At 61.7% G+C, this 112765-nt stretch carries 107 protein-coding genes, 1 tRNA gene and 4 pseudogenes (2 of these 112 cut by a window edge); 73 read left to right on the top strand and 39 right to left on the bottom strand.

Annotation, left to right across the window (positions count from 1 at the left end; all coding sequences use genetic code 11):
* The 7 genes from ntrC to hflX form a co-directional block, all read left to right on the top strand.
* Window positions 1-313, top strand: partial view of a nitrogen regulation protein NR(I) gene (gene ntrC / locus FFM81_RS11275; RefSeq protein WP_003573318.1) — the 3' portion only. It extends 1139 nt beyond the left edge of the window; only the last 313 of its 1452 coding nucleotides appear in the window; its start codon lies beyond the left edge, outside the window; its stop codon occupies window positions 311-313.
* 534 nt (window positions 314-847) lie between these two features.
* A complete protein-coding gene (locus tag FFM81_RS11270) occupies window positions 848-1837 on the top strand; it encodes a potassium channel beta subunit family protein (protein ID WP_138384323.1) in 990 nt (329 codons plus the stop codon).
* 205 nt (window positions 1838-2042) lie between these two features.
* A complete protein-coding gene (locus FFM81_RS11265) occupies window positions 2043-4313 on the top strand; it encodes a sensor histidine kinase NtrY-like (protein WP_003573314.1) in 2271 nt (756 codons plus the stop codon).
* Complete coding sequence (gene ntrX / locus FFM81_RS11260; RefSeq protein ID WP_003573313.1) at window positions 4303-5667, top strand: nitrogen assimilation response regulator NtrX; 1365 nt, start codon at window positions 4303-4305, stop codon at window positions 5665-5667. The genes FFM81_RS11265 and ntrX overlap by 11 nt, the downstream gene beginning before the upstream one ends.
* 64 nt (window positions 5668-5731) lie before the next feature.
* Entirely contained in the window at window positions 5732-6595 is an 864-nt protein-coding gene (locus tag FFM81_RS11255) for a D-amino-acid transaminase (protein ID WP_003573312.1), read from the top strand.
* A 111-nt stretch (window positions 6596-6706) separates the two neighbouring features.
* Window positions 6707-6949 (top strand): RNA chaperone Hfq, encoded by a 243-nt coding sequence (gene hfq, locus FFM81_RS11250; RefSeq protein ID WP_003539403.1) that lies wholly within the window; start codon window positions 6707-6709, stop codon window positions 6947-6949.
* Window positions 6950-7026: 77 nt separating this feature from the next.
* Window positions 7027-8352: a GTPase HflX gene (hflX, locus tag FFM81_RS11245; protein ID WP_138384322.1), complete on the top strand. Its 1326-nt coding sequence runs from the start codon at window positions 7027-7029 to the stop codon at window positions 8350-8352.
* Between the two features lie 179 nt (window positions 8353-8531).
* Here the strand turns inward: hflX and mazG are convergent, their stop codons facing one another.
* Window positions 8532-9377 carry a nucleoside triphosphate pyrophosphohydrolase gene (gene mazG / locus FFM81_RS11240; protein WP_138384321.1) on the bottom strand — a complete coding sequence of 282 codons (846 nt, stop codon included), beginning with the start codon at window positions 9375-9377 and terminating at the stop codon, window positions 8532-8534.
* A 6-nt stretch (window positions 9378-9383) separates the two neighbouring features.
* A complete protein-coding gene (locus FFM81_RS11235; protein ID WP_003573309.1) occupies window positions 9384-9971 on the bottom strand; it encodes a deaminase in 588 nt (195 codons plus the stop codon).
* A gap of 267 nt (window positions 9972-10238) precedes the next feature.
* Here FFM81_RS11235 and cysG point away from each other — a divergent pair, with 267 nt between their 5' ends.
* Genes cysG through FFM81_RS11210 form a run of 5 tightly spaced genes read left to right on the top strand, consistent with a single transcriptional unit; the run spans window position 10239 to window position 15444 of the window.
* Window positions 10239-11675 carry a siroheme synthase CysG gene (cysG, locus tag FFM81_RS11230; protein ID WP_138384393.1) on the top strand — a complete coding sequence of 479 codons (1437 nt, stop codon included), beginning with the start codon at window positions 10239-10241 and terminating at the stop codon, window positions 11673-11675.
* Window positions 11676-11677: 2 nt separating this feature from the next.
* Window positions 11678-11992: a DUF2849 domain-containing protein gene (locus FFM81_RS11225; protein ID WP_003579112.1), complete on the top strand. Its 315-nt coding sequence runs from the start codon at window positions 11678-11680 to the stop codon at window positions 11990-11992.
* An 8-nt stretch (window positions 11993-12000) separates the two neighbouring features.
* Window positions 12001-13671 (top strand): nitrite/sulfite reductase, encoded by a 1671-nt coding sequence (locus tag FFM81_RS11220; RefSeq protein WP_003573306.1) that lies wholly within the window; start codon window positions 12001-12003, stop codon window positions 13669-13671.
* Window positions 13672-13681: 10 nt separating this feature from the next.
* Complete coding sequence (locus tag FFM81_RS11215; protein WP_003573305.1) at window positions 13682-14194, top strand: DUF934 domain-containing protein; 513 nt, start codon at window positions 13682-13684, stop codon at window positions 14192-14194.
* Window positions 14195-14232: 38 nt separating this feature from the next.
* A complete protein-coding gene (locus FFM81_RS11210) occupies window positions 14233-15444 on the top strand; it encodes a UbiH/UbiF family hydroxylase (protein WP_138384320.1) in 1212 nt (403 codons plus the stop codon).
* Here FFM81_RS11210 and FFM81_RS11205 read toward each other — a convergent pair.
* The 3 genes from FFM81_RS11205 to FFM81_RS11195 form a co-directional block, all read right to left on the bottom strand.
* The gene (locus FFM81_RS11205; protein WP_138384319.1) at window positions 15412-16374 is read right to left on the bottom strand and encodes an AEC family transporter; all 963 of its coding nucleotides are present in this window, start codon (window positions 16372-16374) and stop codon (window positions 15412-15414) included. The genes FFM81_RS11210 and FFM81_RS11205 overlap by 33 nt on opposite strands.
* Window positions 16375-16600: 226 nt before the next feature.
* Window positions 16601-17536 carry an MBL fold metallo-hydrolase gene (locus FFM81_RS11200; protein ID WP_138384318.1) on the bottom strand — a complete coding sequence of 312 codons (936 nt, stop codon included), beginning with the start codon at window positions 17534-17536 and terminating at the stop codon, window positions 16601-16603.
* 181 nt (window positions 17537-17717) lie between these two features.
* Window positions 17718-18467 (bottom strand): cytochrome c biogenesis CcdA family protein, encoded by a 750-nt coding sequence (locus FFM81_RS11195; RefSeq protein ID WP_003573297.1) that lies wholly within the window; start codon window positions 18465-18467, stop codon window positions 17718-17720.
* A 211-nt stretch (window positions 18468-18678) separates the two neighbouring features.
* Here FFM81_RS11195 and FFM81_RS11190 point away from each other — a divergent pair.
* The 3 genes from FFM81_RS11190 (at window position 18679) to FFM81_RS11180 (ending at window position 20170) form a co-directional block, all read left to right on the top strand.
* Window positions 18679-18754, top strand: a tRNA-Lys gene (locus FFM81_RS11190).
* A 298-nt stretch (window positions 18755-19052) separates the two neighbouring features.
* Window positions 19053-19679, top strand: coding sequence for an outer membrane protein (locus FFM81_RS11185; protein ID WP_003573295.1), 627 nt, complete (start codon window positions 19053-19055; stop codon window positions 19677-19679).
* A gap of 287 nt (window positions 19680-19966) precedes the next feature.
* Window positions 19967-20170: a CsbD family protein gene (locus FFM81_RS11180; protein WP_003573292.1), complete on the top strand. Its 204-nt coding sequence runs from the start codon at window positions 19967-19969 to the stop codon at window positions 20168-20170.
* Window positions 20171-20282: 112 nt separating this feature from the next.
* Here the strand turns inward: FFM81_RS11180 and FFM81_RS11175 are convergent, their stop codons facing one another.
* Window positions 20283-20510 carry a hypothetical protein gene (locus FFM81_RS11175; protein ID WP_128397455.1) on the bottom strand — a complete coding sequence of 76 codons (228 nt, stop codon included), beginning with the start codon at window positions 20508-20510 and terminating at the stop codon, window positions 20283-20285.
* A gap of 162 nt (window positions 20511-20672) precedes the next feature.
* Here FFM81_RS11175 and FFM81_RS11170 point away from each other — a divergent pair, with 162 nt between their 5' ends.
* Both FFM81_RS11170 and FFM81_RS11165 read left to right on the top strand, forming a co-directional pair.
* Window positions 20673-20843 carry a hypothetical protein gene (locus FFM81_RS11170; RefSeq protein ID WP_173883777.1) on the top strand — a complete coding sequence of 57 codons (171 nt, stop codon included), beginning with the start codon at window positions 20673-20675 and terminating at the stop codon, window positions 20841-20843.
* Window positions 20844-21168: 325 nt separating this feature from the next.
* Window positions 21169-22682 (top strand): annotated as a pseudogene (locus tag FFM81_RS11165) (FAD-dependent monooxygenase).
* Here the strand turns inward: FFM81_RS11165 and FFM81_RS11160 are convergent.
* Entirely contained in the window at window positions 22679-23413 is a 735-nt protein-coding gene (locus tag FFM81_RS11160; protein WP_138384317.1) for a hypothetical protein, read from the bottom strand. The pseudogene FFM81_RS11165 and the gene FFM81_RS11160 sit on opposite strands and share 4 nt — an antisense overlap.
* Window positions 23414-23935: 522 nt before the next feature.
* Window positions 23936-24118 carry a hypothetical protein gene (locus tag FFM81_RS11155; RefSeq protein ID WP_025416125.1) on the bottom strand — a complete coding sequence of 61 codons (183 nt, stop codon included), beginning with the start codon at window positions 24116-24118 and terminating at the stop codon, window positions 23936-23938.
* A gap of 306 nt (window positions 24119-24424) precedes the next feature.
* Between FFM81_RS11155 and FFM81_RS11150 the strand changes: the two genes are divergently transcribed.
* Entirely contained in the window at window positions 24425-24718 is a 294-nt protein-coding gene (locus FFM81_RS11150; protein ID WP_003573278.1) for a DUF982 domain-containing protein, read from the top strand.
* 137 nt (window positions 24719-24855) lie between these two features.
* On the opposite strand, the gene FFM81_RS11145 is transcribed toward FFM81_RS11150, so the two are convergent.
* Complete coding sequence (locus tag FFM81_RS11145) at window positions 24856-25683, bottom strand: nickel-binding protein (RefSeq protein ID WP_003573276.1); 828 nt, start codon at window positions 25681-25683, stop codon at window positions 24856-24858.
* Window positions 25684-26068: 385 nt separating this feature from the next.
* Between FFM81_RS11145 and FFM81_RS11140 the strand changes: the two genes are divergently transcribed.
* From FFM81_RS11140 to FFM81_RS11130, 3 genes are all read left to right on the top strand, one after another.
* On the top strand, window positions 26069-26326 hold the full coding sequence (locus FFM81_RS11140; protein ID WP_003573274.1) for a DUF982 domain-containing protein: 258 nt from the start codon (window positions 26069-26071) through the stop codon (window positions 26324-26326).
* Between the two features lie 98 nt (window positions 26327-26424).
* Window positions 26425-26586: a hypothetical protein gene (locus FFM81_RS11135; RefSeq protein ID WP_165779366.1), complete on the top strand. Its 162-nt coding sequence runs from the start codon at window positions 26425-26427 to the stop codon at window positions 26584-26586.
* Window positions 26586-26837, top strand: a complete 252-nt coding sequence (locus FFM81_RS11130) for a hypothetical protein (protein ID WP_138384316.1) — start codon at window positions 26586-26588, stop codon at window positions 26835-26837. The genes FFM81_RS11135 and FFM81_RS11130 overlap by 1 nt, the downstream gene beginning before the upstream one ends.
* A gap of 300 nt (window positions 26838-27137) precedes the next feature.
* On the opposite strand, the gene FFM81_RS11125 is transcribed toward FFM81_RS11130, so the two are convergent.
* Window positions 27138-28640: an FAD-dependent oxidoreductase gene (locus FFM81_RS11125; protein WP_138384315.1), complete on the bottom strand. Its 1503-nt coding sequence runs from the start codon at window positions 28638-28640 to the stop codon at window positions 27138-27140.
* Between the two features lie 44 nt (window positions 28641-28684).
* Here FFM81_RS11125 and FFM81_RS11120 point away from each other — a divergent pair, with 44 nt between their 5' ends.
* Together FFM81_RS11120 and FFM81_RS11115 are read left to right on the top strand one after the other, a co-directional pair.
* The gene (locus FFM81_RS11120) at window positions 28685-29200 is read left to right on the top strand and encodes a MarR family winged helix-turn-helix transcriptional regulator (protein WP_003573266.1); all 516 of its coding nucleotides are present in this window, start codon (window positions 28685-28687) and stop codon (window positions 29198-29200) included.
* An 86-nt stretch (window positions 29201-29286) separates the two neighbouring features.
* Window positions 29287-29766, top strand: coding sequence for a DUF2938 domain-containing protein (locus tag FFM81_RS11115; protein WP_097533538.1), 480 nt, complete (start codon window positions 29287-29289; stop codon window positions 29764-29766).
* A gap of 79 nt (window positions 29767-29845) precedes the next feature.
* Here FFM81_RS11115 and FFM81_RS11110 read toward each other — a convergent pair whose 3' ends face one another.
* The 3 genes from FFM81_RS11110 to FFM81_RS11100 are packed head-to-tail and all read right to left on the bottom strand — an operon-like array spanning window position 29846 to window position 32839.
* Entirely contained in the window at window positions 29846-30487 is a 642-nt protein-coding gene (locus tag FFM81_RS11110) for a ThuA domain-containing protein (protein WP_010065671.1), read from the bottom strand.
* Window positions 30488-30505: 18 nt separating this feature from the next.
* Window positions 30506-31606, bottom strand: coding sequence for a Gfo/Idh/MocA family protein (locus tag FFM81_RS11105; protein ID WP_097533535.1), 1101 nt, complete (start codon window positions 31604-31606; stop codon window positions 30506-30508).
* 33 nt (window positions 31607-31639) lie between these two features.
* Window positions 31640-32839: an ROK family transcriptional regulator gene (locus FFM81_RS11100; RefSeq protein ID WP_003573258.1), complete on the bottom strand. Its 1200-nt coding sequence runs from the start codon at window positions 32837-32839 to the stop codon at window positions 31640-31642.
* A gap of 196 nt (window positions 32840-33035) precedes the next feature.
* On the opposite strand from FFM81_RS11100, the gene FFM81_RS11095 reads away from it, so the two are divergent.
* From FFM81_RS11095 to FFM81_RS11080, 4 genes are all read left to right on the top strand, one after another.
* Window positions 33036-34340 (top strand): extracellular solute-binding protein, encoded by a 1305-nt coding sequence (locus tag FFM81_RS11095; protein ID WP_138384314.1) that lies wholly within the window; start codon window positions 33036-33038, stop codon window positions 34338-34340.
* A 79-nt stretch (window positions 34341-34419) separates the two neighbouring features.
* Entirely contained in the window at window positions 34420-35358 is a 939-nt protein-coding gene (locus FFM81_RS11090) for a carbohydrate ABC transporter permease (protein ID WP_025416130.1), read from the top strand.
* Window positions 35351-36199: a carbohydrate ABC transporter permease gene (locus FFM81_RS11085; protein ID WP_003573253.1), complete on the top strand. Its 849-nt coding sequence runs from the start codon at window positions 35351-35353 to the stop codon at window positions 36197-36199. The genes FFM81_RS11090 and FFM81_RS11085 overlap by 8 nt, the downstream gene beginning before the upstream one ends.
* A gap of 23 nt (window positions 36200-36222) precedes the next feature.
* Window positions 36223-37296, top strand: coding sequence for an ABC transporter ATP-binding protein (locus tag FFM81_RS11080; RefSeq protein ID WP_097533529.1), 1074 nt, complete (start codon window positions 36223-36225; stop codon window positions 37294-37296).
* A gap of 255 nt (window positions 37297-37551) precedes the next feature.
* Here FFM81_RS11080 and kdgD read toward each other — a convergent pair whose 3' ends face one another.
* The 3 genes from kdgD to FFM81_RS11065 form a co-directional block, all read right to left on the bottom strand.
* Entirely contained in the window at window positions 37552-38478 is a 927-nt protein-coding gene (gene kdgD / locus FFM81_RS11075; RefSeq protein WP_003573248.1) for a 5-dehydro-4-deoxyglucarate dehydratase, read from the bottom strand.
* 36 nt (window positions 38479-38514) lie between these two features.
* Window positions 38515-39489, bottom strand: coding sequence for a mannonate dehydratase (locus FFM81_RS11070; RefSeq protein ID WP_003573246.1), 975 nt, complete (start codon window positions 39487-39489; stop codon window positions 38515-38517).
* A 65-nt stretch (window positions 39490-39554) separates the two neighbouring features.
* Window positions 39555-40265 carry a FadR/GntR family transcriptional regulator gene (locus FFM81_RS11065; RefSeq protein WP_025416133.1) on the bottom strand — a complete coding sequence of 237 codons (711 nt, stop codon included), beginning with the start codon at window positions 40263-40265 and terminating at the stop codon, window positions 39555-39557.
* Window positions 40266-40397: 132 nt separating this feature from the next.
* Between FFM81_RS11065 and FFM81_RS11060 the strand changes: the two genes are divergently transcribed.
* The 5 genes and pseudogenes from FFM81_RS11060 (at window position 40398) to FFM81_RS11040 (ending at window position 45528) form a co-directional block, all read left to right on the top strand.
* The gene (locus FFM81_RS11060) at window positions 40398-41993 is read left to right on the top strand and encodes an ABC transporter substrate-binding protein (RefSeq protein WP_003573242.1); all 1596 of its coding nucleotides are present in this window, start codon (window positions 40398-40400) and stop codon (window positions 41991-41993) included.
* Window positions 41994-42014: 21 nt separating this feature from the next.
* A complete protein-coding gene (locus tag FFM81_RS11055; RefSeq protein WP_138384313.1) occupies window positions 42015-43043 on the top strand; it encodes an ABC transporter permease in 1029 nt (342 codons plus the stop codon).
* Window positions 43040-43941: pseudogene (locus tag FFM81_RS11050) on the top strand (ABC transporter permease). Before FFM81_RS11055 ends, FFM81_RS11050 begins: the two are co-directional and overlap by 4 nt.
* Window position 43942: 1 nt before the next feature.
* Entirely contained in the window at window positions 43943-44788 is an 846-nt protein-coding gene (locus FFM81_RS11045) for an ABC transporter ATP-binding protein (RefSeq protein ID WP_097533610.1), read from the top strand.
* Window positions 44785-45528, top strand: coding sequence for an ABC transporter ATP-binding protein (locus FFM81_RS11040; RefSeq protein ID WP_138384311.1), 744 nt, complete (start codon window positions 44785-44787; stop codon window positions 45526-45528). Before FFM81_RS11045 ends, FFM81_RS11040 begins: the two co-directional genes overlap by 4 nt.
* On the opposite strand, the gene FFM81_RS11035 is transcribed toward FFM81_RS11040, so the two are convergent.
* Window positions 45515-46573 (bottom strand): LacI family DNA-binding transcriptional regulator, encoded by a 1059-nt coding sequence (locus tag FFM81_RS11035; protein ID WP_138384310.1) that lies wholly within the window; start codon window positions 46571-46573, stop codon window positions 45515-45517. The two genes, FFM81_RS11040 and FFM81_RS11035, sit on opposite strands and share 14 nt — an antisense overlap.
* Before the next feature lie 186 nt (window positions 46574-46759).
* On the opposite strand from FFM81_RS11035, the gene FFM81_RS11030 reads away from it, so the two are divergent.
* The 5 genes from FFM81_RS11030 to FFM81_RS11010 all read left to right on the top strand — a co-directional run bounded on the left by FFM81_RS11030 (window position 46760) and on the right by FFM81_RS11010 (window position 53801).
* A complete protein-coding gene (locus FFM81_RS11030; RefSeq protein ID WP_138384309.1) occupies window positions 46760-49282 on the top strand; it encodes a hypothetical protein in 2523 nt (840 codons plus the stop codon).
* Window positions 49283-49348: 66 nt separating this feature from the next.
* Window positions 49349-50608 carry an ABC transporter substrate-binding protein gene (locus FFM81_RS11025; protein ID WP_138384308.1) on the top strand — a complete coding sequence of 420 codons (1260 nt, stop codon included), beginning with the start codon at window positions 49349-49351 and terminating at the stop codon, window positions 50606-50608.
* 11 nt (window positions 50609-50619) lie between these two features.
* Window positions 50620-51657, top strand: coding sequence for a carbohydrate ABC transporter permease (locus tag FFM81_RS11020; protein WP_097533519.1), 1038 nt, complete (start codon window positions 50620-50622; stop codon window positions 51655-51657).
* Window positions 51654-52703, top strand: coding sequence for a carbohydrate ABC transporter permease (locus FFM81_RS11015; RefSeq protein WP_003573222.1), 1050 nt, complete (start codon window positions 51654-51656; stop codon window positions 52701-52703). The genes FFM81_RS11020 and FFM81_RS11015 overlap by 4 nt, the downstream gene beginning before the upstream one ends.
* 18 nt (window positions 52704-52721) lie before the next feature.
* Window positions 52722-53801, top strand: a complete 1080-nt coding sequence (locus FFM81_RS11010) for an ABC transporter ATP-binding protein (RefSeq protein ID WP_138384307.1) — start codon at window positions 52722-52724, stop codon at window positions 53799-53801.
* 58 nt (window positions 53802-53859) lie between these two features.
* Here FFM81_RS11010 and FFM81_RS11005 read toward each other — a convergent pair whose 3' ends face one another.
* The gene (locus tag FFM81_RS11005; RefSeq protein ID WP_025416144.1) at window positions 53860-54045 is read right to left on the bottom strand and encodes a hypothetical protein; all 186 of its coding nucleotides are present in this window, start codon (window positions 54043-54045) and stop codon (window positions 53860-53862) included.
* Between the two features lie 375 nt (window positions 54046-54420).
* Here FFM81_RS11005 and FFM81_RS11000 point away from each other — a divergent pair, with 375 nt between their 5' ends.
* The 5 genes from FFM81_RS11000 to FFM81_RS10980 all read left to right on the top strand — a co-directional run bounded on the left by FFM81_RS11000 (window position 54421) and on the right by FFM81_RS10980 (window position 58386).
* On the top strand, window positions 54421-54630 hold the full coding sequence (locus FFM81_RS11000; RefSeq protein ID WP_003573215.1) for a hypothetical protein: 210 nt from the start codon (window positions 54421-54423) through the stop codon (window positions 54628-54630).
* 8 nt (window positions 54631-54638) lie between these two features.
* The gene (locus tag FFM81_RS10995) at window positions 54639-55013 is read left to right on the top strand and encodes a GFA family protein (protein WP_025416145.1); all 375 of its coding nucleotides are present in this window, start codon (window positions 54639-54641) and stop codon (window positions 55011-55013) included.
* Window positions 55014-55171: 158 nt separating this feature from the next.
* Window positions 55172-56464 carry an efflux RND transporter periplasmic adaptor subunit gene (locus FFM81_RS10990; RefSeq protein ID WP_138384306.1) on the top strand — a complete coding sequence of 431 codons (1293 nt, stop codon included), beginning with the start codon at window positions 55172-55174 and terminating at the stop codon, window positions 56462-56464.
* A gap of 13 nt (window positions 56465-56477) precedes the next feature.
* A complete protein-coding gene (locus FFM81_RS10985; RefSeq protein WP_173883775.1) occupies window positions 56478-57194 on the top strand; it encodes an ABC transporter ATP-binding protein in 717 nt (238 codons plus the stop codon).
* On the top strand, window positions 57184-58386 hold the full coding sequence (locus FFM81_RS10980; protein WP_025416148.1) for an ABC transporter permease: 1203 nt from the start codon (window positions 57184-57186) through the stop codon (window positions 58384-58386). The genes FFM81_RS10985 and FFM81_RS10980 overlap by 11 nt, the downstream gene beginning before the upstream one ends.
* Window positions 58387-58740: 354 nt before the next feature.
* Here FFM81_RS10980 and FFM81_RS32695 read toward each other — a convergent pair whose 3' ends face one another.
* Window positions 58741-58881 carry a hypothetical protein gene (locus FFM81_RS32695; protein WP_246401082.1) on the bottom strand — a complete coding sequence of 47 codons (141 nt, stop codon included), beginning with the start codon at window positions 58879-58881 and terminating at the stop codon, window positions 58741-58743.
* On the opposite strand from FFM81_RS32695, the gene FFM81_RS10975 reads away from it, so the two are divergent.
* Complete coding sequence (locus FFM81_RS10975; protein WP_246401201.1) at window positions 58822-59379, top strand: GntR family transcriptional regulator; 558 nt, start codon at window positions 58822-58824, stop codon at window positions 59377-59379. The genes FFM81_RS32695 and FFM81_RS10975 overlap by 60 nt on opposite strands.
* A gap of 51 nt (window positions 59380-59430) precedes the next feature.
* On the opposite strand, the gene FFM81_RS10970 is transcribed toward FFM81_RS10975, so the two are convergent.
* Complete coding sequence (locus FFM81_RS10970) at window positions 59431-60243, bottom strand: ferredoxin--NADP reductase (RefSeq protein WP_138384303.1); 813 nt, start codon at window positions 60241-60243, stop codon at window positions 59431-59433.
* A gap of 360 nt (window positions 60244-60603) precedes the next feature.
* Between FFM81_RS10970 and pcsA the strand changes: the two genes are divergently transcribed.
* The 14 genes from pcsA (at window position 60604) to FFM81_RS10900 (ending at window position 76949) form a co-directional block, all read left to right on the top strand.
* Window positions 60604-61341 carry a phosphatidylcholine synthase gene (gene pcsA, locus FFM81_RS10965; RefSeq protein ID WP_003573202.1) on the top strand — a complete coding sequence of 246 codons (738 nt, stop codon included), beginning with the start codon at window positions 60604-60606 and terminating at the stop codon, window positions 61339-61341.
* A 1-nt stretch (window position 61342) separates the two neighbouring features.
* Window positions 61343-62323, top strand: coding sequence for a quinone oxidoreductase family protein (locus tag FFM81_RS10960; RefSeq protein ID WP_003573200.1), 981 nt, complete (start codon window positions 61343-61345; stop codon window positions 62321-62323).
* A 39-nt stretch (window positions 62324-62362) separates the two neighbouring features.
* The gene (locus FFM81_RS10955) at window positions 62363-63931 is read left to right on the top strand and encodes an ABC transporter ATP-binding protein (protein ID WP_138384302.1); all 1569 of its coding nucleotides are present in this window, start codon (window positions 62363-62365) and stop codon (window positions 63929-63931) included.
* Entirely contained in the window at window positions 63921-65006 is a 1086-nt protein-coding gene (locus tag FFM81_RS10950; protein WP_003573197.1) for an ABC transporter permease, read from the top strand. The genes FFM81_RS10955 and FFM81_RS10950 overlap by 11 nt, the downstream gene beginning before the upstream one ends.
* Window positions 65003-65923, top strand: coding sequence for an ABC transporter permease (locus FFM81_RS10945; RefSeq protein WP_003573196.1), 921 nt, complete (start codon window positions 65003-65005; stop codon window positions 65921-65923). The genes FFM81_RS10950 and FFM81_RS10945 overlap by 4 nt, the downstream gene beginning before the upstream one ends.
* 49 nt (window positions 65924-65972) lie before the next feature.
* Complete coding sequence (locus FFM81_RS10940; RefSeq protein WP_138384301.1) at window positions 65973-67049, top strand: BMP family ABC transporter substrate-binding protein; 1077 nt, start codon at window positions 65973-65975, stop codon at window positions 67047-67049.
* 143 nt (window positions 67050-67192) lie between these two features.
* Window positions 67193-68155, top strand: a complete 963-nt coding sequence (gene ytfQ / locus FFM81_RS10935; RefSeq protein ID WP_003573194.1) for a galactofuranose ABC transporter, galactofuranose-binding protein YtfQ — start codon at window positions 67193-67195, stop codon at window positions 68153-68155.
* Between the two features lie 183 nt (window positions 68156-68338).
* Entirely contained in the window at window positions 68339-69862 is a 1524-nt protein-coding gene (gene ytfR, locus FFM81_RS10930; RefSeq protein ID WP_138384300.1) for a galactofuranose ABC transporter, ATP-binding protein YtfR, read from the top strand.
* Complete coding sequence (locus FFM81_RS10925; RefSeq protein ID WP_128397473.1) at window positions 69859-70863, top strand: ABC transporter permease; 1005 nt, start codon at window positions 69859-69861, stop codon at window positions 70861-70863. The genes ytfR and FFM81_RS10925 overlap by 4 nt, the downstream gene beginning before the upstream one ends.
* Window positions 70864-70868: 5 nt before the next feature.
* Window positions 70869-71837 (top strand): galactofuranose ABC transporter, permease protein YjfF, encoded by a 969-nt coding sequence (gene yjfF / locus FFM81_RS10920; protein ID WP_003579213.1) that lies wholly within the window; start codon window positions 70869-70871, stop codon window positions 71835-71837.
* Window positions 71838-71853: 16 nt separating this feature from the next.
* Window positions 71854-72624 (top strand): FadR/GntR family transcriptional regulator, encoded by a 771-nt coding sequence (locus FFM81_RS10915; protein ID WP_003573190.1) that lies wholly within the window; start codon window positions 71854-71856, stop codon window positions 72622-72624.
* Window positions 72625-72805: 181 nt separating this feature from the next.
* Window positions 72806-74167: a bifunctional UDP-N-acetylglucosamine diphosphorylase/glucosamine-1-phosphate N-acetyltransferase GlmU gene (gene glmU / locus FFM81_RS10910; RefSeq protein ID WP_025416156.1), complete on the top strand. Its 1362-nt coding sequence runs from the start codon at window positions 72806-72808 to the stop codon at window positions 74165-74167.
* 112 nt (window positions 74168-74279) lie between these two features.
* Entirely contained in the window at window positions 74280-76106 is a 1827-nt protein-coding gene (gene glmS / locus FFM81_RS10905) for a glutamine--fructose-6-phosphate transaminase (isomerizing) (protein ID WP_003573188.1), read from the top strand.
* Between the two features lie 135 nt (window positions 76107-76241).
* Complete coding sequence (locus FFM81_RS10900) at window positions 76242-76949, top strand: DUF502 domain-containing protein (RefSeq protein WP_003573187.1); 708 nt, start codon at window positions 76242-76244, stop codon at window positions 76947-76949.
* Here FFM81_RS10900 and recG read toward each other — a convergent pair.
* The gene (gene recG / locus FFM81_RS10895; protein WP_138384299.1) at window positions 76946-79051 is read right to left on the bottom strand and encodes an ATP-dependent DNA helicase RecG; all 2106 of its coding nucleotides are present in this window, start codon (window positions 79049-79051) and stop codon (window positions 76946-76948) included. The genes FFM81_RS10900 and recG overlap by 4 nt on opposite strands.
* 92 nt (window positions 79052-79143) lie before the next feature.
* Here recG and FFM81_RS10890 point away from each other — a divergent pair, with 92 nt between their 5' ends.
* The 4 genes from FFM81_RS10890 (at window position 79144) to FFM81_RS10875 (ending at window position 83901) form a co-directional block, all read left to right on the top strand.
* Complete coding sequence (locus FFM81_RS10890) at window positions 79144-79449, top strand: FAD assembly factor SdhE (protein WP_004680228.1); 306 nt, start codon at window positions 79144-79146, stop codon at window positions 79447-79449.
* Window positions 79446-82949 (top strand): transcription-repair coupling factor, encoded by a 3504-nt coding sequence (mfd, locus tag FFM81_RS10885; RefSeq protein ID WP_138384298.1) that lies wholly within the window; start codon window positions 79446-79448, stop codon window positions 82947-82949. The genes FFM81_RS10890 and mfd overlap by 4 nt, the downstream gene beginning before the upstream one ends.
* 66 nt (window positions 82950-83015) lie before the next feature.
* The gene (locus tag FFM81_RS10880; protein ID WP_097533503.1) at window positions 83016-83489 is read left to right on the top strand and encodes an OsmC family protein; all 474 of its coding nucleotides are present in this window, start codon (window positions 83016-83018) and stop codon (window positions 83487-83489) included.
* Window positions 83490-83550: 61 nt separating this feature from the next.
* The gene (locus FFM81_RS10875; protein ID WP_003573182.1) at window positions 83551-83901 is read left to right on the top strand and encodes a DUF6572 domain-containing protein; all 351 of its coding nucleotides are present in this window, start codon (window positions 83551-83553) and stop codon (window positions 83899-83901) included.
* A gap of 78 nt (window positions 83902-83979) precedes the next feature.
* Here the strand turns inward: FFM81_RS10875 and FFM81_RS10870 are convergent, their stop codons facing one another.
* Complete coding sequence (locus tag FFM81_RS10870; RefSeq protein ID WP_003573181.1) at window positions 83980-84651, bottom strand: DsbA family oxidoreductase; 672 nt, start codon at window positions 84649-84651, stop codon at window positions 83980-83982.
* A gap of 40 nt (window positions 84652-84691) precedes the next feature.
* Complete coding sequence (locus FFM81_RS10865; protein ID WP_138384297.1) at window positions 84692-86494, bottom strand: extracellular solute-binding protein; 1803 nt, start codon at window positions 86492-86494, stop codon at window positions 84692-84694.
* A 284-nt stretch (window positions 86495-86778) separates the two neighbouring features.
* Between FFM81_RS10865 and FFM81_RS10860 the strand changes: the two genes are divergently transcribed.
* A complete protein-coding gene (locus FFM81_RS10860) occupies window positions 86779-87444 on the top strand; it encodes an invasion associated locus B family protein (protein ID WP_025416160.1) in 666 nt (221 codons plus the stop codon).
* Between the two features lie 215 nt (window positions 87445-87659).
* On the opposite strand, the gene hspQ is transcribed toward FFM81_RS10860, so the two are convergent.
* The 3 genes from hspQ to FFM81_RS10845 form a co-directional block, all read right to left on the bottom strand.
* The gene (gene hspQ / locus FFM81_RS10855; protein ID WP_003573176.1) at window positions 87660-87989 is read right to left on the bottom strand and encodes a heat shock protein HspQ; all 330 of its coding nucleotides are present in this window, start codon (window positions 87987-87989) and stop codon (window positions 87660-87662) included.
* 159 nt (window positions 87990-88148) lie between these two features.
* Window positions 88149-89558: a type I glutamate--ammonia ligase gene (gene glnA, locus FFM81_RS10850; RefSeq protein WP_003573174.1), complete on the bottom strand. Its 1410-nt coding sequence runs from the start codon at window positions 89556-89558 to the stop codon at window positions 88149-88151.
* A 79-nt stretch (window positions 89559-89637) separates the two neighbouring features.
* On the bottom strand, window positions 89638-89976 hold the full coding sequence (locus tag FFM81_RS10845; RefSeq protein ID WP_003539626.1) for a P-II family nitrogen regulator: 339 nt from the start codon (window positions 89974-89976) through the stop codon (window positions 89638-89640).
* 343 nt (window positions 89977-90319) lie between these two features.
* Here FFM81_RS10845 and FFM81_RS10840 point away from each other — a divergent pair, with 343 nt between their 5' ends.
* Window positions 90320-91792 (top strand): bifunctional ADP-dependent NAD(P)H-hydrate dehydratase/NAD(P)H-hydrate epimerase, encoded by a 1473-nt coding sequence (locus FFM81_RS10840; RefSeq protein ID WP_025416161.1) that lies wholly within the window; start codon window positions 90320-90322, stop codon window positions 91790-91792.
* Window positions 91793-91829: 37 nt separating this feature from the next.
* On the opposite strand, the gene FFM81_RS10835 is transcribed toward FFM81_RS10840, so the two are convergent.
* The 3 genes and pseudogenes from FFM81_RS10835 to uvrA all read right to left on the bottom strand — a co-directional run bounded on the left by FFM81_RS10835 (window position 91830) and on the right by uvrA (window position 95790).
* On the bottom strand, window positions 91830-92636 hold the full coding sequence (locus FFM81_RS10835) for a DUF72 domain-containing protein (RefSeq protein WP_003573170.1): 807 nt from the start codon (window positions 92634-92636) through the stop codon (window positions 91830-91832).
* 27 nt (window positions 92637-92663) lie between these two features.
* A pseudogene (locus FFM81_RS10830) lies at window positions 92664-92872 on the bottom strand (hypothetical protein); the annotation flags it as partial.
* Window positions 92869-95790, bottom strand: coding sequence for an excinuclease ABC subunit UvrA (gene uvrA, locus FFM81_RS10825; protein ID WP_138384296.1), 2922 nt, complete (start codon window positions 95788-95790; stop codon window positions 92869-92871). The gene uvrA and the pseudogene FFM81_RS10830, both read right to left, overlap by 4 nt.
* 283 nt (window positions 95791-96073) lie before the next feature.
* On the opposite strand from uvrA, the gene FFM81_RS10820 reads away from it, so the two are divergent.
* A complete protein-coding gene (locus tag FFM81_RS10820; RefSeq protein ID WP_025416164.1) occupies window positions 96074-96583 on the top strand; it encodes a single-stranded DNA-binding protein in 510 nt (169 codons plus the stop codon).
* 87 nt (window positions 96584-96670) lie between these two features.
* Here FFM81_RS10820 and FFM81_RS10815 read toward each other — a convergent pair whose 3' ends face one another.
* On the bottom strand, window positions 96671-97318 hold the full coding sequence (locus tag FFM81_RS10815; RefSeq protein WP_138384295.1) for a MarC family protein: 648 nt from the start codon (window positions 97316-97318) through the stop codon (window positions 96671-96673).
* A gap of 236 nt (window positions 97319-97554) precedes the next feature.
* Between FFM81_RS10815 and gyrA the strand changes: the two genes are divergently transcribed.
* Window positions 97555-100377, top strand: a complete 2823-nt coding sequence (gene gyrA, locus FFM81_RS10810; protein ID WP_138384294.1) for a DNA gyrase subunit A — start codon at window positions 97555-97557, stop codon at window positions 100375-100377.
* 330 nt (window positions 100378-100707) lie between these two features.
* On the opposite strand, the gene FFM81_RS10805 is transcribed toward gyrA, so the two are convergent.
* On the bottom strand, window positions 100708-100863 hold the full coding sequence (locus FFM81_RS10805) for a hypothetical protein (protein WP_003573160.1): 156 nt from the start codon (window positions 100861-100863) through the stop codon (window positions 100708-100710).
* 142 nt (window positions 100864-101005) lie between these two features.
* A complete protein-coding gene (locus FFM81_RS10800; RefSeq protein ID WP_343073718.1) occupies window positions 101006-101263 on the bottom strand; it encodes a hypothetical protein in 258 nt (85 codons plus the stop codon).
* A 131-nt stretch (window positions 101264-101394) separates the two neighbouring features.
* Between FFM81_RS10800 and coaD the strand changes: the two genes are divergently transcribed.
* The 5 genes from coaD to tgt all read left to right on the top strand — a co-directional run bounded on the left by coaD (window position 101395) and on the right by tgt (window position 105355).
* Complete coding sequence (gene coaD / locus FFM81_RS10795) at window positions 101395-101889, top strand: pantetheine-phosphate adenylyltransferase (protein ID WP_128397483.1); 495 nt, start codon at window positions 101395-101397, stop codon at window positions 101887-101889.
* 73 nt (window positions 101890-101962) lie between these two features.
* Complete coding sequence (locus FFM81_RS10790) at window positions 101963-102535, top strand: peptidylprolyl isomerase (protein WP_003573156.1); 573 nt, start codon at window positions 101963-101965, stop codon at window positions 102533-102535.
* Between the two features lie 28 nt (window positions 102536-102563).
* On the top strand, window positions 102564-103073 hold the full coding sequence (locus FFM81_RS10785; protein ID WP_003573154.1) for a peptidylprolyl isomerase: 510 nt from the start codon (window positions 102564-102566) through the stop codon (window positions 103071-103073).
* Between the two features lie 69 nt (window positions 103074-103142).
* On the top strand, window positions 103143-104228 hold the full coding sequence (queA, locus tag FFM81_RS10780; protein ID WP_025416169.1) for a tRNA preQ1(34) S-adenosylmethionine ribosyltransferase-isomerase QueA: 1086 nt from the start codon (window positions 103143-103145) through the stop codon (window positions 104226-104228).
* On the top strand, window positions 104225-105355 hold the full coding sequence (tgt, locus tag FFM81_RS10775; protein WP_097533496.1) for a tRNA guanosine(34) transglycosylase Tgt: 1131 nt from the start codon (window positions 104225-104227) through the stop codon (window positions 105353-105355). The genes queA and tgt overlap by 4 nt, the downstream gene beginning before the upstream one ends.
* 48 nt (window positions 105356-105403) lie before the next feature.
* Here tgt and FFM81_RS10770 read toward each other — a convergent pair whose 3' ends face one another.
* The 6 genes from FFM81_RS10770 to FFM81_RS10745 form a co-directional block, all read right to left on the bottom strand.
* Window positions 105404-105751 carry a hypothetical protein gene (locus FFM81_RS10770; protein ID WP_246401080.1) on the bottom strand — a complete coding sequence of 116 codons (348 nt, stop codon included), beginning with the start codon at window positions 105749-105751 and terminating at the stop codon, window positions 105404-105406.
* A 121-nt stretch (window positions 105752-105872) separates the two neighbouring features.
* Window positions 105873-106301, bottom strand: coding sequence for a DUF4864 domain-containing protein (locus FFM81_RS10765; protein ID WP_003573145.1), 429 nt, complete (start codon window positions 106299-106301; stop codon window positions 105873-105875).
* A gap of 80 nt (window positions 106302-106381) precedes the next feature.
* The gene (gene fabF / locus FFM81_RS10760) at window positions 106382-107647 is read right to left on the bottom strand and encodes a beta-ketoacyl-ACP synthase II (RefSeq protein WP_138384293.1); all 1266 of its coding nucleotides are present in this window, start codon (window positions 107645-107647) and stop codon (window positions 106382-106384) included.
* Between the two features lie 13 nt (window positions 107648-107660).
* Entirely contained in the window at window positions 107661-108164 is a 504-nt protein-coding gene (locus tag FFM81_RS10755) for a winged helix-turn-helix transcriptional regulator (RefSeq protein WP_003573141.1), read from the bottom strand.
* 40 nt (window positions 108165-108204) lie between these two features.
* The gene (locus FFM81_RS10750) at window positions 108205-108507 is read right to left on the bottom strand and encodes a hypothetical protein (RefSeq protein ID WP_097533493.1); all 303 of its coding nucleotides are present in this window, start codon (window positions 108505-108507) and stop codon (window positions 108205-108207) included.
* A gap of 126 nt (window positions 108508-108633) precedes the next feature.
* Window positions 108634-110760, bottom strand: a complete 2127-nt coding sequence (locus tag FFM81_RS10745; RefSeq protein WP_128397484.1) for a calcium-binding protein — start codon at window positions 110758-110760, stop codon at window positions 108634-108636.
* Window positions 110761-111037: 277 nt separating this feature from the next.
* Here FFM81_RS10745 and FFM81_RS33235 point away from each other — a divergent pair.
* Window positions 111038-111273: pseudogene (locus FFM81_RS33235) on the top strand (alpha amylase C-terminal domain-containing protein); the annotation flags it as partial.
* A gap of 52 nt (window positions 111274-111325) precedes the next feature.
* Here the strand turns inward: FFM81_RS33235 and FFM81_RS10740 are convergent.
* Window positions 111326-111514, bottom strand: a complete 189-nt coding sequence (locus tag FFM81_RS10740; RefSeq protein ID WP_003573137.1) for a hypothetical protein — start codon at window positions 111512-111514, stop codon at window positions 111326-111328.
* Between the two features lie 209 nt (window positions 111515-111723).
* Here FFM81_RS10740 and FFM81_RS10735 point away from each other — a divergent pair, with 209 nt between their 5' ends.
* Together FFM81_RS10735 and FFM81_RS10730 are read left to right on the top strand one after the other, a co-directional pair.
* The gene (locus FFM81_RS10735) at window positions 111724-112119 is read left to right on the top strand and encodes a hypothetical protein (RefSeq protein ID WP_003573135.1); all 396 of its coding nucleotides are present in this window, start codon (window positions 111724-111726) and stop codon (window positions 112117-112119) included.
* Window positions 112120-112316: 197 nt separating this feature from the next.
* A protein-coding gene (locus tag FFM81_RS10730) for a metallophosphoesterase family protein (RefSeq protein WP_138384292.1) crosses the window boundary here: on the top strand, window positions 112317-112765 show its 5' portion. The gene runs 382 nt beyond the window's last position; only the first 449 of its 831 coding nucleotides appear in the window; the start codon lies at window positions 112317-112319; the stop codon falls past the right edge of the window.

Raw genomic sequence — 112765 nt, 5'->3', positions numbered from 1 at the left:
CGAACTGCGCTCCGACGTGCCCGACAGCCCGATCGACAAGGGGCCGATCCGCAGCGGCTCGATGACGATCGCGCAAGCCGTCGAAGAGAACATGCGCACCTACTTCTCGGGTTTCGGCGAAAACCTGCCGCCACCCGGCCTCTATGACCGCGTGCTGACGGAAATGGAATATCCGCTGATCCTCGCTGCGCTCACGGCAACGCGCGGCAACCAGATCAAGGCAGCCGATCTTCTCGGTCTCAACCGCAACACTCTGCGCAAGAAGATCAGGGAACTCGGTGTGTCGGTCTACAGAAGCTCGCGCACCGCCTGAAGGAAAAGAGGGCGGCGGGCCCTCATGTTGCCCACCGCCCACTTCCTCCCGGCGTCCGCCGCCACGGTCGGGAAGAGGATTGAATCTAGCTGAGCCGGGCCGCGGTTTATATCCGGGCGAACAAACAAAAGCGCAGTGTCATTCAACAGTCACAGAGCATTTGCGACGTGCGGTTTGCCGCCGGGCGAATGTCATTGAAGTTGCTGCGGTCGTAGCCGCGGCGCCTGTGGATAGGCTGTGGATAACAAGTGGATGACAGGGGTCGATCGGCTGGCGATAGCGTCCCAGTTCCATTTGCATGTTGCCAATCCGTTCCGAATCTCGTCATCTCCCTTTGCTGCTGTCGACCTCCGCCGCAAACGTCGTCGATTGCATGCAACGGGCGCTCCGGCTGATTGTCGTCGAGCGCCCTTTTTCTTTGCGGAACCTCCTCGCATATCGTCGTTCATGCCATAGATTACGCCAGTCGGTCGTCGATCGATCGCGCGGCGCCGGTATCGGCCGGCCCAGTTTCATAATTTCGGGAGCTGCATGATGGAATATCGTCGTTTGGGTAAGTCGGGTCTGCAGGTGAGCGAGTTCTCCTTCGGCTCATGGGTCACGTTCGGCAAGCAGGTCAACGGCGGTGACGCCGTCGACCTGATGAAGCTCGCCTATGACAATGGGGTGAACTTCTTCGACAATGCCGAAGGATATGAAAGCGGCAAGTCCGAGATCGTCATGGGCGAGGCGCTCAAGTCGCTTGGCTGGAGCCGCGACAGCTTCGTCGTCTCGAGCAAAGTCTTCTGGGGCGGCGAGAAGCCGACGCAGCGCGGCCTGTCGCGCAAGCATGTGACCGATGCCTGCCACGCGGCGCTCAAGAGGCTTCAGGTCGACTACCTCGACCTCTATTTCTGCCACCGCCCGGATATCGACACGCCGGTCGAGGAAACCGTCCGGGCGATGCACGATCTCGTCGCCCAGGGCAAGGTGCTCTACTGGGGGACGTCGGAATGGTCGGCGCAGCAACTGACGGAAGCCTACGCCGTTGCCCGCGATCTGCGCATCACGCCGCCGACCATGGAGCAGCCGCAATACAACATCTTCGAACGCCAGAAGGTCGAGGCTGATTACCTCCCGCTCTACGAGCTGATCGGCCTCGGCACCACGATCTGGTCGCCGCTCGCTTCGGGCGTCCTGACCGGCAAATACAGCGACGGCGTGCCGGCTGACAGCCGCATGAACTTGCCGGGCTATGAATGGCTGAAAGAGAAGTGGTCCAGTGATGCCGGCCGTGCCCAGCTCGAAAAGGTACGCCAGCTCGCAAAGCTCGCCGACGAGATCGGCCTGTCCATCACCCATCTCGCTTTGCTGTGGTGCCTCGCGAATCGCAACGTCTCCACCGTCATCCTCGGTGCGTCGCGCGCCAGCCAGCTGCAGGACAATCTCGCGGCCCTCCAGCACAGGCACAAAGTGACGCCCGAGGTGCTGGAGCGGATCGACGTGATTGCCGGAAACAAGCCGGAAGAACCGCGTCGGTTCTAAAAACTATGACGAACTGAGGTCATAGACAGCTTGACAATGTGACGGGGTGCGTTGCATTTTCGCCACAATGCGTTGCTTAAAGGTCACGCAGGGTTTTGGACATTCGCTCCCGATCGAGTCGTTGCAGCGCTGGCTTTCTTGAGCCGGCGTTCTTTGGTTTCGATCGGATGGCGAGGGCGGCGGGTGCCGTCTGAAGAGAGGCCGAATGACGCAGGATGGGGTATCGCCGCCGGCGGCGGGCGAGGCGGTGACCACGGTGACCGATCGGCGCGCCCTTTTCGCCGTGCCCGGCCTGGTGCTTGCCGGCGGCGCGCTCCTCTGCGCCACCGCGACCCTGTTTGTGCTGCTCGGCCTTACACCGATCGCGCCGACGTCGCATGTCGTCATCACCTCGGTAATCGTCAATTCCTTCTTCGTCCTGACGCTGCTGGCGCTGATCGCCCGCGAGGTGGCAAGGCTGCTTAAGGCGCGGACCCGCGGCCGGGCAGCCGCCCGCCTGCATATCCGCATCGTCGTGCTGTTCTCGATCGTCGCGATCACGCCGGCGATCCTCGTCGCTATCTTCGCCAGCATCACGCTCAACGCCGGCCTCGACCGCTGGTTTGCATTGCGCACCCAGTCGATCGTCAGCTCGTCGCGCAATATCGGCCAGGCCTATATGATGGAAAACGCCAGCTATCTGCAGGGGCAGACGGTTTCCATGGCCAACGACCTGGAGCGCAACCGCGCGCTTTACAGCCTCGACAGGACGGGCTTTGCCGACTTGATGACGCGCCAGGCGAGGGGCCGCGGCCTGCTCGGCTCCTTCCTCGTCGAGCGCGACGGTTCGGTCGTCGTCCAGGCCGACATCACCACCGAAAAGCCGTTGCCGGCAATCCCGCAGGACGCGCTCGAGAAGGCCGCGGCCGGCCAGCCGACGCTGATTCCGCCCGGCGTCACCAACCTCGTCGGCGCCATCATCAAGCTCGACGCCATCCCGGGCACCTTCCTCTATACGGTGCGCGCCGTCGATCCCAAGGTCATGGGCGCCATGCGCATGATGGAGGAGAACGCCACCGAATATCGATCGATGGAAGCCAACCGCTTCTCGTTGCAGATCGCTTTCGCCGTGCTCTACATCGGCTTCGCGCTGATCGTGCTGCTCGCAGCGATCTGGACGGCGATCGCGGTGGCCGACCGCATCGTCCGGCCGATCCGGCTCTTGATCACGGCGGCCGACAGCGTGGCATCGGGCAATATGGATATCGTCGTGCCGGTGCATTCCGTCGATGGCGACGTCGCCAATCTGTCGCGCACCTTCAACAAGATGATCTCGGAAATCCGCACGCAGCGCGACGAGATCCTCGAGGCAAAGGACGAGGTCGATGACCGCCGCCGCTTCATCGAAGCGGTGCTGTCGGGTGTTACCGCCGCCGTCATCGGCGTCGAGCAGGACCGCCGCATCGCCATCGTCAACAGTTCGGCCGAGACGCTGATGTCGCTGTCAGCCGACGAGATGCTCGGCAAGCAACTGGCCGACATCGCCCCTGAGGTCGATCAGGTGCTGACCGAGGCGGCGTCACGTCATCGCGGCGATTTCCGCAAGCAGATCGCGCTGGTGCGCGGCGGCACGGTCAGGACGCTAAGCGTGCAGGTCACCCGCGAGGAAGTGCGCGATATGAGCGAATCCTATGTGATTACGCTCGACGACATCACCGACCTCGTCATCGCCCAGCGCTCGACCGCCTGGGGCGACGTCGCAAGACGCATCGCTCATGAGATCAAGAACCCGCTGACGCCGATCCAGCTTTCCGCCGAGCGCATCCAGCGGCGTTACGGCAAGCAGATCGACCAGGCCGACCGCACCGTCTTCGACCAATGCACCGAGACGATCATCCGCCAGGTCGGCGATATCGGCCGCATGGTCGACGAATTCTCCGCCTTCGCCCGCATGCCGAAGCCGACCAAGGAACCGAGCGACCTGCGCGATATTCTGCGCGACGCAATCTTCCTGCGCGAGATGGGCAATCATCACGTCAGCTTTGCGCAGGATTTCGGCGAGCAGCCGCTGGAGGGCCTGTTCGATAGCCGCATGCTCGGCCAGGCTTTCGGAAATCTAATCAAGAATGCCGTGGAAGCGATCGAAGCCGTTCCGAGCGACGAACGGGACGAACGCAAGATTCTCGTTCGCGCCGCCTTCGATGCCGGCCGCGACCGCTTCACCGTCGATGTCATCGACAATGGCCGCGGCCTGCCGGTGGAGAACCGCCACAGCATTCTGGAGCCTTATATGACGATGCGCGAGAAGGGCACCGGTCTCGGTCTCGCCATCGTCAAGAAGATCATCGAGGAACATGGCGGGCAGCTCGAGCTGCACGATGCGCCCGCCGATTTTGATCGGGGAAGAGGGGCCATGATCCGCGTGCATCTGCCACGCCGGGATCCGACGCCCTCCGCTCCCGCAGCCAATGACAAGGAAAGCGTTTATGGCCTCTGATATTCTCGTCGTCGACGACGAGCACGATATTCGCGAGATCGTTTCCGGCATCCTCTCCGACGAGGGACACGAAACGCGCACGGCCCATGACAGCGACAGCGCACTGGCGGCGATCTCCGACCGCGTGCCGCGGCTGATCTTCCTCGATATTTGGATGCAGGGCAGCAAGCTCGATGGCCTGTCGCTGCTCGACGAGATCAAGACCCGTCATCCGGATCTGCCCGTGGTGATGATCTCAGGCCATGGCAATATCGAGACCGCCGTCTCGGCGATCAAGCGCGGCGCCTTCGATTTCATCGAGAAGCCCTTCAAGGCCGACCGGCTGATCCTGATTGCCGAAAGGGCGCTTGAAAATTCCAAGCTGAAGCGCGAAGTCTCCGAGCTGAAGCGCCGCACCGGCGACGCACTGGAACTGATCGGCACATCGGTCGCCGTGTCGCAGCTGCGCCAGACGATCGAGAAGGTCTCGCCGACCAACAGCCGCATCATGATCCTCGGCGCATCCGGCTCCGGCAAGGAACTCGTGGCGCGGATGATCCACAAGAAGTCGGCTCGCGCCAACGGCCCCTTCGTGGCGATCAACGCTGCCAACATCACGCCCGATCGCATGGAGGTGGCGCTGTTCGGCACCGAGGGCACGCCCGGCCAGGCGCGCAAGATCGGCGCGCTCGAGGAAGCCCATCGTGGCATCCTCTATCTCGACGAAGTCGGCGAGATGCCGCGCGAGACGCAGAACAAGATTCTCCGCGTCCTGGTCGATCAGCAGTTCGAGCGCGTCGGCGGTTCCAAGCGCGTCAAGGTCGATGTCCGGATCATCTCTTCGACCGCCTATAATCTCGAGAGCCGCATCACCGAGGGATGGTTCCGCGAGGATCTCTATCATCGCCTCGCCGTCGTGCCGGTGCGTGTGCCCGCACTTGCCGAGCGGCGCGAGGACATTCCCTTCCTCGTCGACCAGTTGATGCGCCAGATTTCCGAGCAGGCCGGCATCCGTCCGCGCCGCATCGGCGACGACGCCATGGCCGTACTGCAGGCACATGACTGGCCGGGCAACATCCGCCAGCTGCGCAACAATATCGAGCGGCTGATGATTCTGGCCCGCACCGATGGGCCGGATGCGCCGATCACCGCCGACATGCTGCCGACCGACCTCGGCGACATGCTGCCGAAGGTGTCGGCCAAGAACGATTATCACATCATGACGCTGCCGCTGCGCGAAGCCCGCGAGATGTTCGAGAAGGACTATCTGATCGCCCAGATCAACCGCTTCGGCGGCAATATCTCGCGCACCGCCGAATTCGTCGGCATGGAGCGTTCGGCACTGCACCGCAAGCTGAAGTCGCTCGGCGTCTGATCCTTTCCGGCGGGGCCATTGCCCCGCCGCATTCCCTTATCGCTTTCCGAAGACCAGGTTTCCCATGCCGAGAATTGCCTATGTGAACGGTCGCTACGTCAAGCATTCCGATGCCAGCGTGCATATCGAGGATCGCGGTTACCAGTTCGCCGACGGCGTTTATGAGGTCTGCGAGGTCCGCCACGGCTATATCGTCGATCTCACCCGCCATCTGAACCGTCTCGACCGTTCGCTCAGCGAGTTGCGCATTACCTGGCCGATGGGCCGGGCGGCGCTGACCCAAGTCATTCGCCAGACGCTGCGCCGCAACCACGTGCGCGACGGGCTGTTCTATCTGCAAGTGACGCGCGGTGTCGCGCGGCGCGATCATGTCTTCCCGGCCGAGGGCACGCCGCCTTCACTCGTGATCACCGCCAAGAGCACCGATCCCAAAATCATTGCCGCCAAGAATGCCAACGGCATCAGGGCGATTACCGTTGCCGACAATCGCTGGGACCGCGTCGACATCAAATCCATCGGCCTGCTGCCGAATGCCATGGCCCGCCAGCAGGCCAAGGAGGCGGGCGCCCAGGAGGCGATTTATGTCGACGCCGACGGCATGGTGAAGGAAGGGGCGGCGACCAATGTCTGGATCGTCGATCCCGATGGAACGCTGGTCACCCGCCCGGCCGAACACGGCATCCTGCGCGGCATTACCCGCACCACGCTGATGGATGTCGCAGCCAGGCTGGGCTTGAAGATCGCGGAGCGGAATTTCTCCGTTTCCGAGATGCTCACTGCTCGCGAGGTCTTCCTCACCGCAGCAACAAGTATTTGTTTTCCGGTGGTTTCCGTCGACGGCCAGGCCATCGCCAACGGCCATCCGGGCAGCGTTTCGCAGAAAGTCCGCGAGGCCTTTTTCGACGTTGCGGAAAAGATTGCGATTTGATACCAAGATTTGCTGGACAGGTGGAATGAGGGTGCCGCCGGTCTTGCATGGAGAGGTTGATTGGTATTCTACCGGCCAGATCGGGTCGGCAATAAAGAAAGAAGCGGCGCGATGGCGGAACGTTCTCAGAATCTGCAGGACTTATTTCTTAATACTGTTCGCAAGCAAAAGATTTCCCTGACAATCTTTTTGATCAACGGCGTGAAACTCACGGGCGTTGTTACGTCTTTTGACAATTTCTGTGTTCTTCTTCGCCGTGACGGCCATTCGCAGCTCGTGTATAAGCATGCGATCTCGACGATCATGCCGGGCCAGCCGATGCAGATGTTCGAGAGCGAAGAAGCAGCGTCCTAACAGGATCAGCCGTCATTTCGACACGCGATACCAAGAACGATTCGATCATCCCTGAGGCCGCCAAGCACAGGGACGACATGCGCGCGACTGTCGTCGTGCCGGTCCTGAAGTCGCGCAGCCGCGGCGGCCAGAGCGAGTCGGCCTCGACCCGCACGCCGGAAAGCCGGCTGGAAGAGGCGACTGGCCTTGCCCTGGCGATCGACCTCGATGTGGTCAATGGCTCGATCGTGCCGGTCAACGACCCGAGACCGGCGACACTGCTCGGCACGGGCAAGATCGAGGAGATCAAGGCGCTGCTCAACGAGCGCGATTCCGGTCTCGTCATCGTCGATCATCCGCTGACGCCGGTGCAGCAGCGCAATCTCGAAAAGGAATGGAACGCCAAGGTCATCGACCGGACGGGCCTGATCCTCGAAATCTTCGGCCGCCGCGCCTCCACCAAGGAAGGCACGCTGCAGGTCGATCTCGCCCACCTGAATTATCAGAAGGGCCGGCTGGTCAGAAGCTGGACCCACCTTGAACGCCAGCGCGGCGGCGGCGGCTTCATGGGCGGCCCCGGCGAAACCCAGATCGAGGCCGACCGGCGGATGCTGCAGGACCGCATCATCAAGCTCGAACGCGAGCTGGAGCAGGTCGTGCGCACCCGCCAGCTGCATCGCGCCAAGCGCCGCAAGGTGCCGCACCCGATCGTAGCACTCGTCGGCTATACCAATGCCGGCAAGTCGACGCTGTTCAACCGCATCACCGGCGCCGGCGTGTTGGCCGAAGACATGCTTTTTGCCACGCTCGACCCGACGCTTCGGCGCATGAAGCTGCCGCACGGCCGCACGGTCATCCTGTCCGACACCGTCGGCTTCATCTCCGACCTGCCGACCCATCTGGTGGCCGCCTTCCGCGCGACCTTGGAAGAGGTGCTGGAAGCCGATCTCATCCTGCATGTCCGCGACATGTCCGATGCCGACAACCAGGCGCAGAGCTCCGACGTGATGCGCATCCTGAACGACCTCGGCATCGACGAGGCCGAAGCCGACAAACGGCTGATCGAGGTCTGGAACAAGATCGACCGGCTGGAGCCGGAGGTCCACGACGCCATGGTGCAGAAATCATCAGGCGCCAGCAACGTGGTGGCGGTTTCCGCCGTCAGCGGCGAGGGTGTTGATACGCTGATGGACGAGATCAGCCGCCGCCTCTCCGGCGTGATGACCGAAACGACGATCCGCCTTCCCGTCGACAAGCTGGCGCTGCTGCCCTGGCTCTACGATCACGCGATCGTCGACGCCCGCGAGGATAATGAGGACGGCTCGATCACGCTGGAACTGCGGCTGTCGGAAACCGAAGCCGCCGAACTCGAACGCCGCATCGGCATCGGGCCGAAGCCTGCGAAAGAGGATTGGGAGCGGTAAGTTCGGCGCGGCCAGCCCCTCATCCGGCTGCCGCCATCTTCTCCCTGCTTGCGGGGGGAAGGGATATGCCAGCCCGGCCTCCTCAATCTCGACGTTGAATTTGGCACGTCCCCTCTACCCGTTTACGGGGAGAGGGTTAGGGTGAGGGGCAGCATCCGCACGAAGCCGCAGGTGTCAACTCATTCGGCCCCGGCCGTCACAGCTCGTTCGATCGCCTTCGCAGCCTGCCAGATTTCTTCCATGCGTTCGAGACTAGCCGCCTCCAGCGTCTCGCCTTCCGCATCAAGAACCTGCTCGATATGATTGAATCGACGCCGGAATTTCGTGTTCGTTCCGCGCACGGCCTGTTCCGGATCAGCCTTCACATGTCGGCCGATATTGACGACCGCGAAGATCAAATCGCCGAGTTCGTCGCTGACCTTCGCCCGGTCGCCGTCTCTCAGCGCCACCCGTAATTCGCCGATCTCTTCCTCGATCTTGTCGAGGATCGGCTCGGGCGCCGACCAGTCGAAGCCGACTTTGGCGGCGCGTTCCTGCAGCTTCAGCGCTTCTGTCAGGGCCGGGAAACTGCGCTGCACCGAGCCGAGAAAGCCGCCCTTGAAATCCTCGGTGATCCCGCGCCGCGCTCGCCGCTCGGTGCGCTCGCGTTTTTCCGCCTGCTTGATCTCGTCCCACTGGATCTTCACGGCGTCGGGCGTATCGGCGTCCGAGCGGGCAAAGACATGCGGGTGGCGCCTGATCATCTTGGTGGTGATGGCGTTGACCACGTCGCCGAAGGAGAATTCGCCGGCCTCCTCGGCCATGCGGGCATGGAAGACCACCTGCAGCAGCAGGTCGCCCAGCTCGTCGCAGAGATCGTCCATATCGCCGCGCTCGATCGCGTCGGAGACCTCATAGGCCTCCTCGATCGTATAGGGCTTGATCGTCTCGAAATTCTGCACGATGTCCCAAGGGCAGCCGGTCTCGGGATGGCGCAGCGCCGCCATGATCTCGATCAGCCGCGAAATGTCTTTTGAAGGTTCCATGGTGCCTCAATTAAGCGGAATATCGTTGGCGCTCTTCGACGACTGATAGCTGGAAGACAGTGCGTCGTAGCGCGCCTTGATGCGGGCGGTCTGCGCCTTCAACGCCGTCTTCAGCGGAGCCTCTTCGGTCTCGACCAGATCGGCGATGGCAAAACTGTTCCAGAAGGCGTTTTGCCTGCGATAGCCGCCCGGTTCGAGCCCGAAGACCTCCTTCAGGATCTTCAGGTCGTGCGGAATGGCGAAGGCATCGCGGGAATCCTCGTGACTGAAGAAGTAGTAGAAATTATCGAAGCCCGCCCAGGTGATCGCCGACATGCACATGGTGCAGGGTTCGTGCGTCGACAGGAAAATCAAATCCTTGGTCGCCGGCTTGTCGCCAAGCTCGTAGAAGCGCTTCAGCGTGTGCACCTCGCCATGCCAGAGCGGATTCTCCAACTCGTTGTTGGTCTCGGCGACGACGAGCGAAAGATCGGATTTGCGCAGGATCGCCGCGCCGAACACCTTATTGCCTAAGGAAACCCCGCGCTCGGTGAGCGGCAGGATATCCTCTTCCATGACCGAAAGCAGGCGGGAGGCGATGGTCTCGTCAGGCATTGGCATCTCCGGTTTTCCCCGCAGTCTATCGTCTTGGCGGCGCGAGCGAAATGCGCCAAACGCCGGTAGACGCCGTTTATCACAGGCTTTACAGTGCGCTGCAGCAAATGCGCTCACCTGTGCTGTTTCGGTCAGCATGGGTGACTTTTCTCAAATCATTGATGACGCGAGCAAAAGAATACGCGCGTATTGGGACTTTCGAATTTCTGTTCCTTCAATCCCTTGTCGATCAAGGGCATATTCTGGCAACTTCGAAGTGGATTGATGATGCCTTCCAAGACTGAACAGCTTTCGGTATTTCCCGCCTTCTTTCGCGTGGAAGGCCAGAAGACGGCTGTCTTCGGCAATGGCGATGAAGCTTTCGCCAAGGTGCGGCTGCTTCTCAACACACGAGCGCGGATCATCGCCTATGCCGTCCGGCCCGAAGCCGATTACCACGCCTTCCTGATTGCCAACCGCATCGAGACCGTGCGCGCTGCCTTCTCAGCCGAGCAGGTGGAAGCGGCAGCACTCGTCTTCGCTGCCACCGGCAATGAAGCCGACGACCGCGAGATTGTCGATGCCGCCCGCGCTGCCGGAATTCCGGCCAATGCCGTCGATCAGCCCGACTACTGCGATTTCTTCACGCCGGCGCTGGTCAATCGCGCCCCTGTCGCCGTTGCGATCGGCACCGAAGGGGCGGGGCCGGTTCTGGCCCAGATGATCCGTGCGCAGATCGATCAGCTTCTTTCGCCCTCGCTCGGCCGGCTTGCTGGCCTGGCGACGAGCTATCGCAAATCCGTCGAGCAGCTAGTGCCGCGCGGCGTCTCCCGCCGCGTCTTCTGGCGCCGCTTCTTCTCCGGTCCCGTTGCCGATGCGGTCGCCAACGGCAACCTGCCGCAGGCCCAGCATGCCGCCGACCGGCTGCTGCGCTCGATGGACAAGGTCGCCGGCCATGTCTGGCTGGTTGGCGCCGGTCCGGGTGCCGAGGATCTGCTGACGCTGCGCGCCCAGCGCGTGATGATGGAGGCCGATGTCATCGTCTATGATGCCCTCGTGCCGCAGGCGATCGTCGATATGGGGCGCCGCGATGCCGAACGGCTTTCTGTCGGCAAGCGCAAGGGCTGTCATTCCAAGTCGCAGGAAGAGATCAACGAGTTGCTGGTCGATCTCGGCCGTCAGGGCAGGCGCGTCGTGCGGCTGAAGTCCGGCGATCCGCTGGTCTATGGCCGGGCAGGCGAAGAGATGGCTGCGCTACGCGCCGCCGGCATTACCTATGAGGTCGTGCCCGGCATCACCTCGGCCTTCGCCGCCGCCGCCGATTTCGAGCTGCCGCTGACGCTGCGCGGCGTCGCCTCCTCGCTTGTTTTCACCACCGGCCATGATCTGACCGGCGACGTGCTGCCCGATTGGGCAAGCCTTGCCGTTTCCGGCGCGACGATCGCCGTCTATATGGGCCGCACGGTTGCCGCCTCCGTCGCCGAGCGGCTGATGCAGGCCGGCATTCCCGCCGAGACCACCGTCGCCGTCATCGAAAATGCCAGCCGCGCCGAGCGCCGCCTGCTGCATGGCACGCTTGCCGATCTGCCCGATCTGCAGCATCGCGACGAATTGACCGGGCCGGTCATGGTCATTATCGGCGATGCGGTCGCCGGCGCCAATTTCGAACTGTCCGAGCCGCTGGTGCGTGCCAACGCCCGGCTCGAGGAACTTGCAAGGAGCTGAATATGGGTGACAAGGTTCTGACGGCCAACCGGCTGACGGACGGCATTGCCGTCTGGCTGGATGCGAACGGAAAATGGTCCACCTCGCTGCAGGAGGCGCTTGTCGCGCGCCACAACGAAGCCGTTGAAGCGCTGGAGGCGATCGGCAAGAAATCCTATGCCGATAACGAGGTGGTTGACGTCGCCGTCGTCGACGTTCAGGAAACCGACGGTATTCTCTGGCCGCTCCGCCTGCGCGAGCGCATCCGCGCCCAGGGCCCGACCATGGAATACGCACCGGGCTACGCTCCTGCCGATCCCGAATTCATTGCAGTCTGAGGAAGACGATGTACCGTTACGACGAATTTGACCATGCCTTTGTCACCGAGCGCGTCGAGCAGTTCCGCGACCAGGTTCAGCGCCGCCTTGCCGGCGAGCTCGCCGAGGATGCGTTCAAGCCGCTGCGCCTGATGAACGGCGTCTACCTGCAGCTGCATGCCTATATGCTGCGCATCGCCATCCCCTATGGCACGCTGAGCGCGCGCCAGATGCGCATGCTCGCCCATATCGCCCGCACCTATGACCGCGGTTATGGTCACTTCACCACGCGCCAGAACCTGCAGTTCAACTGGCCGAAGCTCTCGGAAATCCCCGATGCGCTGGCCGACCTCGCAAGTGTCGAGATGCATGCGCTGCAGACCTCGGGCAACTGCATCAGAAATGTGACGGCCGATCACTTTGCCGGCGCTGCCGCCGATGAGGTCGCCGATCCCAGACCCTATGCCGAAATCCTGCGCCAGTGGTCGTCGGTCCACCCGGAATTCTCCTTCCTGCCGCGTAAGTTCAAGATCGCCGTCACCGGCGCCGAGCGCGACCGCGCTGCGATTCAGGTCCATGATATCGGCCTGCATTTGAAGACGAACGACAAGGGCGAGATCGGTTTTGCCGTCTATGTCGGCGGCGGCCAGGGCCGAACGCCAATGATCGCCAAGCTGATCCGCGACTTCCTGCCCGAGGAAGACCTGCTCTCCTACACCACCGCTATCGTGCGCGTGTACAATCTGCACGGCCGCCGCGACAACAAGTACAAGGCGCGCATCAAGATCCTCGTGCACGAAACCGGCGCCGAGGAACTGACGCGCCAGGTGGAAGCCGAATTCGCCGCGCTGAAAGATACCGAACTGAAACTGCCGGAAAAGGACGTGGAGGCGATCGCCAGCTATTTTGCCCTGCCTGATTTGCCTGAGCGCGCTGAGGGCTGGGAAAATCTCGCGCGCTGGAAGAAGGCCGACGCAGGCTTCGCCCGCTGGGTCCAGCAGAACGTGCAGCCGCACAAGAATCCCGATTACGGTATGGTGACGATCTCGCTGAAGCCGATCGGCGGTATTCCGGGCGACGCCACCGATGCGCAGATGGATGCGATCGCCGATCTCGCCGAAGAATATGCCTTCGACGAAATCCGCGTCAGCCATGAGCAGAACCTGATCCTGCCGCATGTGGCGCTGGCTGATCTCGAAGCGGTCTATCGCGGCCTCGTGGCTATCAATCTCGCCGAAGCCAATGCCGGCCTGATCACCGATATCATTGCCTGTCCGGGGCTCGACTATTGCGCGCTCGCCAATGCGCGCTCCATTCCGCTGGCGCAGGAAATCTCCCGCCGTTTCGGCAGTGCCGAGCGCCAGGCCGAGATCGGCGAACTGAAGATCAAGATCTCCGGCTGCATCAATGCCTGCGGCCACCACCATGTCGGCCATATCGGCCTGCTCGGTGTCGAGAAGAAGGGGGCCGAACTCTATCAGATCACGCTCGGCGGTTCCGGCGACGAACATACCTCGATCGGCGAGATCATCGGCCGCGGCTTCGAGCCGGACCGGGTGACCGATGCGATCGAGACGATCGTCGACACCTATCTCGGCCTGCGCCTCGATCCGTCAGAGATCTTCCTTGCCACCTATCGCCGCGTCGGTCCGCAGCCTTTCAAGACTGCGCTCTACGGCTCGGCGGCGGAAGCGGCATAAGGAGGAGATGATGACGAAGATCTGGAGAGAAACCGGTTTTGTCGAAAACGATCCCTGGGTGATCGAGACGGAAGAAGTGAAGGCCACCGGCGAGCAGAAGCCGCTGCTTAGCCTCGACGAGCTGATCGCCAGGGCCGATGAAAGCAACGATGTCGGCCTCGGCGTGCTGATCAAACCGGCCGACGACGTGCGCCGGCTGGAGCCTTACCTCGATCGCCTTGAAATTATTGCCGTCGCCTTTCCGGCCTTCAATGACGGCCGCGCCTTCAGCCATGCCTCGCTGCTGCGGCAGCGCCTTGGTTACACCAGCGAACTGCGTGCTGTCGGCGACGTGCTGATCGATCAGGTGCCGCTGATGCTGCGTGTCGGCATCGACAGTTTTTCCGTGACCAACGCCACGGCGCTGAAGCGGCTTGCTGAAAACCGTCTTCCGGCCATTCCCCATCATTATCAGCCGGCGGTGCGTGACGCCGAAGCCGGCAAGGGCTATAGTTGGCGCCGTCAGGCGAAGCCGGCCGCATAAGCGACCGGTCCGCCTTTTTACGATGGCGGAATGATAGCATGAAGACATTCGAAGTCGCGGTGATCGGTGGCGGTCTTGCCGGCATGATCGCTGCAATCGCGCTCGCCCGTGGCGGCCGCAGCGTGGCGCTGGTGGCACCCGTTGCCGCAATGGAGGACCGGCGCACCACGGCGCTGATGGATCAGTCGATCCGCTTCCTCGATCGCCTGACGCTTTGGGAAAAACTGCGCCCGGCCGCCGCTCCTCTCAGCAGCATGCGCATCATCGACGGCACCGACCGGCTGCTGCGCGCGCCGACCACGACCTTTCGCGCCGCCGAAGTAGGCCTCGATGCCTTCGGCTATAATTTTCCCAACAAGGCTCTGACCGAGATCCTCGAAACGGCGGCGGCCGGCGAGGGCAATATCACCCGCTTGACCGAGATGGCCGAATCGATCGCGATTTCGAATGAAGCCGTCTCGATCACGCTCGCCAACGGCGAGACGGTAACGGCCGATTTTGCCGTCGGTGCCGACGGCCGCGGCTCGAAGCTGCGCGAGACGGCAGCAATCGACACCCGCAAATGGTCCTATCCTCAATCGGCCATGGTGCTGAATTTCGCCCATTCGCTGCCGCATCAGAATATCTCGACCGAATTCCACACCAAACACGGTCCCTTCACCCAGGTGCCGCTGCCGCAAGGCCGCTCCAGCCTCGTGTGGGTGCAAGATCCCACTGAGGCAGCGGCCCGGATGGAGCTGCCGCTGGCCGAGCTGGGCTCTCTCGTCGAGGCTCAGATGCAGTCCATGCTCGGCAAAGTGAGCATCGAGGAAGGCGTCCAGGTCTGGCCGTTGTCAGGCATGATGGCACATCGTTTCGGCAAGGGACGAATCGCGTTGATCGGCGAAGCCGCCCATGTCTTCCCGCCGATTGGCGCGCAGGGGCTGAACCTCAGCCTGCGCGATATCATGGCGCTTGCCGATATCCTCTGCGACCGGGCCGAATTGCCGGTGCCGGCCGATGCCGGCGACAGCTTCGACCGCAAGCGCCGCGCCGACATCATGACGCGCACGGCAAGTGTCGATCTTCTCAACCGCTCGCTGCTCTCGGATTTCCTCCCCGTTCAGATGCTGCGTGCCGCCGGCCTGCACATCCTTGCGGCCCTTCCGCCGCTGCGCAGCATCGTCATGCGCGAGGGCATCGAGCCGGGTCGCGGCTTCCGCGATATTCCGGATGCCCTAAGGGAGAAGCTGAAACGGAAGAAGGCCTGAGCGGATCGCGATCAGCCAGAGCGAAACGCTTGCCACCGACAGCACCGTGGTGATCAGGATCGTCGCCGAGGCGCGCTCCTGCCAGACGCCATATTGCTGGCCGATGACGAAGACGTTGGTCGCCGTCGGGAGGCAGGCGAGCAGCACGGCGGCCTGGATCCAGACCGGCTCGAAACCACCGACGGCCGTCAGTGCGATGAACACCGCGATCGGATGCAGGATCAGCTTCGCCGGCACGATATAGGAAATCTCAGCCGGGATCCGCTTCAGCGGCCGCAAAGCGAGCGTCACGCCCATGGCGAAAAGCGCGCAGGGAGCCGCGGCCTGGGCGAGGTAATCGACCAGGCGCTGGAACGCCAGCGGTTGATCGATATCAAGGGCGGCGACCGCAAAGCCTGCCGCCGTCGATAGAATGAAGGGATGCAGCGCGACCTTGCGGGCGATATCGGCGGCAAGCCGGCCGGATGACCGCTTGTCGTCGCCGGCCGCCGCCATCAGCGCCGGCGCCACGATGAAATGCAGAGCATTTTCGAAGCAGATGATCAGCGCCACCGGCACGGCTGCCCCTTCGCCGAGCGCCAGCAACGCCAGGCCCGGTCCCATATAGCCGATATTGCCGTAGGCGCCGGCAAAGGCCTGGATCGTGCAGTCGGCGAGCGAATTGCCGCGCAGCATGCGGCCGGTGGCAAACAGAAGGATGAAGACCGCATAAGTCGCCGCGATATCGGTGACGATGAAGTCAACGCGCGTCAGCTCTTCGATCGGCGTGCGTGAGACCAGCTTGAAGAACAGAGCGGGCAGGGCGGCATAGATGATGAAGGTATTCAGCCAGCCCAGCGCTTCGGCCGGCTGCTTCGTCGCCTTGGCGGCAATGTAACCGATCAGGATCAGGCCGAAGAACGGCAATAGCAGGCTGACAATATCGGCCAAGAGGTCTTCCAGGGCGCTGGGATGATCGGCGGGACAGGATCTGACTTAAGCAATTCCAGCAAAAGTGTGTAGCGGTTTTTCGTCCGGAATTGCGCAGAAACAAGAGCAATTCCAGCAAAAGTGTGTAGCGGTTTTTCGTCCGAAAATTGCTCAAAAAACAAACCGGTAGAGCGTGGACTCATTCACTCGATGAGTACACGCTCTACGACCCCAAACCAATAAGCGATCAGTAATCCCAGAAGGCCGCCACCCAGCGAAAGGCGTCGCCGTCGACCGCCACCCGGCCGACAGACGGGAACGGCAGGTGAGTGGCCACCAGTTGCTCGCCGGTCTCCGCCAGTTCCCGCAGAAGACGGACCCGAACGCGGGCCGCCTCCTCGGGGTCGTGTTCGAAGCCATTGAACCAGTCGGGGTGTTCAAACCCGACAGCGAACACGGCATCGCCGGCAAACATCAGCCGGTCGCCGCCGGACGCCAGGCGGATCACGCTGTGCCCGGGGGTGTGGCCGCCGGTGCGATGGACGACCACACCAGGCGCCACCTCGTACTCCTCGTTGAATAGCCTGAGATGGCTGCTGTACTCTTTGGCGAACCGTTTTGCGGCCGCCCGAAGCGCGTCCGGAAACCCCGGCGGCATGGAGACCCGGGAGAAATCGGGCGCCTCCCAGAACTTGACCTCGGCCGCCGCCACGTGGATCCGCAGGTCCGGACGCAACTGGTCCTTCACCCCGTCGACGAGCAGCCCGCCAATGTGGTCCATGTGCATGTGGGTCAGCACCACGTCGGTCACCGAAGCAAGATCGATGCCGGCGGCCCCCAGTCGCTTGATCAACTGTCCGGCCCGCGGCAGGTGCAGGTCGGGGTCGATCCCCAGCCCGGCGTCGAGAAGTATGATCTGCTCGCCGCTGCGCACCACGACGACGTTCAGCGCCCAATCCAAAGCGTCCGGCGGCAGGAACATGTCTTTCAGCCAGGTCGCTCGGACGGCGGGATCGATGTTGTGTCCCAGCATCGCGGTTGGGAGCGGTAGCACTCCATCGCTGACCACCAGCACCTCGATATCGCCGATATTAAGCGCGTAGCGCGACGGAACCAACTCGTCGAGCCGATGTCTGCCGGGGTGTGCGGTGTTTTCCAGGCTCATCTTTGTCTCAAGGTTCATGTTCGTCTCCTTCTGACCGCCGCCTTAAGCACGGCACCGACGACGCTACAGGGAGGCCTGTTTTCGGTCGATTGGGTCGAGGGATAGGCCTGGTAGGGCCAAGGACAGGGCGAGCTATACCACCGCATAGGTCTGTCATTCAGGTTGCGGGAACCGGATCGATCGACCAGTCGCGCCTGAACTAGCCGATCTGCATCAGGACCGGGAAGGTCTGCTGAAACCAGATGGCCACATCGCTGACCCATCCAAACAGGAAGGCAAGGCCGGTCAGCACGAGGAAGACACCCATCACCTTTTCCACCGTGCCGAGATGGCGGCGGAAGCGCGACAGGAAGCGCATGAAGGCGCCGGAAAAGCCGGCGGCGATCCAGAAGGGGATGGCAAGGCCGAGCGAATAGACAGCAAGCAGCCCGGCGCCGGAGCCGACCGTCTCGCGCGAGGCGGCGACACCGAGGATCGCGCCGAGCACGGGGCCGATGCAGGGCGTCCAGCCGAAGGCGAAGGCAAGGCCCATAATATAGGCCCCCGTCAGCGTCGCCGGCTTGCCGCCGCCCTGGAAGCGCGCCTCGCGGGCAAGCAGGCCCAATCGGAAGACGCCGAGGAAATTCAGCCCCATGACGATAATGATCAGCCCGCCGATCTTGGAGAGAAGATCGAGATGCTGGCGAAGCGCCATGCCGATGCTGGAAGCCCCGGCGCCGAGCGCCACGAAGACGGTGGCAAAGCCGAGCGTGAAGAGCAGTGCCGAGAACAGCACGCCACGCCGGACATCGGGCGCGACCGCAACGGCACCACCGCCGCGGAACTGCTCGACTGAAATGCCGGCCATGTAGCAGAGATAGGGCGGGACGAGGGGAAGCACGCAAGGCGACAGAAAGGAAAGCGCCCCGGCTATCAATGCGCTCCACAGGGAAATATCGGCAATCGACACACATTCTCTCCGGCTGCTATCTGCGTGATGTTCCTAGCTTTGCAGGTCCGGCATTGCCAATCACCTTTTCGCGCGCGCAAGATATGTGTCTTGCGCCCCGCAAGAAATGTGCAGATCGCTGAAAAAAGCCGAATATTTCGGTTGACCGCAATGGGTCGCCTGCCTATGTTCCGCCCACTTCCAGCCGGGGTGCTTCACACCCACGGAGAGGGAGAGCGTAGCTCAGCCGGTAGAGCAACTGACTTTTAATCAGTAGGTCTCGGGTTCGAACCCCGACGCTCTCACCATCATTTCCAAGAACTGGTTTTTCGATTTAGTGTCGCCGTCCGGCCTCCACTAATTCATGTGGTGTGGCCACCGATCGTGAATCGAATCTGCGGCAGCTTTGTCACCATATGAAGCTGGCAAAGCCGAATGCCCCCTGTCGGCGCTGCCAGTGGCGTCCCGTTATCGCGTTCTGCCGCTTCGGGAAAACGCCCAAACAATTTTAAGACGTACAGTCACCGCGAGTGTGGCCTTGTTGCTACAGCTATTTGTTGGTGAATATTATATTATGCTTTTATTCTAATGCATGAGGTACAGAAAATGAAGTTGACTATCGCCACCACTTTCCTCGCACTCGTCGCATCGACCGCTTTTGCAGCGGATGCCGTTCAGGATATCCCGGCCGCTCCCGTTGCGGCTGCACCTGTCTTCACTTGGTCCGGTCCGTACTTCGGTATCGACGGCGGCGCCGGGTGGCTTAACGGTGATTTCGATTTCGGCGGCGGCGCCAGCGCTTCTGAGGATTTCAACGGCGGCGTTTTCGGCGCATTCGCCGGTTATAACTTCCAGTTCGACAGCATTGTCGTCGGTATCGAAGGCAACGTGGAACACAACTGGAATGAGGAAGATGTCCTCGGAGCGGAGATTGGCACGGATTGGTCCGGCGCCGTTCGCGGTCGGGTTGGCTACGCCTTCGACAAGGCGCTGATCTATGGCGCAGCTGGCTGGACCGCCACGCGCGGTTACGTTGACGTGCCGGGATTCGACAAGGAAACGGAGACCTTCAACGGCTACACCGTCGGGGCTGGCGTCGACTTTGCCATCACCAACAACATCTTCGCCCGTGGCGAATACCGGTACAATGACTTCGGCAAGCAAGACATTCTTGGTGTTGATGTCGACCTCGACCAGCACGAGGTCAAGTTCGGCGTCGGCGTAAAGTTCTAAGAACTGCCGCCCAGTCGGGAGCAGGAAAGCCTCGCCGGCTCGGCGGGGCTTTTGTATTTTGGCGACCCAAAGCATGTCGCGCAAAAGTGTGCAGCGGTTTTGCGGCAACGACATGCTCATGTCGCATGAATCAAGTTTGGCGCGACGTGCTTTCGCGTCGGAATTTATTTTCGATCCGCTGCGCGAGCGCGGGGTAACGCGACGCGAGATGAAATCTGCCAAAGAGACAGGAACCAACTTCCACAGCAGTCCGTTTTCTTCTCATCAACAAACAGGAGAAATCGATCATGGATTGGAATCGTGTCGAAGGAAACTGGAAGCAGGCGAAGGGCAAGATCAAAGAACAGTGGGGCAAACTCACGGATGATGATCTCGACCAGATCGCCGGCAAGCGCGACCAACTGGAAGGCAAGATCCAGGAGCGGTACGGCATCGAGAGGGATCGTATTCGGCGCGATATCGATGACTGGTACGGTCGGCAGACTTGGTAGTATCTGAGCAAGGACCCGGTGAAAGCCGGGTTTTTGCCGAAGGGGCTAAGGTGGCGACCGCCATTATTTCCTCATCTGCTTAACCTCCCCAGCGGGCAAATGCTGCCGGATGTCAGGAGTATCCACCAAAAGCCAATAGAAGGGCGCCGAGCGCGATAACGGCGAGGGCTGGCCAGTTCTGGGATAGCCCGAGGAACCTGAGGCCTTGGCGCCGTGGTTCCAGTGTGGTGCCACCCTGCGGCAGTTGATGCGGATTACTCGGCTTTCGGCCAAGTACCGACGAAAAGAGAAAGAGAAGTCCGCCGATGATGAGAGCGGCTCCGATCAGGATGACCCACATGGTGGCCTCCGCGAACGACAAGGATGTGAGGTAAACCAAATCCGGGCGTGATCGTTCCGTGGGCAGCCTCGGCGCAAATGCAAACCGGTCATTGCCTTTCACATCCTCGGAACCAAAGACGCCGCTATTAAATTTGGCCGCTGATCCATATTGGAGATCCTGATGGACAAGACACCGAAGACGGCTATCCGCGGGATGATCCTATACGTGCTGGCTCTTCTCGTCCTGGGTGTTGTGGCGGGCGCCATATACACAATCTATGGCCACCCCGGCGATCCGTCCGAGCGACCTGCCGCTGAGACGATTCCGCAAAAAGCCACGCCTCCGCAGTGAGATAATTTCGTCTTTCGAGAACAACGATGACCGCCAAGGCGTCTGCAATGTCCGGCGGCACCTGGTCAGGTCGTGTTTGAAAGTCTGCGTTGGACTGCAGAGGTCCAGCAGGCGGCAAGCAACATGGCTTTGGAAAGCAAGGCGGAAATCCTGTCGCAAGTCCTTCCAACCAGTAAAGAGCTCAATTTATAGGGGGAACAACCTACGACACCGAAATCAGTGCCGGGGTCTGGATCTATCGAACCGCTGTTCCAGATGCCATCCGGCAGGTCTGCCTGGAACACCGAGATACTGCGTGGCGCAATCGAAGCAGAGGAGTTTTCGGATGAAGGAACATGCGGTGGTGATTTCAGGAGGAGGTCCGACGGGGCTGATGCTGGCAGGCGAACTGGCATTGGCGGGCGTTGACGTTGCCATTGTCGAACGCCGGCAGAACCAGGAGATTGTCGGTTCGCGGGCCGGCGGGCTGAGCGCCCGCACGCTCGAGGTTCTCGATCAGCGTGGAGTGGTCGACCGGTTCCTTGCGGAAGGGCAGATCGCCCAGGTCACGGGTTTTGCAGTCACCCGGCTCGATATCAGCGATTTTCCGACCCGGCACAATTATGGGCTGGCGCTGCGGCAGAAACACATCGAGCGCATTCTGGCCGGCTGGGTCGGCGAGCTGCCGGTGGCTATCTATCGCGGCCGAGAGCTGACGCGCTTCGCTGAGGACGATACCGGCGTCACCATCGAACTCTCCGATGGTGCTTCGCTGAGGGCAGGCTATCTCGTCGGCTGCGATGGCGGCCGCAGTCTGGTTCGCAAGATGGCCGGCATCGAGTTTCCGGGGTGGGATGCGACGACCAGCAACATTCTCGCCGAGGCCGAGATGGAGGAGGAGCCGCCGCTCGCCGTCCATCGCACGGCGCTCGGCATGCATGCCTTCGGCCGGGAGGAATACGAAATTCGCGACGGCAAGGTGATCTTTGCCAGCGAAGGTCCGGTCAACGTCATGGTGACCGAAAAGAATGCCGGTGGCACGGGCGAGCCGACGCTCGGTGATCTCAGGCAAGCCCTGATCGAAACATGCGGCACGGATTACGGCATCCATAGTCTGAGGTGGATTTCCAGGTTCACAGATATGTCGCGTCAGGCCACGGCTTACCCAAGGGCCGGATTTTCCTGGCCGGCGACGCCGCGCATGTGCATTCTCCAGTGGGCGGGCAGGGCCTCAACACCGGTGTTCAGGACGCCGTCAACCTCGGCTGGAAGCTGGCCCAGGTGGTGAAGGGAATATCGCCGGCAAGCTTGCTCGACACCTATCATGCGGAACGCCATCCGGTGGCCGCCCGGGTGTTGCGCACGACGATGGCGCAGGTCGCGCTGCAGCGGACCGATGACCGCACCGAAGCCTTGCGAGATATCGTTTTGGAGCTCCTCGCCATGCAGGAACCCCGCAAGAAGATCGCCGCCGAAATGTCCGGATTGGCCATCCATTACGACCTCGGCGAGGGGCATCCGCTGCTTGGCCGCCGCATGCCGGACCTCGACCTCACCACATCAGATGGCCCTCTGCGGGTCTATGCGCTGCTGAAAAATGTGCAGCCAGTGCTCTTGAATCTCGGCGCGCCTGGCAGCCTCGACAACGGGCCGTGGTCTGGCCGCGTCCAACGGGTTGACGCCGGCTATGACGGCGTGTGGGAGCTGCCGGCGCTCGGTGCGGTGTCGGCCCCAACCGCCGCGTTGATCCGGCCCGATGGCTACGTGGCCTGGGTGGGCGAGGGGACGCCGGATGGTCTGCTCGAGGCGATGACGACCTGGTTCGGGCAACCCGACAAGGAGACGCCTAAACCTGGTTAAGCGGCGAGGCGGATCGAACCGCCATCCGATATCGCCTCGGCCTGCGGCATGGGTTTGCCGCGGCGCTCCCATGTCCGGCGGCTGATGCCGAAAGCCTCCCAGGGGCGCGCCTGGCTGAAGGAGTTGGCGAGATAGTCGGCTCGGGCAAGCGCGCCGGCGGCGCGGCGTTGCTCGTCTTTCCGATTTCGGTCGCGTTGCCGCCGCTTTTCCTTTTGCAGTTTTGCTCTTTTCGCCTTCGGGACATCGAAAGCGCCGATCGTGCGGATATCGAGAGTGCACCGTTGGGCGTAGCTCAAATGCAGAGCGTGGCCGAGCGCGTCGGCCGACAGCGAGGAAAAGCGCACCTTCGTCCGCTCGAAGATGATCTCCTCCACGGCGGCTTTCCCGGCCCAGGGAAGCCATCGCGCTGCCCAGCCGAGAACCACGTCCACGAACTCCTGCCCGAATTCGACAAGGGCGAGGCTGGCGATCACCTCGACATAGATCAAAGCATCATCCGCCTCGGGTACGGTGTCTCCATGGCGATGCCTGATCAATTTTTCGATCTCGCGCATCCGGCCACGGAAATGATTCCAGCGGCCGCCCCGCGCGCGGCGCTGCACCGCCTTGTATCCCAGCAGGCAGTCGCCGATTTTGATGGCTGAGACATCCCGGACAAGACCATCCGAATGATCGGCTTTTACAGCCCGCTTCCTGGATTGAGTCGCTTTTTCTGCACCAAGACGTTCCATCGATTTCCTCGCGACCGGCCCAGGGAAGGCAAACGCGTGACTATAAAACAAGTCGAGGGGGGTGATGTAGCCTAAGGATACGTCATTCGGTGGATTGTTTGACGAAACGGCAATAAAGCGCGGTTCCCTCGGCGGACAACACGCGCAATAGGCCAGCCAAAGCACAGAGCCGAGTCGCTCCGAAGCTTATCGATCTATCGGCGCCAGCGGTCTCATCTCCATCTGATTGCCATGGAGAGAAGGCCCTTCGCCACAATTTACATTAATCAGCGAAAGCCGAAGAAGCTCAAAACCGCGAGCACAATGACGACAGCGCCGACAATCCAGATTAAATTGTTCATGGGGACCGTTCTCCTGTTTGAATCGAGCCAACCGTGACCCGTTGACTTAACTGCGGGGCGGGCTTGGAGTTCCCTGACAATCCTATTGCTGCAGCCCGCCGCCTCTCACGAGGCAGTCATAGTGTGGCTGTTCCCTGTGGCATTCGCAGCGATGCCGCGCACCAATGTCGGCCGCGGCGCTTCAATAGCTGCATGAGCGCGCGTTGCCGGGTCTGAAACCACCCGCGCAAGCGGGGTTGATCGATGTGTCCCGTTGATACTGGAAGTCTTCACGATCGTGCTTGGCGGGCGAGGTGCAGGAAGACGTGATCGCCGACACGCCGAGCAGCGCGCCGATGGCTACGAATGTCAGAAATCGGTTCATCTGGGCTCTCCTTTGCGGAATTGATTTTGGTCATAGTCTACCGTGCCGTCACCAGCCTATACGAAACATCAGGCACGATTGATCACGCTTGGCTGAACACGTGTGCGATGGGTCAATCAGCCTTGAGCTTGTGCATTTGACCTTGATCGCTGACCAATTCACTCAGGATAATCTCATCGAGCTATTCTGCCGTTATGGAAGTAGTTGCGGAAGCTTTCGGCGAAATTCGGGCGATTTTATCTTGAATAAATCGAGGATTTTCAGTAATATTATCCCATAAAAAAGTAATATAAATGGGAGGTTACTATGTCGGAAACTCGGTTCGATCCGGTTTTGCTTCATCGTCAGCATTTCATCGCTGAGATCACATGTCTCGATGAAATCATCGATTTCCTGGATGAATGGCCGGAGGATAAACGAGGCCTGGCATATGACACGCTGTTGAAGGCGTGCCGGGACACGGCTAGCGGCCGTTTCCCGCTGAGCGCTGCGCGCGAGAATTTTCGGCGTTTTCTGAAGATGTCGGGTGTGCTTGCCAAGGTCGAGGGCGCGCCCAAATTCGAGCAGCTGATGGGCGATCGAAATATCGGCAATGCTTGATAAGTTTGAATGAGCAGAGACGCGCCGTCACATCATGTGCGGCGCGTTCTGGTGTCAAAATCGGCTGGCCGCCGGACGCGTATTTCTGCGCACAATGCGTAGCGATCGCGGGGGATCTCGACGGATCTCGACGGATCTTAGGCAGTCGCGCCATTCGCCCAGTCACATCGGAACACCATCACCGGCTTCGAAAAGCCCTTGAGCCGCCGGCGCGAGGCGTGACCGAAGAGATCGGTGGCGCCATACTCCCGAAAGATATTCTCCGAGACGAGGATCTGGTCGCTGGATGCGGCCGCACAGAGCCGTGCGGCGAGCTGTACGGTCGAGCCGAACAGGTCGTTGCTGTCTTCGACCGGCTCGCCGCAATCCAGCCCGATGCGGATATGGATAGGCTCGGTGTTTCCGCCGTTGTAACGCCGGAATTCCTGCTGGATCGCCATGGCGCATTCGACGGCCGCCGTTGTGGCGGAAAAGGCCGCCATGATGCCGTCGCCGGTGTGCTTGACTTCGCGGCCGGAATTCTGGCCGAGGCATCGGCGCACGATCGCATCATGGGCTCGCACCATCTCAGTCCCGATGCGGTCGCCGAGCCGCGCTGTCATCTCGGTCGATCCGACGATATCGGTAAAGAGGATTGCCCGGTGGCCGGGATCCACTTGCGCCGAGGATTGGCCAGGCGCCGGTTCGGGATCATGAATTCGGCCGAGAAAAGCCTCGACCGCGGACAAAGCGACCTCGACAATCTCGCCGGCGACCAAGCCGTGCGCCTCACGATGCACACATTGGGCGGTTTCCATATCGGGCGCATCCACGAGACAGAAGGCTGTCCCACGCCGCTGGTCGAACCAATAGGTGAGGAACTTGACGCCGTAGCGATCCTGAATGTCGAGATCCATGCGATGCGCCCGCGCAACGTCGGCCGCCGACGTTCCCTCGAGAAAATGCCGGTCCATGAAGATAGGCATAGAGCGTCCTCCCAGATCCGCCGCGTGCAGGGGATGGCATTGTACGATCTGGATGCTTTCGCGTCCACTTTTCGCACAATCAATGAATGATTATTGAAGTTGTTTCTTCCAGAAAAGTCGCGGAGTTGCTGTAAATTCTATAGAATACTCGGGAAAGGCTGCATTTTAATGAGTGGGCTTGGCGGGAGAAGCCTGATATTTACCATAATCAGTCGTTTGATAACCAAGTGCGGGGCTTTCGAAGCCGATCGGAGCGCTTCAAGTGTTGCATGTTTTCAAGCGCCTGGCTGGAGTGGGCAGGCGGCATGCCCGTTTCCGCCGCCATCGGCACGCAAATTGCATCTCTAACTCGTAAGCTCACCGAAATTAGAAAAGCTGTAGTGAAGTGAGACAGACGGCAAATTTTCGACCGGTCGGCTTGGCCTCAATGGGGCTCGGCCATTATGCCGTTATTAATTCTGTGTGGGACGCCGCGCGAACGCTGCTGCACGACTGGCCGGTCGATGACGGCGAAGATTATCTCGAAGCCGTGAAGTCATGCCTGGATGCGATTATCGGCGATCTCCCGCCGGATGAGGTGCGGGCGTCCTTCATCAGGGCTGCGCAGGAAGCCGGCATCGCCGTCATCGAAGCTGCGGACTGAACGTCCCCGATCCATCGTCCTCACCGCCAGATCCCCCTGACTTGACTTTTCCAGCCGAAGGTCTAACTTAGAACAAAACAGGAACATTGGAGATGGTCATGACACATACGGAACAAGTGATCGCCAACGCCCTAGCCCTTGTCGAAGCGTCGCGTGCGGCGCGCGAGCGCGATCAGCTGCGACGCGCCGCCTGGCAGAGAAAGGTCGAGCTCAGCCGGCCGCTGCCGCGTCCGGTTCAATTGCCATTGGCGCTGAACTGATGCAGCCGGCAAAGATCCTGGAACCCGATACAATTTGGCCGGATCCGGCTTGGCCCGATCCTGCCTGGCCCGATCCTGCCTGGGAAGTCGAAGCCGTGCTGGCCTGGCATGACGACAATGCCAAGGCGGCGATCCGCTCGCTGCTCGACGACTGCAAACATCTCCGCCGGCAACTGGCGCTGGCGCAGCGGGCAATGAGCCGCGGGATGACCCGCGGTTGGACGCCGCGCTACGAGCGCGACGCCCTCTAACATCAGCGCTTACCACCGTTCAGACGCGCCTCACGAAGGGCGCCGAACGCGTTGACGGATCTGCGCCTAGCCACTGTCGACGTACAATTCGGAGCCTGTAATCGATCCGGGGAAGTCGGCTGCGGACGATGAAAACCCGGTAGCATTCGCCGCCAGTCAAGGCGCTGCGGCTGAGCTATGGCAGTGTCGGCCGAACACAGTGCATCGCCCATCGAATTTCTTTCATCGAAGACCGGGTGGCGCGCGCGTCGACCTCAGCAATCCGCATAGTCGGGCGACGACTCGGCGTTGGCTTGGCACTCACGCGTCATGCGCGAAACCGACATTTGCCAGATAGGCTTCCAGCGCCCGGCCATCGGCCGCTGCGACGATGGCGCCGACGTAACCGTCCGGACGCACCAGCACCCAGTCGCCTGGGGCGAGAGCATAGGCATCGCGGAAATGCCCGCCTTTATCCATGACGTCGCTGTGTTGGCAAATCCTGTGGATGTGCAGCCCCGGGCGCGGCGGTATCGCGAGTTGCTCGACCTCATAACCGAGCAGCGTCCAGTGCGTGCCCTTGAACAGGTCGAACAAACGTCTCGGCTGGCCGGCCGCACCGGTCAGCGGTGCATCCGGCGCACGGTCGCCTGCCAGCAGACCGCCGCGCCGCGCCGGCTTTTCCAGCGCAAGGGACGACTCGGGATAGCCGATATCGAGCTGATGAACCTCGCGGCCGCGCCGCATCTCGCCGCGCTTCAGAGCATCGAGCAGCCTCGTGGCAAGACCAAGCATCGCCGCCGCGATCGGGCGGCGCTCTTCCTCATAGCTGTCGAGCAGCGCATCCGGGGCGCCGGCGGCGACCGCCGCCAGTTTCCATCCGAGATTATAGGCATCCTGCACGCTGGTATTGAGACCCTGTCCGCCGGTCGGCGGATGCGTATGGCCGGCATCGCCGGCCAGGAACACGCGGCCGAGCCGGTAGCGATCGGCAAGCCGGGCGCTCATGTTGAAGGCCGAGGCCCAGGAAACCGATCGGACGTGAATATCGTCGCGGCCGGTGCGCTCGTTCACCAGCGCGGTCAAACCAGCGGCCGACAGGTCGATCTCGCCGGTAAGCGGGATTGGCCCTTGGATCTGGAACAGATCGGTTCCCGCCAGCGGGCAAAGTGCCAGCTGTCGCTGCATGTCGCCTTCGCCGAAGCGATGCCAGGCGTCGCGATCCAGCCCCGTCAGCACGACATCGGCGACGATGGCGCGCACGCCGAGTGTCTTGCCGGGAAAGCGGATATCGAGCGCGTGGCGCACGAAGCTGCGCCCACCATCGGCGCCGACGAGCCAGCGAGCGCGGATGGTTTCCTCCGCGGATCGGCCCTTGAGCCGCGCCGTTACGCCCGCATCGTCCTGTTCGAAGCCGATGAGTTCACATCCGAATTCCGGCCGGTGCCCCAGCTCGAGCAGACGCTCGCGCATCACGCCCTCGGTCAGGAACTGCGGCACCATCAGCGGCAGACGGTAGGGTTCGGCAGGCGTCGGCGCTTCACCCAGCACGACGTCGGATTCGCTGAAGCTTCCATCGTCGCGATATTCCCGCTGCTTGGGATAGGTGCCGCCGAGCGCGACGATCCGGTCGAGGATGCCGAGATCTTCGAAGACTTCCTGTGTGCGCGGCTGAATGCCCTTGCCGCGGGAGCCGCGGAACGCGTCGTTCAATTTTTCGATCAGGCGGAAGTTGACGCCGCGCCGCGCCAGCTCGATTGCCAGCGTCAGCCCGGCCGCACCAGCGCCTGATATCAGCACATCGACCTTAGAATTCGGTGTCATTGCAATCTCCATATGTGTATTATGCACATAATAGGAGAATCGATATGACGGCGTCAACAAGAAGTGTGCAAAATACACATATGTCCGAAAAGCTGCGCGAACTGCACGGGGCTTTGATCGAGATCGTCAGCGTCATGAACCGGCCGCAGCGCGACGAGCAGATGGTCCGCGAGGCCGGTATTTCGCTCGACCGCGCGCTGTTTCCGCTCTTGGTCACGGTGGAACGCCTCGGTCCGATCGGTGTGGTCGAACTCGCCGACCGCGCCGGGCGCGACTACACCACCGTTAGCCGTCAGGTTGCCAAGCTCGAAAGCCTCGGCCTGGTCGAGCGGCGCGGAAGTGCTGCCGATCGCCGTGTGCGCGAGGCGGTCATCAGCCCGAAAGGCAAGGCCATGACCGACCGCATCGACGTGGCGCGCGAAAGGATCGGCCGCGCCATCTTCGAGCGCTGGGACGAGCACGAATTCAATGAACTGGTGCGGCTGATGCGGAGGTTCGCAGAAGATATCAGCGTCGATCCCGGCGACAGCACGTCGGCCCCGCATGATGAGCGCGAATGATCGTGGAACGCGCGAAGCCATTGCACCGGCGTGTCTCCAGTGCTTTTCTAGCGCCTCTGCAATTCAACGCTCTCCGGTGATTCCCAATGTTCGATATTCTGTGGCGCGGCCTGGCGATCGGCGCCGGCGCAACCATCCTCATGGACCTCTGGGCAATCCTGCTCACCAAGGTCTTCGGCCAGACGCCGCCGAACTGGGCGCCGGTCGGCCGCTGGTTCTGGCACCTTCGCCGCGGCAAGGTCTTTCACGACAGCATCGCCGATGCCGAGCCCTATGAACATGAGCTGGCGCTCGGCTGGATCAGCCATTACGCCGTCGGCATTCTCTATGGGGTGATTTTTGCACTCATCATGGGGCAGGGCTGGCTCGCCGCACCGACATTCCTTCCCGCCTGGATCTTCGGCATCATCACCGTCGGGGCAGGGTGGTTCCTGCTACAGCCGGGCCTCGGCATCGGCTGGGCCGCGTCGAAACATCCGAACCCCAACAAGGTCCGGTGTTTCAATCTGCTGGCGCATACGGTGTTTGCATTGGGGCTTTATGGTACGGCGTTGATCCTGCGCTGAGATCGCCAAGACCCCTCCCCACAAGGCCCTTGTGGGGAGGGGTTGGGGAGGGGTTTTTACAAACCATCTGAACCTCGCCTCATCGCGCCGCCCAATTGGCCCCGCGGCGGAAGATGGTTTTCATCTCCGGCACGTCGAATTCCTTGGCCTGGTGGCCGAGCGAGGAATAGAAGACGCGGCCCTTGCCGTATTTGCGCTTCCAGACGACAGGCATGACGACGCCGTCGATCCAGTAGGCGTGTTCGCCGGTGAATTTCGTCGTCGCCAGCACCTCGTTCGAGGGGTCGACATGCATGTAATATTGCTCCGACGTATAGGGGAAGTCGGCAATCCCCTCCATCAGTGGATCGTCGGGCCGGGTGATGTTGACGGTATAGTCGATGATGTTGCCGGGGTGAGCCACCCACTGGCCGCCGATGATGAACTGGTAGTCGACGGAGTCGCGGAAGGCATCGCCGGCGCCGCCGTGATAGCCTGATATGCCGACGCCGCTTTCGATCGCGGCGGCGAGGTTCTTGACCTCCTCCTTTTCGATCTTCGACATCGTCATGATCGGCACGACGAGGCTGAGATCATGCACCGAAGGGTCGGCAAGCGCCTCGGTGCCGTGTTCGAGATAGACCTTGAAACCGTCTTCCTCGAGCATGGTCTTGATGATTTCGGCGCATTCCTGCGGCTCGTGCCCGCTCCAGCCACCCCAGACGATCAGTGCTTCACGCATTCTCTTTCCTCCTGAAACTTATTTCGCCAGCCGTCCGTCGATGATGGATTCGGACAAGGGGGCAGGGCGTTCCACCGTCGTGGTAATCGTTACCGTCCGACCGGTCTCGGACGCCGTTTGGAAGGCTTCCATGACCTCGAGCACATGCAGTGCCAGATCGCCATTGGCGCGGTGCGGCCGGTTCGAGCGGATCGCATGCGCCATGTCGGCGACGCCGAGAGAGCGGAAATTGCCCTCGGCATACGGCGCGGTGACCGGCTGGTCCTCGAAGGCGCCGCCCTTCTTCAGATATTCGACAGGGCCGGCAAACTTGTTCGGGTCGGGGACGATAAGCGTGCCCTCGGTGCCGTAGACTTCGAGCGGCACGTGCTTGTGGCCGGCGACGTCGAAGCTCATGGCGATCTGGACGACGGCGCCGTTGGCAAAAGCCATCATGCCGGCGACATGGGTCGGCACATGCACGGGGATGCGCTCGCCGTTGCGCGGCTCGCTGGTCACGAGCCGCTCGGTCCGTGGCGTCGTCGCAAAGCCGGCGACCTGAGAAACCGGCCCGAGAAGATTAACGAGGTCGGTGATGTAATAGGGACCCATGTCGAGCATCGGCCCGCCGCCGACCTCATAGTAGAAGGCCGGGTTCGGATGCCAGCGTTCATGGCCCGGGCACATGAAGCTTGCCGAGCCGCCGACCGGCTGGCCGATGACGCCCTGGTCGATCAGCGCGCGCGCCGTCTGATGGCCGCCGCCGAGGAAGGTATCGGGGGCCGCACCGATGCGAAGATTGCGGGCGCGCGCCGCCTCGGCCAATTTTTTCCCTTCCGCGAAATTAATCCCGAGCGGCTTTTCCGAATAGGTGTGTTTGCCGGCTTCGAGCGCCTGCATGGCGACCGCGACATGCGCCTTGGGAATGGTCAGATTGACGATGATCTCGACCTTGGGATCGGCGAAAAGCTCCTCGATCGACCTGGCGGGGACGTTGAATTCCGCAGCCTTCGCCTCCGCCAGTTCGCGGTTGAGGTCGGCGACGCCGCGGATCTCGAGAATGGGGAAGGATGCCATCGCCTTGAGGTAGGCGCCCGAAATATTGCCGCATCCGATGATGCCGATACCGACTTTGTCCATGAATTCCTCCATTGATCGTGGTGTGTGCGCCGCTCAGAGCGCCGGCCCGGTGGTGCTCCAGGGCGATTCGTAGAGTTCGTAAAGCGCCACCGCCGCCGCACCCTGCGCCCAGAAATCATCGCTCGAATCGTCGAAGACGAGTTCGCTCACCCCGCGCAGCGAGGGCGGAATGGCGAGCGCATAGGCATCGCGCAGGCTGTTGAGAAAGGGTTCGCCGAGCGCCAGGCTGGAGCCGACCAGGATCACCCGCGGCGGCGCAAACAGGGTGACGATATTGGCAATCGTCAACCCCACGGCTTCGCCGGCGCGGATGGCAGCACTGATCAGCCGGTCGTCATCGGCCTTGATCAGCGCCTGGGCATGGGTCATGCCGCGCCCGAGGCGGATCGCTTCAGCAAAACGCCCGTCGGTCTGTTGTTCGCCGAGGATGGCGCTTTCGCCGGCCTGGCTGAAAAGCCGCACCACGCCGTTCGGCCCCATGCCGAGCACAAGGTCGCCGAGATTGTGGCTGAGGCCGCCGGCGCCGCGGAACAGGCGGTTGCCGTGCAAGACGCCGAGCCCCAGCGTCTGTTCCAGCGAAATCAATACCATATCCTCGAGATCCCGGGCTCTTCCGAACCAGTGATGGCCGAGCGTGATGGCATGCGCGTCGCTTTCGACGATGGTCGGCGTTGCCAGCCGCGTCGACATTTCGGCGGCGAAATCGACATTGATGTCGCGAAAGATCGGGCTGCTTCTGATATAGCCGGTGCGGTGCTCAATGACGCCGGGAAAGCCAAGGCAGATGCTGTCGACATCCTCCAACGACAGCCCGGCATCGACGACGCAGCGCCTGACCCCGTCCTCGACCAGATCGGCGATGACGCCGATCGGCTGCCGGTCGATGCGGATCGGCAAAGTGAGCTTCGACAACACGTCGCCGCGGAAGTTGGTGACGACGAAAACCATCCGGTTGGCGGCGATCTTGCCGCCGACCACCCGGGCCGCATCGGGATTGAGCTCCAGCGCCACGCGTGGCCGCCCACGCACCGCCTCGTTGCGGATGTCGCCTTCATGACGCGGCAGGATCAGCCCGTCGTCGAGCAGCGAGGCGGTGATGGCCGAAACGGTTGTCGTCGAGAGCTCGGTCCGCTCGCTGATCTCGATGCGCGAGATCGGGCCATGGCGCCTGATGGTATCGAGCACGTTCAAGCGATTGATCGCGCGCATCAATTCTGGGTCTGCAGTCTTCATGAAAATTTGCCGGCAGTAGGTTCGTTAGCGAGCCAATATTTTTAACGTGTTACGAAATAAATAACAGGCAATTCCGCGGAGCTGTCAAGCGTAATTGACAAAAATTAACGCATTGGGTTGACATCCGGCAAAAGGTCCGTTGAATTAATCCGCATAGGGGAAAAATTGTGAGGATAAGTCCCCTGGGAGGAAAATCATGAATTTTATGCTGAAGAATGCCGCTTTCGGCGGCAGGCGCATCGTATCCATGGCCGCGGCAGCCGGCATGTTGCTGGCCGGAGCCGGGGCCGCCTCGGCGACGACGGTGGTCAAGTGGCTGCATCTTGAAACCGACCCGAAGAACGTCGCCGCCTGGGAAGACATCGTCAAGAAATACGAAGCCCAGCATCCCGACGTCGACGTCCAGATGCAGTTTCTCGAAAACGAGGCCTTCAAGGCCAAGCTTCCGACATTGCTGCAGTCCGACGACGTGCCGGATTTCTTTTTCAGCTGGGGCGGCGGCGTCCTGAAGCAGCAGTCCGAGACCGGCGCGCTGCAGGATGTAACGACGGCGCTGGATGCCGATGGCGGCAAATTGCGCAAGGCCTACACGCCGGCTTCGGTCGACGGCCTGACCTTCGAAGGCAAGACCTGGGCGATCCCGTACAAGGTCGGTCTGGTCAGTTTCTTCTACAACAAGGCGCTGTTTGCAAAAGCAGGCGTCAAAGCCGAGGAGATCAAGACCTGGACCGATTTTCTCGAGGCGGTGCAGAAGATCAAGGCGGCCGGCATCGTGCCGATTGCCGGCGGCGGCGGCGAGAAATGGCCGATCCACTTCTACTGGAGCTATCTCGTTATGCGCGAGGGCGGCCAGAAGGTCTTCGAGGCGGCCAAGAACGGCGAGGGCGAAGGGTTCCTCGATCCGGCGGTCATCAAGGCCGGTGACGATCTCGCCCAACTCGGCAAACTCGAACCTTTCCAGCCCGGCTATCTCGGCGCAACCTGGCCGCAGACGCTCGGCGTCTTCGGTGACGGCAAGGCGGCGATGATCCTCGGCTTTGAAGCGACCGAAGCCAACCAGCGGAAAAATGCCGGCGACGGCAAGGGGCTTTCGCCCGATAACATCGGCCGTTTCGTCTTCCCGACGGTCGAAGGCGGCGCCGGCAAGCCGACGGATACGCTCGGTGGCCTGAACGGCTGGGCGCTCACCAAGAAGGCCTCCAAGGATGCCATCGATTTCCTCGCTTTCCTGACGAATGCGGACAATGAGCGGGCGATGGCCAAGGCTGGCATGCTCCTGCCTGTTGCCGTCGGTGCCGATGACGGCGTCGTCAACCCACTGCTGGCCGAATCGGCCAAACAGCTTGCTGGCTCGACCTGGCATCAGAACTTCTTCGACCAGGATCTCGGTGCGGCGGTCGGCCGTGTCGTTAACGACGTCGCGGTGGAAATCGTCTCCGGACAGATGAATTCCAAGGACGGCGCCCAGATGATCCAGGACGCTTTCGAACTGGAACAATAACCAGCGCCCGCAGTCCCCTGCCGGCGCTCCAGCAGTGGAGCGCCGGCATCGCTGCCGACGAAATGCGAAAGCAGGAACCATGGCCAATATATCAGTCCTATCGACACCGAGTGCCGCAAGGCCGGCAAGACGAGCCGCAAACAGCAGGAGCTCGGTCGCGCACGACCGCTTGACCGTGCTGCTCATCTTTCTGCCGCCGGCGCTGCTGCTCTTCACGCTCTTTGTCATCATGCCGATGGGCGAGGCGGCCTGGTACAGCCTTTACAAGTGGAACGGCTACGGCACGCCAACCGAGTTCATCGGGCTGCGCAATTTCCAGGTCCTGTTTCGCAACGCCGCTTTCACCCAGGCCCTGTTCAATAACGGCCTGATCATCGTCATCTCGATCTGCATCCAGGTGCCGCTCGCCATCTGGCTGGCGACGATGCTGGCGCACCGCATTCCCGGTGTCGTCGGTTACCGCCTGATTTTCTTCCTGCCCTATGTGTTGGCCGATGTCGCCGCAGGCCTCATCTGGCGTTTCGTCTATGACGGCGATTACGGCCTGTTTGCCGCTATTTCCAACTTCTTCGGCTTCGCCAACCCTTACGTGCTCGCCGACAAGGACCTGGCGATCTATGCCATCCTCGGGGTGATCGTCTGGAAATATTTCGGCTTCCACATGATGCTGTTCATCGCCGGGCTGCAGTCGGTCGACAAGAGCGTGCTGGAGGCGGCCGAAATCGACGGCGCCACCGGCTGGCAGAAGTTCCGTTACGTCACCCTGCCGCTGCTCGGCTCGACCCTGCGCCTTTCGATCTTCTTTGCCGTCGTCGGCTCGCTGCAACTCTTCGACATGATCATGCCGCTGACCGGCGGCGGACCGTCCAACTCGACGCAGACGATGGTCACCTTCCTCTTCACCTATGGCGTCATGCGCATGCAGGTCGGCCTCGGCAGTGCCGTCGGCGTCGTGCTGTTCGTCATCTGCGTGACGCTCGCCTTCGGTTACAAAAGGATCTTCATGCGCCATGACTGATATGAGCTCTTCCGTCCGCATGAGGACATCGACCCGCATCTATCTCTACGTGTCGCTGAGCCTGATCGCCGCGATCGTGTTGGTGCCGCTGCTGACGACGGCGCTCGGCGGCTTCAAGACGCTGGGCGACCTGCGCACCAATCCCTTCGGCCTGCCGACCGAGTGGCAATGGACGAATTATACGGACATTCTCTTCGGCGAACGCTACTGGCTGCAGATCGGCAATTCGCTGATCATTGCAGCGCTTACTGTGCTGCTGACGCTGATCGTCTCGTCGATGGCGGCTTTCGCCTTTGCCCATGTCCGCTTCTTCGGCTCGTCCTTCCTACTCAATTATTTCCTGCTCGGGCTGATGTTTCCGGCGGCGACCGCGATCCTGCCGCTGTTCATCCGCATCCGCGACCTCGGCCTGCTCAATACCTATTGGGGCGTGGTGCTGCCGCAGGTGGCCTTCGGCCTCGGCATGAGCATCCTGTTGTTTCGAAACTATTTCCGCAATCTTCCGGAAGAATTGTTTCAGGCGGCCTTCGTCGATGGTTGCGGTTATATGAGGTTCTTCTGGCATATCTCGCTGCCGCTTTCCCGGCCGATCGTCGCCACCGTCAGCATCATCTCCTTCGTCGGCAGCTGGAACAGCTACATCCTGCCGCTGATCATGCTGAACTCGGAATCCAAATATCCCTGGCCGCTCGGCATCATGGTCTATCGCGGCGAATACGGCACGGATTGGCAGCTGGTGCTGGCCTTCATCACCCTGACCATCCTTCCCACCATCATCGTCTTCTTCGTCGCCCAGAGACACATCATCGCCGGGTTGACCGCCGGCGCCGTGAAGTCCTGAGCCGAACCATTGGAGGTGTTATCATGGCATCCGTTGAACTGAACGACATTCGCAAGGCCTATGGCGCCGTCGACGTCATCCACGGCATTTCTCTTCATATCGAGGATGGCGAATTCGTCGCCCTCGTCGGGCCGTCCGGCTGCGGAAAATCGACGCTGCTGCGAATGATCGCCGGCCTCGAAGAGATCACCGATGGTGAAATCGCCATCGGCGGCAATGTCGTCAACGCCATGACGCCGCGCGAGCGCAACATCGCCATGGTCTTCCAGTCCTATGCGCTCTATCCGCACATGACGGTGGCTGAAAACATGGGCTTCAATCTGAAGCTTGCCGGCGTCGCCAAACCGCAGATCGAGGCCCGCGTCTCTGAGGCCGCCCGCATGCTCGATCTCGCCACATTGCTCGACCGCAAACCCGCCCAGCTGTCCGGCGGCCAGCGCCAGCGCGTCGCCATGGGCCGCGCCATCGTGCGCAATCCGGCCGTCTTCCTGTTCGACGAGCCGCTCTCCAACCTCGATGCGAAACTGCGCGTGCAGATGCGCTCGGAGATCAAGACGCTGCACCAGAAGGTCAGGACGACCTCGATCTATGTCACGCACGACCAGATCGAAGCGATGACGCTCGCCGACCGCATCGTCGTGCTCAATCACGGCAAGGTGGAGCAGCAGGGAACACCGCTCGAACTTTACCGGAAGCCGGCCAATCTGTTCGTCGCCGCCTTCATCGGATCGCCGGCGATGAACATGCTCGACGGCACGGTCGACGGTGTAAACGGCGAACCCGCCGCCCGCCTCGAAGACGGCACGGCGATCCGCCTCGCGCCCGACCGCAAGGTCAAGGCCGGCCAGGCCGTCACGGTTGGCCTGCGCCCCGAACATCTCATTCCCGGCATAGCGGCCGGCACACCGCTCGCCGGCCGCACCATGCTGGTAGAACCGACAGGCGCCCAGACCCATGTGGTCTTCGATCTCGCCGGACAACAGGTGACCGCCATCGTCGACGGCGAATACCCCGCCCGCTACGGCGCCGTGTTCGAGGCAAGTATTGCCAGCGATCAGGTGCATGTTTTCGACCGCGGCAGCGGTGTAGCGCTGTAGGTGAGGCCCGCCGGCGCATGCGAATATGCTCGACCGAAGAGATTGCCGAAACAGCCCCTCACCCGTAAACGGGGCTAGGGGACGTGCCACGCGAGAGGTGGCGAGAAACGGAGAGGCCGCGGCTTGTCCTTTCGCCCCGCTGGGCGGGGAGAAGGTGCCGGCAGGCGGATGAGGGGCATCTCGGGCGTAGAGTTGTCCGGGCCGAGGATGACCTAAGGAGCTAAGAAGAGCGAAGCGCCGCCCTCAATCTCCGAATTACTCAGCCGCAATCCGTTCAACACCGTTGGCCTGGACGATCTTCTCCAGCAGCGCCAACTCCTCCTGAGTAAGATCCGTCAGAGGCGGCCGAACCGGGCCGGGATTCTGCCCGAGCACCCGCAGGCCGGCCTTGATGATCGAGACGGCGTAGCCCTTCTTGCGGTTGCGCAGGGCGACGAAGGGGAAGAAGAAGCTCTTCAGGATCTCGTCGACGGTCGCCTGGTCGCCGGTGCGCAGGGCGCCGTAAAAGCGCTGGGCCAGCGCCGGGACGAAGTTGAAGACGGCCGAGGAATAGGTGGTCACGCCGGCGGCGAAATAGGCTTGTGCATAGACCTCATGGGTCGGCATGCCGCCGACATAGACGAGGCGATCGCCAAGCAGCGTGGTGATCTCGATGACCTTGTCGACATCGCCGACGCCGTCCTTGAACCCGATCAGGTTCGGGCATTCCTCGGCGAGCCGCGCAATGCTTTCAGCCGTCAGCACGGCGTTATCGCGGTTATAGACGATGACGCCGATGCCGACCGATTGGCAGACCGCCTTGACGTGGGCGATGAGGCCGGCCTGCTCGGCAAACATCAGATAGGGCGGCAGCAGCAGCAGCCCGTCCGCGCCTGCCTTTTCGGCCGCCTTTGCGATCTCGATGGCAAGCGACGTGCCGTAGCCGGTTCCCGAGATGATCGGCGTCTTGCCGGCCGACGCCTTGGCAGCCTTGACGACTTGCGGGATCTCGCTCGGGCTGAGGGAGAAGAATTCACCGGTGCCGCCGGCGGCAAACAGGGCCGCAGCGTCGTAACCGGCAAGCCATTCGACATGGCGGCGGTACTTCGCCTCGTCGAAAATGAGCTGGTCGTCGAAATGCGTCACCGGAAACGAGAGGAGACCACTGCCGACGGCCTTCTTCAATTCAATCGGGTTCATCATGAAAGTCCTGTTCCTTACCTGTTGAAATTGGCCGTCTCAGGCGCTTTCGAGCGTCTGCAGAAGGGCCGCGATATAGCCGTAGCAGTAGGCAAATGCGGTGGCGGAAGGGTCCTTGCCGGAAACGGTCGGCACATGGTCGGGCATCAGCATGTATTTGAAGCCGACTTCCTTGTAGATCCTGGCCGAGCGGACCATGTCCATGTCGCCCTCGTCGGGGAAGGTCTCCATAAAGGAGAGTTTGCCGCCGCGGATATTGCGGAAGTGAACATTGAAGATCTTGTTGCGTTCGCCGAACCAGCGAATGACGTCGTCGATCTCCTTGCCGGGATTTTCCAGCATTTCGCCGATCGAGCCCTGGCAGAAATTCAGGCCGTGATAGGGGTTTTCGCGCATCAGCACGAACTTCTTCAGGCCTTCGACGGTGCCGAGCACCCGCGTGACGCCGCGAAAGCCCGGCGGCGTATAGGGATCGTGCGGATGGCAGGCGAGCCTGACGCGATTGCTTGCGGCGACGGGAACGACACGTTCGAGGAAATAGTCGATCCGTTCCCAGTTTTCGTCTTCGGAGAGCACACCGGCAAGACCGGGTGCTGCCTGCTGATCCGTCTTGTCCCAGCGGAAGCTGGCATTCATCGATCCGCCGCGCCCTGGTTCGTCCGGTGTGCGGGGAATGCCGATCAGGTTGAGATTATATTTGACCGCCGGAATGCCGGCCGCCGCGGTATTCTCGATCAGCTTGCAAACGGCGTCGATCTGCCTGTCGCGCTCCGGGCCGGCAAGCAGGATATCGGGATAGGACGCCTTCTCGATCGGTTGCGAGGGCAGCGGCAGCTGGATCATGTCGAGAATCAGGCCGAAGCTTTCGACCTTGTCGCGGTGGCGCTCGAGGTCGGAAAGCGTCCAGCTGCTCGGTTCTCCCGGCGGGTCGGCGTTGATATGCTTCACACCCAGTTGCGCGAAGATACGATAATCGTCGTCATCCCGGGCGGCGACCTGTGTTCCCAGATACATTTGAGTCTCTTTCGAAATTACACAATGTCATATGACATAATATGAATTTTGAAGAGAGTCGAGCCCTATTGCTGTTCGGCGAGCATCCGGTAGCGACGTTGGCTGGCCAGCATATGGGCGCGCATCGCCTGGCGGGCGCGTTCCGGATCCTGATCGGCGATGGCCGAGAGAATTTCCACATGTTCGGCATAGACCTTTTGCAGATAGTCCCGGTCATTGGCCTCGGGCAGCGTCGGAAACTGGCCACGGGGGATGGCCTTGGCGCCGAAATGGCGGAGAACATCGACATAGAATCGGTTATTGGTGGCGGCGGCAATCGCCATGTGGAAGGCGTAATCTGCCTCCACCGTCTGTTGTCCGGCTTCAATCAGTTGCGCCATTCTGCGATTGGCCTCGCGGATGGCCGCCTCCTGCTCGGCGGTGCGGCGATAGGCGGCGATGGCGGCCGCTTCACCCTCGGCCGCCATGCGAAACTCCAGCAATTCCAGGGTTTCCGGAATGCTTTTGATTTCCACCGGCGTCAATGACAGCACCGAATGCGCCTTCGGGTCGGCGACAAAAACCCCTTTACCCTGAATCGGTTTGACGAAGCCCGCCGACCGGAGGTCGGCAATCGCCTCGCGAACCACGGTGCGGCTGACGCCGAAGGTGGCCTCCAGCTGCGGCTCGGTTGGCAGCTGGTCGCCGACGCGCAACTGCCCCGTTTCGATTTGCGCCCGCAATTGATCGATGACCTGCTGCGCCAGTCTTTGCCGGCCACGGCTGAGTATTGTCATTTTCCGCTCCCAAACCCCTTGGCATCAGGTCGCCCGCTCAGGTCTTGCAAATCATATCAGACTTCGTTAAATCATAATACGACATACGGGCGACATAATATGTCTTTTATAGTAATCCAGGGAGGACTGACAATGAAGCATTTTTCTAAAAGCTTGTTCGTCGGCGCCGTTTTCGGCGCCCTGACGATCGCTGCACCGCAGCTGCAGGCTGCGACCCCGCAGGATCAGCTGGTGATTGGTACATCGCTGGCCCAGGTTCTATCTCTCGATCCGCAGCAGGCGACCGAAGGCAAGGCCGTCGAGATCATGTCCAACCTTTACGACCGGCTGGTCGCCAGCACGGCGGACGGCAAGATCCTTCCGCAACTGGCCGAAAGCTGGAAGGTCGACGACAAGGGCATCACCTTCACCCTGCGCAAGGCCAATTTCGCCTCCGGCAACCCGGTCACCTCCAAGGACGTGGTCTATTCGCTGGCCAGGCTCTTGAAGATGGATCAGGCCGCCGCCGCCAACCTCAAGCGCGTCGGCTACGACAAGAACAATGTCGACAAGCTCGTCACGGCGGTCGACGACCAGACAGTGCGGATCGATCTCTCCGAGCAGGTGACGGCGGAGCTTCTCCTCTACCGGCTGACGACGACCACCACCAGCGTGGTCGACAGCGTCGAAGTGGAGAAACATGCCGTCGACAATGACTATGGAAACGCCTGGATGCGGACGCATTCGGCCGGCTCCGGACCCTTCACCCTCAATCGCTGGTCCCCGAACGAACTTGTCATTCTCGATGCCAACAAGGATTATATGACCGGCGCGCCGAAGATGAGGCGCGTCATCGTCCGGCACGTGCCTGAAAGCCAGGTCGAGCGGCTGATGCTTGAGCGCGGGGATATCGATATTGCCAGCGCCCTGACCGCATCGGATCTCGCAACGTTCCAGGACAAAAAAGGTTTTGCCATCCAGCGCATTCCGACAGGCGGCTTCTACGTGCTGTCGATGAATGCCGGCAACCAGTACCTCTCCAATCCCAAGGTCCGCGAGGCGATCGCCTACGGCATCGACTACAAGGGCATCGAGAAGACGATCATGGGGCCATACGGGCGGGCGAGAAACGTTCCCGTTCCGGAGAATTTCGAATATGCCATCGCCAATCCCGACTGGCATCTCGACGTCGAAAAATCCAAGCAGCTGCTGAGCGAGGCGGGTTTCAAGGACGGCTTTTCGCTGACGTTGAAGACCATTGCGCAGACGCCGCGCATCGATCTTGCCACCGCCATCCAGGCATCGCTTGCCCAGGTTGGCATCAAGATCGACATCCAGCAGGGCAATGGCTCGGAAATCATTGCCGCTCATCGCGCTCGGGATTTCGATCTGCTGATCCCGCAGACCAGCGCCTACATGCCGAACGTGCTCGGTTCGATGGAGCAGTTTTCCTCCAATCCCGACAATTCGAAAGAGGCCAACAATGCCGGCAACTTCGTCTGGCGCTCGGCCTGGGACATTCCCGAACTGACGGCCCTGACGGCGAAAGCATCGATGGAGCCGGACGCCAAGAAGCGCGGCGAACTTTACGTTCAGATGCAGAAGATGTTCGTCGAACAGAAGCCGGCCGTGCTGCCGCTGTTCGAGCGCTTTGAGCCGATCGTCCTCAACGGCAAGGTGCAGGGATATATCGGGCATCCGTCTCAGCTGACGCGGCTCGAGAACGTGACCAAGGTAGAAACCCAGTAAGACTCCCAAGGCAAGCCGATCATGAAGGAACTCTCCGTATCCGAATTTGGCCGACGCCTGGCGCATTTGCTGGTCAGCCTGTTCATCCTCCTCTGTGTCACCTTCGTGATCGGCCGCGTCTTGCCCAACGATCCGGTCGGCGCGATCGTCGGCGAGCTCGCCGATCCCGCCGCCTATGCGGCGATGCGGGCCCGCCTGGGGCTCGATCTGCCGATCTACCAGCAGTTTTTTCTCTATCTGAACGGGCTGGCCCATGGTGATTTCGGCACGGCCGTGCTCACCGGCAATCCCGTCTCTTCCGACCTTGCCCAGGCGTTTCCGGCGACATTCGAACTGGCGACGCTGGCAGTGATCATCTCGACCTTCGTCGGTGTCCCGCTCGGGCTCACCGCCGCCCTGTTTCGCGACAGCTGGATCGACAAGGTCGCCCGCGTGATCGCCCTCGTCGGCCATTCGATCCCCGTCTTCTGGTTCGGCATCGTCGGGCTGGTCATCTTCTATGCCGGCCTCAACTGGGTCGGCGGCCCAGGCCGCATCGATGTCTTTTACGACGGCCTCGTCACGCCCCGAACCGGCCTCTTGTTGATCGACAGCCTGTTGCAGGGCGAGACCGAAATCTTCTGGAATGCGCTCGGCCATATCATTCTTCCCGCCGTTATCCTGGCCTATGCGGCGATGGCCTACATCACCCGCATGACCCGCAGTTTCACCCTGGAGCAGCTGAGCCAGGATTACGTCATCGCGGCCCGGGCCAAAGGCGTCAGCCCGACCGGCACGATCTTGCGCCATGTCCTGCCGAACATTGCCGTGCAGCTGATCACCATCCTGGCCATTTCCTATGGCGGGCTGCTCGAAGGCGCTGTCGTGACCGAGATCGTCTTCTCCTGGCCGGGCATCGGCCAATACATGACGAACGCCCTCATGATCGGCGACATGAACGCCATCGTGGCTGGCACCATCATCGTGGGATTCATCTTCATGCTGTTAAACTTCCTCGCCGACGTCGCTTACGCCGTCTTCGATCCGCGCATGCGGGAGGCAGCCCGATGAGTGACGCCATCCGCAGTGACATTCAGATCCGCCCGCCAAGCGTGTCGACCCGCATCGCGGCGTCGTTTACGCGCGCCGGCCGCAAATTGGCTGCCGAGCCGCTTGGCCTTGCCGGCTTCGTCATCCTCGGCCTGCTCTGCATCGTCGCGATCTTCGCGCCGCTTCTGGCGCCTTACGATCCGGTCGTGCAGGCGCTGGGCGATGCATTGCAGCCGCCGAGCCTGGCACACTGGGCCGGCACCGACGAATTCGGCCGCGACATTCTGAGCCGGCTGATCTTCGGCACGCGCATCACCATTCAGACGGTGCTGTCGATCTCGCTGATCGTCGGGCCGATCGGCCTTTTGATCGGCGTCGTCGCCGGCTTCTTCGGCGGGCGCACCGATGCGCTGCTGATGCGCGCCACCGATATCGTTCTGTCCTTCCCGTCGCTGATCCTGGCGCTCGCTTTTGCTGCAGCGCTCGGCGCCGGCCTGACCACGGCCATCATCGCGATTTCGCTGACGGCATGGCCGCCGATTGCCAGGCTCGCCCGCGCCGAAGCCCTGGTCGTTAGAAATGCCGATTATGTGGTTGCCGCCCGCCTTTACGGCGCCTCACCGATCCGCATTCTTCTGCTCTACATCGCACCGATGTGCGTGCCATCGGTCATCGTTCGCCTGACCCTAAATATGGCGGGCATCATCCTGACGGCAGCATCACTCGGCTTTCTCGGCCTCGGCGCCCAGCCGCCGGCGCCGGAATGGGGGCGATGATCTCCAACGGCCGCAAGTTCATGCTCGATTATTGGTGGGTCGCCGTCATGCCGGGTGTCGCCATCCTGCTGACCAGCCTTGCCTTCAACATCGCCGGAGATGCTCTGCGCGACCTTCTGGATCCCCGCCATGCCAGATCTTGAAATGAAAGATCATGATTTGCAGCCCGTTCTGTCCGTCAAGGGATTGAGCGTCCGTTTCGGGCGAGGCGCCGTGCCCGCCGTTTCCAACGTCAGTTTCGACGTCGGGCGCGAACGTGTCGGCATCGTCGGAGAATCCGGTTCCGGCAAATCGACGACGGGTCGCGCCATCATGCGTCTGCTGCCGCCGGCCGCCGTCGTCACCGCCGAACGCCTGGATCTCGGCGGCGATCCGTTGCTATCGAAGAGCGAGCGGCAGATGGGCGCGCTACGCGGCAAGGATATCGCCCTGATCATGCAGGATCCGCGCTATTCGCTGAATCCGGTGCTCTCGATCGGCAAGCAGATCGCCGAAGCCGCGCGCCTTCACCTCGGTCTCGGCAAGAGCCAGGCGTTCGACGCTGCCCGCGCCATGCTGGAGCGCGTGCGCATCAGCGATCCCGATCGGGTCATGGCGCTCTATCCCCACCAGATATCCGGTGGCATGGGCCAGCGCGTGATGATCGCAATGATGCTGCTGGCCCGGCCGAAGCTTGTCATTGCCGATGAACCGACCTCCGCACTGGATGTCAGCGTCCGCAAGGACGTGCTGCTGCTGCTCGACGAGTTGGTGCGCGAAAACAACTCCGGCCTGCTGTTGATCAGCCATGACATTCGCATGGTCGCTGCTTTTTGCGAGCGCATCATCGTCATGTATGCCGGCCGCATCGTCGAAACGCTGACCAGTCTCGAAGAGGCCCGCCATCCCTATACGCGCGGGCTGATAGCAGCACTGCCCGACCCGAAAAACCCGGTGCGGCGGCTTGCGGTTCTCGACAGGGCAAAACTCGATCTGGAGGCGGCGCAATGATCAATGTCCGCGACCTCGATGTCGTCTTTGCCTCGGGCAAATCAAGCAATCATGTCGTCCGCGGCATCAGTTTTCAGGTCAACCAGGGCGAGACGCTCGGCATTGTCGGCGAATCCGGCTGCGGCAAATCGACGGTTCTGCGTTGCCTCGCCGGCATGGAGGCGGGTTGGACCGGGCAGATCGAGCTTGGCGGCAAACCGATCGGCAAGAGGCGCTCGCGCGAGGAGCTGAAATTCGCCCAGATGGTGTTTCAGGACCCTTACGGATCCCTGCATCCGCGCCATCGCATCGGCACCGCGTTGGCCGAGCCGCTGCGCGCCATGGGCCAGTCCGAGATCTGGTCGAAGGTCGAAAGAGCCTTGATCCAGGTGGGATTGCCGGCAAGTTTCGCCAGTCGTTTTCCCCATGAGCTTTCCGGCGGCCAGCGGCAGCGGGTAGCGATCGCCCGGGCGCTAATCCTGTCGCCGCCGATTCTGCTGCTCGATGAGCCGACATCGGCGCTCGACGTCTCGGTCCAGGCCGAAATCCTCAACCTGCTTGCCGATCAGCGCGAGGAAAAGGGACTGACCTATCTGCTTGTCAGCCATGATCTCGCTGTCATCGCCCATATGTGCGACCGGGTGCTGATCATGAAAAACGGCGGCTTTGTCGACGAACTCACCAGGGCGGATCTGCAGGCCGGCACCACCCATGATGCCTATGCGCGCGAACTGTTCGAAACGAGCTTTATGGAAGCTTGATATTTCGCGCTGGTGCGCCACCGACCGCTGCAACGCTGCCTCTTTCGACGAGATGGCAGGCAAGCTCGACGCGGCGCCGCGGTGTCGCAAGGCCGAGCATCATGTCGCGCAGCAGGTCGAGCGCGGTGGCGCCGAGTTCGCGCATCGGAATATGTACGGTCGACAGCGGCGGGTTGAGAAAGGCCGATTGCGGCAGGTCGTCAATGCCCATGACGGAGACGTCCTGCGGCACGGCATAACCCATCGTCTGCATTCCACGCACGGCGCCGGTGGCAAGGCTGTCGCCTGCCGTCAGGACGGCGGTGAAGCAGAGGCCTTTGTCGCGGACGAGGCGGGTGAGGGCTTCGGCGCCGAGTTCCGGCAACCAGTCGTCGACCTCGAGCACCAGATCGGCATCGGCCTTCAGCCCGTGATGCAGCAGAGCGTCGCGCCAGCCCTCCAGTCGCCGCTCGATCGTCCGTCGCCCCGGCCGCAGCATAAACAGGATGCGTTTATGGCCGGCCTGGATCAGCCGCTCGGCGGCAATGAAGGCGGCCTCGCGGTTGCAGGGGGTCACACTCGACAGCCGCATATAGGGATCGTCGCTGTTGACGAGCACGACGGGCTTTCCGAGGCCGGCGGCGGCCGCCAGCATGTCCTCCTCGTCGACCGTCAGAATCAGCATGCCGCCAAAGCTCGGATCGTCCCGCATCTCGGCGACGACGCGGGCTTCATCTCCTTTGTCGGCGATAGGGCGCATCGCCACCTCGATGCCGAGAGCGGCCGCCCGCGCGTTCAATCCCTCGAGCACGTAGAGGGTGAACTGGTTGCGGACATAGTCGATCATCGCCGCGCCGGAGGCAACGAGCATGACCTTCTTGCCGGCGACACTTGCCGGCAAGGCGTAGCTGACCGCGCTCGCCGTTTCCAGCACCAGCTTGCGGATCTCGGGCCTGACGCCCTTCTCGCCGGCGAGCGCTCGCGACACCGTGCTGATCGATACGCCGCAGCGGGCGGCGATGTCGTCGAGGCGTGTGCGCCTGCCCTTTTTCTGCTCCGTGGCCATGACATCTCCTCGCTCCCTGTCTATTGTGCAAAAATCTTTCAGATTGCGCAAATGGAATGCCTATGCACAATTGCTTTTAGGAGTCCGCGACAAGCGACAGAGCAGGGAGGCTTTGAAGATGCGGTTTGACGGCCAGTCCACGCGTCGGTGTTTTGCCCGGCGTCTTAAGGTTCGAGCGGGCTAAACATGGCCGCCGAGCAGCAATCCCATCTCCGCCGCCAGACTGCGAAACAAAGGCCGATCGTCTATTGGCAGCTGGGCCATCTCTCGCAGCAGCGCTACGACGTCGCCGATCGGCCGATGGAAGGCAGCATGGATCCGTTCTTCTTCGTCACCAAGACGAAGAACTTCATCCCGCACGAATATCCCTGCCGCACTGAATTCAAGAAATCCTTCTCCGGCCGTCGGCCGCAGCCGGCAGCCGAATTCGAAGCAAGCCGCTGGTGGCTTCCCTTTGCCTCTCCGCGTGTGGATCTCTCGGGCTTCTGGTTTCGCCCGACCCGCATCGGCTGCTGGGCGCGCACCTTCCTCGATGCCCGCTCCGCGGGTTCGGCTAGGCTTCGCCTGTCGACCTGTGGTGGCGCGATCCTCTTCGTCAATGGCGCCGAGCAGGGCTTCATGGCGCCTTACGAGCGCAATCTGGAAGCCCAGCAGATCCTCGAGGTCGAGCTCGCCGTCGGTCTCAACGAGATCCGCGTCTATGTCGACGATCTCGCCGAACGCGACGCCCGTTTCTATTTCCAGCTGGATTATCTCGAAGGGCCGGAGGTCGAAACGGCAGTCCCCGTTCCGATCGCTGCCGGTGATGCCGATGCGCTGGAGGCGATCCTCGAAGGCATGCGCTTCGACCGCACCGCCTATCTCGGCGAGGACGTGACGATCCTGTTTCCGGCGCCGCTACCGGTGGCGCTCACCTGCCATGTCGAGATCGAAGGCGACTTCATGTCGACAGAGCGTTTCGATTATGATTTCGCGCTGGAGAAGGGCGCAACCAGGCTGGAACTCGGTGCCTCGGCTGATATGCCCGCCGATTTCCGCCATTTCCGCATCGCCTTCAAATCAGGCGAACTTTCGCTCGGCCGCACGCTCGGCGTCGAAATCTGTCATCCCGAACGCCAGGGGCAGGCGCCCGCCGCATTGGCGGACCGTATCGCCGAGGCGCTGGCCGAGGTTGCTGCCCATTCCGAGCCGGATACCGTCTGCGCTTTCGCGCGGCTGGCGTTGGGGCAGGGTGGCGAAGAGACCGAGGCAATGATTGCGGCGATGCTGCCTGTTATCGAGGACTGTCACGACTGCGCCGATTTCGTGCTGGTGCCGCTGCTGTTTGCCTATACGCGCTGGAGCGATCTGCTGTCGCAAGGCCTGCGGCAGAGGATCGAGCACGCCGTTCTCCATTATCGCTACTGGATGGATGAACCGGGCAATGACGTTCAGTGGTATTTTTCGGAAAACCACGCGCTTCTCTTCCATACCGCCGCCTATCTCGGCGGCCGGCTTTTTCTCAATGCCGTTTTTGTCCGTTCCGGCCGCACCGGCGCCGAGCAGATGAAGGTCGGCGAGGAACGCGTCCATGCCTGGCTCGATCATTTCGAGCGCTGGGAAATGGCCGAGTGGAATTCCGTTCCCTATTTCCCGATCGACCTCAAGGGCCTGACGGCGCTCGCCGCCTGCGCGCCGGATGAGACGATCCGCGCCCGGGCGAATGCCAGCATCGTTCGGCTGATGGAGATCGTCGCCCGTTCGGCCCATCACGGTATGCTGACTGGCAGCCAGGGCCGCTCCTACGAACATACGCTACGCCCCGGCCGCTCGGTCGAACTGTCGGCCATCGCCCGGCTGCTCTGGGGCCGCGGCTGGTACGGCCGGCGCGTCCACGCTTTGCCGCAGCTTGCTGTCTGCATCCGCGATCACGGCCTGCGTTTTCCCGAGGAGCTCGCGGCGATTGCCGCGCATGACGCCGACGACGCGCAGGAGTGGACCTTTTCCCAGGGCGAGAACCGTTTCGCCGCGCTCTATCACTACAAGACGCGCGACACCGCGCTCGGCACCATCGCCCATTATCGTCCCGGCGCCTGGGGCTACCAGGAGACAGTGCTGCATCTGCGCTTGGGTCAGCGGCCGGAAGCACAGATCTGGATCAACCATCCCGGCGAAACCATCCAGTTCGGTTATGGCCGGCCGAGCTTCTGGGGCGGCTGCGGAACGCTGCCGCGCGTGCATCAGTATCGCGATCTCGCCATCCTCGATTTCAACATCCACGAGGGCCAGCCGGATTTCACCCACGCCTGGTTCCCGGTCGAAGCCTTCGACGAAACGGCGGTCGGCGGCAATCTGGCGCTCGCCCGTTCCGGCAACGGCCTGGCGCTGCTGATCGGCAGCGGAGCACTGGTGCCGGTGAAGGAGGGTCCGACGACGGATATGGAGCTGCGCCTGGCCGCACGTAAGAGCCGATGGATTGTCCGTCTCTCCGATCTCGATCGGGAGGGCGACCTTGCCGGCATGCAGGCGCGTTTCGCGGCACTCCAGGCCCACCGAGACGACAAGGACGCACTGATCGTCGCCGATCCGGATTATGGCCAGGTCATCTTCGAAGAGGACGGCACCGTGTGCGCCGAAGGCCGTATTCTGAGACCTGCGGACTGGTCGGTGCGGGGAGAAGCGGTACATCTGCAGATATCAGGCCGGCAGCCTCGGCGCGCCGCCTCGTAGACGACATGTCCGGCAGGTGGAGGACCCGGCCGGGCGCAGGAATTCATCGGTCAAGAGGAGGAGAAAATGACCAGAATGAAATCGATCGGCGCGGCCTTTGCTGCGGTTCTCTTGAGTTCCGTTGCTGCCCATGCCGGCGACGTGCGCATCATGTGGTATTCCGACGGCGGCGAGGGTGCTGTCATCAAGGATCTGCTGGCGCGCTTCTCGAAGACCAATCCCGATGTCAACGTCATCCTCGACGAGGTTTCCTATGACGTCGTAAAGGAACAGCTGCCGGTGCAGCTCGAAGCCGGGAAGGGGCCCGATATTGCCCGCGTCACCAATCTGAAGGCCCAGGCCCAGCATTGGCTCGATCTTCGCCCGCTGCTCGCCGATGCCAAATACTGGGACGACAATTTCGGCGCCCAGGCCGACTGGATGCGTCCCGATGGCTCGAACGCCATCACCGGCTTCATGACGCAGCTGACGCTGACCGGCGGCTTCGTCAACAAGACGCTGTTCGAGCAGGCCGGCGTCGAAATTCCCGGCCCAAAGGCAACCTGGGATGATTGGGCAGCCGCCGCCAAGAAGGTCGCCGACAGCCAGAAGGTCTTCGCCATGGCGATCGACCGCTCCGGCCATCGCGTCTCCGGCCCGAATATTTCTTACGGCGCCAACTATATCGCCGCTGACGGCAAGCCGGCGCCGATCGACCAGGGCTCCAAGGATTTCCTCAGCCGCTTCGTCAAGTGGAACGAGGACGGCACCATCAACAAGGATGTCTGGGTCAGTGCTGCCGGCACTACCTATCGCGCCGCGGCCGACGACTTCATCAATGGCGGCCTGGCCTATTATTATTCGGGCAGTTGGCAGATCTCGGGCTTTGCCCAGAAGATCGGCGACAGTTTCGATTGGGTGATGGCGGGGAGCCCCTGCGGCGCGGTCGCCTGCACCGGCATGCAGGGCGGCGCCGGTCTCGTCGCCGTCAAATACACCAAGAACCCCAAGGACGTCGCCAAGGTGATGGACTACCTGGCAAGCGCCGACGTGCAGAAGGAGTTCGCCGAGCGCAGCCTGTTCATTCCGGCGCACAAAGCTGTGGCGGCCGGCCAGATGGAATTCAAGACCGACAATCCGCATGTGCAGGCGGCGCTGAAGGCCTTCGTCGAATCGGCCGCCCAGACGGCGGCACCCGCCATGAAGCTGCCGGGCTGGAAGTGGTCGGACGCCTATTACAGCGCCATCGTCGCCCGCATCAGCCAGGTGATCGCCGGCGAAATGAAGCTCGACGACGCCTATGCCCGCATCGACGAGGACATCAAAGCCAAGGTTGGCGGCAACTGACGGACGAACGGATGGCGGACAAGACGGTTTCCTCCGAACCACCTGTCAAAACCGGCCTGCGGCAGGCGCTGATTGCGCCTGTCCGGGTCGCCATGGGCATCGTCGATATTCCCATGCGTGCCTGGCAGAAGCTGACGGGGCTGAACGGCATGGCTGGCGTCTTCCTGGCGCCCAACATGCTGATCTTTTCCGTCTTCGTGCTGCTGCCGCTGGTCATCAACTTCATCTATTCGACGACGAGCGGCGGCGCCATCTTCCTGCCGAACAGAACCTATGTCGGCGCCGAGCAGTACCGGATCCTGTTTGATTGCCGCTCCTATCTCGATCCGTCGACCTGTGCGGCCGACACGTTCTGGGCGGCCGTGCGCAACACCGCCGTCTTCGTCGTCTTCCAGGTCTCGGCGATGCTGATCACCGCACTCGCAACGGCTTTGATCCTCAATCGCGAGCTTTCCAATCGCGGCTTCTGGCGCGCCGTCTTTTTCTTTCCCGTGCTACTGTCGCCTGTCGTCGTCGGCCTGATCTGGAAGTGGATACTGCAGCGTGAAGGCCTGTTGAACTATGCGCTCAGCCCCTTCGGCTTCGAGCCCTTCTCCTGGCTCAGCGATCGTTTCTGGGCCTTCTTCTTCGCCGTCTTCGTCTCGGTCTGGGCGCATATGGGCTTTTATGCACTGATCCTGCTCGCCGGCCTGCAGGCGATCCCCCGGGATCTCTACGAGGCGGCGGCGATGGACAAGGCAAGCCCCACCCGGATCTTCCGGCGGATTACCCTGCCGCTGCTGATGCCGAACCTCATTGTCGTCCTGGTGCTGGCGCTAATCCGCGCCGTGCAGATCTTCGACGAGGTCTTTGTGCTCACCGGCGGCGGGCCCGGCACCAGCACCATGTACATCACCCAGTTCATTTACGAGACCGGTTTTGCGAGTTCGCTGCGCAATCCGGGGCTCGCCTCGGCCGCTTCGATCCTGATGGGCATTGTGCTCGTCATCCTGACGCTGGTCCAGCTCGGCGTCAGCAGCCGCAACGAGAAGAAGGGGACACGCCAATGAGCGCCGTCGGCACCTTTCTGCTGCGCCGCCGCGGCCGCGGCTGGCACTGGACTGATGTTGTCACCTGGATATGGCTGATCTCGGGCGTCTTCCTGATGTTCGGCCCGGCCGTCTGGCTGGTCTTTTCCTCGTTCAAGACGCCGGCAGCACTCGCCGAATTCCCGCCATCCTTCCTGCCCTATGTCACCGAGCAGGCCGTGGTGCCGGGCTACGACAAGCCATTGCCGCTTTATAATGTCACGATGCCGGATGGCAGCAGCCGCCAGCTCGCCGAAGTCCGCCGCATCGGCATCATGGGCCAGATGGTCGATCCGAAACAGCCGGGCGACATCGTCAAGGTCAACATCAAGGACCGCACGCCGGTGCGCCAGGTCGATTTCGCCGGCGGCAATTACACCGAACCGTTTCAGCATTTCGATTTTCTGCTGTTCCTGCGCAACTCGGTTTTCGTGACGGTGGTCGCGACAGCCATCACGCTGCTGGTCAATTCCATGGCCGCCTTCGCGCTGTCGAAATACCAGTTCCCCGGCCGCACCGCCGTCATGCTGATGATCCTGGCGACGCTGATGGTGCCGCTCTCGGTCATCGTCGTGCCGCTCTATTCCGTCATCGGCACGCTGAACCTTTTCGACAGTCTCTGGGGCGTCATCCTGCCGACGGTCGCCACCCCGACAGGGGTCTTCCTGCTCCGGCAATATATGCTGACCATCCCCGACGAACTGATCGACGCCGCGCGCATGGACAAGGCCAGCGAATGGCAGATCTACTGGCGCATCGTCCTGCCGCTGTCGGCGCCGGCGCTGGCGGTGTTGGCGATCTTCTCGGTCGTCTGGCGCTGGAACGACTTCCTCTGGCCGTTGATCGTGCTGTCGCGCAAGGAGCTTTACACGCTGCAGGTCGGCCTCAACGTCTATGCCGGCGAACTCAATGTGCAATGGCACTACATCCTCGCCATGACCGTCGTCTCGATGATCCCCGTCGTGCTGATCTTCGTCTTCCTGCAGCGCTTCATCACCACTGGTATCGCCGGCTCGGGGCTGAAATAATATGAAACAGGAGAGTACATGAGCGGGCTCGAGCTCAGAAATATCGTCAAGAATTTCGGCGCCGTCGAGGTCATCCGCGATGTCTCGCTTGAGGTCAACGACGGCGAGTTCGTCGCTTTCGTCGGCCCGTCCGGTTGCGGGAAATCGACACTGCTGCGATTGATCGCCGGCCTCGACAAGCCGACGGGCGGGAGTATCGCCATCGACGGCAAGGATGTCACCGAGATCGGCGCGGCCGACCGCGGTCTTGCAATGGTCTTCCAGTCCTATGCGCTTTATCCGCATATGAGCGTCCGGGAGAATCTGGCCTTCGGCTTGGAGAATACCAAGGTGGCGAAGGTCGAGATCGAAGCGCGCATCGCCGACGCCGCGCGCATGCTGGAGATCGAGCCCTTCCTGCAGCGCCGCCCGGGCCAGCTCTCCGGCGGCCAGCGCCAGCGCGTCGCGATCGGCCGCGCCATCGTCCGCCGGCCGGATGCCTTCCTGCTCGACGAGCCGCTCTCCAATCTCGACGCCGAGCTCAGGGTCAGCATGCGTGCCGAGCTTGCTGCCCTCCACGCCCGCCTGAAGGCAACGATGATCTACGTCACCCACGATCAGGTGGAAGCGATGACACTCGCCGACCGCATCGTCGTGTTGAGAGGTGGCCGGATCGAGCAAGTGGGAACACCGCTGGAACTCTACAACAAGCCGGCAAACCGCTTCGTCGCCGGCTTCATCGGCGCGCCGCACATGAATTTCCTGGAAGGGTCGGTCGTCGGGCACGAAGGCGGTTTTACCCAAGTCGAAACCGTCGGCGGCCATCGCCTTTCCGCGATCGCCCAGGAGACGCGCCCGATCGGCGAGAGGATAAGCATCGGCATCCGACCGCAACACATCACCCTTTCCGACGGAGCGAGCGCGAGCAAGCTGGACACGCGGATCACCCTTGTCGAGGAACTGGGTTCCGAAACCGTTGTCCACGCCGACACGGCCGGCAAGAAGCTGATCGCCGTCTTTGCCGGCCAGCAGAAGATGAAATCGGGCGACACCCTGCCGCTGCAACTTGACCCAACCGTCCTGCACCTCTTCGGCGAGGACGGCCGGCGTCTGTCCTGAGTGCGCAAAAGAAAAGCCCGCGCCGAAGCGCGAGCCCAATTTTCACGTAACATCAGCTTTAGTGTTGGTTATTCTTGTGGCTTTGCTGACCTGCCTTAACATGCTGTTCATGGCTGCCGCCGCGGGTTCCGCTGGACTGCGCGTCGCGGCCGCCTGATGAGGCGCTGCGGGCATTGGAGTCGTTCTTGTGACTCTGCTGACCGGTCTTGACGTGCTGTTCATGGGATCCACCTTGGTTTGCCATACGGTTCTCCTTGGATTTGAACGAGGCCACGTCGACCTCAGGCAAAGAACTACGCTCCGGCGCATGCGTTCCCCACGTTAATATTTCGTGATCTCCTATCGATAGGAGGGATGAGGAAGCGGACCGGGCGGGTAGGGAGCTCGCCTGCCATTTCGTTGGCCATCAGGAGAAAGCGGAAAAATCCCGATGTTCTCCGGCACCGCCGCGTCCGCTTGGCGCGACCCGCAACCTCGAATTGACAATGCGCGTGGCCGCAAGAAGGTTCCCGACTAAACCCCATCGCTCCATGCCGGAAAGGCTCGGCGCAGCCCATCGGCTCTTTCCAATTCAGCCTGTCGCTCTAGCTTAAAGGGTATGGAAAGAAAGGAGAAACTCATGACCGACGCACCGAATACGGCGACCCCGGCGCGAAGAGTGTTGCGGGGCCGCCCCTACAGCATCAGCGAATTTGCCAGGAAATATCGGTTGGACGACAAGGAGGCCAAACGCCTCTACGACAAGTTCGGTCCCTCCGCCACCGAACTCGATCTGTTGATGGCGGCAAAGCGGCGCCCGCCGGGGCTGCCGACCAGCCTCGACGCCTGACGCCCGCGATGAGCATCCGCACCGGAAGCTGCCTATGCGGGGCAGTGGCCTATCGCGTCGAGGGTGAGCCGCTACGCGTCGGCCTTTGCCACTGCGCCGATTGCCGTAAATCCAGCGGCTCCGCCTTCGTCTTCTTCGCGGTCTGGCCGCGGCAGGCGTTTTCCCACAGCGGCGAGATTGCCACTTTCGCCGGCCGCAGCTTCTGCCCGACCTGCGGCGGCAGGCTTTTCTGCCTCAGGGACGATGAGGCGGAAATCCGTGTGGGCTCGCTCGACAATCTGCCGACCGACCTCGCGCCGGACTATGAAGTCTGGATCAAGCGGCGCGAAGCCTGGCTGCGTCCGCTGCCCGGCGCCGGCCAATATTCCGAGGATGCGGACTAACGAGCGCTTTCGCACCAAAACTTGACTTTTATTACCAATATTTCATTTCCCCCATCCGCAATTCCGTGCCGGTTCGGCGGCAACGCTAATGCCCGGTTCATCTGCGCTGTGCTTATTTCGCTGCGGACCGAGACGGCCGCTGACTGATCGAGGATGACATGAACGATACCGGAACCGGCAAGAAGACCGGGGCGCAGACAGACGGCGCATCCGACCTCGCGGCGGTCCTTGCCGCATCGCGACGGCAGGGCAAGCGCAGCCGCTGGCGTGGACGCCTGCTCGTCCTGCTGATCCTCATCGCCGCAGCAGCCGTCGCCGCCTATTTTTATATGGGCCGCGGGCAAAGCGAAGTGAGCTATGCCACCCAGCCGGTAAAGCGCGGTGGCCTGACGGTGCTCGTCACCGCCACCGGCTCGGTGCAACCGACCGAGCAGGTTGATATATCGAGCGAACTTTCCGGCACGGTCCGCGACGTCAATGTCGATTACAACAGCACGGTCAAGGCAGGCGAGGTGCTGGCTCTTCTCGACACCAACAAGCTCGAGGCGGATGTGAAGAGTTCGCGCGCCAAGCTGAATTCCGCCAAGGCGAATGTCGTCAAGGCCGATGCCGATATGCAATCGGCAGGCACCTCGCTCGAGCGGCTGAAGAGCCTGGTCAAGAGCAACGTCTCCACCCAGCAGAGCCTCGACGACGCCACCTACAAATATGATTCGGCCGTCGCCGCCAAACAGATCAACGAAGCCGAAGTGCTGGCCTCGGAGGCCGACCTGCAACTGGCCGAGGTCAATCTCGCCAAGGCGAAGATCATCTCGCCGATCGAGGGCGTCATCCTCACCCGCGCCGTCAATCCGGGCGCGACGGTCGCCGCCTCGCTTTCGGCGCCTATCCTTTTCACCATCGCCGGCGACCTGAAGAAAATGGAGCTGCAGGTCGATGTCGACGAGGCCGATGTCGGCCAGATCGCCGTCGGCCAGAAGGCGAAGTTTTCGGTCGACGCCTATCCCGACCGGACCTTTCCCGCCGAGATCGAGCAGATCCGCTTCGCCTCCGAAGTGGTCAACAATGTCGTGACCTATAAGGCGGTGCTTTCGGTCGACAATGCCGACCTTCTGCTGCGCCCCGGCATGACGGCGACGGCCGACGTCACCGTCGAGGCGGTGAAGGACACGCTGATGGTGCCGAATGCCGCACTGCGTTATGCGCCGGCACAGGGCGAAAGGCGCGGTCGCGGCATTTTCGGCATCTTCGGCCCGCCACGCCAGCGCCGCGGCAATGCAGGTCAGGCGTTGACCGGCGCCGAGCGGCGCGTCTGGGTGCTGCGCGAAGGCCGGCCCACCCCTGTCGTCATCCAGGTCGGCTCGTCCGACGGCCAGTTCACCCAGGTCGTCTCCGGCGACCTTAGGGAAAATGACGCATTGGTGACCGACGCCACGACGCGTGCGAACTAGGCGGAGAAGTGGGATGCCTAACCCGCCACTCATCGAATTCAGGCAGGTCTCGAAAATCTACGGCGAGGGCGAGGCGGCCATCCGCGCGCTCGACCATGTCGATCTGGCGATCAACACCCATGAATTCGTCGCGATCATGGGTCCATCCGGCTCCGGCAAGTCGACGGCGATGAATATCCTCGGCTGCCTCGACGTGCCGACATCAGGCGATTACGTCTTCCAGGGCATCCCGACCAGTGGCTTCGACCGCAGCCAGCTGACGCTGTTGCGCCGTCATATGCTCGGTTTCGTCTTCCAGGGCTTCAACCTTCTGTCGCGCACCTCGGCGGTGGAAAATGTCGAGCTGCCGCTGATCTATCGCGGCATGGCGGTGCGCGAGCGGCGCGAACGGGCCCGCGAAGCGCTGGCGCTCGTCGGCCTCTCCGGCCGCGAACATCACAAGACCCAGGAACTGTCAGGCGGCCAGCAGCAGCGCGTCGCCATCGCCCGCGCCATCGTCACCGAGCCGGCGCTGCTCTTGGCCGACGAGCCCACCGGCAATCTCGACACCAGGACCAGCGTCGAGATCATGGACCTGATGACGCGGCTGAATCGCGAGCAGGGTATCACCATCGTCATGGTCACGCACGAACCCGATATTGCCGCCTATGCGCAGCGGCTGTTGCGTTTTGTCGACGGCAAGCTGGAGACCGAGGTCGAGCATCGCAGGAGGGCGGATCATGTTCTTTGAGACGCTGAAGCTGGCATTGCGCGCCATCAGCCGCAACATGCTGCGCTCCTTCCTGACCGTGCTCGGCGTCGTCATCGGCGTTGCCGCCGTCATCGCCCTGGTGACGATCGGCAATGGCACCACCGCCCAGGTCTCGACCGAGCTGTCGCGGCTCGGCACCAACATGCTATTCGTTCGTCCTGGCCAGTTCGGCCCGGGCCGGGCGAGCTCCGAGGCCAAACGCTTCAGCATCAAGGATGTCGCCGCCATCCGCGACCAGATCGGCGGCCTGAGGGCCGTGGCGCCGCTCAACCAATCGACGGCAACCGTGATATCAGGCGGCCAGAACCATTCGACCAGCGTCTCCGGCACCACCAACGACTATTTCGTTGCCCAGGACTGGAACCTGGCGCTCGGCCGCATTTTCACGCCGGCCGAAGAACGCGGCCAGTCCCGCTGCATCATCGGCGAAACCGTGCGCTCGCAGCTCTTCGGCGCCGCCGATCCCACAGGCCAGCAGATCCGCGTCGGCAAGGTCTCGTGCCCCGTCATCGGCGTGCTTGCCAAGCGCGGCCAGTCCGGCATGGGCACCGACCAGGACGATGTCGTCATCATGCCGGTCAAGGTGTTCCAGCGGCGCATCAGCGGCAGCAGCAATGTGCCGCAGATCATCATCTCAGCCCGCGACGGCGTCTCGACCGCCAAGATCCAGGCCGATGTCGAAAATCTGCTGCGCGAGCGGCGCAAGATCATTCCCGGCCGACAGGACGATTTCAACGTCAACGACATGACCCAGATCGCCGAGGCAATGACCGGCACGACGACGCTGCTGACCGGCCTGCTCGGCGCGGTGGCCGCCATCAGCCTGCTCGTCGGCGGTATCGGCATCATGAACATCATGCTGGTCTCCGTCACCGAACGAACCCGGGAAATCGGCATCCGGCTGGCGATCGGCGCGCTCGAAAACCAGGTTCTCACCCAGTTCCTGGTCGAGGCGGTGGCGCTCTCGCTCTTCGGCGGCATCACCGGCATCGTGCTCGGCCTGAGCCTCGGTCTCGTGGCGGTCACCCTCTTGAAAGTCCCCTTCGTCTTCAGCCCGATGATGGTCGCCGTCGCCTTCCTCTTCTCCGCCGCAATCGGCATGATCTTCGGCTATTTCCCCGCAAGACGGGCAGCACAGTTGAACCCCATCGAGGCTCTGCGGCACGAGTGAAGCGCGATCGCAAGGGTTGATCGAGCGCAGGGCGCGGCCTGATGAAGGGGTCGACGCCGCGTGGCTCATTACGCCGGGAGTGAGTTTGGGAAGAACGCCAACCTCATTCTCCGTCCTCCTCGGCCTTGAGCCGATGATCCATGCCACTGCTGCTGGTAAATGCGGTTGGATGCGCAGCTCAAGGCCGAAGCATGACGGAAGGTGGCGCGAGTGGAAGGCGTTCTTTCGCGGCGGTTGACGCCCGTTTCTGCAATAGCATTCGCGGATTTCACGTCGATGTTATCTATTTGTCTCTATTCTGATATTTCAATGCGGACTTGTCTTCGGTTTTTGACCGTGCCACAAAGTGATATATCAGTTTAGGGTGCGGTTTTCAGCAAGCAGACTTCCCAGAGCCATCTCGCTTATCTGGCGCTCGAGCATCTGATCGTCACGCTGGCGCTGAAGCCAGGCGCGCTCGTTACCGAAAAACAGCTGATCGACATGGCGGGCCATGGGCGCACGCCGGTGCGTGAGGCGATCCAGAAGCTTGCCTGGCAGGGGCTGATCCTGGTGAAGCCGCGGGTCGGGCTGCAGGTGGCTGGGATCGCGCCCGAGGATCATGGTAATGTCATGCAGGTGCGCCGTGAGCTGGAGCCGATTGCGGCAAGCCTTGCCGCCAAACATGCGACGGATGAGCAGCGCCAGCGCCTTAACGACTGCGCCGACGCCATGGACGAATGCGCCGTCACCGGCGATCTCGCCGGCTTCTTCGCCGCCGATAAAGCCTTCGACGAAATCCTCGAAGAGGCCTGTCCCAACGGCTTCATCACCGCCGCGCTCGGTCCGGTGCAGACGCATTCTCGCCGCCTCTGGTATTCCACCGCGAACCCGGAGCGCACCGACCGCGCCATCACGCTGCACGTCGCCGTCATCCGCGCCATCCATCAGGGCAGGGCGGAAGAAGCGCGCGCCGCCATGGCGGTACTGATCGACTATCTCGCCCGCAAATAAAAGCGGCCCCGTTTCCGGAGCCGCCGTCAGATCTGGTTGTCGGAGAAAACCTCAGCCGACGAAAGCGCGCTCGATGACGAATTCGGCAGGCTTGCTATTGGCGCCTTCATTGAGGCCGGCCTTTTCGAGCAGTTCCTTGGTGTCCTTCAGCATGGCCGAGGAACCGCAGATCATGCCGCGGTCGATCGCTGGATCGAGTGGCGGTACGCCGAGATCGGTAAACAGCTTGCCCGACGAGATCAGGTCGGTGATGCGGCCGCGATATTCGAAATCCTCACGCGTGACGGTCGCATAATGGCGCAGCTTGTCACCGACCACTTCCTTCAGCAACTCGTCGTTCTCGATCTCGTTGACGAGGTCGAAGCCGTATTGCAGCTCGGCGACATCGCGGGTTGTATGGGTGAGGATGACTTCCTCGAACTTCTCATAGGTCTCGGGATCGCGGATCAGGCTGGCGAAAGGCGCAACACCCGTTCCCGTCGAGAACATATAGAGACGACGGCCCGGCGTCAGCGCGTCGAGCACCAGCGTGCCCGTCGGCTTCTTGCGCATCAGCACCTGATCGCCCGGCTTGATCGCCTGCAGATGCGAGGTCAGCGGGCCGTCCGGCACCTTGATCGAGAAGAACTCAAGCTCTTCGGCCCAGGCGGGGCTGGCGATCGAATAGGCGCGGAAGACCGGCTTGCCCTCGACCATCAGGCCGATCATCGCGAATTCGCCGGAACGGAAACGGAAACCCTGTGGCCGGGTCATCGTGAAGCGGAAGAGCCGGTCGGTGTAATGCGTCACAGCAAGCACCGTCTCGGCATAAACGCCGGCGGGGATGGACTGGGCGAAGTCTTCGGTCTTTGCAGGCGCGTTCATTTCGGTAGCGGATCCCGTATTCGTCGGATGAACTGTCGGATTGTGAGCGAGATATTACAAATCCGGCCGGAATTAAAGGCATTCCATTCCACGCGACGCTCCAGAAGGGAAATATGCATGTCATCGTCAGGATTCAATGGGGAGCAGGGGCAGGCGGGGAATGTCGTATTTCCCGCTGGCGAAGCCCGGCAAAGGATGCATATTAGAGCAGCGCGCCTGGCCGGGATACCGATTTTCGGCAAAAACGGTGCGACAACAAAGACCTACGACGTCGGAGCCTCGATTCAGGAACAGGGTCCGACGAAATGTGGCGAATAACGATGCTTGCCGGGGCGAGCGCGATAGGGCGGTCGGGGGAATATGAAGATTTTCAACTACAAGCGCGTTCCTTACGCGGAGATGCGCGCCTTCTCAGTCCATATCCTGACGGCCTCCGGCTCCTTCCTTGCCTTTCTCGGCGTCGTTGCCGCTGCCGAACACCGCTTCATCGACATGTTCTGGTGGCTGGGCCTTGCCCTGCTCGTCGACGGCATAGACGGGCCGATCGCCCGCAAGGTGCGCGTCAAGGAAGTACTGCCGAACTGGTCGGGTGATACGCTCGACAATATCATCGATTACGTCACCTATGTACTGCTGCCGGCTTTCGCGCTCTATCAGAGCGGCATGATCGGCGAGCCCTGGTCCTTCGTCGCCGCCGGCTTGATCGTCGTTTCCAGCGCCATCTACTATGCCGATATGGGCATGAAGACGGATGAGTATTTCTTCTCCGGCTTCCCCGTCGTCTGGAACATGATCGTCTTTACGCTGTTCGTTATCGATGCCAGTGCCATGACGGCGCTCGCCGTCGTCATCGTCTCGGTAGTGTTGACCTTCCTGCCGATCAATTTCCTGCATCCGGTCCGGGTCAAAAGGCTGCGCCCGCTCAACCTCGGTGTCTTTTTCCTCTGGTCGGCGCTCGGCATTTTTTCGCTGCTGATGCATTTCGACACGCCTGAATGGGCGCTCATTCTCTTCATCGTGACCGGGCTCTATCTTTACGTCATCGGCGCGGTGCTGCAATTCTTCCCCGCTCTCGGACGCGAAACAAAGGACGGTTGAGATGACGAAGACGCAGGCGGTTTCATTTTCACGGACGGGCGGGCCTGAGGTTTTCGACTATGTCGACGTCGATCTCCCCGAGCCCTCGACCGGTGAGGTGCAGATCCGCCAGGCGGCGGTGGGCCTCAATTTCATCGATGTCTATTTCCGCAACGGCTCCTACAAGGTGCCACATCTGCCGTTCGTCACCGGCAAGGAGGGGGCCGGCACCGTCACGGCGGTCGGTCCCGGTGTTACGGATTTCAAGCTCGGCGATCGCGTGGCCTATGCCAGCGCCGACGGCGCCTATAGCGCTGAGCGCAATATCGACGTCCGCCATCTCGTGCATGTGCCTGATGGCATCGAACTCGAAACGGCGGCGGCGATGATGCTGAAGGGCATGACCGCCGAGTATCTCTTGAACCGCACCTTCAAGGTCGGCCCTGAAACGGTCTTGTTGTTTCATGCCGCTGCCGGCGGCGTCGGACTGATCGCCGGCCAATGGGCAAAGGCGCTCGGCGCCACCGTCATCGGCACGGCGGGTTCCGAGGAGAAGATCGAGTTGGCGCGCGCCCATGGCTATGACCATGTGATCAATTACAAGAGCGATGATTTCGCGAAGCGTGTCCGCGAGATAACCGGCGGCAAGGGTGTCGATGTCGTCTATGATTCGATCGGCCGCGATACTTTTCCACAGTCGCTCGATTGCCTGAAGCCGCGCGGCCTCTTCGCCTCCTTCGGCCAGTCCTCGGGGCCGATCGAGAATTTCACCCTTGCCATGCTGGCGCAGAAGGGCTCGCTCTATGCGACGCGGCCGACACTCTTCACTTACATCGCCGCGCGCCAGGAACTGATCGACAGTGCCAAAGCGCTATTTGATGTTGTGCAAAGCAACAAAGTGCGTATCAATATCAATCAAACCTATCCGTTACGTGAGGTTGGGCGGGCTCACGCGGATCTGGAAACAAGAAAAACAACAGGAACGACGCTGCTGATTCCATGAGATCCGAACGGACCGGTTGGCAGAAGAAATGAGGGGAACGTGTCGCCATTGAATGTGCCGGATTCCGGTGCGTTATTATCCGTGCAGAAGCTGACGAAGTTTTTCGGTGGCTTTGCCGCCTGCAATGAAATCGATCTCGATATCGCGCCGGGCGAAATTCACGCGCTTCTCGGCGAAAATGGCGCAGGCAAATCCACCCTGGTGAAGATGCTGTTCGGCGTGCTGGAGCCGACGGCCGGACATATCCTCTGGCAGGGCGAGCCTGTTGCGATCACCTCGCCGGGTGAAGCCCGCAAGCACGGCATCGGCATGGTCTTCCAGCATTTTTCGCTGTTCGAGGCGCTGACGGTTGCCGAAAACATCGCGCTGTCGCTCGATCACGCCGTCCCGATCGACAGGATCGCCGAAGAGGCGAGGACGCTGTCGCAAGCCTACGGCCTGCCGCTCGATCCGCATGCCCATGTCGCCGATCTCTCGGTCGGCGAGCGCCAGCGCATCGAGATCGTCCGGGCGCTGCTGCAGAACCCGAAGCTGATCATTCTCGACGAGCCGACCTCGGTGCTGACGCCGCAGGAGGCCGACAGGCTGTTCGAGACGCTGTTCAAGCTGCGCGCCGAGGGCCGTTCGGTTCTCTATATCAGCCACCGCCTGGAAGAGGTGCAGCGCATCTGCGATCGCGCCACGGTGCTGCGCCATGGCCGCGTCACCGGCGCCTGCGATCCGAAGCAGGAAACGCCCGCCTCGCTTGCCCGCATGATGGTCGGCAGTGAGGTGGCGGCCGTCACCCATCCCGAACGCAGCAACAAAGGCGAGGTGCAGCTGGCCGTTGCCAACCTTTCCGTCGCCGCGCGCACACCTTTCGCCATGCCGCTGCGCGATGTCTCGATGACGGTGCGTGCAGGTGAAATCCTGGCGATTGCCGGCGTTGCCGGCAACGGCCAGAGCGAACTTTTCGATGCGCTCTCCGGTGAATATCCGGTCGCCTCGGCCCATGCGATCGTCATCCGCAACAGGCCCGTGGGGGATCGGGGCATTACCGCCCGCCGCCTGCTCGGCGCCGGCTTCGTGCCGGAGGAGCGGCACGGCCATGCCGCCGTCTCCGCCATGAAACTGTCGGACAATCTGGTGCTGGCCCGCAGCCAGTCGGATCGCAAGGCATTTCTCGGTCTGCTCGGCATCATCCGCCACGGCGCGGTGAAATCCGCCGCGCGGCGGATTTCCGAAGCGATGGATGTCCGCAAAAGCGGTGATGATCCGGCGGCCGGCTCCTTGTCCGGCGGCAATCTGCAGAAATTCATCGTCGGCCGCGAGCTCGACCGCCAGCCGGCCGTCCTCGTCGTTAACCAGCCGACCTGGGGTGTGGATGCCGGGGCTGCAAGCCGCATCCGCCAGGCTCTCGTCGATCTTGCCAGAAATGGTTCGGCCGTCGTCGTCATAAGCCAGGATCTCGATGAGATATTCGAAGTGGCGACCGATATTGCCGTCATCTCCGAAGGCCGCCTTTCCAGCCCGTTCCCGGCGGGCGAACTGACGCGTGAAAAGATCGGCCTGCTGATGGGCGGCCTGCATCAGAGCAGCCCCGGTGCGGAGGCAGCGCATGCGCATTGAACTGGAAAAACGCCCCGACGTCTCGAAGCTCTACGCTTTCGTCTCGCCGCTCCTGGCTCTTGTCCTGACGCTCGCCTTCGGCGCCATCATGTTCGCCATGCTGGGCAAGGACCCGGTCGAAGCACTGGACGCCTTCTTCGTCGAGCCGCTGCTCGAGGTCTGGTCACTGCATGAGTTGGCGATCAAGGCCGCACCGCTGATCCTGATCGCCGTCGGTCTCGCCGTCTGTTATCGCTCGAACAACTGGAATATCGGCGCCGAAGGCCAGTTCACCATCGGCGCCATCACCGGCTCCTATCTGCCGATCGTCTTCTACGACTGGCATTCGCCGCTGGTGCTGCCGCTGATGCTGATATCAGGCGCGCTCGGCGGCGCGCTGTTTGCGGCTATTCCGGCGCTTTTGAAGGCGCATTTCAACACCAACGAGATCCTGACATCGCTCATGCTGGTCTATATTGCCCAGCTCTTCCTCGACTGGCTGATCCGCGGCGCCTGGCGCGATCCGAAAGGCTTCAACTTCCCGGTCTCGCGCGATTTCGCTCCGGAAGCGGTGCTGCCGGCGATCTGGGAAGAATCGGGCCGCGCCCATTGGGCCTTCATCTTTGCAATTGTGGCGGCCATCGCCGTCTGGTTCATGCTGCGTTATACGCTGAAGGGCTTCGAGATCGTCGTGCTCGGCCAATCCGAGCGGGCAGGGCGCTTTGCCGGTTTCTCCTCCAGGAAGATGATCTGGTTCAGCTTCCTGTTCTCAGGCGCTCTTGCTGGCCTTGCCGGCATCAGTGAGGTCTCAGGCTCGATTGGCCACCTGCAACCGGCGATCTCGCCAGGCTACGGTTTTACCGCCATCATCGTCGCCTTTCTCGGCCGCCTCAATCCGCTCGGCATCATTGCCTCGGGCCTGGTGCTGGCGCTCACCTATCTCGGCGGCGAGGCGGCACAGCTGTCGCTCGGCGTCTCCGACAAGGTCACCCGCGTCTTCCAGGGCCTGCTGCTCTTCTTCGTGCTCTCCTGCGATACACTGATCTATTACAAAATCCGCATCGTCTGGTCGCGGCTAAGGGGCGGGGCGGCATGAGCATCTTCGAAGCCATTCTGCTGACTGTCATCACCGCCTCGACGCCGCTCGTCATCGCCGCCCTCGGCGAGCTGGTGGCCGAGCGCTCGGGCGTTCTGAACCTTGGTGTCGAAGGCATGATGATCATGGGCGCGGTCGCCGCCTTTGCCGGCGCCCAGCTGTCGGGCTCGCCCTACGTCGGCATCGTCTGCGGCATTGCGGCAGGCGCGCTTTTCTCGCTGCTGTTTGCCTTCCTGACGCTGACGCTGGTGGCGAACCAGGTGGCGACCGGGCTGGCGCTCACCCTTCTTGGCCTTGGTGTGTCCGGCATGCTCGGCGAAGCCTATGTCAGCGTGCCCGGCATCCGGCTGGAAGAGATCGTCATTCCCATACTGTCGGATATTCCGCTCATCGGCCATGTGCTCTTCAGGCAGGATCTGATCTTCTATCTCTCGATTGCGCTGGTGATCGGCGTCAGCTGGTTCCTGTTCCGCAGCCGCACCGGCTTGAAGCTGAGAGCGATCGGCGACAGTCACGGCTCGGCCCATGCCCTCGGCATTGACGTCATCCGCACGCGATACCTCGCGGTGATGTTCGGCGGCGCCTGTGCCGGTCTTGCCGGCGCGCAGCTGTCGCTTGTTTATACGCCGCAGTGGGCGGAGAACATGTCGGCCGGCCGCGGCTGGATCACGCTGGCGCTTGTCGTTTTCGCCTCCTGGCGGCCGTGGCGGGTCTTTGCAGGCGGTTATCTCTTCGGTGCGGTCACCATTCTGCAGCTGCACGCGCAGGCCTTCGGCCTCGGCATTCCCTCGCAGTTCCTTTCGATGCTGCCCTATGCCGCGACTATTGTGGTTCTCATCATCATTTCTCATAATCGGCGCACGACGTTGATCAACACGCCCGCATCGCTCGGAAAAGCCTTCGTACCGGAGCGATAAAGCAACAACAACAGACGGGTTTCCCGACTTCAAACCAACAGGGGTTACTATGAAGAAGTTAGCACTCACACTCGCCGCCTCGGCTGCCGCCGTGATCAGCATCTCGTCTGCCGCACAGGCCGCCGACAAGACGAAGGTCTGCTTCGTCTATGTCGGTTCGCACACCGACGGCGGGTATTCGCAGGCCCACGATCTCGGCCGCCAGCAGGTCCAGGCGGAATTCGGCGACAAGATCGATACGCCTTACCTCGAAAACGTGCCTGAGGGACCGGATGCCGAGCGCGCCATCGAACGTCTTGCCCGTTCCGGCTGCAAGCTGATCTTCACCACGTCCTTCGGCTTCATGGATGCGACCGTCAAGGTCGCCGCCAAGTTCCCGGATGTGAAGTTCGAGCACGGCACCGGTTACAAGGCCGGTCCCAATCTCGCCACCTACAATTCGCGCTTCTATGAAGGCCGTTACATCCTCGGCCAGATTGCTGCGAAGACCTCGAAGAACCACGGCGCCGCCTACATCGCCTCCTTCCCGATTCCGGAAGTGGTGATGGGCATCAACTCCTTCGAGCAGGGCGCCAAGTCGGTTGATCCGAGCTTCAAGCTCAAGGTCATCTGGGTCAACACATGGTTCGACCCCGGCAAGGAAGCCGATGCCGCCAAGGCGATGGTCGACCAGGGTGTCGACGTCTTGACGCAGCACACCGATACGACGGCGCCGATGCAGGTTGCCGAAGAACGCGGCATCCATGCTTTCGGCCAGGCGTCCGACATGATTGCGGCCGGCCCGAAGGCGCAGCTGACGGCAATCGTCGACACCTGGGGAACCTACTACTCCAAGCGCGTGCACGCGCTGCTCGACGGCACCTGGAAGTCCGAGCAGAGCTGGGACGGCCTGAAGGACGGCATCCTGAAGATGGCGCCCTACACCAACATGCCTGACGACGTGAAGAAGATGGCCGAGGAAACCGAAGCCAAGATCAAGTCGGGCGAGTTGCATCCCTTCACCGGCCCGATCAACAAGCAGGACGGCACGCCCTGGCTGAAGGCCGGCGAGAAGGCCGATGACGGCACGCTGCTCGGCATGAATTTCTATGTCGAAGGCGTCGACGACAAGCTGCCGGCACAATAAGCCCTCCTCAATTCGCAGTTGCGAAGGGCGCCCCTCTGTGGGCGCCTTTTTTTGCTGCAGTGCATCCCAAGATTCCGATTTACAAAAGTAATACTATATGATTTTTTGACCCTGCGCCGCGAGATGCGGCTTGGGAGGAAATCATGAAATTGAAGACTGCACTTTTGAGTGCCACGATTCTTGCTGCCTGCATGTTCGGTTCGGCTTCGGCCGGTGGCTTGACTGTCGGCTTCTCGCAGATCGGCTCGGAATCGGGCTGGCGTGCGGCTGAAACGACCGTCACCAAGGAACAGGCCAAGAAGCGTGGCATCGATCTGAAGTTTGCCGATGCGCAGCAGAAGCAGGAAAATCAGATCAAGGCTCTGCGCTCCTTCATTGCTCAGGGCGTCGACGCCATTCTCATTGCGCCGGTCGTTGAAACCGGCTGGGACGACGTTCTCAAGGAAGCCAAGGAAGCCAAGATTCCGGTTATCCTTCTCGACCGCACCATCAAGGCTCCGGACGATCTCTATCTGACGGCTGTCACTTCGGACCTGACACACGAAGGCAAGGTCGCCGGCGACTTCCTGGTCAAGACCGTCGGTGACAAGAAGTGCAACGTCGTCGAGTTGCAGGGCACCACCGGTTCTTCGCCGGCCATCGCCCGCAAGAAGGGCTTCGAAGAGGCTCTCGCCGGTCATGACAACCTCAAGATCGTTCGCAGCCAGACCGGTGACTTCACCCGCACCAAGGGCAAGGAAGTCATGGAAAGCTTCCTGAAGGCCGAGAATGGCGGCAAGGATATCTGCGCTCTCTACGCCCATAACGACGACATGGCCGTCGGCGCCATCCAGGCGATCAAGGAAGCCGGCCTGAAGCCCGGCAAGGATATCCTCGTCGTCTCGATCGACGCCGTGCCCGATATCTTCAAGGCCATGTCCGAAGGCGAGTCCAACGCCACGGTCGAGCTGACGCCGAACATGGCAGGTCCGGCCTTCGATGCCCTCGATGCCTACCTGAAGGACAAGAAGGCGCCGGCGAAGTGGATCCAGACCGAATCCAAGCTCTACACGCCTGCCGACGAGCCGATGAAGGTCTACGAAGAGAAGAAGGGTCAGGGCTACTGATCTGATGTGACGCTGCTGCAATCCCTGAATCGGGATCGATTGAGGGAGACATGATGCAGCATTCAAGCGCTGTAGAACCGCACCGGCCCATCATGGACCGGTGCGGAACTGCCTTGCCGCCTTGGGACGTCATGTCCGGCCGCGGCGCGGCTTTTGCCGTCAATATCAGGAAAACAGAGCCCTATGATTCACGATTTCGAGAATGTTCTCGCGGCTTCCGGAATATCGAAATTCTTTCCCGGCGCAGTGGCGTTGGACAAGGTCGATTTCACGCTGCGCAAGGGCGAAGTGCATGCGCTGCTCGGTGAAAACGGCGCCGGCAAATCGACGCTGATCAAATGCATCACCGGCGCCTATCATCGTGACGAGGGCAGCCTGACGCTCGATGGCCATGAAATCAATCCAGCCAATACGCTCGCCGCCCAGAAGCTCGGCATCGGCACCGTCTACCAGGAGGTCAACCTCCTTGCCAATCTGAGTGTCGCCGAAAACCTCTTTCTCGGACGCCAGCCAAGGCGTTTCGGCATGACCGACGTCAGGGCGATGAACCGCAGGGCGCGCGAATTGCTCACCGGCTACGGCATCGATATCGACGTCACCGCCGAGCTTGGCCGTTTCTCTGTCGCCGTCCAGCAGGTCGTCGCCATCGCCCGCGCCGTCGATCTTTCCGGTAAGGTGCTGATATTGGACGAGCCGACGGCAAGCCTCGACAATCAGGAAGTCGCGTTGCTCTTCCGCATCATCGAGGACCTGAAGAAGCGCGGTCTGGGCATCGTCTTCATCACCCATTTTCTCGAGCAGGTCTATGCCATCAGCGACCGCATCACCGTGCTGCGCAACGGCAAGCTCGTCGGCACCCGCGACGCCGCCGATCTGCCGCGCCAAGGCCTGATCGCCATGATGCTCGGCCGGGAACTCGCGCACGTCGAGGAGACTGTGCGCGAGCATAGCCTTGCCGCCGGTGAGGTCCGGTACCGCTTCGCAGGCTACGGCAAACGCGGCAAGGTCAAGCCCTTCGATCTCGATGTACGCGCCGGCGAGGTGGTCGGCATTGCCGGACTGCTCGGCTCCGGCCGTACCGAAACTGCCGAACTGCTCTTCGGCGTCGAACATGCCGACAGCGGCAGCGCCACGATCGACGGCCAGCCGGTGACGCTGTCCAGCCCGCGCGCCGCAATCGAAAAGGGTTTCGGCTTCTGCCCCGAGGACCGCAAGACCGACGGCATCGTCGGTGACCTGTCGATCAGGGAGAACATCGCGCTTGCGCTGCAGGCCCGCCGCGGCTGGACGCGGCCGCTGTCGCGCGCCGAGCAGAATGCGCTTGCCGACCGCTACATCAAGGCGCTCGATATCCGCACCACCGATCGCGAAAAACCGATCCGGCTGCTCTCCGGCGGTAACCAGCAGAAGGCGATCCTTGCCCGCTGGCTGGCCACCAATCCCAAGTTTCTCATCCTCGACGAGCCGACCCGTGGCATCGATGTCGGCGCTCATGCCGAAATCATCCGGCTCATCGAACAGCTCTGCGCCGAAGGCATGTCATTGATCGTAATTTCATCGGAACTTGAAGAGCTTGTCGCCTATAGCTCACGTGTTATCGTGCTTCGCGACAGGCAGCATATCGCCGAATTGACGGGCGAACGTATCACCGCCGCCGGCATCGTCGATGCCATTGCCGCCGCCGAGCACAAGAGGGAGGAAGCATGAAGTCCTCCCGGAATGCGCTGGCCTATCGCCTGGCGCCGCAATTGATCGCGCTGGTTGTCATTCTTTTGTTGAATTTCATAACGTCGCCGCAGTTTTTTAATGTCGTGGTTCAAAACGGGCGCCTCTATGGCAGCCTCATCGACGTGCTGAATCGCGGCGCGCCGGTGGCGCTGCTGGCGATCGGCATGACGCTGGTGATTGCCACCAAGGGTATCGACCTGTCCGTCGGGGCGGTCGTCGCCATCTGCGGCGCCGTCGCTGCATCGTCGATTGTTTCGGGAAATTCAGTGGCCTACACGATTTTCCTGACATTGGTGATCGGTATCGCCTGCGGCGTCTGGAACGGTTTCCTGGTGGCCGTGCTCAATATCCAGCCGATCATCGCCACGCTGGTGCTGATGGTCGCTGGCCGCGGCATCGCCCAGCTGATCACCGAGGGCGCCATCCTGACCTTCAACGATGATGGGCTGACCTTCTTCGGCAGCGGTTCCATGGCCTTGCTGCCGATGCCTGTGGTCATCTGGTTTCTCGTCGGCCTGCTCGTCATGCTGCTCGTGCGCCGCACCGCACTCGGCATGCTGATCGAGGCCGTCGGCATCAATCGCCGCGCCAGCACGCTGTCCGGCATCCGAACGCCGGTGCTGCTGATGGCCGTCTATATGCTGAGCGGGCTCTGTGCCTCGATCGCTGGCATCATCGTCGCCGCCGACATCAAGGGCGCCGATGCCAACAATGCCGGCCTCTGGCTCGAACTCGACGCCATCCTCGCCGTCGTCGTCGGTGGCAATTCGCTGCTCGGCGGACGCTTCAGCATTGTCGGATCGCTGATCGGCGCGATGATCATCCAGGCGGTGAATACCGGCATCCTGTCTTCCGGCTTCCCGCCTGAGTTCAACCTGATCATCAAGGCGGTCATCATTATCGTCATCCTCGTCATCCAGTCGCCGGCGGTGCAATCGCTCGCCATCTTCGCCAGCCGCCGGCAGAGCGGAAGGGAGTAGCCGAAATGAACTCCAAATACCTGCCGCTGCTGGCGACCATCGTCATCTTCGTGCTCGCCTATGCCGGCTGCACGCTGCAATATCCGAACATGCTGTCGACCCGCGTCATCGGCAATCTTCTGACCGACAATGCCTTTCTCGGCATTGCCGCCGTCGGCATGACCTTCGTCATCATTTCGGGCGGCATCGATCTGTCGATCGGTTCGGTGATCGCCTTCACCGGCGTCTTCCTGGCGGTCATCCTGCAGAAGACCTCGATCCATCCGCTGCTTGCCTTTGCGATCGTGCTCGTCATCACCACCGCCTTCGGCGCGGTCATGGGCGCAATCATCCACTATCTCGAAATGCCGGCCTTCATCGTCACGCTCGCCGGCATGTTCCTGGCGCGCGGCATGGCCTTCGTGCTCTCGATCGACAGCATCCCGATCGATCACGAATATTATTCGACGCTGACCAGCCTCTATTGGCGCCTGCCTGGCGGCGGCCGGCTGACGCTGATCGGCGGCATCATGCTTCTGGTCTTTGCCGTCGGCATTTTCATCGCCCAGCGCACCCGCTTCGGCACCAATGTCTATGCGCTCGGCGGCGGCCCGCAGACGGCGCGGCTGATGGGTGTGCCGGTCGGCCGCACGACAATCCAGATCTATGCGCTGTCGGGCTTTCTGGCAGGCCTATCCGGGATCGTTTTTTCGCTGTACACCTCTGCTGGTTATTCTCTTGCAGCAGTGGGCGTCGAACTCGACGCCATTGCGGCGGTCGTCATCGGAGGGACGCTGCTGACCGGAGGCGCGGGATTCGTGGCGGGAACCTTGATCGGTATCCTGATCCAGGGGCTCATTCAGACCTACATCACCTTCGACGGCACGCTGTCGAGCTGGTGGACCAAGATCCTGATTGGCCTCCTGCTGTTTGCATTCATTCTGATGCAGAAGGCGATCCTGTTCGTTTCCAGTCTGAACAAGAGGTACGCTTGAGGGGGAGACGGATCGCTTGCGCAACAAATTGGACGAGACACGGAAGACGGGGCGCAGAACCCGGACGAGCCACGCGCAGGTGGTCGACGAGCTCGGAAAGGAGATCGTCGCCGGCACCTATCCCGTCGGCTCGATCCTGCCCGGCGATACCGAACTGGCGCAGCGCTTCAAAGTGTCCCGTACCGTCTTGCGCGAGACGATGAAGACGCTTGCCGCCAAGGGCATGGTCGTCGCCAAGGCGCGGGTCGGTACGCGTGTGACCGAGAAGAACCTCTGGAACATGTTCGACAGCGAGATCATCGCCTGGCACTTCGACAGCGGCGTCACGGAAGAGTTCCTGCTGCAGCTCTATGATATCCGTCTTGCGGTCGAACCCTTCGCTGCCGGTCTCGTCGCCGAGCGGGCGAATGCGGATGATATCGAGACGCTGCGGGCACTGGCGCTCGATATGGCGGCGAGCGGCCACACTGCCGACAGCCTGGCGCTCGCCGACCTTCGTTTTCACCTGGCGCTCGCCGAAGCCTCGCACAATCCCTTTATGCGCACCTTGGGCAGCCTCATCGAAGCGGCCCTCGTCGGCATGTTCCGCATGAGCACGCCGCCCTCCGAAAACGGCTTCGCCAATATCGCCGATACCCACATGCGCATCGTCGATGCCATCGTTTCCGGGGATAGCGCTGCCGCGCGCCGCGCGATGGAGATCGTCATCCTGGATGGCCGCCATCATGTGCACGAGGCCTTCGCCGCCCGCGGTTCGGAGACCGTCAGAGTGCCGATTTCGACCTAGATTTCACACTGGCAAAAAGCTTTTGCGTGTCTGCAGCGCAGCGCATCTTTCCGGGCGCGCGAAGGGCGCTACAAGGCTTTCAATCCACGCAGCGTGCTTTCCGAAAATCGATTCCGATTTCAGCAATTATGCAGTATGAGGCAACAAAGCCGCCTCATGGCGCGGATTCGCGGAGCAGATCATGGAACGTACTTGTCTTGCCGTCATCCTTGCCGCCGGTGACAGCACGCGGATGAAATCCTCGAAATCGAAGGTGCTGCATCCCGTCGCCGGACGACCGATGATCGCCCATGTGGTCGAGGCGGTCGCCTCCGCCGGCATTTCGTCGGTCGCCCTTGTCGTCGGCCGTGATGCCGAAGATGTGGCAAAGGCCGCAAGCGTTGCCGGCGTCGGCATCGAATCCTGCCTACAGAAGGAACGCCTCGGCACCGGCCACGCGGTGCTGGCGGCGCGCGAGGCGATCGCCAAGGGCTATGACGATATTCTCGTCACCTATGGCGACGTGCCGCTGCAGACCGATGGACCGCTGAAGGCCGCCCGCCAGGGGCTTGCCGATGGCAGCGATATCGTCGTCATCGGCTTCCACACCGATCGCCCCACAGGCTACGGTCGCCTGCTCGTCAAGGACGGCGAACTGATCGCCATCCGCGAGGAGAAGGACGCGACCGATGCCGAGCGCACTGTGACCTGGTGCAACAGCGGGCTGATGGCGATCAACGGCAAAAAGGCGCTCGATCTTCTCTCGCGCATCGGCAATGCCAACGCCAAGGGCGAATTCTATCTGACCGATCTTGTCGAGATCGCCCGGTCGCTCGGCGGCCGTGTCACCGCCGTCGATGCGCCAGAAATCGAGATGACCGGCTGCAATAACCGCGCCGAACTCGCCGTCATCGAGCGCTTCTGGCAGGAGCGCCGCCGTCACCAGATGATGCTATCAGGCGTCACCATGATCGCGCCGGAGACGGTGTTTCTCTGCTACGATACCGTCATAGGCCAGGACGCACTGATCGAGCCGAATGTCGTCTTTGGCCCCGGCGCGGCAATCGACAGCGGCGCCGTCATTCATGCCTTCTCGCATATCGAAGGCGCTCATGTCAGCCGGGGCGCGACTGTCGGCCCGTTCGCGCGGCTGCGGCCGGGTGCGGATCTCGCTGACGGTTCGAAGGTCGGCAATTTCTGCGAGGTCAAGAACGGCCGGATCGGCGAGGGCGCCAAGGTCAACCATCTCACCTATATCGGCGATGCCGTCATCGGCGCCGGCAGCAATATCGGCGCCGGCACGATCACCTGCAATTATGACGGCGTCAACAAGAGCGAGACGGTGATCGGGCAAAACGCCTTCATCGGTTCCAACTCCTCGCTGGTCGCGCCGGTGACAATCGGCGACGGCGCCTATATCGCCTCCGGCAGCGTCATCACAGTCGACGTGCCGGCTAATGCACTGGCGCTCGGCCGCGCCCGCCAGGAGATCAAGCCCGGCCGCGCGACGCTGCTGCGCGAGCGCGCGCTTGCCATCAAGGCGGCGAAGAAGGCGAAGAGCTGAGCGGCCTTGCGTAACCGGCGGAAATTGAAAGTGACCGCCGAGGTGATTGAGAAATAAGCAGAAATCGTTAGGACTGGCCTCGTTATCGAAGCCTTTGTGGGGAATATATTGCATGTGCGGCATTGTGGGGATCGTCGGAAATCAGCCTGTTGCCGGGCGCCTGGTCGATGCGCTGAAGCGTCTCGAATATCGCGGTTATGATTCCGCTGGTGTCGCTACCATCCACGAGGGGGTGATGGATCGCCGCCGTGCCGAAGGCAAGCTGTTCAATCTGGAAAAGCGCCTCGACGCCGAACCGCTGCCCGGCGTGGTCGGCATCGCCCATACGCGCTGGGCGACCCACGGCGTGCCCAATGAGACCAACGCCCATCCGCATTTCGTCGAAGGTGTGGCCGTCGTCCATAACGGCATTATTGAGAATTTCTCCGAGCTTCGCGACGAATTGACCGAAGAGGGCGCAGTCTTTCAAACCCAGACCGATACGGAAGTCGTCGCCCAGCTGATGGCGAAACATCTGCGCGAAGGCCTGGAGCCGCGCGCCGCCATGCTGCAGATGCTGAACCGGCTGACCGGCGCCTATGCGCTCGCCGTCATGCTCAAGGCCGATCCCGGTACGATCATGGCCGCCCGTTCCGGTCCGCCGCTTGCTGTCGGTTATGGCCGCGGTGAAATGTTCCTGGGTTCGGACGCAATTGCGCTCTCTCCCTTCACCAACGAGATCACCTATCTGGTCGACGGCGATTGCGCCGTCATCACCCGCGACAGCGTCGCCGTCGTCGATTTCGCCGGCAAGCCGGTCAAACGTGCTCGCCAGATCTCGCAGGCGACCGCCTATGTCGTCGACAAGGGCAATCACCGCCATTTCATGGAAAAGGAAATCTACGAGCAGCCGGAGGTTATTTCCCACGCGCTCAGCCATTATGTCGATTTCGCCGAGAACACGATCGGCGCCAACGCCGCTGCGATCGACTTCAAGGCGGCGACCGGCCTGGCGATCTCGGCCTGCGGCACCGCCTATCTCGCCGGCCTCGTCGGTAAATACTGGTTCGAGCGTTATGCCCGCCTGCCTGTTGAAATCGACGTCGCTTCCGAATTCCGTTACCGCGAAATGCCGCTCTCGCCGTCGCAGGCGGCACTGTTCATCTCGCAGTCCGGCGAAACCGCCGATACGCTGGCATCGCTGCGCTACTGCCGGGAGAACGGCCTGAAGATCGGCGCCATCGTCAATGTCCGCGAATCGACGATCGCCCGCGAATCCGACGCCGTCTTTCCGATCATGGCCGGCCCCGAAATCGGCGTCGCCTCGACCAAGGCCTTCACCTGCCAGCTTGCCGTGCTGGCATCGCTGGCGATCGGCGCCGGCAAGGCGCGCGGTACGGTGAGTGCCGATGAGGAGAGGGCGCTGGTGCGCCATCTCGCCGAAATGCCGCGGATCATGAGCCGGGTGCTGAACCTTATCCAGCCGCAGATGGAAAGCCTGTCGCGCGAATTGTCGAAATGCAAGGACGTGCTCTATCTCGGCCGCGGCACCAGCTTCCCGCTGGCCATGGAAGGCGCGCTGAAGCTCAAGGAAATTTCCTATATTCACGCCGAAGGTTATGCCGCCGGCGAGTTGAAGCATGGACCGATCGCGCTGATCGACGAGAACATGCCAGTCATCGTCATCGCCCCTTACGACCGTTTCTTCGAAAAGACCGTCTCGAACATGCAGGAGGTCGCAGCGCGGGGCGGCCGCATCATCTTCATCACCGACGAGGCCGGTGCCGCCGCCTCGAAACTGCCGACCATGGCGACGATTACTCTGCCTGTGGTCGACGAAATCATCGCGCCGATGATCTTCTCGCTGCCGATCCAGCTGCTCGCCTATCACACCGCCGTTTTCATGGGCACCGATGTCGACCAGCCCCGCAATCTGGCGAAATCCGTGACCGTAGAATAAGCCTGCAGAGCCCCGGCCTTCGCGCCGAAACATATTGTGCGGGACCCCGAATTCTGGCAATTTTGGTCGGCGGACAAAGGGGGAAGGGCCGGCGTTCCGGCCTGTCCAGGACCGAGATGGAGTTCATCAGTAGAGATGACCGACAATGCCCCCAGAATGCCGGTCGCGACCCGGCTGAGGAATAATTTTCTCGCAGGCCTGATCATCTGCGCCCCGATCGCGATCACCATCTGGCTGACCTGGACCTTCATCCACTGGTCGGACAGCTGGGTCCGACCCTATATCCCGGCGCGCTGGAATCCGGAAAGCTATCTCAATTTCGCTATTCCCGGTTTCGGTCTGCTGACTGCCGTCGTGCTGATCACCGTCGTCGGTTTTCTCGGCAAGAACCTCATCGGCCAGAGCATCGTCGGTTTCGGCGAATCGGTTGTCCAGCGCATGCCGCTGGTGCGCACGATCTATAGAAGCGTGAAGCAGATTTTCGAAACAGTGCTGAAGGAGCAGTCGAACTCCTTCAAGAAAGTCGGCCTGATCGAATATCCAAGTCCGGGCCTCTGGGCGCTGGTCTTCATCGCCACCGACGCCAAGGGCGAGATCGCATCAAAGTTCAATGCGATGGGCCAGGATATGGTCGCGGTTTTCCTGCCGCCGACGCCGGTGCCGACGGCCGGTTTCCTCGTCTTCGTCCCGCGTGAGAAGATCGTCGTGCTCGACATGTCGCCGGAGGATGCCGCAAAGTTCCTGATTTCGGGCGGCCTTGTGGCGCCTGAACCGCCTCAATCCGAGCCGAAGCCGAAGCAGTTGCCGCGGCCGAAGCCGGTGGCGGTTTCGAAGGCTGATTAACCGGCTCTCAGGAACCGGATCGCCTCGTCGCGGCGGAAGAGGTAGAGCAGGGTGCGGATCGCCGTTCCTCTTTCACTGGTCAGTTCCGGATCGCGCTCGATCAGGTAGGCCGCATCCTTGCGGGCGATTTCCAGGAGGTCGGCATGCGCCTCGAGGCTGGCGATGCGGAAGCCCGGCGTGCCGGACTGGCGGGTGCCGAGCAATTCACCTTCGCCGCGGAGTTTCAGGTCCTCCTCGGCGATGCGGAAACCGTCCTCCGTCTCGCGCATGATCGACAGCCTGGCATGGCCGGTCTCGCCGAGCGGCCCCTTATAGAGCAGGATGCAGGTCGAGGCCTCGTCGCCGCGCCCGACGCGGCCGCGCAGCTGATGCAATTGCGCCAGGCCGAAGCGCTCGGCATGTTCGATCACCATGATCGTCGCATCCGGCACGTCGACGCCGACCTCGACGACGGTGGTGGCGACGAGAAGCCGGGTCTCGCCGGTCTTGAACGCCATCATCGCCGCATCCTTCTCCGGTCCGCTCATCCGGCCATGGATGAGGCCGACATCCGGGCCAAGCGCTGAGACGAGCGTCGCATGCCGCTCCTCGGCCGACATCAGGTCGAGTTCTTCTGATTCTTCGACCAGCGGGCAGATCCAGTAGGCTTTCTTGCCCTCGGCAAGCGCGCTTTGCAGCCGCCCGACGATCTCGCCGGTCCGTTCCATCGGCACGGTGATCGTCTGGATCGGTTTGCGGCCGGCCGGTTTCTCGGTGAGCTTGGAAACGTCCATATCGCCGAAGGCGGCAAGCACAAGCGTGCGCGGGATCGGCGTCGCCGTCATCACCAGCATGTGGGGTGAGATACCCTTGGCCGTCAGCCTCAGGCGCTGATGCACGCCGAAACGGTGCTGCTCGTCGACGACGGCCAGCATGAGGTTGGCGTACGCGACGCTGTCCTGGAACAGCGCATGCGTGCCGATGACGATCTGGGCGGCGCCCGAAGCGATGCGCTCCAGGATCTCCTCCCGCTCGCGCCCCTTGGTGCGCCCGGTCAAGACCTCAATGCCGAGCCCTGATGAGGCGGCGAATTTCGATATCGTCGCATGGTGCTGCCGCGCCAGGATTTCGGTCGGCGCCATCAGCACCGCCTGGCCGCCGCTCTCGATCACTGCCGCCATCGCCATCAGCGCCACCAGCGTCTTGCCGGCGCCGACATCGCCCTGCAGCAGCCGCAGCATGCGTTCGGTTCCGGCCATGTCCTTCAGAATGTCGGCGATCGCCTCGTTCTGGCTACCGGTGAGCGAGAAAGGCAATGTCTTCAAAATCTTGCCGCTGATTTCGCCGGTCGCATGCACCGGCTGCCCCGCCACCTTGCGCAGCCTCTGGCGCACCAGGCTGAGCGAAAGCTGGCCGGCGAGGAATTCGTCATAGGCAAGCCGCCGCCGGGCAGGCGCCTGCGGGTCTATATCGGAAGGGTCGCGCGGCTCGTGCAGCATGTGAAAACTGTCGCGGATCGACGGGAGGCCCTGTTTCTCAGTCAACGCCAGGTCGATCCATTCCGGCAGTTCCGGAAAACGCGGCAGGCCGGCATCGATGATCTTGCGCAGAGTCTTCGGTGAAAGCCCCGCCGTCAGCGGATAGATCGGCTCGACGAGCGGCAGGTTCTCCGCCTCCTCGGCCCTGACGATATAGTCGGGATGCACCATCGAGGCGCGGCCATTGAACCAGTCGACCTTGCCGCTGACGGTCACCTCCGCATCGACAGGCAGCTGCTTTTCCAGCCAGGCCGCCTGTCCCCGGAAGAAGACCAGCGTCAACTCGCCGGTTTCGTCATGCAGGAAGACGCGGTAGGGGACATTGCTCTTGCCGCGCGGCGGCACCTGGTGGCGGTCGACGCGGGCGGTGATCGTGACGATGGCGCCTTGCGGCGCCAGGGCGATCCCCGGCTGGTTGCGTCGGTCGATCAGCGAAAAGGGCGCGTGGAAGATGAGGTCGATGACCCGGCAATCCTCCGGCGTCTCGCGCCCGAGTAGCTTGACCAGCAGGTCGGCAATCTTCGGGCCGACGCCCGGAAGGCCCGAAATGGGGGAAAACAGCGGATCGAGAATGGCGGGGCGCATGCGGTCAAAATGCGATGAACAATGCGGCCTTGGCAAGGCTGACAAGCCGCTTTCCAGGGTCTATAGAGGCGCATCAACAGGAAGGTAATGCCATGACAGGTGTCACGCTCACGAGTGCCGGTCTCGACCCGCGCCGCCGCCGGATCCTTTTCCGTTGCTGGCATCGCGGCATTCGCGAGATGGATCTGGTCTTCGGCCAGTTTGCCGAAGCCGAGATCGCGACGCTCTCGGATGCCGAGCTCGATGAGTTCGAGACGATCATGGCAGAAGAGGACAATGATCTTGTTCGCTGGATCATGGGAACATGGCCGGTGCCCGAACGTTTCCAGACGCCAATGTTTGCCCGCCTTGCCGCCTATACGCCCGATTTCGACAAGCCCCTCAGGACGCCGGAATGATCCCAGGTTTTGATGCGAAGAAGCTTGCGGCCATTGCCGAGCCGCTGACGATCGGCAATGTGCCTGCCGGCCTCGAAACGCTGCTGCTCGCCGAGCTCGCCCGAACGGGAGAGCCGGTCGCCTATGTCATGTCCGACGGCCACCGCATGGCTGATCTCGAACAGATGCTGAGCTTCGTCGCCCCCGACATTCCGGTTCTCACCCTACCGGCCTGGGACTGTTTGCCCTATGACCGCGTCTCGCCGAGCGCCGACACCTCGGCCCGCCGCCTTGCCGCACTCGGCGGCCTGATTGCCCATCGGAAAAAACCGCATGCCGCGATCGTGCTCGTCACCGCCAATGCCATGCTGCAGAAGGTGGCGCCGCAGGATGTCATCGAAAGCCTGAGCTTTTCGGCCCGTCCCGGCAACCAGCTGCGCATGGACGATCTCGCCGGACGCCTGGAGCGCAACGGCTTCGATCGCGTCGCGACCGTTCGCGAGGTCGGCGAATATGCCGTGCGCGGCGGCATTCTCGACGTCTTCGTGCCGGGTTCGGAAGAACCGGTCCGCCTCGATTTCTTCGGCGACACGCTGGAATCGATCCGCAGCTTCGATCCGGCTAGCCAGCGCACGACGGGCCAGGTCCGCTCCCTCGATCTCAATCCGATGAGCGAGGTGACACTGACGCCGGATACGATCAGCCGTTTCCGCAAGAACTACCTCTCGGCTTTCGGCGCAACGACGCGGGATGACGCGCTCTATCTCGCCGTCTCCGAAGGCCGCCGTTATCCCGGCATGGAGCATTGGCTGCCGCTTTTTTACGAGAAGCTCGATACCGTCTTCGATTATCTCAGCGGCTTCCGTGTCGTCACCGACCATACGGTGCGTGAAGCGGCGGAAGAGCGCTCCAAGCTCGTTTTCGATTATTACGACGCCCGCCTGAATTCCGGTCAGCCGGCCAAGAGCCAGATGTCGCAGGGCACGCCCTATAAGCCGGTGACGCCGGGCCAGCTCTATCTCGACAGCAAGCTTTTCGCCAAAACCCTCGACGCGCTCGGGGCGATCCGCATCAGCCCCTTCAACGAGCATGAGGGCGAGGCGAGGCGGGTCGTCAATATCGACGCCCGCCAGGGCCAGCGCTGGGCCCGCTCGAATGCCGAGGGCGGCGGTGATGCCGAACGCATCAATATCTTCGACGTCGTCGTCAAGCATATTGCCGACCGCCGCGCGGCCGGGGCGAAAGTGCTCGTCACCGCCTGGACCGAAGGCTCGCTGGAGCGCCTGCTGCAGGTGCTGAACGAACACGGCCTGGAAAAGGTCAAGCTGGTCGAGGCATTGAAGGATGTCGCCTCGCTGGCGAGAGGTGAAGCCGCGGCCGCCGTACTCAGTCTCGAATCCGGCTTCGAGACCGGCGACCTCGTCGTCATCGGCGAGCAGGATATCTTAGGCGACCGCATGGTACGCCGCTCGAAGCGCCGCAAGCGCGCCGCCGATTTCATCGCCGAGGTCGCAGGTCTCGACGAGGGCTCGATCGTCGTCCACGCCGAACACGGCATCGGCCGCTTCATTGGTCTGCGGACCATCGAGGCGGCTGGTGCCCCGCATGCCTGCCTCGAACTGCAATATGCCGACGAGGCCAAGCTTTTCCTGCCGGTCGAAAACATCGATCTGCTCTCGCGCTACGGCGGCGAGGGCACCGACGCCCAGCTCGACAAACTCGGCGGCGGCGCCTGGCAGATGCGCAAGGCCAAGCTCAAGAAACGCCTGCTCGACATGGCCGATGCGCTGATCCGCATCGCCGCCGAGCGCCTCACGCGCCACGCGCCGATGCTGACGACGCCGGAGGGCCCCTATGACGAGTTTGCCGCCCGCTTCCCTTATGACGAGACCGAGGACCAGGACAATGCCATCGAGGCGGTCCGCTCCGATCTTGGCGCCGGCCGGCCAATGGACCGTCTGGTCTGCGGCGACGTCGGTTTCGGCAAGACCGAAGTGGCGCTGCGTGCCGCTTTCGTCGCGGCGATGAACGGCGCCCAGGTTGCCGTCGTCGTGCCGACGACATTGCTCGCCCGCCAGCATTTCAAGACCTTTTCCGAGCGCTTCCGCGGTCTGCCGGTGCGCATCCAGCAGGCCTCGCGCCTGGTCGGGGCCAAGGAGCTGGCGCTGACCAAGAAAGAAGTGGCAGACGGCAAGACCGACATCGTCGTCGGCACCCATGCGCTGCTCGGCGCCGGCATCAAATTCGCCAATCTCGGCCTGCTCGTCATCGATGAGGAACAGCATTTCGGCGTCAAGCACAAGGAGCGGCTGAAGGAGCTGAAGAGCGACGTGCACGTGCTGACGCTGTCGGCAACGCCGATCCCGCGCACGCTGCAGCTCGCCATGACTGGCGTGCGCGAACTGTCGCTGATCACCACGCCGCCGGTCGACCGCATGGCGGTGCGCACCTTCATCTCGCCCTTCGACAGCCTCGTCATCCGCGAGACGCTGATGCGCGAGCACTATCGCGGCGGCCAGAGCTTCTATGTCTGCCCGAGGCTTGCCGACCTCGCCGATATCAACGCCTTCCTGCAGTCCGATGTGCCGGAGCTGAAGGTCGCCGTGGCCCATGGCCAGATGCCGGCTGGCGAACTCGAAGACATCATGAACGCCTTCTATGAAGGCCGCTACGACGTGCTGCTGTCCACCACGATCGTCGAATCCGGCCTCGATGTGCCCACAGCCAACACGCTGATCGTCCACCGCGCCGATATGTTCGGCCTCGCGCAGCTCTACCAGTTGCGTGGCCGCGTCGGTCGCTCGAAGGTGCGCGCCTTCGCGCTCTTCACCCTGCCGGTGAACAAGGTGCTGACCGCAACGGCCGAACGCCGGCTGAAGGTGCTGCAGTCGCTGGATACGCTTGGCGCCGGCTTCCAGCTGGCAAGCCACGATCTCGATATCCGCGGCGCCGGCAATCTGCTGGGCGAGGAGCAGTCCGGACACATCAAGGAGGTCGGCTTCGAGCTTTATCAGCAGATGCTGGAAGAGGCGGTCGCCGAGGTCAAGGGTGTCGACGAGATCCACGACACCGGCTGGTCGCCGCAGATCTCCGTCGGCACGACGGTGATGATCCCCGAGAACTATGTGCCCGACCTGCATCTGCGCATGGCGCTCTATCGCCGTCTCGGCGAAATCACCGAACTCAAGGAGATCGACGGCTTCGGCGCCGAGATGATCGACCGTTTCGGGCCGATGCCGATCGAAGTCCAGCATCTCCTCAAGATCGTCTACATCAAGTCGCTCTGCCGCACCGCCAATGTCGAAAAGCTCGATGCCGGCCCGAAGGGCGTCGTCGTGCAGTTCCGCAACAAGGAATTCCCCAACCCGGCCAACCTCGTCGGTTATATCGGCAAGCAGGGCGCGATGGCGAAGATTCGCCCCGATCACAGCCTGTTCCTGACCCGCGACCTGCCGACCCCGGAAAAACGCCTGCAGGGTGCGGCTGTTATCATGACGCAACTGGCCGAGATGGCGAAGTAAAGCAATTCCAGCAAAAGTGTGCCGCGGTTTTGCGTCCGGGATTGCTTGAAAAAAAGGGAGACGGAGATGGCGACATATAGCGCGACGATCGCCTGGCAGCGAGGCGACGAGACCTTCACCGACAACCGCTACAGCCGCGCCCACCGCTGGACCTTCGACGGCGGCATCGAGGTGAGGGCGTCTTCGTCCGCTCACGTGGTTCCGCTGCCCTATTCCGCCGAGGACGCCGTCGACCCGGAAGAGGCCTTCGTCGCCTCGCTCTCCAGCTGTCACATGCTCTGGTTCCTTTCGATCGCCGCCAAACAGCGCTTCTGCGTCGACAGCTACACCGATGCCGCCGAGGGCGTGATGGAGAAGAACGCCGAAGGCCGTCTCGCCATGACCGTAGTGACACTCCGCCCGCATGTCGTCTTCAGCGGCGAAAAGCAGCCCACATTGAGCGAACTCGAAGCCCTGCATCATCGCGCCCACGACGAATGTTTCATCGCCAACTCGGTGAAGACCGAGGTGCGCTGCATTCCGGTTGTGGGCGGAATCTGAAGCCACGCTGGGATCTCTCCAGCGGCTTCCCGGACCTGCTTCACTTATTCACGGAATTGAAATGGCTTTAGATCAAACGACTGTAGTTGATGCCATCGGGGTCGATAATGCGACAGGCGAAGTCGTATTGACTATCACGGATCACCTTGGATGGACAGGGAGTGATAGTGAGCACCTTCTGTTGCTAAAAGAAAAGCTCAACGCTTATTTAAGTTTTGTTGAGAGCGGTGAGATGTTGGAAACATACCCCGACGCCAAAGGCAGGGCAGTGTTAATAGACGTTGTGTGCAAGTTCCCGCCGGACGAGCAAGCCCAAGGCTTTTATAATCAGCTTTCACAGGTCGTCGAAAGTGCCGGAATAAAACTCCAACAGCGGTTGTTTAGCGCATGTTCGCTTTCGGCGATGAGTTGACTTCGCCAAGGCTTGAGCACTGCGAAATCGTCTGCACAATTTTGTCGCGGCTCTTCGATTTCGATTCGCATCGGCGCCTCAGTTGAGACCCGATCGTGCCTCGGCCTTTGCCTTGGCGATATCACGCAGCGCATTCGCCAGCACATCGGGGGTCTGCGCGCCGCTGACGGCATATTGCTGGTCGAAGATGAAGAACGGCACGCCGTTGACGCCCATTTCCTGTGCCGCCTTGATCTCGGCGACGATCAGGTCGCGATCGGCATCGGAGGCAAGCAGCGAGGCGATGACCGAACGGTCGAGGCCGGCCTTTCCGGCAATATCGAGCAGTATCGCATGGTCGCCGACATTGCGGCCTTCCTCGAAATTTGCCTTGAACAGGGCCGCGACGATGCTGTCCTGCTTCTCGCGGCCTTCGATCATCGCCCAGTGGATCAGCCGATGGGCGTCGAGCGTGTTCGGGCCGATTTTGATCGCCTCGAAGTCGAAGGCGATGCCGACCTCGCGGCCGTAATCGGCGAGCATCTTGTGGGCCTGCGCCACGCGCTCCTCGCCGCCGAGCTTCTCAGCCAGCGCCTTCTTCTGGTCGACACCTTCCTTGGGATAGTCGGGATTGAGCCGGTACGGCCGCCAGTTGATGTCGACGCCGATTTCGTCCTGCACTTCGGCGATGGCGAGTTCCAGTCGCGCCTTGCCGAGATAGCACCAAGGGCAGACGACATCCGAGACGACGTCGATGGTGATACGCTCCATGATGATCTTCCTTATCTGTGCGTTCGGCGTTTGGCCGCTGTTATTGCACGCTTGTATCCCACCAGACCGGCAGCTGATAGCCATTGAGCGGCACGTTATCGGGACGGCCGATGCGCTTGCTGTGGGCCACCCATTGCTGGTCGATATGATAGAGCGGCAGCACGTAGTGGCCGGAGAGCAGCAGCCGGTCGTAGGAGCGCACCGCCGCGGTGAAATCCTCGGCCGAGCGTGCCCTGAGCACGTGGTCGATCAGCGTGTCGATATCGGGATCGTTGGCGCCGGCAAAGCTGTCGGTACCCTCGCGGGTGCGCGCAGCCGACGACCAGCGGCCGAGCTGTTCGTTTCCAGGCGACAGCGAGGAGGTGTAGGACTTCATGATCATATCGTAATCGAAGCTGTTCGTCCGGCTCTGATACTGCGAATCGTCGACGGTGCGGATCGAAGCGGCGATGCCGATCGTCTGCAGCGAACGCTGGTAGGCGATGGCGAGCTTCTCCTGGTCGGCATTCTGCGTCATGATCTCGAAAGCGAGCTGACGGCCGGAGGCATCCAGCATCTTGCCGCCCTGGATCGTATAGCCGCCCTGTTTCAGCAATTCGACCGCCTGCTTTAGTACATTGCGGTCGCGACCGGAGCCGTCGGTCACCGGCAGTTTGTAGGTCCCGTCAAGAATCGCGGGTGCGATTTTGTCCTTGATAGGCCCGAGCAGGGCAAGCTCGGCCGCATTGGCGGGAACGCCGAAACTCGACAGTTCGGAGTTCTGCCAGAAGCTCTGGGTGCGCTTGTAGGCGCCGGAATAGAGGTTCTTGTTTGCCCATTCGAAATCGAACACCAGCGACAGACCCTCGCGCACCTTGGTGTCGGTAAAGATCGGCCGGCGGGTGTTGAAGACGAAGCCGAGCATACCGCTGGGCAGTTTCGGTGTGTACACGTCCTTGACGACAGTCCCCGAGGTGACGGCGGGGAAATTATAGGCATTGGCCCAGTGGCCGGGATTGCCGTCGGGATAGACGTCGATATCGCCCTTCTTGAAGGCCTCAAACAGCGTCGTATCCTGCAGGAAATACTGAACGGTGATCTGGTCGTAATTGTCCGTGCCGACCTTGGCGGGAATGTCCTTGCCCCAGTAATTCGGATCACGCTCATAGGTGATGCTCTCGCCGGGCTTCACCGTCTTCACCTTATAGGGCCCGGAGCCGACGGGCGGCGTCAGCGAGGAACGATCGAAGGTCTCGGGATCGATCGCATGTTTCGGCAGCACCGGGAAAAGACCGAAAATCAAGGGCGTCTCGCGGTCGGCCTTGTCGTTGAAGGTGAAGCGCACGCTGTGTTCGCCCACCTTTTCCATCTTCGCGACGACGTTGAGGCGATTGGCGAAGGGCACGCGGCCTTTGTCGCGCATCAGCTCGAAGGTGAACATCACGTCCTCAGGCGTCACCGGCTGACCATCGGCCCATTTCGCCTTCGGATTGAGGTTGAACTGGATGAAGCTCCTGTTGTCGTCCCATTCGACCGTTTCGGCCAGCAGGCCATAGAGCGTGAAGGGCTCGTCGCGGGAGCGCTGCATCAGCGATTCGTAGACGAGATTGCCATATTCCGGATCCCACATGCCGCGCGCCGTTGTGCGCATGCTCTTTAGTATGAACGGGTTGAGGCTGTCGAAAGTGCCGACGACGCCGTAGGTGATCTTGCCGCCCTTTTTCACGTCGGGATTGACGTAAGGAAAGTGCTTATAATCAGCCGGCAAGGCCGGCTCGCCATGCATCGCGATGCCATGCAGCGGCTCGGCGGCAACAGCGCCGCACAGCAGCGACAGGACGAGGGGGACGACGATCCGGAGCATTCGGCAATCCTTGCGACCACGAAAACGGGCATGATTCACCGCGGAGATTATCATGGGGTCGAACGATTCCAACACGAAGCGGCGATTTCTTTGGCATCGCGACGAAATGCGCCTCAAATTGCCAAAGAAATGCTGGATATCTTGAACGCTGCGATGTAACAGGTGAACCCGAAGTTTCGGGGTCATGCATTTGCCTTATTTTTTTAAGAGGTGGGTGCCGAACGACCCGATGGTTGGGGCGGCAAGTCGCTGCTCCGAACGGATATCAGGAGACGGAATTCGTTATGATGTTCAAGTCTGAAAAGAAAATGCGGGCAGCACTGTCCGTTCTGGCAGTGATGTTCGGCGCCGCTTCGGCTCCGGTCTCCTCCTTCGCCCAGGATGCGGCGGCACAGGCTCCGGCCGATGCTCCGGCGCAGGCCGCCGGCGCTCCGAAGCTCGGCTGGTACAAGACCTGCAGCAAGCAAGAAGACAACGACATCTGTGTTGTCCAGAACCTGATTCTCGCCAATGGCGGCCAGCTTGTCACGGCCGTCGGCCTGATCTCGGTTACCGGCAAGATCAACCGCAAGCTCCTGCAGGTGTCGGTACCTACCGCACGCCTGATCCCCCCGGGCATCATCATGCAGATCGACGGCGGCAAGGGCCAGAAGCTCGACTACGCCGTCTGCCTGCCGGACAAGTGCACGGCTGAAATTCCGCTGACCGATGCAATGATCGCCAGCCTCAAGAAGGGCAGCGACGTGATCTTCACCTCGATCAACTTCCGCCGCGCCCCGAACCCGATCAAGATTTCGCTCGAAGGCTTCACCGGTGCTTATGACGGCGAACCGGTTTCCGAATCCAAGCTCGCTGAAAGCCAGCGCAGCCTGCAGGAAGGCATGCAGAAGAAGGCCGAAGAAGCCCGCAAGAAGCTGGAAGACGCCCAGAAGGCAGCCAAGGCGCAGTAATCCTGCCGCCATATTTGAATAAAAACCCGGCTTCGCGCCGGGTTTTTTGTTGATAGGTCCCCCTTCGAGGCGTTGGCGAGGGACCGAGATCTTGCGGCTTGTCCCTGCTCCCCGTCATCACGGGGAAAAGGTGGCGGCAGCCGGAATTTTGCGCCAAAAGAAAAGGCCTCGCTGGGAGAGGCGAGGCCTTGTTTCACTTGCCGGGCAAGCCGATTTTAATGGGCGAAGCTCATCTTGGGTTTGAACTGCCCTGACGGGGCCTGATCGAAAATCTGATAGATCTGCGGATTGCGAAGCGGCGTGCCGCTTTCATCGTTCGTCAGGTTCTGCTCCGACACATAAGCGACATATTCGCTTTCGTCATTTTCGGCGAGCAGGTGATAGAAGGGTTGGTCCCTGCTCGGGCGCACTTCGGCCGGAATGGAATTCCACCATTCCTCCGTATTCGCGAACTCCGGATCAACGTCGAAGATGACGCCGCGAAACGGAAAAACCTTGTGCCGAACCACTTCGCCGATACTGAACTTTGCTATTCTTTCTTTCATGGTACGACTTCCTTTCATCACCAAATTTGGTGATTGGTGCCGCGCAAATCAAGATTTTTGCGCGAACGCGTCACATGAACGTCATATCCTCCTGCTGGCGTCCATGACCCGGGGAGGGGAAAGCCCCGGCGAACCGGGGCATTCCTTCTTGGCAGCCGGTTAGGCTGAATAATACATGTCGTATTCGACCGGATGCGGCGTCATTTCGAAACGCATCACCTCTGCCATCTTCAATTCGATGAAGGCATCGATCTGGTCGTCGTCGAAAACGCCGCCGGCGGTCAGGAACTTGCGGTCCTTGTCGAGGCTTTCGAGCGCTTCGCGCAACGAGCCGCAGACGGTCGGGATCTTCTTCAGCTCCTTCGGCGGCAGGTCGTAAAGATCCTTGTCCATGGCCTTGCCGGGATGGATCTTGTTCTTGATGCCGTCGAGGCCGGCCATCAGCATGGCGGCGAAGGCGAGATAGGGGTTGGCGGTCGGATCCGGGAAGCGGACTTCGACGCGCTTGGCCTTCGGGTTGGAGCCGAACGGAATGCGGCAGGAGGCCGAGCGGTTGCGAGCCGAGTATGCCAGCAGCACCGGCGCCTCATAACCCGGAACGAGACGCTTGTAGGAGTTCGTCGACGGATTGGTGAAGGCGTTGATCGCCTTGGCATGCTTGATGATGCCGCCGATGTAGTAGAGGCAGCTCTCGGAGAGACCGGCGTATTCGTCGCCGGCAAAGGTCGGCTTGCCGCCCTTCCAGATCGACTGGTGCACGTGCATGCCCGAGCCGTTGTCGCCGAAGATCGGCTTCGGCATGAAGGTCGCCGTCTTGCCGTAGGCATTGGCCACCTGGTGCACGACGTATTTGTAGATCTGCATCTTGTCGGCGTTGCGCACCAGCGTGTCGAACTTGATGCCGAGTTCGTGCTGGGCGGCTGCCACTTCATGGTGATGCTTTTCGACGACGACGCCCATTTCGGAGAGCACAGTCAACATTTCCGAGCGCATGTCCTGGGCGCTGTCGACCGGCGGAACCGGGAAATAACCGCCCTTGACGCGCGGGCGATGGCCGAGGTTGCCGGTTTCGTAATCGGTGTCGTCGTTCGACGGTAGTTCGGTCGAGTCGAGCTTGAAGCCGGTATTGTAGGGATCGGCCTTGTACTTGACGTCGTCGAACACGAAGAATTCGGCTTCCGGGCCGACGAAGATCGTGTCGCCGATACCGGACGCCTTGAGATAGGCTTCGGCCTTCTTGGCGGTGCCGCGCGGATCGCGGTTATAGGCCTCGCCGGAGACCGGATCGAGGATATCGCACATGATGACCATGGTCGACTGAGCAAAGAACGGGTCCATATGCACCGTCTCGGTATCGGGCATCAGCACCATGTCGGACTCGTTGATGGCCTTCCAGCCGCCGATCGAGGAGCCGTCGAACATCACGCCGTCAGCGAACATGTCCTCGTCGACGCAGACAACGTCCATCGTCACATGCTGCAGCTTGCCCTTTGGGTCGGTGAAGCGCAGATCGACGAACTTTACGTCGTTCTCCTTGATCTGCTTCAGAATTTCGCTTGCGGACGCCATTAAATACCTTCCTCCGATTTACGATGACAAAACATGGCTGCGCTGACCGTATCGAACTTTGCGCGCTTGGCAAAGTGGGTCAGATGGCGTCGATGCCGGTCTCGCCGGTACGGATGCGGATAACCTCTTCGACGTTGGAGACGAAGATTTTTCCGTCGCCGATGCGGCCGGTCTGCGCCGCCTTGCGGATCGCATCGATGACCGCTTCCGCGTTCTCGTCGGCCAGCACGACCTCGACCTTTACCTTCGGCAGGAAATCGACGACGTATTCGGCGCCGCGGTAAAGTTCCGTGTGACCCTTCTGACGGCCGAAACCCTTGGCCTCAGTGACCGTGATACCCTGCAGGCCGACTTCCTGAAGAGCTTCCTTCACTTCGTCCAGCTTGAAAGGCTTAATGATCGCTTCGATCTTTTTCATGAGAAAATGTCTCTCCGCTTCTCCCGTTATGGCAGGAATTTTCCCGCTCGCCGGATATGATGCAGATATCGTGCCAGTTTGAAATCCGTCTTCCTAAAAAAATCCGCGAATTTCGCCGAAACCGCCGCATTTGCGGAGATTCTGATGTCGATTTGGTGACAAAACTGCCGCAAAACTCTGCCCTTCGATCAAAATCATATCGAAAGTCGGAAAAAACCTATGTTTAAGGAATCGCGCAATCACGTCTAGGTAGGATGAAAAGATAGGCAAATGCACAAAATTGGTTCGTTTCTTTAATTTTTCAGGCGGTTGTTTTTTAGGCGTTTTTCGATTGAATAGACCAATGAGTCACCAACTGTCCGACCTTCTTCTCACGCCTGCCGAGATGGCCGCAGTCGATGCGGCGGCTGCCGCATCCGGTATTGATTCTTTTGGCCTGATGGAAAGGGCAGGTGCCGCGGTCGCGGCTGCGGCCCTGCGCCTTCATCCCGGCGCGCGGCGCTTCGTCGTGCTCTGCGGGCCGGGCAACAATGGCGGAGACGCCTATGTGGCAGCAAGGCACCTGCAGGAGGGCGGAGCTGCAGTGGCAGTCCTCCATTTTGGCGATCCCTCCAGGCTGAAGGGCGATGCCGCCCGCGCCCACGCCGGCTGCGCGCTCCAGGGACAGGAGCTCTACCTCTATAGTCCCGAAAGCGGCGACGTCGTCATCGATGGGTTGTTTGGCGCAGGGCTCGGCCGCGACGTGCCGGCCGAAGTCCGCGCGGTGATCGAGCGGGTCGCCGAGGCCGGTCCTCCGGTGCTCGCCATTGATCTGCCCTCCGGCCTCGATGGCCGTACCGGCAGGGTGCTGGGTGCGGCCTTCAAGGCGCAGAACACCATCACCTTCATGACCCGCAAGCCCGGGCACCTGCTGATGCCGGGCAGGGAGCTTTGCGGTGAACTGGAAGTCTTCGATATCGGCATTCCCGCCCGCATCGTCAGGGCCGAGGCAAGTGGCGCCATCGACGAAAACAGGCCTGACGCCTGGAGGGCGGTGCTGCCGGTCGAGCAGCTGGAAACCCACAAATACAAGCGCGGTCATCTGGTGGTGTTTTCAGGCGAGGCCGACAAGACGGGGGCCGCGCGCATGTCGGCGATCTCGGGCCTGAAGGCCGGCGCCGGCCTGGTGACGATCGCCGCCCCGCATGCGGCGATGGCCGCCAATGCCGCGCATCTCACAGCCGTGATGCTGCATGCCATTGACGACGAGGCCGAACTCGATGCCTGGCTTGCCGACAAGCGGCTGCAGACATTCGTCCTCGGTCCCGGTTTCGGCATCGGCGCCAGGGCACGCGGCTTCGTCACCGCCCTTGCCGATCGCCATCTCGTGCTCGATGCCGACGGCATCTCCTCGTTCAAGGACGATCCGCAGCAGCTTTTCGATCTTTTCCGAGGCGAACCGCGCCTGGTGTTGACGCCGCACGAAGGTGAATATTCGCGGCTCTTTCCCGATATCTCAGGCGACGATGGGCTGGGGAAGGTGGACAAGGCCCTGGCCGCTGCCCGCCGCGCCAATGCCGCGATCGTCTACAAGGGCGCCGATACCGTCATCGCCGCGCCAGATGGCCGGGCGCTGATCAATACCAACGCGCCCGCCTGGCTTGCCACCGCCGGATCCGGCGATGTGCTCGCCGGCGTTATCGGCGGATTGCTCGCGCAGGGCCTGCCGGCCTTCGAGGCCGCCGCCGCCGGCGTCTGGCTGCACGGCGCAGCCGGCCACCGCGCCGGCAAGGGGCTGACGGCGGAGGAACTCGCGGCCCACGTATTGCCGCTCTAGCCCGGTCGGGGCATAACCGCTCCGAGATTGGGCTGGCTTATTTCGCCAGCGCCTGCTGCAGGGCGATCGCCCCATGCGGCGCATTCACCTTGCCCTCATGGATCATGAAGGCGAAGACGTCGCGCGGCTCGGCCTTGACCTTGCGATCCCCGTCGATCAGCGGCAGATCGTCGGGGACCTTGCCCTCGGCCCAGGTCTCCAGCCGCTTTGCCCAAGCCTCCAGGTCCTTGTCGGGATAGCAGGTCGGAATATCGTCCGAACCCTTCTGCAGCCTGGCATAGACGAAATCGGCCGTGACATCGGCGATCATCGGATATTCGAAATGTTCGGCGCAAACAGGCGCCACGCCATATTTGGCAAGCAGCGCCACAAACTCCGGCACCTTGAAGGAATCGTGCCGGACCTCGACCACGTGGCGGAGCGCCAGCCCGTCCTGTTTTGTCGGCAGCAGTTTGAGGAAGGCCTCGAAATCGTCCGGATCGAACTTCTTCGTCGGAGCGAACTGCCAGAGCAGCGGCCCGAGATGATCGCCGAGTTCGCTGATCCCCGATGACAGGAAACGCTCCATCGATTCACCGGCTTCGGCAAGCACCCGCCGATTGGTGACGAAACGCGTCGCCTTCAGTGAAAAGATGAAACCCTCGGGCACGTCGGCTGCCCATTTGGCAAAGACCGCCGGCTTCTGCGTGCTGTAATAGGTGCCGTTGACCTCAATAACCTTCAACTGGCGGCTGGCAAAATTCAGCTCATCCTTCTGCTTCAGGTCATCGGGAAAGAAATGCCCGCGCCAGGGCTCGAAGGTCCAGCCGCCGATGCCGGTGCGGATAGTGCCGGATTTCGTCATGTCGTCCTCCCCGTTCGCAGCCGTTCTGGCCGCATCGATCTCTTTCGTCACGTGGACGAGCGACCATCCTGGCCGATATGCGCTCGGCCGGCGACCCGTTCCCTGAAATCCGAAGGCACTGTAGAGGGCACCGGGATCGGTGGCGCACCGAAGAGATGGGTATAGAGCAGATATGCGGCTGCCGTCAGTGTCGCGATCGTTTTGAGATCATCGGGCGACGCCAGCCGCATCGTCATTCCGCCGCAACCGCCTTCTTCGCCGGCCGCCGCTCCAGCAATTCCTTCAGGAAATGTCCGGTATAGGAGCGTTTCTCCTTGACGATCGCTTCGGGCGTGCCGACAGCCACAATCTCTCCGCCACCATCGCCGCCTTCGGGACCGAAATCGAGCACCCAGTCGGCCGTCTTGATCACTTCGAGATTGTGTTCGATCACCACCACCGAATTGCCCTGGTTGACCAGTTCGTGCAGCATTTCGAGCAACTTCGCGACGTCGTGGAAATGCAGGCCGGTCGTCGGTTCGTCGAGAATATAGAGCGTGCGCCCCGTCGAGCGTTTCGACAGCTCCTTGGCCAGCTTGACGCGCTGCGCCTCGCCGCCGGAGAGCGTATTCGCCTGCTGGCCGACCTTGATATAACCGAGGCCGACATCCTTCAGCGATTGCAGCTTATCGCGCACGGCCGGCACCGCCACGAAGAAATCGACGCCTTCCTCCACGGTCATGTCGAGCACGTCGGCAATCGACTTCTGCTTGAAGGTGACGTCGAGCGTCTCTCTGTTGTAGCGCTTGCCGTGGCAGACATCGCAGGTGACATAGACATCCGGCAGGAAGTGCATCTCGATCTTGATGACGCCATCGCCCTGGCAGGCTTCGCAGCGCCCGCCCTTGACGTTGAACGAGAAGCGGCCGGGCTGGTAGCCGCGCGCCTTGGCTTCCGGCAGGCCGGCGAACCAATCGCGGATCGGTGTGAAGGCGCCGGTATAGGTCGCCGGATTGGAGCGCGGCGTGCGGCCGATCGGCGACTGGTCAATGTCGATCACCTTGTCGATATGCTCGAAGCCGTCAATGCGGTCGTGATCGGCCGGGTTTTCACGCGCGCCCATGACGCGCCGTGCCGCCGATTTATACAGCGTCTCGATCAGGAAGGTGGACTTGCCGCCGCCGGAAACGCCGGTCACCGCCGTGAACACGCCGAGTGGGATCGATGCCGTAACGTTCTTCAGATTGTTGCCGCGGGCGCCGACGACCTTGATCTCGCGGCCCTTCTTCTGCTTGCGGCGCTCGTTGGGAACGGGAACGCCGAGTTCGCCCGAGAGGTATTTGCCGGTCAGCGACATCGGACTGTCCATGATATCCTGCGGCGTGCCGTGGGCGATAACCTCACCGCCATGAATGCCGGCAGCCGGGCCGATATCGACCACGTCGTCGGCCGTCATGATCGCGTCCTCGTCATGTTCGACGACGATGACCGTGTTGCCGATGTCGCGCAGGTGCTTCAGCGTATCGAGCAGCCGGGCATTGTCGCGCTGGTGCAGGCCGATCGACGGCTCGTCGAGCACGTAGAGCACCCCGGTCAGCCCCGAGCCGATCTGCGAGGCAAGCCGGATGCGCTGGCTTTCGCCGCCAGACAGCGTGCCCGAGTTGCGCGACAGGCTGAGATATTCCAGGCCGACATCGTTGAGGAAGCGCAGCCGGTCGCGGATTTCCTTCAGGATGCGCACCGCAATCTCGTTCTGCTTGGCGTTGAAGCTCGCCGGCAGCGTCTCGAACCAGTCGCGGGCGACGCGGATCGACATGCCGGTGACTTCGCCGATATGCAGCGTGCCGATCTTCACCGCTAAGGCCTCCGGCTTCAGGCGGAAGCCGTTGCAGGAAGGGCAGGGAGCAGCCGACATGAAGCGCTCGATATCCTCGCGCGCCCAGGCGGAATCGGTCTCCTTCCAGCGGCGCTCGAGATTGGTGATGATGCCCTCGAAATTCTTGTGCGTCGTATAGGAGCGCGCTCCGTCGGCGTAATGGAATTCGATCTTGTCTTCGGTGCCGTTGAGGATAACGTCCTTGGCTTCGTCGGACAGATCGTTCCAGCGGGTGCCGAGCTTGAAGCCGTAATGTTTGCCGAGTGCTTCCAGCGTCTGGTTGTAATAGGGCGAGGTCGATTTGGCCCAGGGCGCGATCGCGCCGTCGCGCAGCGTCCGCTCGGGCTCGGGCACGATCAGGTCCGGATCGATCTTCTGCTGGGCGCCGAGGCCGTCGCAGGTCGGGCAGGCGCCGAAAGGATTGTTGAAGGAGAAGAGCCTGGGCTCGATCTCCGGGATCGTGAAGCCGGAGACCGGGCAGGCGAATTTCTCCGAAAACAGCACGCGCTCATGCGTCTCGTTCAGCGATTTGTTGGCCGAGCCGCCGGCCGAGGTCTCTTCCGGCGGCAGCGGCTTGTCGGCGAATTCGGCAACCGCCAGCCCGTCGGCGAGCTTCAGGCAAGTCTCCAGGCTGTCGGCCAGGCGGGCCGAAACATCTGAGCGCACGACGATGCGGTCGACGACCACGTCGATGTCGTGCTTGTATTTCTTGTCGAGCACCGGCGCCTCGGCGATCTCGTAGAACTGGCCATCGACCTTGACGCGCTGGAAGCCTTTCTTCATCAGCTCGGCGAGTTCCTTCTTGTATTCGCCCTTGCGCCCGCGCACGAGCGGCGCGAGAATATAAAGACGGGTGCCCTCGCCGAAATCGAGGACGCGGTCGACCATCTGGCTGACCGTCTGGCTCTCGATCGGCAGGCCGGTCGCCGGCGAATAGGGAACGCCGACGCGGGCAAACAGCAGGCGCATATAATCGTAGATCTCGGTGACGGTGCCGACCGTCGAACGCGGATTGCGCGAAGTGGTCTTCTGCTCGATCGAGATCGCCGGCGACAGCCCGTCGATCTGGTCGACGTCGGGCTTCTGCATCATTTCGAGGAATTGCCGGGCATAGGCAGACAGGCTCTCGACATAACGGCGCTGGCCCTCGGCATAGATCGTGTCGAAGGCCAGCGAGGATTTGCCCGAACCGGAAAGACCGGTCATGACGATCAGCTTGTTGCGCGGCAGATCGAGATCGATGCCCTTGAGATTGTGCTCGCGCGCGCCGCGGATGGAGATCGTCTTCAGTTCGCTCATCGTCTCAGCTTTGGTCCTTTGGGATAACAGCCCTTATTTAGTGATGCCGACCGGCGAGTCGAGGCTGAATGTCCGCTACAGTCAAGGTTTTCGATTCTGTTGACAGGATCATACGGATAAACTAGAACAAAGAAAGAACAAAATTCCTGATGAATGCATGCGGCTTTCTGATGGGATAAACATGTGGATTAACGACCGTTCACGCGCATCGGCGGTCCGCGATGGTTTAAGGTGCGCTGATCGATTAACGCCGCCGGGCAGGGCGGCAGGCAGGGTGAGAAGCATGGCTGGTAGCGTAAACAAGGTAATTCTGATTGGAAACGTCGGTGCGGACCCGGAAATCCGCCGCACTCAGGATGGCCGGCCGATCGCCAATCTTCGTATCGCGACCTCGGAGACCTGGCGCGACCGCAATTCCGGCGAGCGCCGTGAAAAGACCGAATGGCACACCGTCGTGGTCTTCAACGAGGGCCTCTGTAAGGTCGTTGAACAATATGTGAAGAAGGGCGCCAAGCTTTATATCGAAGGCCAGTTGCAGACCCGCAAGTGGCAGGACCAGCAGGGCCAGGACCGCTACTCCACTGAAGTGGTGCTGCAGGGCTTCGGCTCGACGCTGACCATGCTCGACGGCCGCGGTGAAGGCGGCGGTGCAAGCTCCGGCGGCGGCCGTGGCAGCAGCAACAATGATTACGGCGACGATTACGGCGCCCCGGCTCCCTCCTCATCGCCGAGCCGCGGCGGTGGTGGCGGCGGTAACTTCTCGCGCGATCTCGACGACGACATCCCGTTCTGATCAACCGCTTTTCCTAGCTTGGAGAAGAGTTGGAGAGCATGATGCCTTTGAATGGCATCATGCTCTTTTTCTTTGGAATTGCGCCGTTCAATGCGGCGTCGCGCTGATGAGATTGAGCGCGGCTTTTGCACCGTCAACGACGAATTGCACCGCAAGGGCGGCGAGGATGACGCCTAGGAGCCGTGTGAGGATCGCCCTGCCGGTGACGCCGAGGAAGCGGTCGAGCCTGTCGGCGATCAGCAGCATCAGGAAGGTCAGCAACAGATTGGCGGCGATGACGCCGATCAACTGGGCTTTTTCGACGGTGGTCGGCAGCGTGCCGGCCAGCAGGATCGTCGCCGAGATCGCGCCGGGGCCTGCGATCAGCGGCAAGGCGAGCGGGAAGACGGCGATATTTTCGATGTGATCCTTGGTGACGGCAGCCTCGCTGGCCTTCTCCTTGCGCTCCTGCCGCCGCTCGAACACCATCTCGAAGGCGATCCAGAAGAGCAGCAGCCCGCCGGCGATGCGGAAGGCGCCGATCGAGATGCCGAGCACGCCGAGAACGCTTGCGCCGAACAGGGCGAAGACGGCGAGGATGATGAAGGAGATGGTCGAACCGCGCAGCGCCACCTGCGTGCGCTCGGCCCGGCTCATGCCCGTCGTCAGCCCCAGGAAGATCGGCGCCAGCCCCGGCGGGTCGATGGTGACGAGCAGCGTCGTGAAGGCGTTGATCAATTGGTCGGCGCTTGCCATCGTCTCTCCGAAACCGCATATAGTCACATGGTTTTTATGATTGTGAAGCGGGGATTCCGATTTGGCAAATATCCCGCGGCCGCCGGCAGCGGATTTGTCCGCTCCCGCCCCGCGACTTGTATGTTTTACCCTCTTTAAGCCGCAAAAGCCTGTTCAAAACGCACCGTGAAATTGGCGCGGGAACAGGCTTTCCGCTATAAATCTTCAAGTGATTCTAGAAGAGATCGTGATCTGTTTTGACTGAGCAAACACCCCCCGGCGGCGGGAAGCTCCCGCCAGGCATCGAGCCCATCTCCATCATGGAGGAAATGCAGCGGTCGTATCTCGATTACGCGATGAGCGTCATCGTCAGCCGCGCACTGCCCGACGTGCGCGACGGCCTGAAGCCCGTGCACCGGCGCATCCTCTACGGCATGTCCGAGCTCGGCATCGACTGGAACAAGAAATACGTCAAATGCGCCCGCGTCACCGGTGACGTGATGGGTAAATACCATCCGCACGGCAATTCCGCGATCTATGACGCGCTTGCCCGCATGGCCCAGCCCTGGTCGCTGCGGCTGCCGCTGATCGACGGTCAGGGCAATTTCGGCTCCGTCGACGGCGATCCACCGGCGGCCGAACGTTACACCGAATGCCGCCTGGAAAAGGCGGCCCATTCGCTGCTCGACGATCTCGACAAGGAAACCGTCGATTTCCGCGATAACTATGACGGCACACTCTCCGAGCCGGTCGTGGTACCGGCCAAATTCCCGAACCTGCTCGTCAACGGCGCCGGCGGCATTGCCGTCGGCATGGCGACCAACATCCCGCCGCACAATCTCTCCGAAGTCATCGACGGCTGCATCGCGCTGATCAACGATCCGGCCATCGAACTGCCGGACCTGATGCAGATCATTCCCGGCCCTGACTTCCCGACGGGTGCAAAGATCCTCGGCCGTGCCGGCATCCGCTCGGCCTATGAGACCGGCCGCGGTTCGGTGATCATGCGCGGCGTCGCCGCCATCGAGCCGATGCGCGGCGATCGCGAGCAGATCATCATCACCGAGATTCCCTACCAGGTGAACAAGGCGACGATGATCGAGAAGATGGCCGAGCTGGTGCGCGACAAGCGCATCGAAGGCATCTCCGATCTGCGCGACGAATCCGACCGCCAGGGTTATCGCGTCGTCGTCGAGTTGAAGCGCGATGCCAATGCCGATGTGATCCTCAACCAGCTCTACCGCTATACGCCGCTGCAGACATCCTTTGGCTGCAACATGGTGGCGCTGAACGGCGGCAAGCCGGAACAACTGACGCTGCTTGACATGCTGCGTGCTTTCGTCTCCTTCCGCGAGGAAGTCGTTAGCCGGAGAACGAAATTCCTGCTGCGCAAGGCGCGCGACCGTGCCCATGTATTGGTCGGCCTTGCCATTGCCGTCGCCAATATCGACGAAGTCATCCGCGTCATCCGCCAGGCGCCCGATCCGCAGTCGGCCCGCGAAGAACTGATGACCCGCCGCTGGCCGGCCGAAGATGTCGAGAGCCTGATCCGTCTGATCGACGATCCGCGTCACCGCATCAACGAGGACCTGACCTACAATCTCTCTGAAGAGCAGGCCCGCGCCATCCTCGAACTGCGCCTTGCCCGCCTGACGGCGCTTGGCCGTGACGAAATCGGCGACGAACTCAACAAAATCGGCGAAGAGATCAAGGATTACCTCGATATTCTCTCGTCGCGCGTCCGCATCCAGACGATCGTCAAGGACGAACTGATTGCCGTCCGCGACGAATTCGGCACGCCGCGCCGAACCGAGATCGTCGATGGTGGCCTCGAAATGGACGATGAGGATCTGATCGCCCGCGAGGATATGGTCGTCACCGTTTCGCATCTCGGCTATATCAAGCGCGTGCCGCTGACCACCTATCGCGCCCAGCGCCGCGGCGGCAAGGGTCGCTCCGGCATGACCACTCGCGACGCGGATTTCGTTAGCCGGCTGTTTGTGGTTAATACGCATACGCCTGTGCTGTTCTTCTCGTCGCGTGGCATCGTCTACAAAGAGAAGGTCTGGCGTCTGCCGATCGGCACGCCGACCTCGCGCGGCAAGGCGCTGATCAATATGCTGCCGCTGGCACCCGGCGAACGCATCACCACCATCCTGCCCTTGCCCGAGGACGAGGCGAGCTGGGACAATCTCGACGTCATGTTCTCGACGACGCGCGGTACGGTTCGCCGCAACAAACTGTCGGACTTCGTCCAGGTCAACCGCAACGGCAAGATCGCCATGAAGCTCGAGGAGGAGGGCGACGAAATCCTCTCCGTCGAGACCTGCACGGAACGTGATGACGTTCTGCTGACCACGGCGCTCGGCCAATGTATCCGCTTCTCCGTCGACGACGTTCGCGTCTTTGCCGGCCGCAACTCGATCGGCGTGCGCGGCATCAATCTCGGCGAAAGCGACCGCATTATCTCGATGACGATCGTCGGCCATGTCGATGCCGAGCCGTGGGAGCGCGCCGCCTATCTGAAGCGCTCCGCCGCCGAACGGCGTGCCACGGGCGTTGATGAAGAAGACATCGCTCTGGTCGGCGAAGAAGTCACCGAAGAGGGACAGCTCTCCGACGATCGCTACGAAGTGTTGAGAGACCGCGAACAGTTCGTCCTGACGGTCTCGGAAAAGGGCTTCGGCAAGCGTTCGTCTTCCTACGACTTCCGCATCTCCGGCCGCGGCGGCAAGGGCATCCGCGCCACCGACACGTCGAAGACGGGCGAGATCGGCGAACTGGTCGCGGCTTTCCCCGTCGATGACGGCGATCAGATCATGCTGGTTTCCGATGGCGGCCAGCTGATCCGCGTGCCGGTCGGCGGCATCCGCATCGCCAGCCGCGCCACCAAGGGCGTCACCATCTTCTCGACGCACAAGGACGAAAAAGTCGTCTCGGTCGAGCGCATCAGTGAACCGGAGGACGATGAGGCGGAGGAGGCTGTCGAGGTCGCCGAAGGTGCTGCTGCTGCCGAGGAAGGTGCTGCCGGCGAAGCGCCGATTGCCGATGGTGATCCGGCCGGACCTACCCAGGAATAATTTGAACGGGGCGGCTTCGGGCCGCCCTTTTCCTTTCAAGCCGGGGTGGTCGACCACACCCAAAGAAAAAGCCGGACGCTGGGTGCATCCGGCTTTGAAAGGCCTTGGGCAGCGGAAGGGTGCCGCTCAAGCTGGGGAAGGGGTTGGAAAAAAGGAAAGTCAGAACGCTCTATGTCTTTCGTTCAGCGCCTTGACCTCTTCACCTTCGCGCCGGAGCGCTGATATCGTCGAGGCAACAGACACTATGAACATGACGCTGATGAGGGCGGTGAGCACTGTCAAGATCGTGAACATAGGCATTCCTTTCCTGGGGAGTTGCGTTGTCGCCCCTCAGTACTGGCCCAGTACGGCCGTCCGGGCCGAAGCATAGGGACCATAAACCTTGGACGTATCAGCCTTCTGATCATAGAGCGCGACAGTTGCGGTCAGCATGCCCGTGACCATTACCATCCAGAGCACGTTAATCATCGTAATCTTGCCGGGCATCTTTAGTCCTTCCTGCCGCGATAATCGCATCTATGTGTCGGTTGAATGAACGCATCCGTTTTAAAATGGTTCCGCCGGATGTTGAGGCGGTGTTTACCAATGCCGATCTGAAGCCTCCTTGAATGTCTCGTTCATCTGGCGTTCAGATTCGAACGTCGGTTTTTTCACGCAGGCGGCTCTCTTTTCCACGCAGCCGGCCTTGAGCGCGCACGATCGCCGCATGCTCGGCAAGCGCCGGCCGCACCCAGCTCACCTCGTAGCGATCGGCGAAATAGCCATAAGCCTTCTCGGCGGCCAGCGAGGAAACGACGGCAAGTGCAACGAGCACGATCAGCATGGATCTTGTCTTTCGGGGAGCGCCGGATGCCAGAATGGCATCGGCTGTCTTGACGATTTGAATTTAGCAGATCCTGTCTGAAACCGCCTTGAACGGGTCATTCATCCGCCGTTCAACCGTCCGGGATGGTTGCCCAAATCACTTGCGGGAAGGCGGCATCCGTGACAAAAGGCGTCAAACAACGGTCGGGCCAGATGACGACAGCTTTTTATCCGGGGTCCTTTGACCCGATCACCAACGGGCATGTGGATCTTCTTGTCCAGGCGCTGAACGTCGCCGAAAAGGTGATCGTTGGGATCGGCATCCATCCCGGCAAGGCGCCGCTGTTTTCCTTCGAGGAGAGGGCCGAGCTGATCCGCCTTTCGCTCGCCGAAGCGCTGCCCGGCAAGACCGGCGATATCGCCGTCGTTGCCTTTGACAATCTGGTCGTCGATGCCGCCCGCACCCATGGCGCCACGCTTCTGATCCGCGGGCTTCGCGACGGCACCGATCTTGATTATGAGATGCAGATGGCCGGCATGAACAGGACGATGGCGCCCGATATCCAGACCATCTTTTTGCCGGCGGGCACGGCCTCTCGGCCCATTACCGCCACATTGGTCCGCCAGATCGCCGCCATGGGCGGCGATGTCAGCGCCTTCGTGCCGGCCGCCGTCTTACAAGCCCTCACATCCAAGCGCCAAAATTAACAACTACAAAGACTTGCAAGACAAAGACGAGCAAGCGCAAAGACCAGGCGGAACCCGCCGCAATGGAGCCCACATGAAACTCTTTTATCTCGCATTTGCCGGCGTATTGTATCTCGCCTCCTTCGCCGGCGATGCCTTCGCCCAGTCGGCCGATCATTATCTGACCGTGCAGTTGAAGGACGGCCCTGTCGTCATCCAGCTCATGCCTGAGGTGGCGCCGAAGCATGTCGCCCAGATCGAGGCGCTGGCCAAGAAGGGCGAATACGACAACGTCGCCTTCCACCGTGTCATCGAGGGTTTCATGGCCCAGACGGGCGACGTCAAATATGGCAACATGGAAAAGGGCTTCGATGCCAGCCTTGCCGGCACCGGCTCCTCCGACATGCCCGACATTCCGGCTGAATTCTCCAAGACCCCGTTTGTGCGCGGCACGGTCGGCATGGCCCGCTCGCAGGATCCGAATTCCGCCAATTCGCAGTTCTTCATCATGTTCGCCGACGGCTCCTTCCTGAACGGCCAGTACACCGTCGTCGGCAAGGTCGTTTCCGGCATGGAGAATGTCGACAAGATCAAGCGCGGCGAAGGCCAGAACGGCGAAGTCAAAAGTCCCGACCGGATGATCAAGGTCACCCTGGGCAAGAAGTAAGTTACGAGAGAAACAAGAGGAGAAGATTATGGCCGAGATCAAGGATCCCGAAAACACCATCATTCTGGAAACCACCAAGGGCAAGGTTGTCATTCAGCTTCTGCCGCAGGTCGCCCCTGAACATGTCGCCCGCATCAAGGAACTCGCTCGCGAGAAGGCCTATGACGGCGTCGTCTTCCACCGCGTCATCCAGGATTTCATGGCCCAGACGGGCGATGTCGAATTCGGCAAGAAGGGCTCGGAAACCTTCAATCCCGGTCGCGCCGGCATGGGCGGCTCCTCGAAGCCGGATCTGAAGGCTGAATTCTCCGCGACCACGCATACGCGCGGCACCTGCTCGATGGCCCGTTCGCAGAACCCGAACTCTGCCAACTCGCAGTTCTTCATCTGCTTTACCGATGCGCCCTGGCTGAACAAGCAGTATTCCGTCTGGGGCCAGGTCATCGAAGGCATGGACAATGTCGACAAGATCAAGCGCGGCGAGCCGGTTTCCGATCCGGACTCGATCGTCTCGATGCGGGTTGCCGCCGACGTCTGATTGTGATTTCTGCTGAAACCCGCCCTTGCGTGACTGCGCGAGGGCGGGTTTCGCTTTGAAAGTGCCCTAATGCGCGTAGACCTTTTCGATTTCGATCTGCCCGATGAACGCATCGCGTTGCGGCCCGCCGAGCCGCGAGACAGCGCGCGCCTGCTCGTCGTCGATCCCAATGCAGGCAACATGCTCTCCGATCATCGCGTCAGCGATCTCGCCTCCTTCCTGCGGGCGGGCGACGCACTTGTTTTCAACGATACCAAGGTCATTCCCGCCCAGCTCGAAGGCATCCGCCATCGCGATGGCGCCGGCGGCCAGCAGGTGTCGGCGACGCTGCATATGCGCGTCGGCCCGAGCCGCTGGAAAGCCTTTGCCAAGCCCGGCAAGCGCATCAAGGAGGGTGACCGCATTTCCTTTGGTCATAGCGGCGAAAGCTGCTTCCTCGGCTCGCTCGATGCTACCGTCGAGGAAAAGGGCGAGGCTGGTGAAGTGACGCTCGCCTTCGATCTTTCCGGCCCGGCGCTCGACGAGGCGATCGCCGCCGTCGGCCATATTCCGCTGCCGCCCTACATCGCCGCCAAGCGCCCGGAGGACGAGCGCGACCGCGCGGATTACCAGACAATCTATGCTCGAGAAGACGGCGCCGTCGCCGCGCCAACCGCCGGCCTGCATTTTACGCCTGGCCTGTTCGAAGCGCTCGACAGAGCCGGCATCGAACGCCATTTTGTCACGCTGCATGTCGGCGCCGGCACCTTTCTGCCTGTGAAGGCAGACGATACCGCCGATCACAAGATGCATCTGGAAACCGGCACCGTCAGCGCTGAGGCCGCCGCACGGCTGAATGCCGTCAAGGCAAGGGGCGGGCGCATCATCTGCGTCGGCACCACCTCGCTGCGGCTGATCGAGAGTGCCGCGGAAGAAAGCGGCGAGATCAAGCCCTGGGCCGGCGCCACTGGCATCTTCATCACGCCCGGTTACCGCTTCAAGGCGGTCGACATGCTGATGACCAATTTCCATCTGCCGCGCTCGACGCTGTTCATGCTGGTCTCGGCCTTTTCAGGCTTCGAGACCATGCACGCGGCCTATAATCACGCCATCTCGACAGGCTACCGCTTCTACTCTTACGGCGACGCGAGCCTTCTTTTCCGGAAAGATACATGACAGAGACCTTCCAATTCACGCTTGACAAGACCGATGCCGGCGCGCGCCTCGGAAAAATTTCCATGCCGCGCGGCGAAATCCGCACGCCGGCCTTCATGCCGGTCGGCACCGTCGGTACCGTCAAGGCCATGTATCTCGACCAGGTGCGCGAAACCGGCGCCGACATCATCCTCGGCAATACCTATCACTTGATGCTGCGCCCGACGGCTGAGCGCGTCGCCCGCCTCGGCGGCCTGCACAAGCTGATCCGCTGGGAGCATCCGATCCTGACGGACTCTGGCGGTTTCCAGGTCATGTCGCTCTCCGGCCTGCGCAAGCTCGACGAGCAAGGCGTCACCTTCAAATCGCATGTCGACGGCAGCCTGCACCATATGTCGCCGGAGCGGTCCATCGAAATCCAGGGCCTGCTCGGCTCCGACATCCAGATGCAGCTTGACGAATGTGTGGCGTTGCCGGCCGAGCCGAAGGAGATCGAGCGCGCCATGGAAATGTCGCTGCGCTGGGCCGAGCGCTGCAGGGTCGCCTTCGGCGAGCAGCCGGGGAAGGCGATGTTCGGCATCGTCCAGGGCGGTGATATTCCGGCCCTGCGCATCCGTTCGGCGCAGGCGCTGAGCCAGCTCGACCTCAAAGGTTATGCGATCGGCGGCCTTGCCGTTGGCGAGCCGCAGGACGTCATGCTGCAGATGCTGGAAACGACGCTGCCGGTGCTGCCCGGGCAAAAGCCCCGTTACCTCATGGGCGTCGGCACGCCGGACGATATTTTGAAGTCGGTCGCCCGCGGCATCGACATGTTCGACTGCGTCATGCCGACCCGTTCCGGCCGCCACGGCCTGGCCTTTACCCGCCGCGGCAAGGTCAATATCCGCAATGCCCGCCATGCCGAGGATATGCGCCCGCTCGACGAACAGTCGAACTGCCCGGCCTCGCGAGACTATTCCCGCGCCTATCTCCACCATCTCGTCCGCTCCAACGAGGCGCTCGGCGGCATGCTGCTCTCCTGGAACAATCTCGCCTATTACCAGGAACTGATGCAGGGCATCCGCAAGGCGATCGCCGAAGGTCGGTTCGCCGATTTCATGGCGGAGACGCAGGAGGAATGGGCGAGGGGCGATCTCCAACCCGTATGATCTGCCCTCTCGTGGTGACGGTCACCTGCTGCCGATATCTTCTGTTCGTCAGGCCGCAGGAGTGCAGCTTCCAACGTCCGCCGGCTTGACGCGGCCGGCCTGAAGATCGCTCCATTGCGGGATCGACGGGTCTGGGCCACCGATCGACGCCTCAAACGCGGCACGGTCCAGCTTGATCAGCCGTCCGCTCGCAAGGATGCTCACCATCTCTTTCTTGTCGACATAAGCCAGGCTGGCATCCAGCCGGCAGAAAAACCGCTTGCTGCCGTTTGAGACGACCCAACCGTAGCCGCCGGCCTTCCCCTTGGTGAGTTTGCCGATGGCGTAATCCTGCCCTTTAAGCTTCGAAAAGGATTCCGCCTGCGCAATCGTCGGCATGGCGGCGACGCCGATCACCGTAGCGGTGACCAACCACTTGAAGGAAAGCATTGAGTTTCATCCCCGGATTGAAAGACCTGAGCCCTATACGTTCCGGGAACGACGGACACAACTTTAATCTGCAGGGATGTTTAATCCACTAGATGCCCTTGCTGTCGGCATCCGGCATGATCTGTACGCCGTTGATCCTGTAGCTGCCGTCCGGCTGGCGGGTCATCTGGTAGATCGCCGTCCAGTCCTTGCCGTCGCGGCCTGAGATCAGCACCTCGTGATAGATCAGCGCACCATTGTCGATCGAGCGGCTGCGGCCAAAGGCGTAGTTGCCGGGATGGTAGACCGGTTCGTAGCTCTTCTTGACCATGGCGAAGAACAGGTTCTTGTCGGGATACATCGCCCTGATGCCGGGAGCGGCGAAGGAATAGGCGGTCTCCGCATCGTCCTTGAGGAAGGCTTTGATCTGTTCCTCGATCATCGTCCGCGTCGTGTCGATCGGATCTTCGGCGCGGGCCGAGATGGCGGAGAGTATGGACGCGGCACACAGAATGACGACTGCGAAGAAGGCGCGCATGGGTGATCTCCAGCTCCATCAGGAAAGGCATCCCTGATGGAGCAGAAGTGTAGGCGATTTTCCGTTTAGGGAAAGCTGATTTACGACCAGCGCCGGAAGAGGGCGCTGGCATTCACCCCGCCGAAGCCGAAGCCGTTGGTAATGGCATAGTCCATCGCCACCGGCCGCGCCGTCTTGCCGACAATATCGATGCCGTCGGCATCAGGATCGGCCTCAACCAGGTTGCGGGTCGGCGGGGCGATCTGGTCGCGCAGCGCCAGGATGGTGAAGATCGCCTCCAGCCCGCCGGCCGCCCCGAGCAGATGGCCGGTCGCCGATTTCGTCGCACTGACGGCAATGCCGCCATCGCGCCCGAAGACCGTGCCGATCGCGGCAATCTCGCCTCTGTCGCCGACCGGTGTCGAGGTTGCATGCGCGTTCAGGTGCTTGACCTCAGAAGCCGCAATCTTCGCCTGCCGGAGGGCGGCCTCCATCGCCCGGCGTGCGCCGTTGCCGTCTTCGGGGCCTGACGTCATATGGTAGGCGTCCGCCGCCGTGCCGTAGCCGACGAGTTCTGCAAGCGGCATAGCGCCACGGGCAAGCGCATGCTCGAGCCTTTCAATGACCAGGATGCCGGCGCCTTCGCCCATGACGAAACCGTCGCGCGCCGTGTCGAAGGGCCGCGAGGCCAGCTCCGGCGTCTCGTTGAAACCGGTGGAAAGTGCACGCGCAGCAGCAAAGCCGCCGAGGCTCACCTTGTCGATGCAGGCCTCGGCGCCGCCGCAGATCGCCACATCGGCTTCGCCGGAGCGGATCAGCCGCGCCGCATCGCCGATCGCCTGGACGCTGGCCGCGCAGGCCGTCACCGGCGCGCCGAGCGGCCCCTTGAAGCCGTAGCGGATGCTGACCTGGCCGGCGGCAAGGTTGACGAGGAAGGACGGCACGGTGAAGGGCGACAGCCGCCGCACGCCGCGCGCCTCACCGATCCGCACCGCTTCGGCGATCGCCGGAAAGCCTCCGACCCCGGAGGCGATGATCGTCGCGGTGCGCTCGCGTTCGCCTTCGCCAGTGGGCATCCAGCCGGCCTGTTTGACTGCTTCCTCCGTCGCCGCCATGGCGAAGTGGATGAAGCGATCCATTTTCTTCTGGTCCTTGGGCGTGATGGTGCGGTCCGGATCGAAGCCGGCCTCTGCATCCTCACCGATATCAGGAACGACACCGCCGACCTTGGCTGAGAGCTCGCCGACCACATCCTCGGTAAGCACTCTGAGACCCGAGGCGCCGTCGACGAGACGTTTCCAGGCGGGCTCGACGCCGGTGCCCAGTGGCGAGACAAGTCCCATGCCGGTGACAACGATGCGATCCATTCTATTCTCCTTTTTAGGCGTCGATGCCCAGATACCAGGCGCGCATGCGGGCAATCCGCGCACGCACCTCGTCATCGGCGGCGGGGCCTGCAAGCAGGCTGGTGTTTTCGGGTGTCACCTGTTCGCCGGTCCGCGTGTCCACAAGCACCGTCTGGCGCGATTTGCCCGCGGTATCGCCGAGCAGAAAGGCGAGGTCTTCTTCCGGAATGTGCCGGCTTCCCCAGGAAAACAGCGTCATCAGCACCGGAAAGAAATCGCGGCCCTTGTCCGTCAGCACATATTCGTAGCGGGCAGGGCGCTGATGGTAGAGACGCCGTTCGAACAGCTCCTGATCCGTCAGGTGCTTGAGCCGCCGCGTCAGGATGTTCGGCGCCACGCCGAGGCTCTTCTGGAAATCGTCGAAGCGCGAAAGTCCCTGAAAGGCGTCGCGCAGGATCAGGATGCTCCACCAGTCGCCGACGCTGTCGAGCGCACGCGCCACCGGGCATTTGAAATCGCTGAAGCTCGTCCGTTGCATACCGCAGTCACTATATCAGTGACTATCATTATGCAAGTTACTATCGGACATCACCTTCGAAATACCGGGCGAGCAGTACGCCGGCGACGAGCATGCCGGCGGCAACGAAGATCGTGTCGCCGGGCGTGCCGATGTAGAGCGGTCCGATATTGGCAAACAGCAGAAAGGCGATGAGGAAATTCGCCCAGCCCCAGACGACATTCGCGATCGGCGAGCCGAGCTTGCCCCTCGGCGCCATTGGCAGACGGAAAGGCCGGCCGCTGACGCCGTTGACGAAATGCGGGATGCCGGCGGTCATAAATGCCGCGGCGATGAAATGGACGATATAGGCAATCCAGGGCAAAGGTTTCTCCGGCGCTGCGAGTGGCGTCAACGGAGGAATGTGGCCGGGAAAGTCATGCCGGCAAGAGCAGCCTGGAAAAGCGCGCGCTGCGGCAGCCCGCCGCCGAAGGGCGACGGGTCGGCCGGATCAGACAAGCACGAAATCTTTGAAGTGAAGCGACGGAGAATTGTCGAGATCGGCGATATGGATCGCCGTGCCCGCCGCACTCCCATCCGCGTCAAAAGATAGGATGCCGCTCGCCTGATCGTAGATCAGTCTGTCATCCGCCTCGAGCGCTTTCGCGCCGACAACGAAATTCTCCTCCGAAAATGCGGACAGGCTGAGCGCGGCGAAAATCGAATGGTCGAGCAGCAGCTTGTCGCCCGCCGTGGCGGAGAAATCCCGGATCTTGTCGACGCTGATATTGTCGGGTTTCACATCGAAGACGAAGCTATCGCTGCCTGCGCCGCCGGTCAGAATGTCGGCGCCGGCTTTGCCGATAAGCTTGTCGTTGCCGAGCCCGCCGCTCAGCTGGTCGGCGCCTTTGCCGCCATTGATCGAGTTGCTGCCGTCGTTGCCGGTGAGAACGTTGGCCGTGTTGTTACCGACAGCGTTGAGATTGGCCGTCCCGGTCAAGGTCAGGTTTTCGATCGTTCCGGCCGTGCGCTTCGGATCGGCCAGGCTGAAGGAGATCGAAGCCTTGACGGTGTCCTTGCCGGATGCCCCTGTTTCATCGGCAAAATCACCCGCATTGTCGATCACGTAGGTGTCGTTGCCGCCGTGTCCCGACATCCGGTCGGCGCCGGTGCTTCCATCGAGGATATTGTTGCCGGAATTGCCGACGAGTACATTTGCCAGCGCATTGCCCGTGGCATTCACATTCGCGGTACCGGTCAGCGTCAGATTCTCGACCTCGCCGATCGTATGCGCCGTATCCCTGAGGCTGAAGCTGATCGACGACATGACGGTATCCGTCCCGCCACCCTTGCTTTCGTCAACGATTTGCGTGGGGTTGGTTACGGTGAATGTGTCGTTGCCCGCGCCGCCATAGATATGGCCGGTGGCCGGCGGCGGCGTGGTGGCGCTACCGCCTCCGATGTCGATGATAACGGGATGGTCGACGACATCCACGGTCAGGGACGACACATTGCTGAAGCTCTTGATCGCCGTCGTCCCGCTCAACGGATCGAAAATCTTCACAGAGCCGAACGAGGTCCCGAGATTGACCTTGACGCCTGTCGCCGCGGCCTGAATGGCCGTGTCGGTGGACTGGTTCCAGATATCGGGCTCGTTCCAGATGATGATCTGGGAGCTTCCGTCCGATTTTTCCGTGAGCAGGCTGTGCGCCGAGGAGGGCATGCCGTCGATCGAATAGTTGAGAGTGCCTGCGCTGAAGCTTGCCTTCTGAACACCGTCGTCCGCCAGTATTTCGGTCAGATTGTGGATCGCCGTCGCAGCCGGCTTGGCCGAATAGTCGAGATGAAAAAGGCCGAAATGCTTTTCCTGATTGGCGCCCTGCGGATCGGAATAGGCGTCGAGCAGCTCGTAGAGGAAGGTCTGTTTCGATCCGAGGGCTGCGCCGTCCATCAGCGTGTTGAGCAGAAGTTTTGCCTGCGTCGCTTCGCTGACACCTTCCCAGCCGCCATTGGTGTCGGCGGTGAGCGAGGTATGGTAGCCGGTCTCGGTTATCGCCAGCGGCTTGCCCGGATCGGCAGCGCGCTGAACGCCGGATTCTCGGGAGAGCCATGAATATGGCTGGTCGCCATCCTTCGCATAGGTGTGGATCGTCGTGTAGTCGGAGGCGGAGGCAACCGTATATCCGGTAAAGCCGAGGACCGGGATATTCTTCAGAAGCGGATCGGCATTGACGGCGGCGGACAGGTCCTTCTGATAGGCAACCGCTGCGGCCTGGCCGCTCAGGCCATGATAGCTGACCGGCCAGTTGTTGACCTCGTTCGGCCCCTCGATGCCGACGACCGAGCCGGGATGGGCCTCAACGAAGGCGTGCAGCCGCTGGGCCACGCTGGCGGGGTCGACCTCCCGCTGGGCGCTGAAGACGAATTGCACGCCGGCGTCGGCCGCATTGCCGAGATGTGTTTGGCCGTTAGGATCGGAAGCGGAGTTGGGAGCGTGATCGCGAACCGTGCCAAGGCCGAGATAATCGAGTGCCTTAACGACTTCTCCGACATTGGAATATTTTCCGTCGGTATAGTCGATATGTGTATCGATGCCAAAGGAACGGATAATATCGTTTATTCTAACGGCTTGGGCCATAGGTTCTCTCCCGATTTACGAGGGAATTGGCCATGGGAATATATCCCCCACTTGCTGTCCGCCAATTCGATTTAATACACGAGGAGGGACGTGTAGCGCTGCCCGTTAACCATGATTTATTGTTCTGAATGTGGCCCGTATCGGCCAGCAATTTACCCAATAGATTATCAATCTTTACTTGTATTTTTCCGGCCGGGCGGCAGATCATGCCTGGGTGAGAAACGGCCACACAGTCAGAGCCGGGGGAATCCGAAGTATCTGGAGGTTCCGATGACCGTCCGACGGCGAGGATTTCCTCGTGGTCGGATCGCTGAACGACGCTGCCTTCCAGCATGGCTATCGGCCGCGCAGCGAGCGTCTGGGAGACGGCCTCTGGGAAGAGATCTTCAATAGCGATGCTGAGACTTATGGCGGCTGGAATGTGGCAACGGCGGCGCAAAGATCAGAGCCACGGCGGGAATGCTCGAGGCCGCGCTGCCTGCATCAGGCGTCCTAGTGTTTCGCAGGCTGTGACGCGTCGCGCATCACGCCTTCCAAGGCAGCAGGCAATGGGTGCGCACGCCGCTCAGGCAAATCCGACCGGCAGGTTTTCCAGTTGTCTGCCGGCACCGTAGTCGCGCTCGTGCTGAGAGCGGCGGCGGCCGTCGCGGCGAGTGGACAGATCGATCCGGTTTTCGGCAAAGATCCCATCGGGATAGGTGCCGGTAGCATGGCAATCGGTGTCGATTTTAGGGGCAAGGATTTTCAGGATCATCGGGGTTCCTCCGCGGCGCACCATCAACACTCGGAAAGGCCGCTTCGTTCCCTTTATAAACTCTGAATTATTAATAAATTAACCATAAGCGGCACGGAGAGGCTAGGCGGTTGCCAACCTCCTGCCCACACACGTCGGCGCTGAATGGCCTTGCCGTGGAACTCACCGACTGTGATTGCCGTTGATATCGACGGACACAGGAGGTTTTCATGCAGTTGATCGATACGCGAGTGTCACAGGCCGGTGACATCTTCACCGTCGAATTCTTGGGCGAGGGAGGGGAATCGATCTCCGTCAAGATCGACAACTCTCACGGCGAACTCGACCACTCCAAGGCCGTCGACCACGCCAAGGTGATGATGGTCCAGCTGACCAGCTTTGCGGGCGGGGAGGCGGATGGCAGCATCAATCGTTACGATGCCCTGAGCAACGGCAATTTCGACGAAGGCAGCAAGGGCCTGATCGGCCAGCCGAGTGCACGTTCGAGCCACGACGCCGAAATGCTGGAAGAGGAGCTCGAGGAAGGCCTTGAGGACAGCTTTCCGGCAAGCGATCCTGTCTCGGCAACGGTTTCGTCCATTCCCGCCAACGCACGACGGCACTGATCGTACCGCGTTTTAAATTCCAAATGCCAGAGAAGGCTGCCCGTTCCGGCGGGCAGCCTTCTCCTTGCATGACAAATCGATGTCAAAACTGAGAAACAGCTGAAAACCGCGGATGTCTGATTGATATGGGAGCCTTCTAGAGAGGGCCCGAGAAGGGAGTGCGCAGGATGCGCTTCCCAGGTCTCGGAGACGCGCTCATGAAAATCATTCAGATCACCGACACCCATTTCAGCCCGAACAAGCCGCATTTCAACGGCAACTGGGCGCCGCTTCTGAACTGGATCGAAAGGACCGGCGCCGACCTGCTCGTCCATACCGGCGATCTCACCGTCGACGGTGCCGACAAGGACGAGGACATCACCTTTTCGATGGATCTGATGCGCCAGGTGTCGATCCCAATGCTGATCGTTCCCGGCAATCACGATGTCGGCCATCTCAAGGATTCCGACCAACCCGTCAATACCGAGCGGCTGGCCCGCTGGCGCAGCCTTGCCGGTGACGATCGCTGGCTGGAGGATGCGGCCGAGTGGCGCTTCATCGGCTTGAATTCGCTGCTTCTCGGTCATGAGGACGAGGAGGAAGAGGCCCAGTTCGAATGGCTCGCCAAGGCATTCGAAGAGAGGGCAGGGCGGCGCGTGGCCCTTTT

It is taken from the genome of Rhizobium hidalgonense, from assembly GCF_005862185.2.
GTDB lineage: Bacteria > Pseudomonadota > Alphaproteobacteria > Rhizobiales > Rhizobiaceae > Rhizobium > Rhizobium hidalgonense.
Note: the sequence above shows the minus strand (reverse complement) of the source record. Positions and strands in the feature narration are given on the sequence as shown.

Bases quoted from the DNA above. Each gene is read 5' to 3' on its own strand.
- FFM81_RS10735 (WP_003573135.1), top strand. From the start codon at position 111,724: ATGCAGTTGATCGATACGCGAGTGTCACAGGCCGGTGACATCTTCACC.
- FFM81_RS10820 (WP_025416164.1), top strand. From the start codon at position 96,074: ATGGCTGGTAGCGTAAACAAGGTAATTCTGATTGGAAACGTCGGTGCG.
- FFM81_RS11125 (WP_138384315.1), bottom strand. From the start codon at position 28,640: ATGACACCGAATTCTAAGGTCGATGTGCTGATATCAGGCGCTGGTGCG.
- FFM81_RS11055 (WP_138384313.1), top strand. From the start codon at position 42,015: ATGAAGGAACTCTCCGTATCCGAATTTGGCCGACGCCTGGCGCATTTG.
- FFM81_RS10865 (WP_138384297.1), bottom strand. From the start codon at position 86,494: ATGCTCCGGATCGTCGTCCCCCTCGTCCTGTCGCTGCTGTGCGGCGCT.
- tgt (WP_097533496.1), top strand. From the start codon at position 104,225: ATGACAGAGACCTTCCAATTCACGCTTGACAAGACCGATGCCGGCGCG.
- FFM81_RS11035 (WP_138384310.1), bottom strand. From the start codon at position 46,573: ATGGCCACGGAGCAGAAAAAGGGCAGGCGCACACGCCTCGACGACATC.
- FFM81_RS11045 (WP_097533610.1), top strand. From the start codon at position 43,943: ATGAAAGATCATGATTTGCAGCCCGTTCTGTCCGTCAAGGGATTGAGC.
- FFM81_RS11015 (WP_003573222.1), top strand. From the start codon at position 51,654: ATGAGCGCCGTCGGCACCTTTCTGCTGCGCCGCCGCGGCCGCGGCTGG.
- coaD (WP_128397483.1), top strand. From the start codon at position 101,395: ATGACGACAGCTTTTTATCCGGGGTCCTTTGACCCGATCACCAACGGG.
- FFM81_RS11270 (WP_138384323.1), top strand. From the start codon at position 848: ATGGAATATCGTCGTTTGGGTAAGTCGGGTCTGCAGGTGAGCGAGTTC.
- FFM81_RS11210 (WP_138384320.1), top strand. From the start codon at position 14,233: ATGAAGACATTCGAAGTCGCGGTGATCGGTGGCGGTCTTGCCGGCATG.
- FFM81_RS11215 (WP_003573305.1), top strand. From the start codon at position 13,682: ATGACGAAGATCTGGAGAGAAACCGGTTTTGTCGAAAACGATCCCTGG.
- FFM81_RS11265 (WP_003573314.1), top strand. From the start codon at position 2,043: ATGACGCAGGATGGGGTATCGCCGCCGGCGGCGGGCGAGGCGGTGACC.
- FFM81_RS10745 (WP_128397484.1), bottom strand. From the start codon at position 110,760: ATGGCCCAAGCCGTTAGAATAAACGATATTATCCGTTCCTTTGGCATC.
- FFM81_RS11175 (WP_128397455.1), bottom strand. From the start codon at position 20,510: ATGTGGGTCATCCTGATCGGAGCCGCTCTCATCATCGGCGGACTTCTC.
- FFM81_RS10980 (WP_025416148.1), top strand. From the start codon at position 57,184: ATGTTCTTTGAGACGCTGAAGCTGGCATTGCGCGCCATCAGCCGCAAC.
- mazG (WP_138384321.1), bottom strand. From the start codon at position 9,377: ATGGAACCTTCAAAAGACATTTCGCGGCTGATCGAGATCATGGCGGCG.
- glmS (WP_003573188.1), top strand. From the start codon at position 74,280: ATGTGCGGCATTGTGGGGATCGTCGGAAATCAGCCTGTTGCCGGGCGC.
- hfq (WP_003539403.1), top strand. From the start codon at position 6,707: ATGGCGGAACGTTCTCAGAATCTGCAGGACTTATTTCTTAATACTGTT.
- FFM81_RS11070 (WP_003573246.1), bottom strand. From the start codon at position 39,489: ATGTATCTGGGAACACAGGTCGCCGCCCGGGATGACGACGATTATCGT.
- FFM81_RS11040 (WP_138384311.1), top strand. From the start codon at position 44,785: ATGATCAATGTCCGCGACCTCGATGTCGTCTTTGCCTCGGGCAAATCA.
- FFM81_RS11135 (WP_165779366.1), top strand. From the start codon at position 26,425: ATGACACATACGGAACAAGTGATCGCCAACGCCCTAGCCCTTGTCGAA.
- FFM81_RS10790 (WP_003573156.1), top strand. From the start codon at position 101,963: ATGAAACTCTTTTATCTCGCATTTGCCGGCGTATTGTATCTCGCCTCC.
- FFM81_RS11170 (WP_173883777.1), top strand. From the start codon at position 20,673: ATGGACAAGACACCGAAGACGGCTATCCGCGGGATGATCCTATACGTG.
- FFM81_RS11185 (WP_003573295.1), top strand. From the start codon at position 19,053: ATGAAGTTGACTATCGCCACCACTTTCCTCGCACTCGTCGCATCGACC.
- FFM81_RS10970 (WP_138384303.1), bottom strand. From the start codon at position 60,243: ATGAACGCGCCTGCAAAGACCGAAGACTTCGCCCAGTCCATCCCCGCC.
- ntrX (WP_003573313.1), top strand. From the start codon at position 4,303: ATGGCCTCTGATATTCTCGTCGTCGACGACGAGCACGATATTCGCGAG.
- FFM81_RS11010 (WP_138384307.1), top strand. From the start codon at position 52,722: ATGAGCGGGCTCGAGCTCAGAAATATCGTCAAGAATTTCGGCGCCGTC.
- FFM81_RS11020 (WP_097533519.1), top strand. From the start codon at position 50,620: ATGGCGGACAAGACGGTTTCCTCCGAACCACCTGTCAAAACCGGCCTG.
- FFM81_RS11180 (WP_003573292.1), top strand. From the start codon at position 19,967: ATGGATTGGAATCGTGTCGAAGGAAACTGGAAGCAGGCGAAGGGCAAG.
- yjfF (WP_003579213.1), top strand. From the start codon at position 70,869: ATGAACTCCAAATACCTGCCGCTGCTGGCGACCATCGTCATCTTCGTG.
- FFM81_RS10755 (WP_003573141.1), bottom strand. From the start codon at position 108,164: ATGCAACGGACGAGCTTCAGCGATTTCAAATGCCCGGTGGCGCGTGCG.
- FFM81_RS11110 (WP_010065671.1), bottom strand. From the start codon at position 30,487: ATGCGTGAAGCACTGATCGTCTGGGGTGGCTGGAGCGGGCACGAGCCG.
- FFM81_RS32695 (WP_246401082.1), bottom strand. From the start codon at position 58,881: ATGGCCCGCCATGTCGATCAGCTGTTTTTCGGTAACGAGCGCGCCTGG.
- uvrA (WP_138384296.1), bottom strand. From the start codon at position 95,790: ATGAGCGAACTGAAGACGATCTCCATCCGCGGCGCGCGCGAGCACAAT.
- FFM81_RS11150 (WP_003573278.1), top strand. From the start codon at position 24,425: ATGTCGGAAACTCGGTTCGATCCGGTTTTGCTTCATCGTCAGCATTTC.
- queA (WP_025416169.1), top strand. From the start codon at position 103,143: ATGCGCGTAGACCTTTTCGATTTCGATCTGCCCGATGAACGCATCGCG.
- cysG (WP_138384393.1), top strand. From the start codon at position 10,239: ATGCCTTCCAAGACTGAACAGCTTTCGGTATTTCCCGCCTTCTTTCGC.
- FFM81_RS10940 (WP_138384301.1), top strand. From the start codon at position 65,973: ATGAAGAAGTTAGCACTCACACTCGCCGCCTCGGCTGCCGCCGTGATC.
- FFM81_RS11095 (WP_138384314.1), top strand. From the start codon at position 33,036: ATGAATTTTATGCTGAAGAATGCCGCTTTCGGCGGCAGGCGCATCGTA.
- FFM81_RS10860 (WP_025416160.1), top strand. From the start codon at position 86,779: ATGATGTTCAAGTCTGAAAAGAAAATGCGGGCAGCACTGTCCGTTCTG.
- ytfR (WP_138384300.1), top strand. From the start codon at position 68,339: ATGATTCACGATTTCGAGAATGTTCTCGCGGCTTCCGGAATATCGAAA.
- FFM81_RS11130 (WP_138384316.1), top strand. From the start codon at position 26,586: ATGCAGCCGGCAAAGATCCTGGAACCCGATACAATTTGGCCGGATCCG.
- FFM81_RS11155 (WP_025416125.1), bottom strand. From the start codon at position 24,118: ATGAACCGATTTCTGACATTCGTAGCCATCGGCGCGCTGCTCGGCGTG.
- glnA (WP_003573174.1), bottom strand. From the start codon at position 89,558: ATGGCGTCCGCAAGCGAAATTCTGAAGCAGATCAAGGAGAACGACGTA.
- kdgD (WP_003573248.1), bottom strand. From the start codon at position 38,478: ATGATGAACCCGATTGAATTGAAGAAGGCCGTCGGCAGTGGTCTCCTC.
- FFM81_RS11025 (WP_138384308.1), top strand. From the start codon at position 49,349: ATGACCAGAATGAAATCGATCGGCGCGGCCTTTGCTGCGGTTCTCTTG.
- FFM81_RS11145 (WP_003573276.1), bottom strand. From the start codon at position 25,683: ATGCCTATCTTCATGGACCGGCATTTTCTCGAGGGAACGTCGGCGGCC.
- FFM81_RS11030 (WP_138384309.1), top strand. From the start codon at position 46,760: ATGGCCGCCGAGCAGCAATCCCATCTCCGCCGCCAGACTGCGAAACAA.
- FFM81_RS11235 (WP_003573309.1), bottom strand. From the start codon at position 9,971: ATGCCTGACGAGACCATCGCCTCCCGCCTGCTTTCGGTCATGGAAGAG.
- glmU (WP_025416156.1), top strand. From the start codon at position 72,806: ATGGAACGTACTTGTCTTGCCGTCATCCTTGCCGCCGGTGACAGCACG.
- FFM81_RS10995 (WP_025416145.1), top strand. From the start codon at position 54,639: ATGAGCATCCGCACCGGAAGCTGCCTATGCGGGGCAGTGGCCTATCGC.
- FFM81_RS11200 (WP_138384318.1), bottom strand. From the start codon at position 17,536: ATGAACCTTGAGACAAAGATGAGCCTGGAAAACACCGCACACCCCGGC.
- FFM81_RS10845 (WP_003539626.1), bottom strand. From the start codon at position 89,976: ATGAAAAAGATCGAAGCGATCATTAAGCCTTTCAAGCTGGACGAAGTG.
- ytfQ (WP_003573194.1), top strand. From the start codon at position 67,193: ATGAAATTGAAGACTGCACTTTTGAGTGCCACGATTCTTGCTGCCTGC.
- FFM81_RS10835 (WP_003573170.1), bottom strand. From the start codon at position 92,636: ATGACGAAATCCGGCACTATCCGCACCGGCATCGGCGGCTGGACCTTC.
- FFM81_RS11255 (WP_003573312.1), top strand. From the start codon at position 5,732: ATGCCGAGAATTGCCTATGTGAACGGTCGCTACGTCAAGCATTCCGAT.
- FFM81_RS10945 (WP_003573196.1), top strand. From the start codon at position 65,003: ATGAGCATCTTCGAAGCCATTCTGCTGACTGTCATCACCGCCTCGACG.
- FFM81_RS10950 (WP_003573197.1), top strand. From the start codon at position 63,921: ATGCGCATTGAACTGGAAAAACGCCCCGACGTCTCGAAGCTCTACGCT.
- FFM81_RS11080 (WP_097533529.1), top strand. From the start codon at position 36,223: ATGGCATCCGTTGAACTGAACGACATTCGCAAGGCCTATGGCGCCGTC.
- FFM81_RS11065 (WP_025416133.1), bottom strand. From the start codon at position 40,265: ATGACAATACTCAGCCGTGGCCGGCAAAGACTGGCGCAGCAGGTCATC.
- FFM81_RS10870 (WP_003573181.1), bottom strand. From the start codon at position 84,651: ATGGAGCGTATCACCATCGACGTCGTCTCGGATGTCGTCTGCCCTTGG.
- FFM81_RS11220 (WP_003573306.1), top strand. From the start codon at position 12,001: ATGTACCGTTACGACGAATTTGACCATGCCTTTGTCACCGAGCGCGTC.
- FFM81_RS11005 (WP_025416144.1), bottom strand. From the start codon at position 54,045: ATGGCAAACCAAGGTGGATCCCATGAACAGCACGTCAAGACCGGTCAG.
- FFM81_RS11000 (WP_003573215.1), top strand. From the start codon at position 54,421: ATGACCGACGCACCGAATACGGCGACCCCGGCGCGAAGAGTGTTGCGG.
- FFM81_RS10925 (WP_128397473.1), top strand. From the start codon at position 69,859: ATGAAGTCCTCCCGGAATGCGCTGGCCTATCGCCTGGCGCCGCAATTG.
- FFM81_RS10815 (WP_138384295.1), bottom strand. From the start codon at position 97,318: ATGGCAAGCGCCGACCAATTGATCAACGCCTTCACGACGCTGCTCGTC.
- FFM81_RS11225 (WP_003579112.1), top strand. From the start codon at position 11,678: ATGGGTGACAAGGTTCTGACGGCCAACCGGCTGACGGACGGCATTGCC.
- mfd (WP_138384298.1), top strand. From the start codon at position 79,446: ATGATCCCAGGTTTTGATGCGAAGAAGCTTGCGGCCATTGCCGAGCCG.
- FFM81_RS10840 (WP_025416161.1), top strand. From the start codon at position 90,320: ATGAGTCACCAACTGTCCGACCTTCTTCTCACGCCTGCCGAGATGGCC.
- FFM81_RS10765 (WP_003573145.1), bottom strand. From the start codon at position 106,301: ATGCGCGCCTTCTTCGCAGTCGTCATTCTGTGTGCCGCGTCCATACTC.
- FFM81_RS11160 (WP_138384317.1), bottom strand. From the start codon at position 23,413: ATGGAACGTCTTGGTGCAGAAAAAGCGACTCAATCCAGGAAGCGGGCT.
- FFM81_RS10785 (WP_003573154.1), top strand. From the start codon at position 102,564: ATGGCCGAGATCAAGGATCCCGAAAACACCATCATTCTGGAAACCACC.
- FFM81_RS10990 (WP_138384306.1), top strand. From the start codon at position 55,172: ATGAACGATACCGGAACCGGCAAGAAGACCGGGGCGCAGACAGACGGC.
- FFM81_RS10875 (WP_003573182.1), top strand. From the start codon at position 83,551: ATGGCTTTAGATCAAACGACTGTAGTTGATGCCATCGGGGTCGATAAT.
- hspQ (WP_003573176.1), bottom strand. From the start codon at position 87,989: ATGAAAGAAAGAATAGCAAAGTTCAGTATCGGCGAAGTGGTTCGGCAC.
- FFM81_RS10805 (WP_003573160.1), bottom strand. From the start codon at position 100,863: ATGCCCGGCAAGATTACGATGATTAACGTGCTCTGGATGGTAATGGTC.
- FFM81_RS11120 (WP_003573266.1), top strand. From the start codon at position 28,685: ATGACGGCGTCAACAAGAAGTGTGCAAAATACACATATGTCCGAAAAG.
- recG (WP_138384299.1), bottom strand. From the start codon at position 79,051: ATGCGCCCCGCCATTCTCGATCCGCTGTTTTCCCCCATTTCGGGCCTT.
- FFM81_RS10880 (WP_097533503.1), top strand. From the start codon at position 83,016: ATGGCGACATATAGCGCGACGATCGCCTGGCAGCGAGGCGACGAGACC.
- fabF (WP_138384293.1), bottom strand. From the start codon at position 107,647: ATGGATCGCATCGTTGTCACCGGCATGGGACTTGTCTCGCCACTGGGC.
- FFM81_RS11090 (WP_025416130.1), top strand. From the start codon at position 34,420: ATGGCCAATATATCAGTCCTATCGACACCGAGTGCCGCAAGGCCGGCA.
- FFM81_RS10960 (WP_003573200.1), top strand. From the start codon at position 61,343: ATGACGAAGACGCAGGCGGTTTCATTTTCACGGACGGGCGGGCCTGAG.
- hflX (WP_138384322.1), top strand. From the start codon at position 7,027: ATGCGCGCGACTGTCGTCGTGCCGGTCCTGAAGTCGCGCAGCCGCGGC.
- FFM81_RS10740 (WP_003573137.1), bottom strand. From the start codon at position 111,514: ATGATCCTGAAAATCCTTGCCCCTAAAATCGACACCGATTGCCATGCT.
- FFM81_RS10985 (WP_173883775.1), top strand. From the start codon at position 56,478: ATGCCTAACCCGCCACTCATCGAATTCAGGCAGGTCTCGAAAATCTAC.
- FFM81_RS11105 (WP_097533535.1), bottom strand. From the start codon at position 31,606: ATGGACAAAGTCGGTATCGGCATCATCGGATGCGGCAATATTTCGGGC.
- FFM81_RS10890 (WP_004680228.1), top strand. From the start codon at position 79,144: ATGACAGGTGTCACGCTCACGAGTGCCGGTCTCGACCCGCGCCGCCGC.
- FFM81_RS11085 (WP_003573253.1), top strand. From the start codon at position 35,351: ATGACTGATATGAGCTCTTCCGTCCGCATGAGGACATCGACCCGCATC.
- FFM81_RS10900 (WP_003573187.1), top strand. From the start codon at position 76,242: ATGACCGACAATGCCCCCAGAATGCCGGTCGCGACCCGGCTGAGGAAT.
- FFM81_RS11100 (WP_003573258.1), bottom strand. From the start codon at position 32,839: ATGAAGACTGCAGACCCAGAATTGATGCGCGCGATCAATCGCTTGAAC.
- pcsA (WP_003573202.1), top strand. From the start codon at position 60,604: ATGAAGATTTTCAACTACAAGCGCGTTCCTTACGCGGAGATGCGCGCC.
- FFM81_RS11115 (WP_097533538.1), top strand. From the start codon at position 29,287: ATGTTCGATATTCTGTGGCGCGGCCTGGCGATCGGCGCCGGCGCAACC.
- FFM81_RS11060 (WP_003573242.1), top strand. From the start codon at position 40,398: ATGAAGCATTTTTCTAAAAGCTTGTTCGTCGGCGCCGTTTTCGGCGCC.